The following is a 90908-nucleotide window of genomic DNA, read 5'->3' on the forward strand; positions in this document are numbered from 1 at the left end:
TTGTGCCAGTGTTTGCGATGAGTACGATTACGATGTCGGAAAAATTTGCACCCATGCTGAGTGTTCAATTTCAGACAAAAGGTGCCAGTGGCGCACCGGCAACCGGTGGACAACCCGCTACCAGTCAGTCGAAAGGCATCACCGGCCGTCTGGAATACAGCCAGAGCCGCGACGTAGCACTGAATCTGTCGAACTCGCAGGTAGCTGAACTCAGCACTAAGGATCTGACGGCTTCGCTCGGTTTCACGCGGCAGAATGTTCGGATACCGTTCCGCATTAACGGGGCTTATAAGCGCCTTAAAAATGATCTGACGTTCGCCTGCGCGCTTACGTTCCGTGATACCCGAACCATTCAGCGGAAGATTGATTATGAACAAATTATTACAGCGGGTAACGTGAACTTCCAGCTACGTCCGCAAATCAGCTATATCGTGAGCAAACGGCTGAATTTCAATCTATACTTCGAACGTACCTTCAACGATCCGCTCGTGTCGACCAATTACTACACTTCCAGAACTTCGGGTGGGGTGCAGGTGAAATTCAACCTGGCTGAGTAGCGGCACTTACTGTTTTACTACGTACCATTTGTCAGAAAAAGTCGTTTTTGCTGAAACTCCACCATCTGGACGTAGCAGTTACGTCGAACAGATTCATAGTGTTACGTCCCAAAATCAATTCGATGATACGTTGAAAAATGTGAACCCGTTGCCAATACAGACTGTTGCGGCTAATGAATTAACGTACCACAAACCTAACCAACTCAACTATGCAGTTTAATCAACTCGGCAATACGGGCGTATTGGTTTCTAAACTTTGCCTGGGTACCATGACGTTCGGTGGAACCGGTCACTGGAAAGCCATGGGCGAACTCCAGCAAAATTCTGTCAATGACATTGTAAAAACCGCCGTCGATAGCGGCATCAACTTTATCGACACGGCCAACGTGTATTCGTTTGGTGAGTCGGAGCAGTTGTTGGGACAGGCCATTAAAGAGCTTGGCCTCTCGCGCGACGAGCTAGTGATTGCTACTAAAGTTCGTGCACGCATGGGGCAGGGGAAAAACCAGGTAGGGCTGGGGCGACTGCAAATTATGCAGCAGATTGAAGGCAGCCTGAAACGCCTGCAAATTGACCATATCGACCTGTACCAGATTCACGGATTCGACCCAATAACCCCGCTGGATGAAACCATGCGTGGGCTTGAGGACGTAGTGCGGAGTGGTAAAGTGCGTTACATTGGTTGCTCAAATCTGGCGGCCTGGCAGGTGATGAAAGCCAACGGAATCGCCGATAAATACGGCTGGACGAAATTTATTTCGACCCAGAATTACTACTCCATTGCCGGGCGTGACATCGAAAACGAAATCGTACCGATGGTTCAGGATCAGCAAATGGCAATTCTGCCGTGGAGTCCGCTGGCGGGCGGTTTTCTATCCGGAAAATATACACGTAGCAATAAACCAGAAGGAGATTCACGTCGGTTAGGGTTCGATTTTCCACCTGTGAATCAGGAACGTGCGTACGACATTATCGACGTAATGGCGCAGATTGCTGAGGCTCACGGTGTGTCTGTGGCGCAGATTGCTCTGGCCTGGGTATTGGCAAAACCGGGCGTAACGAGCGTTATTATCGGCGCGAAAAATACGGACCAGCTTACTGATAACATCAAAGCCGCCGACGTGAAATTGACCGCCGATCAACTCCAGCAGCTTGATGAAATAAGTGCCAACCCGAAGCCCTATCCGCAATGGATGATTCAGCGGCAGAGTAGCGACCGTTTCGGTGCTTATAATTTTTCGCCCAACCAGTCGACAGTGACGAAGTGACGTAACAGTTACGTAACGTAGCGTTTGCAAATCCGGTCGGAGCTACCGTATTTTGTGGGCATAAAATCAATTTCCTCAACAATGAATTTTCCCGCGGAGCTGAGTTATACGGAAGACCACGAATGGATTCGGGTAGACGAAGATGGTACGGCCGTGATTGGCATTACCGAGTTCGCCCAGCATGAATTAGGTGATATAATTTTTATCGATGTCAATACGGTTGGTCAATCACTTGGAAAGGGTGAGGTGTTCGGCGCAGTAGAGGCTGTGAAAACCGTATCGGATTTGTTTTTGCCCGTAGATGGTGAAGTTCTCGAACTCAACCCAGCGGTCGAAAAATCGCCTGAATTGCTTAATAGCGACCCTTACGGTGAAGGCTGGATAATCCGTTTAAAACTGTCTGACGCAGCACAGGTCGATGGACTACTGACCGCCGATACGTATAAGGAACTGGTCGGCGCCTGATCGATAATTTAGTGAACCAGAAGGCTCCGAGAGGGGCCTTTTTTGTGAATTACCTTAATCCAGCCCCGCCCGTTCTGACAAAACGGAGCGTTGACTATGCAACTCCTGATACGTTCGGCCCGTGTAATTGATACTGATTCGCCGTTTGATGGCCAAACGGTTGACTTATTGATTGACAATGGCCTGATTCGCCAGATTGGTGAAAATCTGACCGCTGAAGCTAATACGCAGGTTATTGAAGCTGACGATCTACATGTATCGCCCGGCTGGGTCGATCTGAGGGTGTCGGCGCAGGACCCTGGTTTTGAACACAAAGAAGACATTACCAGCGTTTGTCGGGCGGCTGCTGCAGGGGGCTTTACTGACATTGCTGTATTGCCCAATACGTACCCCGTAATCGATTCGAAGGGGACGCTGGGCTACGTTCAACGCATGGCTGAAGGTCAGCCACTACGTGTACACGTAGTGGCTGCTGTTACGAAGAAAGCAGATGGTGAAGATTTTACCGAAATGCTGGACCTGCACCATGCCGGAGCCGTAGCGTTTTCGGATGGTCACCATCCCATCCAAAATCCCGATTTATTGCTCAAAACCCTGCAATACCTGCAACCCGTCAATGGCCTGTTAATGAATCGGGCAGAAGAAACCCTACTGACGCGATTCGGGCAAATGCACGAAGGTATTCAAAGCACGTTGCTTGGCCTGAAAGGTATGCCCGCGTTGGCCGAAGAGTTGATGATTGAGCGTGATTTGCGTTTGCTGGAGTATGTGGTAGGGGCAGAGGGTAGAGGGCAGGGGGTAAAGAGTGGAGTAAAAGGAGTGAAACCTAGCGGGTACTACGTCTTTTCGGAGAGTGCTGAACCGCCAGCGCTTCATTTTTCTACCATTTCCACCGCTCGCTCCGTTGAGTTAATACGTCAGGCGAAAGCGAATGGACTGCCTGTTAGCTGCGACGTAGCAGCGCATCAGCTTGTGTTCGATGATACGTCGCTGGCAGAGTTTGATACGAATCTGAAGGTAAATCCACCATTTCGGTCGCCGGAGGACGTAGCAGGGCTGTGGGCTGGCCTGGCCGACGGTACCATCGACGCCATCGTGTCGGACCATACACCGCAGGATGCCGAAAGTAAAAACGTGGAATTCGACGTAGCAGATTTTGGTATTATTGGTTTAGAAACCGTTTTTGCTGCGATTATGAGTCACAACAAAGGCTTGTCGTTGGGGCAAATCATTGATAAACTTTCGACTCGTCCCCGGCAGATACTACGTTTGCCGCCCGTTACTATCGCCGAAGGGCAACTGGCCAACCTTACACTTTTTCAGCCCGGACGTACCTGGACGTATGAACGGACGGCCTCTAAATCAAAAAATACGCCGTTTTTAGGACAGACCTTTACTGGGCGTGTATTAGGTACTACGTATCGGGGGCAATTTAATTCTGCCGTATGAAAAGTATCATCGACTATTTCAGCCATCCGCTGTTAAAAATTCCGCTGCTGGCGGGGCTGATAACGGGTGTGTTGTGCTTCCTTTATTTTCTGGGTTTATATGCCCTCGACATTGCTCCTTTGGGTAACATCCGCGTGCTGGATTACGGTATTCATATCATTGTGATGGCAACTACCGTCTGGTACTACCGCAAAAACATAGGTCAGGGTCGGCTGCATTTTTGGGAGGGTTTAACCATTGGTTACGTACTCAATACAATGGCTGCTTTGGTAACTGGATGGCTCATTTACCTGTTCGTGACCCAGATTGACCCCGGCGTGTTTGACGAATACGTAGTGAACTCTAAAAAACTTTTGCTGGAAGGTAAAAAGCAGCTTACGGACCAGTTCGGCCCGGAAACCTTTGCGGAGCAATGGACAAAAACCATTAACATGAAACCCTCTGTGCTGATTCCTGACGAGTTGACAAAAAAAACGGCACTGGCAGTATTACCTGTACTCATCATTTCGCTCATTTTCCGCAAGCAGGATTATAGCGTATTGCAATAAAGTATTTCTCTGAGAAGGGTTGTCTTTGAAGTGAATGTATAAAACAAACGTAGCATTTAAGAAACTATGAATGAACAGATTACCCCGACACGTATTGCGTTGAAATGGGGACTCATTTTGGGCATTGCTATGATTCTTTACTCGATTGTTACGTTCGTGACCGATAGCGTAGGTAATGCCTGGTTGGGGTCTGTCAGCTACGTCCTTATCATAATCGGTATCATCCTGGCTATGCGGGACTTCCGAACGCTCAATGGAGGATACATGACCTATGGCCAGGGATTAACCATTGGCATGTTGATGGGAGCAGTTGCCGGATTACTTTCCAGCTTATTCTCGGTGTTTTACCTAACTGTAATCGACACAGGAATAATGGAAAGAGCCGCCGAAACGGCCCGGGAGCGGATGGAAGATGAGGGGAAAATGTCGGACGAACAAATTGACCAGGCTATTGGGATAATGGAGAAATTTCAGAGTCCTGGGTTTCTCTTTGTTTTTGGCGTGATTGGAACTGCGCTTCTTGCCCTCATTTTTTCGTTGGTTATCGCTGCATTCATACGCCGAAACAAAGACAATCCGTTTGAATAATGTTAATGAATTATTAGCTAGCTGATAATCAGTAAAGAGCCATTGTTCATTATTTATTCACTGAAACAATAGAACTCCCCTTTCCGCGTGCTGGCTGTTTTTCGAAAAGAAGTCAATCAATTTTTCTCATCGCCCATCGCCTACATCATCATGGGCGTGTTTCTGACGGTGGTGGGTTTGTTGCTCTGGGTATTTCCCGATACAAGTCTGCTGGATAACAGCTATGCCGACCTGGGTACGTTTTTTAACGTAACACCTTACGTCATGCTGTTTCTGGCACCTGCCATCACCATGCGCTCCATTGCCGACGAAATTCGCGGAGGTACCCTCGAATGGTTGTTGACAAAACCTGTTAGTCGTTGGGCGGTAGTAGGCGGGAAGTTTCTGGCGAGCTGGTTGCTGGTTATTCTGACCCTGTTGCCAACATTGCTCTACTATGTTACGTTATATCAACTTGGCTCGCCCATGGGTAATATCGACTCGGCGGGTGTGTTCGGCTCGTATATTGGCTTGCTACTGCTCGGTGGCGTTTTTGTAGCGATTGGTTTATGGGCATCGTCACTCAATGATAATCAGGTAGTAGCTTTTGTGTTAGGCGTATTTTTCTGCTTTCTATTGTACGTTGGCCTGAGTTCGCTGGCTGGCTTGTCGTTTGCAGGAGACGTATCGTATTATTTATCGTTAATTGCTCTGGATGAGCAATATCGGGCGCTGGGGCGAGGTGTTATTGATTCCCGGAATGTAATTTATCTGGTTAGCCTGATCCTCTTTTTTCAGGTACTGACTGTTCAACAGTTAACCAAAAACAAATGAAATACTTGATAGGTCTTCTGAACGACGTAGTACTCATGCGCTGGCTGGCTGTTGCCTGGACGGTGGTAATGCTCCTTGGGTGTCTGACGCCACATCAGGAACTTCCGAACACGTTATTAACCCTGAGCGACAAGGCAATGCATGTTGCTATTTTTGTTTTGTTCACGTTTCTGTGGCAACGTGCTGGTTACTCTATGCTGAGCGTATTGATTATCGGCATGTTTTTCGGGGCTTTTATTGAAGTAATGCAGTACGTGCTTCCCATCAACCGCAGCGCCGACTGGCTGGACCTTCTGGCCGATGGCATCGGTACCGTGCTGGGTGTGTTGCTTGCCTGGTTAGTTGTGAGAGTTATTATCGCATTAGGGTTTACGGCCCGGTGATATAAACGGCATTAATCAACAATTAATGACTGACTGCTTGAAAAGATTCGGGGAAAAATCCCCAATTTGACTGCTTAAATCACGGATTAAGATGCATATCGGATTCATAGGATTAGGTAAGATGGGGTATAACCTCGTCAGTAATTTGGTAGAGCATGGCCACACGGTAGTCGGCTATGACATCAACCCCGCATTAGTAGAGGCAATCGGGCAGGAAGGGGCAAAGGGCGCTAACACCCTCGAAGACCTCTATAAAGCATTGCCCGAAAAGCGCGTACTCTGGCTGATGATTCCGGCGGGTCCGCTGGTCGATAACGTAATCGAGCAATTACTAGCCTTTATGCAGCCCGGCGACGTAGTAATCGATGGTGGAAATTCGCATTACAAAGATTCAGTACGTCGGCACGAATACCTGAAGCAGAAAGGCATCGGATTTCTGGATTGCGGCACGAGTGGCGGCATCAGTGGTGCCCGCCATGGTGCCTGTACGATGGTTGGCGGAGACGCCGACGTAATTGAGCCATTACACGGCGTATTCAATGATATTTCGGTTGATGACGGCTACCTCTATACAGGCCCGGCTGGCAGCGGCCATTTTACGAAAATGGTACACAACGGCATCGAATATGGCATGATGCAGGCCATTGCCGAAGGTTTCGAAGTACTGGAAAAAAGTCAGTTTCCTGTTAATTTTGAAGCTACGGCTAAAATGTGGAATCACGGTTCGGTGATACGCGGTTGGCTGATGGAACTGACCCAAAACGCATTTAGTAAAGACCCCAAACTCGAGTCTATCAAAGGAAGGATGTTCTCATCGGGCGAGGGTAAATGGACCCTCGAAACGGCTCTTGATTTAGGCGTCCCAACCCCAGTTATTGCTCTTTCACTGCTTACGCGTTACCGCTCGTTGCAGGATGATACGTTTACCGGCAAAGTGGTAGCGGCCTTACGTAATGAGTTTGGTGGTCACGCCGTTGAGAAAAAATAATCAAACGGATTCAGGTTGGTTTAAATGTAATTAAAAAATTTTCGTTAGTATTACAGTAAGGTTCGGCAGTTCCGATTGTTGTCCAAAACGAAATCGAAACTCACCGAACCTTTTTTTATAACCTTTAACCGCCGTAATATACATGAAGGTATTAGGCCCAATTCAGGACCCCACGTTCACCCCACGTACTTACAATCGATTCGATAAGTTCTTTCTCCAGTACATCAAAGACGAACGCGACCTTCCTTTCATCTACCTTACCCTTCGCATTACGTTCATCCTGATTCCGCTAAGTGTACTCTTATTCATGCCCTTCGTAACGGGCTGGCTTTGGTGGACTGTTGTTGTCGTTCATTTCGGATTCAGTAATTTTCATTTCAAAGGTCCCTTCGGGCTGATGCTGCATTGTACCAGCCACCGGCAGTTTTTCAAATCAGAATACGACTGGATGAATAAATACCTGCCCTGGATAGTTGCCCCGTTTTTTGGCCACACGCCCGAAACGTACTACAGTCACCATATCGGCATGCACCATCCCGAGAATAATCTGGAAGATGACGACAGCAGTACGATGGCATTCCAGCGCGATAGTTTCCAGAGCTTTCTGGCTTACTTTGGCCGATTTTTCGTAGTGGGCGTTCGTAATTTGCTGAACTATCTACGGCGTAAAAACCGCCCGAAGCTGGCTACCCGTGCGCTCATCGGCGAGATTGTCTTTGGGATAATTGCCATGGGATTACTTTACGTGAATTGGGCAGCTACGGTTCTGGTATTTCTATTCCCTTTGCTCATATTTCGACTTATTACCATGCTGGGCAACTGGACGCAGCACTCCTTTGTCGACTTTGAAGATCCAGGCAATGCATACAAAAACAGCATTACGTGCATCAACGTGAAATACAATAAGAAGTGCTGGAACGACGGTTACCACATCAGCCACCACATTCGCCCGGCTATGCACTGGACTGAACATCCTGGTTTCTTCCTGAAAACGATTGATAAATACGCTCAGAATCAAGCCGTTGTTTTCGACGGGCTGGATTTTTTGCAAATTTTCTTCCTGTTGATGCGTAAGCGTTACGATACGTTGGCCAAATATATGGTGAACATAAACGGCGCCTTTGCTGATGAGAATGAAGCCATTGCTTTGCTACGTCGGCGCACGCAACGTATCATGACACAGACCAATATAGGAACCATATCCGAAGCAGCCGCCATTGCAGCGTAGAGTTTTTCATTTGAGGTTTTCTGGTACGTTCCTAACGTACCAGAAAACCTCAAACTAATTTACACTTCCACCATCAACTCGGGCTTCGATAATACGTTGAATATCTGATGGTACGTTAGATAGAAAATCGTAGCCGGTTATTGTTTCCAGATTGTCGACGCTGGTCAGGTAAGCTCGCCAGGATTTATCGGCAGCTGATTGCTCGTTTGGGATGTTTACGGCAATCAGACGCGTATTTTCTGTAACCTGGAACGTAGCGGCTGACCCAGTTGGAACAACAATCAGGATTTTCCAGAGCGTCGCCGGAACGGTCAGTTTACCATTCGCCAACGTAGTAGCGTAACCATTCTGACCCGTGCCGCCTGTACCCGAAACGCCTGCAATAATGTAGACATCATTGCCGCCAAGCATTAAGTCTCGTTCGTAGTCTTCTAAATTTTTCCAGACTTCCCGGTTATGCCGTGGGGCTTGTGGCACGATGTTGGTTAGGAGAAACGTAGCGGAATTGTCTTCGGGTGTTACGTCACGGTCGTCGGAAGGACAAAGATGACCCCGGTCGAAGCCGGTGTTAGTGTAATCGGAAGTGCGGACAGCATACCAGCCGGAGGGTATGGCCGGATCAGGTTTGAAATCGTTGGTTCGGCGACTATCGCCTTTCCAGGACGGATTCAAACACCAGCTTACCCAATTGGCAATGCCTCGGCTGCGGTTATACGACAAAATGTACTGCGGACGGCTGATGAGGTAATTATCTGGTTCCTGGATTGAAGCCCTGCTCGGATTACCCAGAGCCAGGTTGTCATTACGGTTAAGTTGAGAGGTTGACAAAGTTGGTTTTACTACCCGACAGCCAGCCATAAACCCGACGAAACTGAGAAGAACCAGAAATGTTTTGATTTGATGATACACTTTGATTGATTTTGCTGACATTCTTACGGAACTTTACAATCCATAAATGTAGTGATTCTCTCTTTAGGCTATTGAATCAACTGAGAGAGGAATCAGATTCATTTTAAACGACGAGTTATCTGCTGTTATGGCTAAAAAAAAGCAATCGGGCTATGATTCATCACGCCCGGTGACTCCCAAACCTGTTCAACCCACCAATACGCCGACAAGGCCCGCTGCTTCACGCCCCAGCGAAACGCCCCAGCGACCCCCGGTACGCCCATCATCACCCAAACCAACTACGCCTGCTGCTACGTCTGATCTGCCGATTGAGAGACGGCCGGTGGTGTGGTGGCCAGTTGCCGTTTTGGGCTTGCTGGGACTTTTGCTGTACGTCAATACGTTCGGGCACATGTACGCACTGGACGATATTGCTGCCGTTGGGCAAAATCTGTTTGTGAAAAAAGGATTAGCCGGTATTCCTGACCTGCTACGCACCGAATTCTGGCATTTCAGCAATATTTCCCTGGGGTACTATCGGCCATTGTCGCTCATTACGTTCGCAATGGAGCAGGAATACTTTAAGGATAACCCGAACATCAGCCACATGATTAACGCTGGGCTTTACGGGCTTACGGGCGTAGTTATCGGCATTTTGTTGCAGAAATGGCTGTCCGGGCAGGTAATTATTGCCTTTCTAATTGGGCTGGTTTTCATTGCTCACCCGCTTCACACGGAGATTGTTGCCAATATCAAAGGCCGCGACGAAATCCTGAGCTTTCTATTTATCGCCCTGATGCTGCTAACGTACTGGAAGCATCTGGAAGCCAAATCACAATTCTGGTTCAAAGGCCCTGCCAGTGATTGGGCTTTAGGTGGTTTGTTAGGCCTGTTCTCTATCGTTGCTGGCTGGGTTATTGGCAGCAGCCTGATGGTCAATACGTTAGGTAGCACCGCAGGTGGTGTGTTAGGTGTCCTGATTATGGGCGCTTTATCGGGGAGCTGGCTTGGTTTGGCCTGTGCCTCGCTCTATTTCGCTTTCCTGTCGAAAGAGTCGTCTATCGTTAGTTTGGCCTTGATTCCGGCTATGCAATACTGGTTTGCCCGACGTAACATCTGGCAATCGATGATTAGTTTGTGGCCTTTCCTGGTGGTTGCCGCTTTGTTTTTCTATCAGAAGCAGAAAATGATTGGCACTCTCAGCGGAACACCCCCTGTCGACTGGGCCAACTACCCATACGCCATCGAGAAGACGCAGAAATCGACCATGTTCAAGTTTTTGATGTATTATCTGCGGCTGTTGATCTTCCCACATCCGTTGGTATATGACTATTCTTACAATGTCATTCCGTCGGGCGGCAAAGGTGATTTACTCACCTGGGCGGGATTCTTCTCGTTCCTCGCTCTGATATGGTTCGCCTGGAAAGGCTTCGTGAAGCGGACGCTCTGGGGTTTTGGTATTTTCTGGTTCTTCGTAACGATGGCTCCTGGCTTAGGCTTTATCTGGATTCGGGGTGGTATTTTTGCCGAACGTTTTGCATATGCCGCTGTAATGGGGCTGGGTTTTGTATTGATCTGGGCTTTGCAGAAACTGCTGGTAAAAACCGACGGCGATGCTACGTCAAAACCGATGTTGGTTCGCTACGCTCCGTTGTTAGGACTTATGGCAGTGGTCGGTGGCCTGTATTCGTTCAAAACTATTGAGCGAAACCCCGACTGGAAAAATAATTTTATTCTTTTCAATTCGGCGCTTCCTTATGCCCCCAATAGCTGTCAGGTTCAACGACACGTAGCGAATGAGTGGATTGAAAAAGGGCTGAAAGATCGTACAAAAGCCGATTCAATTGCCAATGCCACGAATGCGCTCAAACCCAAGCCTACACCTGATCAGATTAAGAAGGCGCAGGCGTTGATTGATACCAATATTGCGCACGCGAACAAGCATGGCCGCTGGGCACTTGACCACCTGCAGGAGTCGACCCGGATTTATCCAAACTTCGGAGAGGCTTATTTCTCAATGGCTTACGTATTCCAGAAAATCACCCCGAATGTTGACTCTGCTAAGCATTACTACAAACAGACCATTCGGGCGGCCAATGCGTATGCACCGGCTTATAATAACTTGGGGGTTATTTATCAAGGTGAAGGATTTGCGCAGAACAACCGGCAAAAGCTGGAACTGGCGTCGTATTACTACAATCGGTCGATGGTTGTGAATCCGGCTTACGTAGATGGGCAGAACAACCGGGCTAGTCTGATGAAAGCAACCGGTTTAGATGTGAAAATGCTGCCAGATTCAGTTCTCAATAAGTATTAGATTTAAGTAACGCGGGTGGAAAAGTCCGTCTCTAAATCGGGGGCGGACTTTTCAATTTATAGCTTGGAAACCAACTCCCATGCGAGTTTTTCGAGCGGATTTTCGCCGTAAATTTGAGTTCTTAACCAAGCACTTCGTACATGAACACTCGCCTTACAACCAGACGGTTTTCGGTCATTTTACTTTCGTTTGGATGGATTTTACTATCCTCAAACGCCAATGCGCAATCCAGACAACGCTACGTGAATCTTCAACAGGCTATTTTTTCGGGCGGACAGTTGACTGGCTCGCAGGGGCCTCGTTCGGTTAACTGGATTGAAGGCGGTACCAAATTCTCATTCATTGACGGACAGAATACCATTAAAACTCTGTCGCCGAAAGACCAGAAAGAAGAAGTAATATTTGAGGGAAGCCAGTTGAAATTTCCGAATTCTGATAAACCATTTACGTACAGTTCATTTCAATGGTCGAAAGATTCGAAGAATATTCTGTTTCAGACCAACTTCCGCCCTGTCTATCGGCATTCGGGCGTATCGGATTACTACGTGTATTCAGTCGCAGATAGAGCGTTGAAACTCGTTGCAAAAGACGCGCAAACCGCTGAATTATCGCCCGATGGTCAGAAAATAGGCTACGAACGGGGCGGCAATATGTTCGTGTTTGATTTTGCTACGCAGAAAGAAACCCAACTTACTGACGACGCCAAACCGGCGTTTTATAATGGTCGTTTTGGCTGGGCTTACGAAGAGGAGTTTGGTTTGGCGCAAGCCTGGGATTGGTCGCCTGATAGCAAGTTTATTGCTTTCTGGCAGTCTGACGAACGGAAAGTGCCAATCTATAAATTGACGGATTATAAGGGTTTTGATGAGAAATTTGATTCGTTACCCTACCCGCGCGTTGGCGATCAGAACCCGACGGTTCGCATCGGCGTGATCGAGATTGCCAACCAGAAGAAAGCCTGGATGAATGTTGACCTGGGCGATGGCTACATTCCCCGCATTTATTGGACTACCCAGGAAGGGCAACTCGCGCTGATGCATCTGAATCGGAAGCAAAACCACCTTCGTCTGTTCATGACAAACGCCCGCACGGGAGAAGCGAAGCAGGTTATGGAGGAGAAATCGAATACGTGGATTGATATATTTGACTTTTTCGCGGCTATTAATCATCTGATTTATTTTCCAGCGGGTGTGCAGGAATTTTACTGGGTATCGGAGCGGGATGGTTACGCACATCTGTATCGTTACGATTATTCAGGCAAACTCCTTAATGCCGTTACCGGCGGTAAATGGGAGGTCACGTTTGTACACCACATCGACCCGAAAAATAAAAAAGTATATTATACTTCAACAGAAGCTTCGCCCCTGGAGCGGCAGTTATTTGTGGTTGATACGGATGGTAAAAATAAACGTCGGCTCACAACGGTACCTGGTAAGCATACGATCAACTTCTCGACGAATGGCCAGTATTTTATCGACAAGTATTCCAACGTATCGACGCCTACGCAGGTTGAATTACGTGATGTAAAAGGGCAACTTATCAAAGCGCTTGAAACCAATCAGAAAGTATCGGACTACGTAGCAAATCACGGATACGCTCATAAAGAACTGACTCGCTTCACTACGTCGGATGGGCAGCCTATTGACATATCGATTATCCGGCCGATGGATTTCGATCCTAACAATAAGTATCCTTTAGTTATGGATATTTATGGTGGGCCAGGTGCGCAATCGGTTTATAATGAATGGAATACGACGGGCTGGCATCAATGGCTGGCTCAGACTGGATACGTAGTGGTAAGTGTTAACAACCGGGGGAGTGGAGGCTATGGTCGCGATTTTGAAAAAGTTGTTTACGAGAAGTTAGGTAAATACGAGAGCCTAGACTTTGTAGAAGCCGCTGCTTGGCTGGCTAAACAGCCTTGGATCGACGCCAGCCGGATGGCGATTCGGGGGCATAGTTACGGTGGTTATACCAGCAGCTATACAATGCTTACTCATCCTGGTGTTTTCAAAGTTTCGCTGGTTGGAGCTCCCGTAACCGACTGGCGGCTCTACGATGCCATTTATACAGAGCGATACATGGGTCTTCTTCCTGAAAATGACGAGAAATATAAAACCAGTGCTGTCTCGCCCTACGCGAAAAATTTGACGGGTAAAATGTTCATTGCCCACTCAACCATGGATGAGAATGTACATGTGCGCAATACGTTCCAACTCATGAACGCGCTTGAAGATGCCGGTAAAGATGCCGATTTACGGATTTATCCGCCCGGTGCGCATGGCGTATCCTACAGTGCAGGCACTCAACTTTTGTTATACCAGCAATACACTACGTACCTGGAAACGCATCTGAAAAAAACAGCGGAGGCAAACTAAAAATCTGATACCAAAGTCGACGTTAGAAGGAGTATCATTTTCTGCCTTTCTGGCCAGTATTTCCATTTTTCCCATCTAAATAGTTGTATTCTATCGGTCTTGTAGGATTATGTGTCTGATTAACAGGTTGTTAAACAAATAGTGGTGTGTCTTGTTAATAGAATTGACACATCTGATAACAGGTGTGAAGTTTCACGTAAACTGCTATATGTTATGAAAAAGTTAATGATGGCGGCCTCAGTTTGTGCATTATTAGCCATTTCGCAATCTGGATTTGGTCAGGCTGCTCAAGAAGGTAAGGCTGCGAAAAAAGAAATGAAGGCTGAGAAAAAAGTAGCCAAAGCCAGAGAACTTGAAACGAATGCCCGCACTGGTAAAGGTATTGAAATAGCCGGTGTTTCTGATTCAGAAACAAGAATGGATAAAGCTGATCGTAAGCGCGAAAAAGCGCACAAGAAACGGCTGAAGAGTGATTCTAAAGAATTAAAGGCTTTCGCTAAAAATAAAAAGAAGAAAGCAGCCGGTGTTGATTAAGATGCAATTCTGGCATATAATATAAAAAAGCGTGGTCGGAGAGAATTCTGGCCACGCTTTTTTATTTAACGTAGCGCTCGTCGAATTACTTCCTCTACCGTCAGGTTCGGCTCTGCTTTTAATGCATCGTCCACACTTTTCTCGGCAGTTGCTTTGGGAAACCCTAAAGCCATCAATGCCGCTAACGATTCTTCGCGAACAGGGTTGGCTGTCTGCTGGCGATACGTTGGACCGTCGGGAACAACGCCTGCTCGTTTCATTTTGTCACGAAGTTCGAGAATGATACGTTGGGCAGTTTTTGCACCAATACCTTTAATCGCCTGTACAGCCCGCACATTTTCGCCCAGAATAGCCAGACGTAGGTCTCCAGGTTGCATAGCTGAAAGCATTCCTAATGCGGTGTTAGGGCCAACGCCTGATACGCCGATTAGATCCAAAAAAAGGGATTTTTCATCGGCATGAGCAAAGCCGTAGAGCGCCTGATTATCTTCACGAAACAGGTGGTGAATGAAGAGTTTGATGCGGTCGCCACCGCCAGGGAGTACGGAGTACGTTTGCAGTGAAATATGGACAGCGTAGCCTATGCCATGCACATCGATGATCGCATAGGTAGGCTCTTTATATGACAAAATTCCATCTAAATAGGCAATCATTCTTAGTCTGGAAAAGCTTGTTTTTGAGGTTGTTACAACTCATAAAGATACGAAAAACCCACGACTTTCGGTAGTAAAATCGTGGGTAAATACCTGATATTCGCTACGTTTATCCAACAATTAGCTTTTGCCCGGGACGTAGTGCGTTGCTGCGGATGTGATTCATTTTTTTGAGCCGCTCAATCGTTATGCCACCATAACGTTGGGCAATATTCCATAACGTATCGCCATCCTGAACGCGGTGATAACGAGGCTTGTATCGCTTGGTTTTTGCAGCTATTGCGGCTTTTTTATGGCCTTTAGCTGTACCTTGTTCGGCCAAACGTTCGGCACGTGTTTCAGCTACTTCTTTCAGAATAACCAACCTTTGACCACGCTGAATTCGGGTAGAACGCAGATGATTCCAGCGTTTCAGGTCATAAAGCTCTACGTTGAAACGGTCGGCAATTTCGCCCAGATTATCACCTCTACGTACCAGATACGTCTGCCTCCTCGGCTTCCGCATCACCACCGTTTCCAAATCTTCTTCAGGTTCATCGTCTGGGGCAGCGACTACGGCAACTTTTTCCGTTGGGGTAGGCGTTTCTTCCATACTAATATTGGCCAATGGATTGCGGTTCAGAGCGCCCCACGTTCTTGCGGAGTCAGCGCCATACCGAATATCTTCAGCCGATGCCAGTAAAATGTGCTCCATCTGACCAGGCATGCGACCGGCGGAATCCAGAATTGCCCGGCGATGGCTGGCAAAATAGTCGTATTGTTCCCGTGGGACACGTAGTGGGTACAGTTTGGTTTGGCTGGGTAGAATTGTGGTCGTAATGGCCGGATTCATCTTCTGTAAATCAGCCAACTGCATGTTGCTGTGTTTAGCAAACGACTCCAGGTTGAAATAACCACTCACCTGAATCGTATCGTGCGGAATTGGGTGCTCAAAATTCTCGGCAACTATGCCGTGATCACCCGCGTGATTCATCAGATACGTAAAGGCCACAAACTGAGGAACGTAACCACGGGTTTCCTTGGGTAAGGCTTCATAAATTGTGTAAAATGAATCGCCCCCTGACCGACGCATAGCCCGTTTCACTGCACCCGGTCCGCAATTGTAGGCAGCCATGGCCAACTCCCAATCACCGAAGATTTTGTATAAATCGCGGAGGTATTTGCAGGCCGCTTCGGTTGCTTTCACCGGGTCCATCCGTTCGTCAACATAGTCGTCCTGATAAAGACGGAGGTCGCGACCTGTGCCGGGCATAATCTGCCAGAGACCACCAGCACCTGCCCTTGAAATCGCCCGCGGATTTAAGGCTGATTCAACGATAGAAAGATATTTAAATTCGTCAGGCAGGCCATATTCAGCCAGCATTCGTTCATAAAGTGGGAAGAAAAGCGGCATACGTTCCAGCATAGTGCGGGTATAACTTGCCCGGCGGAACGTAAAATAATCGACGTAAGCCTGTACGGCCTTATGGTAATTTAACGGAATAGTTTTCTGAAGCTTCCCCAGCCGTTCACGTAGCAAACTATCTGGAACGGTCGGCACTATGGCAACGGTATCTTTTTTAATGACTGTACTGTCTACTTGAGTCGTAGTATTGGACCGGTATGAACTGCCTCCAACTGAGCTGCCTCCTATGGGGTCTCCCTGGCTTGGACTCGCTTGACCTGCTATCGATAATCCCACTCCCACACATAACAGCCCCACTTTCAACAGGCTACGGTTCAGATAGTTCATAGATGTTACGTTTGTGTTAATAGACTATTGCCAGATGTTGATGAGTTGACAACGTACTGCTACTCGTTTTCTCTTATATCAATTAATACTGGAAGACAGAAAACGATAAACTCAATCAACAGAAGTACTTACATCATTTTTCTTGCCAAAGCTACCAGACTCCCTTCAGCGAAGGGCGGAGCCATAATCTGAAAACCGATGGGCAATCCGCTCGGGTCGGTTCCATTCGGAATCGAGATGGCCGGATACCCAATTACGTTGGCCTGTACCGTGAAAATATCGGTCAGGTACATTTGTAACGGGTCATCGATTTTTTCGCCCAGGCGAAACGCGGGTGTGGGTGTGGTTGGCGAAACTAGAAAATCGTATTGTGTAAAAAGCCGCTCCGTTTCCTGACGTATCAGTTGACGTACTTGCTGGGCTTTCGTGTAGTAAGCGTCGTAATAGCTGGCACTGAGGGCAAACGTACCCAGCAGAATCCGCCGACGCACCTCTGGCCCAAAACCTTCTGTGCGACTTTTTTTGTACAACGTCAAAAGGTCCATTGTTGATGTACCGTTCCCTCGACTTCTGTAACCATAACGTACTCCATCAAAACGCGACAGATTTGAAGAGGACTCGGCTGTGGTCAGAATATAATAGGTAGGGAGTAGATATGTTAAAAGCGACATGTCTACAGGTTCTACTACGTGGCCGGCGGCTTTTAACGTATCGAGCTGGCGTTGAGTGGCTTCCCGGATGGTTTCATCGACGCCCTCACTTTCTACGCCATCGCGTAGGTAAGCGATACGTAGTGGCCGGTCGGGTAGGGTAGCTGTAGTATACGCAGCAACAGGTTGAGTCGATACGGTACTGTCAAATTCATCGGGTCCAGCCATAATTTCGAGGAGCAGGGCGGCATCCTCGGGTGTATTGGCAATGGGACCGATGCAATCGAAGGAAGATGCGTAAGCAATAAGCCCCCAACGGCTAACGCGGCCATAGGTAGGTTTCAGGCCAACCACTCCGCAAAAGGCCGCCGGTTGTCGAACCGAGCCGCCTGTATCCGAACCAATGCTGGCTAAACAGAGCCCGGCCTGAACCGCCACCGCTGAGCCACCACTTGACCCACCCGGTACGCGGCTAGTATCGGCAGCATTACGTACTGGTCCATAAGCCGAATTTTCGTTGGAAGAGCCCATCGCAAATTCATCGCAGTTCTGCCGACCAATGATAACGACATCTTCGTCGATCAGTCGCTGAACGGCGGTGGCTGTGAATTGTGCGGTGAAATTTTCCAGAATCTGGCTTCCCGCCTTAACCTCATGTCCGGCGTAATTTAATACGTCCTTAATGCCAATGACCATACCGGCCAGTCGCCCGGCGGTGCCAGATGCTAATTTCTGGTCAACGGCATCGGCCTGCTGGCGAGCTTCGTCAGCATAAACTTCGGTGAAAACGTTAAGATGCTGGTGTTCCTGAATGCGGGCGAGGTATTGCTCTACCAATTGACGGCAGGTTACGGTGCCAGATTTGATAGCAGCCTGAACAGCAGAAAAGTTACGAAAAAGAGTCACAAGCAATAGGGAATATCTGTGGCCCGCTACGTAGCGTTTGACCACAAACGAATATAAACAAAGAATCAGGCGGCTCCAGTCTGGAACTGCCTGATTGTCTATTTATGAAAAAAAGACTTATTTCTCTGACTTCTCTGCTTCTTTCAACCCATCTTCGATGTTTTCTCGGACGTCTTTAGTGGCGTCTTTGAATTCTCTGATGCCTTTACCAAGGCCCCGGGCAAGTTCGGGTATTTTTTTAGCGCCGAACAACAGGAGCAATGCCAGGAAGATAAAAATCATCTCCTGACCGCCCAAACCCATAATTGCATAAATACTTGATAAAATCATGATTTCTGGAATTTGAATGTATGCAAAATTAACAAAAACTTACCTTAAATACGAAATATTTCCAAGTTCCGATTCTTTAATTTACTACGTTCCGAATGTTCGACGTAGTGAATCCTCGTCACTTGCACCGTATCAGCTTCTTAACTGAGCTTAATCGTTTGAACCGGTCTGGCTGCTGAGTCAGCCGTACCGACGTTGCTTTCCCACTGGCGGAAATTCTCAATATCGTCCTTGATTCCGCTGAACAGCCAGAGCATCAGTGCAATATCATCACTAATACCAACGATAGGCAGAAAATCGGGTAAAATATCAATTGGTGAAACGAAGTAAATAAGTACGGCAATTACCCGAATTAACGTTTTCCAGGGTAAGGCACGGTACTGGCCCGATGCATACGCTTTCAGCAGCCGGGTTACGATGCCTAATTGCTCCCGAAAAACCGAAATATTGGCTCCAGAAAGACCGCCACTCTTATCGATCGCTTCCCGAATCAGCTCAAACAGACGCCGGGTATTGCGGGCGTAGCCAACGGCACCAGCACTAGCCCGCTTGAAAAAAATAGATGATAAAATCCGGGATACGAGACTCTTGTTTTTCATCAATTTTAAGGGTCATGCCTACCTGCCCATGACTAATAAAGCAGATAGCTACGATTGTCTAACAAATTTTTCAACAGAATAATCTATAAACGATGAAGGTCCGCATAAGTTTTAATTCAGTCGCTATTGGTTTGTCTTGAACTGGGGCCGTACTTTTGCGGTCGCTTGTTAACCCTTTAATTCCGAATACCGTATGAAAGTTACTGTAGTTGGGGCCGGTGCCGTTGGAGCCACCTGTGCCGATAACATCGCCCGCCGAGAACTTGCCCACGAAGTTGTTCTTTTGGATATCAAGGAAGGTATCAGCGAGGGCAAATCACTCGATATGCTTCAGGCATCGACCCTTCTTGATTGCGATGTTAAGTTGATTGGCTCAACAAATGATTATGAGAAAACCGCTGGTTCTGACGTAGTTGTTATTACGTCTGGCTTGCCCCGTAAGCCCGGTATGACTCGCGAAGACCTGATTGGTATTAATGCGGGTATTGTGAAAGGCGTTACGGAAAATATCCTCAAACACTCGCCCGATACCATTTTCGTGATCATCTCTAACCCCATGGATACGATGACATATCTGGCCTTGAAATCGTCGGGTCTGCCAAAAAATCGGGTGATTGGCTTAGGTGGTGCGCTGGATTCGGCTCGTTTCAAAACGTATCTGTCACTTGCGTTGAATTGCTCGCCAAATGATTTACAGGCCTCGGTAATCGGCGGTCACGGCGATACAACGATGATTCCGCTGACCCGTCTGGCTACCAAAGCAGGCGTTCCGGTCGGCAATTTCCTGGATGCTGAAACGCTGAAAAAAGTGGCTGCCGATACGATGGTGGGCGGTGCTACGTTGACGGGACTGATTGGTACGTCGGCCTGGTACGCTCCCGGTGCTGCCGGTGCCTACATGGTCGAGAGCATCCTGCGCGATCAGAAGCGTGTGATTCCATCCTGCGTACTGCTGGAAGGTGAATACGGTCAGTCGGATATTTGTCTGGGCGTACCGGTTGTGTTAGGACGTAACGGTTGGGAAGAAATCATCGACTATAAACTGAATGACGAAGAGCAGGCTGCTTTCAACAAATCGGCCGACGCCGTTCGGGGTATGAACAACGTATTGGGTACGCTAAATGTGCTTTAAGCTATTCAGGTTTAATACATTTGCATGATTTTTTCAAGGAGGCTGAAAATTTTGCCAGTTAGGGCAATTTTCAGCCTCCTACGTTTGTACGATTTTTAACAGAGCCATTGCACATCAATAGCTTGATTTCTAGTTTCGTTGATTAAAAATCAAACCCCACATAACAATATGAAAAATATAAGCTATGGTATTATTGTCTGCCTGTTTGTACTAACAGCCTTCCGAGGTCACGTAGCGAATCTGCCTGTTCGTGCTGATTTTGCTACGGTTTACATCTACCGGGGTGGTCAGTTTTTTGGTTCGGCTCTGAACTACGCCATTTTTGCCAACGGCGAACGAATCTGCAAGCTTAGCAACAACAAATTCATTGAATACAAAGCCAAACCCGGAAAACTTGCACTAACAGCCCACCGGGGTGGGGTTGAGGTATTTAAAAAAGAAACCAGCCTCGACCTGGACGTAGTAGCCGACAAAACGTACTACGTAAAGGGCGACCAGAAATCGAGCATCACCCGCACGCGTCTGGAATTGTCGGAAGTGACGGAGAATACAGGCAAGCGTGATATGAACGGCATGACCGTCGATGCCTGCCAGGAAACGATGAACAAATAGAAAAGAGATACGACGTCCTTAACAAACTTGATTGAAAACCGGCCACTACAGCCGGTTTTTTTAATTTACTCAGTTCAGTAAAGTATAATGCCGTTTCAGAGGTAACAGTGTGGTTGATGGAGAGGCTGTATTGTAATTATGCACCATCTTTTTTAATCACAGACTACCATGAAATACCTACTCACCACAGTTTTTGTACTAAGTGCACTAACGATAAGTCTGGCGCAGACGCGCGAGATTTACACCAATCCAAATTTCAATACGTTGGCCAAAGAGCACAAACTGCTGGCCATTCTGCCCTTTAAAACCACCTTGCAGCTTCGCCCGAAAGAAGTCGAAAAAAATGGCGGTCCTGCTGGTGTGGCCGCCCTCGAAAAACGGGAAGGATTGGGCGTGCAGAGTGCCGTTCACTCGTACTTTCTAAAGCGGAAAGAAAGCAATGATATCATAGTCGATTTCCAGGACCCCGCCCGCACGAACGCCCTGCTGGAACGTAACGCCGTTACGTATGAAACGCTGGCCGGTTTTACACCAGAAGAACTGGCAAAAATGCTAAACGTGGACGGTATCGTTTCCGGTACATTCGAAAGCTCACAACCTATGTCGGATGGCGCAGCTGTGGCTATGACGGTTCTGGTTGGATTTGGCGGAGCGACCAACACGGGCAAAACGACCATCAATATCAATGATGGCAAAACGGGCGATTTACTCTGGAAATACGACAAATCGCTCTCGCGCGGCTTCGGTAGCGACACGGGCAGTATTATCACCACCATCATGCGGAAGGCATCTCGCCAATTTCCCTACGACCGGGATTTTAGAAACTAACAAAGCGCGGTTTGGCTAAGTCAACGTATTGCTGACGCCTAGGGCTTCGACAGGCTCAGCCTGTCGAAGCCCTAGGCGTCAGCACTGGGGTGTAAACTAATGCCCATTAGTCACGTTATGTTAAATAAACACTTGATACTGCAACGTCACCTGACCGCGCCGGCCTGCCGGAGCGAGTTGATTGCCTGATGCCTGGTAGTAGGGCCGATTTTGGTAGTCGAGTGTGAGTTTAGCGTTGTGGCCTTTGATGAGGTAGTTGATACCGATATTGTAGACGCCCAGCGTTTGCGTAATACGTTGATAATTGGCAATCTGAGCATGCGCGTAAGGCATCAACGTACCATTGCCGGGGCCGAATAAATCCCGACGTAGCAGATAGCCAAACTGCGTATATACTACGTTCCCCGTCCCAAACATGGGAAAGGCATTGCCCTGCGTACCAGCCGGATAACCCGACAATAAGCCACTGGCTGGATTCATGCTACCGTTAAAACGTAGATAATTGGTACCGTAGTTGGTATGAAAATAGCCCAGGTATGCATTGACGGCTGTTCCTTTGGCTTTATTCAGGGGCATATCCAGGAACGTAGCAACAGACCACAAATTCATGTCCTGATACGTAGTATCACCAGCCGTCGGTACGCTTACCATTGCGTTTTTCTGGGTAATGAAACCGGCTTCCAGATTGAAAATTTTCTTCGTGCCCAAATACGTCCCTGTGTTGTAACCGGGTGTCTGGTTCGATTCTTTATCGAAAAATTGCCACATAAAGAAACCTTGAAACTGCTTTTGATGGCCTTTCAGTGCATAAATAGCATTGGGTCCATAAGCAGGCAACGCGGCCCCGCTTGTCTGAATAGGAAATGGATCGCTCAGAGCAATCCGGTAATCAAGATGGCCGATTTGACCACGCGCATACAAGCTTAATTTACGGGAAAATTGGTCGGTTTGATCAACAGTCGCCTGCGCAAATACAGGTACGTCCAGGCTCATAATTGAGCTTACACCGGGAGCTGAAAAGCGTGATAATCCATTTACAATGGTTAGACCAGCCCCTATTTTGAGGTAATCCTTGTTTTTCCAGACTAGATATTCGCCGACGGCATCATGAAAAAATGCATGAATTTTCCGGTTCGACGATGCTGTTGGATTGAAACCGCCGTTGAGGTAATTGAAGTTGTTTAACCCAAATTGCATGTATAAAAAAACGTGGTCACTGAGTTGGCCGAAAAGCTGCATACGCGTTCGGCGAAGGCCAATATCGAACGTACTGGTTTTGGGTTCACTAATTACGGTTGTTCCGGGATTGCTCTCATTGAAACGAAGCCACGTTTGATTTAAAAACGTGACCTTGAAAAAATGCGAGCCGGATTCGTTTAGATTGACTTTTAGTTCGTTTTTCTCCGCGGTTGGCCTGGGAGCTGATGATGTAAGTACAGGTGGCTGCGAACGTAGTGTATCAGTTGGAGAAATGGATTGTTGAGCCATTACTTGGCTGGTAATCAGAGTACTTAAAAAAAGAAGGAGTCGTTTCATAACAAATTATTAGAACGATACGTACTAAAAAGCGTGCGACCAAAATTGACCGCACGCTTTCAAAGTTGTTAAAAAACGATTAAAATCTTTATAATGCAGATTGAAAAATTAGCTTACCGCCAGTCGCACTCAGGCGAAAGCCACTCTTGACCAGTATCAATTGGCATTCCATCTGGCGGTGTTTGAGGATTAGACGGACGGACATCGGCAATGTTCCCTTCAGCCCGACGAATCTGGTCGAGCGCGAACAAATGGTGTGCAGCTAGTTTCGGATTAGTTGATGGAGCCGTCAACTTATTTTTCAACTGACTTAGTTTTAGCAACGCAATACCCCTTCCCTGCGACGTAACGTCCTGATTGCTGCTCAGATCAATCAATTTTTGCAGAAATAGTTTGTCTGTCAATCGTTTCACTTCAGCCTGATAACTATCGGTGGGCTCAGCTTTGAACCACGTAGCAGCCAGCAATTGGTCGAGCATACCTTCTAAGCTAAGCTGTGCTGGGTCGAGAGCCGACTGACCAACAAGACGACTGATACGTTCGGGATTGAGCAGCATTTGCAGCGTCATACCGGCAGCCGCTTCAGGAGCAGCCATTGGATCGAACGACAAGCCCGTTCTACGTTTAAAAACCTCTCTTGGATTAGGATCGTACCGGAAAGGATGTGGCGGAATAAGGGCCTGAATAGATTTCGGAACCGCCAGAAATGCCGGGTCGATAGTGGCTAATAAGACATCCAGCGCCCGCTTCTGCTCCTGAACCGGCACTACCGACGTAACAGGTTGCCCATCACCACGTAGCGCGTTGGTATAAACTTGCCCGGCCACCACTTTCGCAGCCGCTTCGACCTGATACCGATGGAACATATACATCGGTACGAGTACTTCTTCAAGCGTAGCCATCGGCATTCCAAGCGGAATTTTCTTGGCTGTGAAATTGGCAAGCGCCATTCGCCGAACTTCCGCTACGCGCTTCAATTCATCGACAGCATTGTTGCCATTATCCCACAAATGCGTGCCGGGATGAACCGAGCCTTCGGGGCGAGCGTCTTTGTCGGTCAGGAACGTAATGCCCGTCTTGTGCATGTCGTTGATGATCTTGTCCAGCGCCTGTTTTTCGTCGGTTCCGTTCGGAAATTGCTCGTATCCATACCGAATGCTCCATTTGTCGTAAATGCCAATATTCTTCGCGTAGGCATCCGACAAATCGATATTAGCTCCCTTTATTTTCGCTACCATCGTCGGGTAATCCATAACCGAAGCCCGGCCAAACTCACCTCCTCCCTGTGTGCTGGAAATGTAATTATGCGGCAAACCGAGCGTGTGACCAACTTCATGTGCTGCCAACTGACGAAGCCGCTCAATCGACATTTGCAGCATCGGATCTGACGTAGGTGCTGTCGCGCCGGCAAAATCACCAATCAGTCCCTGTGCAATTAAATAATCCTGGCGGACACGTAGCGAACCCAGCGTTACTTTTCCCTTGATGATTTCGCCGGTACGTGGATCAATGACGCTGGCTCCATAACTCCAGCCCCGTGTTGAGCGATGCACCCACTGAACAAGATTGTATCGGATATCCATCGGATCGGCATCGGCTGGGAGCAGTTTCACCTGAAAAGCATCTTTGAATCCAGCCGCTTCAAACGCCTGATTCCACCAGGCCGTTCCATCCATCAGCGCCGACCGAATAGGTTCTGGTGTGCCGGGATCGATGTAGTAAACAATTGGTTTAACAGCCTCACTAACAGTCGCCGAAGGGTCTTTTTTCTCCAGTCGATGCCGCGAGATATACCGCTTCATAATCGGCTGACTAACGGGCGTTGCGTAGTCAAAATACTCAATGCCGCCGTAGCCGATACGTGGGTCAAAAATACGGGGTTTGTAGTTGTTATCGGGCAACTGCACAAACGAGTAATGCTGATGAATGGTCACCGCCGTAGCCGTTGGTGTTACGTCCCGTAAGTATGCTCCCGGATTGTCGCCGGTTAACGTAATGATCGTCTCGAACTCCGTATTTTGCGGAAAGGCTTTTGTATACGGTAAATACATTGCACTACGTGACGCATCGAATTTAAACGCACCTTGTTTTGTGCGCGCGATGGCTTGGGCCGCACCCACCATATCCTGCATCAGGAAGGGCGTTAAATCGACGAGCACTTTGCCTCCTTCTTCGGCCACAATGTCGAAACCCGCGTGAACCGATTTGGCAAACGACTGCTCAACAGCCCGGCGTTCCAGTGGGTCGTTACTGATGGCGCGGTACGAATAATTCGGTTCGATCATCAAAACTTTCGGGCCACTACGTTGAAATTTTACGATATGTTCCTGGCCTAGCCGGCCCCGGTCAAGACCAATATCGTTGGAGCCAACGCCCTGCGCCAGCGACGGATAGAACAAAAACTCCGTATCGAATTTGTCGATTTCGAGCCATACTTTACCCTTTTTCGCATCCCAGTAATACGTAAAAAAGCCGGGGTTTCGCTCCATGCCGTTTGTGAACGTAGCAATGGTGGATGAACCTCCACCTCCGCCTGTAGGTGCCTGCGCTGCGAGTTGATAGATTGGAATCAGTAAAAAAGAGAGAAGTGTAAATGCTGTTTTTTTCATAAAAATCAGGTTTGCATTTGCCGTTCAAGTTACGGGAAAACAAATTAGATATGGGGTTACGTATTATTTCACACGGTTGGTTGACGTAGTAAGCGTCGGAAAATTGACCGGAGGTTTACGATGATGTGTGGCCTGTTCATAAGCGTAGGTGTAGCGAATAAGCGTTGGTTCATCAAACGGGCGACCTAAAAACTGCACTCCGGCAGGAAGATTATCATACGTATAGCCCATCGGAATCGTAAAGGCGGGCTGTCCAGTATGCGGGGCAATAATCTGACTGTTATCGCCTTTATATCCTTTAAAATCACCGACTTTGGCAGGCGGATGATTCCAGGTCGGATAGATAATTGCGCCCAGTTTGTACTTGTCCATAATTGCCACAATTGCGTTCCGAAAAGCGATACGTTTGGTATCGGTGTATGCATCGGTACAGCGACCTGCCGCTACGTCCGGACTAACAGCGTTTTTGATGTGGTACTTCAGGTTGTTTTCGATATAAGGCGCAAATTTTCCAGAAGCCACAAGCTGCTCCAGATTTTTAACAGGCACTTTATCGCCTAACGAACTCAGATACTGGTTGATATCGTGCTGAAACAGAGAGCACCACTGATTCCGACTCAACGTATCAAAATCGGGAATAGCTACCGGATCAATGATCTCAGCCCCAGCTTTTTTTAGATCACTGACAGCCTGATTGAACAAAGCACTTATTTGCGGGTCGGGATTTCGTTCACTCAGGGTACGTAGCACACCAATTCGAGCGCCTTTTAACCCATCTTTCACCAAAAACCGACGATACGTAGCAGGGACTTTTCCTTTGCTGTGAATTGTTAGCGAATCGGCCGGGTCGTAGCCTGCAATAACCTCCAGCAAACGGGCGGCATCCTCAACGCTACGTGCCATTGGTCCACCCACATCGTTACGTAGATAAAGTGGTGCGATGCCGTGTCGGCTGGTCAGGCCAAGCGTCGGGCGGAAGCCCACCAGTGCATTGTGCGACGATGGCCCACGTATCGAATTACCTGTATCAGTTCCCAGACCAATTACACCAAAATTTGCGGCTACTGCTGCCGCTGTTCCGCCACTCGAACCGGCTGGTACGTGCGCCAGATTATATGGGTTCAGGGTTTCACCTGCAATGGAACTGATCGTAACCATCGGACTAAACGCCCACTCGGCCATGTTCGATTTCGCCAGCACGATGGCTCCGGCAGCTTTCAGCTTTTTTACCTGATACGCATCTTCCGAAGGGATAAACCCTTTAAATAGCGCCGAACCCGCCGTTGTCTGCAGACCGGCAGTCTGGTAGTTATCTTTTACGATGACTGGAATGCAGTGAAATGGACGTAATGTTTTGGTTCGCTTAAACTCTGCGTCAAGCTGTTTGGCAAGCGTAATGGCTTCCGGGTTCGTGACGACGATGGCGTTCAGTTTTGTCGGTTGATCATAAGCCGCAATACGTTCCAGATAGGCTGATACCAGTTGTTCGCAGGAGCAGGTTTGGGAACGTAACGCCTGATGAATCGTGCCAATAGTGGCTTCCTGTAATGAAAATGTTTGTTGATGAGTGAGGGATGATTCGCCAATGTCCACCCGGTATCCGGATAGGAACACCAGCAGAAATAGTCCGATTAAAGAAAGCGTAGGAGAAAAACGCATACGTAATGAATTGAACCTATCGAAACTCCGGTACGTAGTGCTACGTACCGAAGTTCATGACTTATTTCCCGCTGGTAACTTTGTTCGGTTTTGCGTCGTCCAACTGCTTAACCAATTCTTTTACTGCTACGTCCAGTTGCGTATTTTGATCGGTGTAACTTTCGCCAATTGGCCGCGATACCGGAATATCGACCGGGCGCGGAGCCAGTTCCATATTTTTGCCGGTATTGTCCGTAATTCGCGAGAAAGGCAGACGTATCGACGAACCGTCGATGAGCTGGGCGGCCGACGTATAGATAATCCAGCCAGCTGTTGGTTCACCTACGACTTTACCGAGTTTTAGCGTTCGGTAGCCCTCGGTGAAATCTTCGGCATCGGAAAGTGAGTGTTGATTGGTGACCAGAATCGTTGGTTTTTCCAGCGCCCGCTGACCTAATTGGGTTCGGGCAGGGGCAGAGGGTAGGCCCCGCGACGTCATGGTCATGTACCCTTTGCGGGCAAATACGTCGATGGCGTAGGCATTCACGAATCCGCCGTTGTTGTTACGTACATCGACAACTACGCCTTCCCGAGCGTGATTATCGGCATCCAGATCGATATACAACTGATTCAGCGATTCGGCCGACATATCGAACATGTGCACATATCCCAGTCGGCCGCCACTGGCCTTATTCACGTAGTCGCGCTGCTGCTGAACCCACTGTTTGTAAAGTAAGCCTTTTTCAGTAGCTGAATTTACAGGCAATACGTTGACATCTCGCGGAGTTGCCGTAGGTGCAGAAGCTATTGCGAGCGAAACCCGGTGATTAATTTTGTTGCTAAGCAGTTCTTCCAGATTCGTGCTGGCATCAATCGTTTTTCCGTCAACGGCCAACAGATAATCGCCGGGTTTAATTGATCCGGCCAGAGCGGTCGGTCCAAGTGCAACTACCTCGGTAATAAGGAGCTTTCCGGTTGATTCATACGTAATACGGTCAAAGCGCAGGCCAAGTCTTCCTGTTGTGATGTCGATTGAGCCCTGTGGCCCCGAGACGCCTGAGTGCGAAGCATTTAATTCGCCTACCATTAGACTTAGTAAACGCCGTAATTCGTCCGATGTACGAGCACCGGCAGCTAGCGGCTCATAGTTCTTGCGAACACCCTGCCAGTCTACGCCGTGAAATTCTGGATCGTAAAAGCCTTTATTCTGTACGTCCCAGGCCTGCCGGAACACCTGTATTTTTTCCGTCGAAAAATCGACATCCATTTCAGCTGATACGCTTAATGGTTTGGGCTCGCGTCGTTCCAGCGAAATAGATTGAATACGTCCCTGTTCCAGATAAAACACTTCTTTGCCATCGGCCGTAAACTGTGCATTACTTTTCTGACCGGGTGTCGTAGTAAGTTGCCGGGCAATAGTACGTTCGCCATTCGAGTCATCGAGCGAATACGTGTAAAGATTCTGCCGACCGGCTACGCTGGCTACCAGCAGGAGCGTTTTTCCATCCTTACTAATGGTCTGCGCATCGACTTCAATGCCAACGGGAAGTAGGCTCAACCGTTGCCGAATACCTTCAAAAACAATCTGGGTCGCTTCTTTTCCAACTGGTTTGGCTTTGGCTGAGGTAGTAGACGTATCACGTGCAGGAGATTTCTCAGGCGTGACAGGGGCAACCGGCGTAGTGGTTGGGCGCATAGTCCGTGGAACCTCCTCGTTGAACAAATCCCGGAACTGATCTTCTTTGAATTTCGGTAAGCGTGGAACCAGATCAACGCGGGCCACCTGTGCGGTTTCGGTACGTTGGTTGGTTCCAAACAGAATGTATTTTCCGTCGGGGCTCCAGTTTACATTTCCGCCAAACGTATTGGCCAGAAAACTAACGGGTTGGCTGTCACCACCAGCCGCTGGTACGACCGATACGTTCCGAAACGTTTTAGTGCCATAAGCGGCAAAAGCCAGCCATTTGCCGTCCGGCGACCAGGCTACTGTGCCCTGGCCAGCAAACACACCCCGACCGAGATACCCTTTGTACAGCACCCGGTCTTTTTTGGTGCTTAAATCCATCACACGCAATTCCTGCCCATTCCGCAGAAAAGCTACTTCTTTCCCATCAGGCGATACAACGGGCGCACCGTCGTCCAGTGGCGAATCGGTCAGGCGCGATTCAGTTTGGGTCGAAAAATCGTACTGGTACAGATTCGCGGTTCCGTTACGTGTGCTGACGTACAGAAGCGTTCGGCTGTTTGGCGTCCAGGCTAACTGCGACTCCAGCGCCGGGCTGTTGCTCACCCGAATGGCGTCGCCACCATCTTTGGCCGAAGCCGCAAATACTTCACCATGAGCCGTAAACGCAACTTTTTTGCCATCAGGCGACACAGCCAGATCCCGGAACTGGGTCGATAATTTCAGGTGATCGACAGACAAACCAGAAGCCGCACCACGTAGCCGAATGGCAACTGGTGCCGCCTGTTTGCTGGCTACGTCGTATTTCCAGATTTGAAAATCGCGCTCAAAAACAATCGCTTTGCCGTTATGGCTGATCGACGGCCAGATTACACGACCGTCTTTAAACGTAGTTAGCATGGTGGGTTGACCTTTCAGTGGTTTCGTCCAGAGATTCTGGCTTCCACTACGGTCTGACATGTAGTAAATCGACTGTCCGTCGGGGCTCCATAACGGCCATAATTCTTTCGCTCCACTTTCTGTCAGCCGTTCGTATGAGGGCCTGTCACCTTTTTTTGTGCCGATTTTGCAGGTCCAGATTTCCGACTGGTCGAGGTGGCTGCTGCCTTTCCGCCACCACTGCGCTGCGGCAATGCCTCGCGCCGAGAAAGCCAACGTAGTACCGTCGGGGGAGGGCGTACCGAAGAATTCGCTGGCGTATCGGTCAGCCGTAACGGGCATGGGTGTTCCGCCGATTATGGGGACCCGATAAATGTCGTTCATCCCGGAAATGTCGCGACTGGTCGATTGGAAATACACCACTTTGCTGTCGTTCGACCAGGCCGTAAGACTCTCTCCACCATCGTCGAATGTCAGGCGACGTAGCGCCCCTGTTTCTAAAGTTAGCAAATAAATGTCGCCATTGCCCGAACGGGTTGAGGCAAAAGCGAGGTATTTCCCATCGGGTGAGTAAAGTGGGCGCGTTTCATTATCCGCATGAGCCACCAGCAAGTGAGCTTCTCCGCCGGCTGCGGGTACTGTCCAGATATCACCACCCGAAACGAACGCAATCTCAGCGCCATCAGGCGATAGGGCTGGTTCGGCAAAAGCGAATTTGGGCGTAGGCGTATCCGACTGCGCCTGAATGCCTTGCGAACTGCCGAGGCCAAGCAGGAGTAAAAGTGTTACGTGTTTAAAGGTATTCATACAGAGGAGGGTTTGTTACGTTGTAGGTTGATGATATGGGTTAGTTTTTTTGTCATTCTGACGAAGGAAGAATCCTAACATCTCCTGACACTATAGTAAGGATACGTTAAGATTCTTCCTTCGTCAGAATGACAAAAAAAAGCATTTGGGCGGCTGTGTCACAAATGTAAACTGGCAAACTACATTGTGCATACAACTTACTAAATCAATCACAATGTATCAATCACTGATTCAATGGAGTAGACTAATAGCCGCTATTCTGCTTGATAGACTGGTTTGCGTCCAGTTCAGATTGCGGAATAGGTGCTACCCGTCGCGAATCAGTTGCCGGAATCGAACGGGCAGCGCTTGGGTACTGGTCGTTACGTTTCAAATCGAGACCTAGCCTATTGAGGTCGTTGAAACGGTCGCCTTCGAACGCCAGCTCCTTCCGCCGTTCGGTAATAATGTCGCTGATGAGCCCATCGCCAGTTGAGCTATAGCCTTTGAACGATGGGTCCCGCCGTTGGGCAACCTGATTCAAAAGTGTCAGTGCATCAGTGGCTTTACCGGTACGTGCCGATGCTTCAGCCGCAATGAGAATAACATCAGCGTATCGAAGTATTTTGATGTCGTCTTTCTCGCTGGTATTCTGTACGTTCTGGTATTTATTCACGATTAGTGCATCAACACCAGCGCGCTTGCCTTTAACAATCAGGGCCTTACGAGCATCGGTGTCGGTATATAAATTGTACAGATCGTTGGTAGCCAGACCATCGCCGTAGCCGCTCTGGTTATACATATTGGCCAATGCATCGAAACCAGCATTGTTCACCCCATCGGCTGATATTTCAAAAATGGTCTCCAGTTTCGTTGTCACTGGCGTCGGATTGTTCCAGTATGCGTTCAGGTTAGCAGCCGTTGCGAGCGTATAACCCCCGTTCGTGATGACGTCCTGAGCCGCCGTCAGCGCATTCGCATAATCCTGCTGATACAGATATACTTTAGCCTGCAAAGCCCGCGCTACGTACTTGGTTACGAGCGACGAATTTTTGGAGATCGTTAGCAAAGGCATAGCGTCGGTAAGGTCTTTCTGGATTTGTGCATAGACCTCCTTCACCGTGTTACGTGCCGGGCGCAGGTTTACGTCATACGTCATCACGAGTGGAACTCCCGGACCATTCTGGTCGACGGCATATGGCTTGGCAAACATCCTGACCATTTCCCAGTTCATCAACGCCCGAACCGTCAGCGCTTCGCCTTTAAACTGGTTTATGGTCGCCTTCCCGGTTAACGTAGCATTGATGATGTTGTTGGCGCGTAGAATAACCGCATAAGCCTGCGTCCAGGTATTTAACAGGTCGGCGTTTTGCGCGTTAACCTGGTATGTGTTCTGTGTGATGTAACGACCTGAATTTGAGGAGGAAATGTAGACGTTATCTGCCAGTAGATCACCAACGAAGGGAACCGTACGGCCATACAGGAAAGAACTGCGAAGCCCCGAATACATCCCGTTGACAGCCGAACCCATGTCGTTCTCGTTGGTAAGCGCGCTGTTGACCGGTAAACTGTCGTAGGGTTTTACATCGAGGAAGCTACTCTGGCAACTACCAAGCCAAAACAGGCTGCTCAGAAGCGCAAGACTGATTTTAGTATTTTTCATGATTTTGATGCGATGGAGAAGGTGATTAGAAACCAATATTGATGCCCGCATTGACAATTTTGCTGATGAACGGATTCAAATCCTGCTGGCTATTGATCGATAATTCCGGATCGTTTGGCAAGTCTTTATCGAAAGTAAACAGGAACAGATTGGTCCCCCGAACGTAAAGCTGAACCTGATTCAGTTTGGCTTTGCTAATGAGCGCCTGTGGAAGCGAGTAAGACAACGTAACGGCCCGCAATCGGATGAAATCAGCTTTATACAGAAAACGCGTGGATGCCTGATAGGAACCGTTATTGCCGTTGTAAACGTATTTCGGTACGTTAGTAACATCGCCCGGTTTCTGCCAGCGGTCGAGCTGGCGTACCTGCTTGTTATACTGCGGATTAAAGCCATCGCTGAAATAGTAATTGACCCAGCCGTCCCGCATGTAATTGCCGAAATTGTAGCTAAACTGAGCGTCAAGCGTAATACCTTTGAACGACAACGTAGTACCGAACCCGCCAATCAGTTTGGGCGATGCGCTCTTGTAAACGATACGTTGCGCTTCGTTGTAATTAGTCGTTGTGCTACGGTCGAGTGTACCATCGGCATTGGCTATGTTTTTATACCAGAGTGGGTTTCCGTTTTGTGGATCGACACCGGCCCATTCACGCATGTAGTATGACTGAAAATCAAGCCCTTCCCGCCGGATAAACTGACCATCCAGAATATCCTGACCGGCGTATAACTGCGTAATCTGGTTCTTATTAATGGCTGCGTTTGCGTTCACATTCCAGGCGATAGCGCCTTGTATTGGGTTCGCACTGACACTAAATTCCCAGCCCTTATTGACCATCGATCCCACGTTATCCAGAATGGTGCTGAAGCCCGACGTACGCGAAAGTGGTACGTTCAGGAGCAACTGACTGGTTGTCCGGTTATAGTAATCAACCGTTACGTTAAGCCGATTGCCCATTAGACTGGCGTCGATACCGACGTTGAAAGGTTTGTTCAATTCCCAGGTTAAATCGGCGTTTCCGACGTTATTTGGAATGCTGCCGGGAGCCTGATTATAGTTGTTTCCAAAGCCATACGTTGCTTGCCACTGGTAGTTGCTGATGGCAGCGTTTCCGTTCACGCCATACGATGCCCGAAGTTTAAGCGCCGATAACGTAGCGGTTTTCGGGAAGAAAGCTTCTTCGTTGATATTCCAGGATGCGCCAACCGAGTAAAAATTACCGTAGCGGTTATTAATCCCGAATCGTGACGAACCATCGCGCCGGAAACTGCCTGTAAGGTTATATTTTTTCTTATAGTCGAATAGTACGTTTGAAATCAGCGACGTAAAGGAATAATCGGAACCGGTCTGGCTGGCCAGGGTTGGTGTTGCCGCTACTACTAACGATGTTAGATCGGGCGAATTGGGGAACGTAGTACCGGTCGTCGAAATGAAATAACCGTTCGATTTCTGAGCTTCGTAGCCAACTTTCAGGTCGGCGTAAAAATCCTGTGCGCCGTTCAGATTAAATCGATATTCTGCCAGATTCGTCCAGGTCCAGTTAAAATAGCGGGTGTAATAAGCGCTGGCCGAACCTTTGGCAGTGTAACCGTCGCCAAAATTTGGATCACGGTACCGATATTCTTCTAACATGGAGAAATCGACACCATACTGACTGCTCAGTGTCAGGTTTTTAAGCGGACGATACTCAACTCGTGCCGTACCGATACCCCGAACGTTCTGATAGTCGCGTCGGTTTAAATTGGCTTCCGCAATGGCATTGTAAACGCCACCATTCGGAAAATCGGTAAGCGACAGATTAATGCTTCCATCGGCGTTGTACGGATTCTGAGTGGGACGTAGCAAAAACGCTGCGTAAATCGGGTTGGCGAAGAAACTGGAGTTCGATGGCGTATTCTGATACACCGAACCGATGTTCATGCCCAGCCGGAACGACAGTTTTTCGCTGGCGTTGTGCTGTAAATTAAGATTGGCAGTATAGCGTTTGAAATTTGACCCAATGGTAGTTGCTAACTGCCGATAGTACCCGCCTGAAATATTAAACGTGGTTTTGTTGTTGCCGCCCGATGCCGAAATATTGTACTGCTGTTGGCTTCCCCGCCGTGTCAACTCATCGAACCAGTTGGTTTCGGGATTACTGGCGCCATAGGTCGTTACTATCTGGTCAATCTGCGCTTGTGTGTAATTCGCATTAACCAGGCCTTCGCGGGTCAGGTTAATGTACTGCTCTTTGTTTAATGGTTTGGCAATGTCTGGAATTACCGCGTCGGTATAACCGGTTTCGGCATTTACCTGAAAGCGCGTCGGGCCCGATTTGCCCCGTTTTGTGGTAATCAGGATAACGCCGTTGGCGGCTCGTGAGCCATAAATGGAGGATGAAGCAGCATCTTTCAAGACCGTTACGTCCTCAATATCGTTGGGGTTGATACCCGCCAGTGCATTTGATGTAGTGGTAATACGTGACAAATCGCCAGAGTTGATCGGTACGCCATCCACTACGTAGAGTGGGTCAGCACCGGCCGTAATTGAGCCAATACCCCGAATCCGGATTTGTGTATTGGCCCCCGGCTGACCGGTCGACACGGCTTGCAGGCCCGGAACTTTCCCCTGTAACATATCCGAAAGGGTGGGCAACGATGCTTTGGTCAAATCGGCTCCTTTTACCGACGTCTGTGCACCCGTAATGGTTCGGCGGTCCTGCGTGCCGTAGGCAACCACCGCTACTTCGCTCAACATGCCAACCGCTTCCACCAACACTACATCAACCATAGAGCGTGCTCCCAGTACTACCTCCTGCGAGGTGAACGCAATCGACGAAAAAACCAGCGTTGTTTTGCCCGAAACCGGTACTGAGATGCTGTATTTACCTGTGGCATCGGCGGTAGCTCCTCGTGATGTTCCTTTCACAGTTACGGTGGAGCCGGGTAGCGCACTGCCATCTTCTAAGGAAGTTATGCGCCCTGTTATGATACGTTCCTGAGCATGTAGAGTAGTTATACTCATTAGCATGAGCAAATACCCTAAAAGTAATTTTTTAGTCATGAGGAAAGTGTATGTAAAATTTGTGAATAAGACAGAAACCGGAATAACGTTATGCCTTTTTTGCAGAAAAGACAATCATATTCCGTCTTTTTTGCAGAAAATAGAATAAAAACTAATAATATGACTAAAAAATATATTGAAAATGATAAAAAAGATTTTTGCCAAAGAAAAACCCTATTATTCAGTATTAGACTAAAGTCTAATACTGAATAATAGGGTTTTTAAGTAATATTATTCTGAAACGTACTACATCAGTAGATTCAAATCAGGCTGGGCATATTTTAAGATCTTAAAGTACATATCTGTTTTCGTCTGATATACACCTTCGATTTGAGGAATACGATCGTTAAGAATTTCGAGTAGGTGGTCGTTATCCCGACACATCACATCCACCTGCAAATCGAAATCACCGGACGTAATGGCCAGAAAACTGACTTCCCGGAATTCCTGCAATTGCTGCGCTACCGACGCAATTAGTTTAGCCGGACGTACCGCTATTTTGATGTGCACATAGGCCCTGAATCCAACCTTTTGAGTATTCACACGCCCAACAATCTGAATGGTTTTGTCCTCAATCAGTTTGCTCGCCCGCGTCCGAATGGTACTAACCGAAACGCCCAGTTGTTCGGCCATTTCGGTAAACGAACGTCGGCCATCCTGCTGCAATTGACCCAAAATGGCAAAATCCAGCTCATCAAGCGTTTCATCAACGGACTGATCGGAGTGTGATAAATTCATGTGAAATAAATTTTAAGTGCCCGACGCTGGTACGGTGTGGGATGATTCTTTAACGTAGCCGGTTAGAATCACGTACTAACTTTTCATCCCGACGAATGAATCGGTTTGCCAGCATGTTAAATACAAGTGCAGCAATAATGGCGTAGAAGCCGGTCAGAAAATTACCCTGCTCGCCTGGATTTCCGTACTCCTTACCAATGTATAGGGTACGATACAGGACAATACCCATGACGGCTGTAAGCATGAGCGCGTTAACAGCGCATAAAGCTGTCTGTGTAAGGCGATTACGGTACTGAAAAATGGCGTATAGCGAAACAAGCCCGACCAGAGCAATTAATAGAGCAAGATACCACACTTTATCAACATAGGTAGTAACTCCTTGTTGGTGAGTGTATTCTAAAGCAGATAAATGAGCCATTTCCGTTGAGATTGGCCCGACTTTTTCCCAAATTGGGAACGACAGTGCAACACCCATAGAAACGGCAATAAAAAACAGAAACAGTGTCTGAACGCGTTGAATCATTGATATAAATGAATAATGTATACTGATTAATGTTTATGATTGATGAACAGATATTCTTTGTTCAATATTCATTATCCATTAATAAAAGCAAAAGTAGCCCAAAAATTGATACCGTATGACAGCAGATGTGCAGTTGCTTATTACCGCCGATGGATCGCATACAGCCGTAAATCAGACGCTTGATAAAACGTATCATTCGATACACGGCGCCCTTCAGGAATCAAAGCGGGTATTTATTGAATTGGGTTTACAAGCAGCTTTCGAAATATTTCCAGTCGCTACGTTACGTATTTTCGAGATGGGCTTTGGTACTGGACTAAACGCTTTACTGACTGCTAAAGAGGCTGTTACTAACAAACGACAAATAGAATACACGGCTGTTGAGGCTTATCCGATGGCTGTTCAGGATGCGCAGCAGCTTAATTTCGATACGTTATTAGGGACCAACTATTTAGCCAATCTACATGAATCGCCCTGGGAAACGCTGGTTGACATTAATCCCTATTTTCAACTGACTAAGGTTCAGGGGAAATTAGAGGACTTCTGGCCGGAAGCCCAATACCATCTGATTTACTTCGACGCCTTTGCCCCTACTGCTCAGCCGGAACTCTGGGAGGCTGATATCTTTCGGAAGATGACTCAATTTTTGCTCCCAAATGGTATGTTGACTACCTATTGTTCAAAGAGTTACGTTCAACGTAACATGCGTGCCGCTGGACTAACGGTTGAAAAACATCCGGGTCCTCCGCACAAGCGAGACATTATACGGGCGATACGTAACGTAGCAGATTAGCTAAACGTTTACTACGTCTGCTCATAGGGTATAGTGAACCAACGTAACAGTCAGTACGTTGGCTGGATACCAGTTATTTTGTTATTTTTATTCAACTATTTCGCCAATTTTCTAACCGTAACAGGCGTTACTTTTAAAACAACATGCCGTATGAACCGTTTGCTTCTATTTTTTGTCGCCTTCGTTCTGCTCACAGCAAGTGCATTTCGCACAACTCTACCTGCTGAACAATCCTCTGCTAAAGCCAGTGGGGAACAAAAACACATTAAATGGCTGACCATTCAGGAAGCGTATGCGCTGACTCAGAAAAAGCCCAGAAAATTTGTGGTTGATGTTTACACCGACTGGTGTGGATGGTGTAAGGTAATGGATCGCGAAACGTTCTCAAAACCGGCCATTGTTGATTACGTGAACGCCAATTACTACCCTGTTCGTTTTAACGCCGAACAAACTGAAGATATAACGCTTGGCAAACAGACGTTCAAATACATCAGTGGAGGAAGCCGGGGAGTTCACGAACTGGCTGCCGCACTATTACGCAATCAGATGAGTTATCCGACGACGGTATTTATGGACGAGAAATTCAACCTGATTCAGCCAATCGCCGGATATCTGGAGCCTCGAACTTTCCATCAGGTTATTACGTACTTCGCTCAAAATTATCATCAGAAAGAGCCTTTCGATCAATTCAAGGCTGGTACGTATAATAAAGAATTTAAAGCAGATTTAGCCTCCAGTAAATAATTGACCTAAACGTAACACGGGCGGAAGCCCGCACTCCGAGGATGAATATTCGCTTTGGAGTGCGGGCTTCCGCCCGTGTTATGTATTTTTGTTACCCATTTCCTGTATCAACAACATCAGTATGTATAAACAAACAACTTTTCTTTTACTAACACTTTTAACGATTGCGTTCGTTGCGGCAGTAGTTCCCCAAAAATTCATCGACCCCCAAAACATGGATACGTCGGTGAAGCCTGGCGATAATTTTTATCAGTATGCCAATGGAAACTGGCTTCGTCAGAATGCAATTCCGGCTTCAAAAACGTCGTGGGGTAGCTTCAATCAGTTGCATGAGCAAAGTCTGGACGCCATGAAAACGCTGCTCGAAGAAGCGTCGAAAACGACGACGAAAGGGCGTTTGTACCAGATGGTAGGCGATTATTACGCCAGTGGAATGGACAGCCTGACCATTGAAAAACGTGGTTTTGAGCCAATTAAACTCGATTTGGCCCGAATCGAAAAGGTAAACACCAAAGCGAACCTGTTAGAAGAACTGGCGTATCAGCGAACGCAGGGCAACGGAATGTTATTTGGTTTTGGCGTTGTGCAGGATCGGAAGAACGTAACGAAATACCTGCCTCAGTTTAATCAGGGCGGTACTACGTTACCCGACCGGGATTATTACCTGAAGAACGACACTCGCAGTCAGAAAATCCGTGACGCATACCGGGAGCATCTAACTAAAATGCTGGCTCTGATTGGTGAAGAGCCAACGCAGGCATCACAGGAAGCCGACATGATCATGCGGGTAGAAACGGCCCTGGCGAAAGCACAAATGCCGCGTGTAGAGATGCGTGACCCCTATAAAACATACAACAAGTTCCCTGTTACTCAATTCAATCAGCAAACGCCGGGCATTAATTGGGCGGATCAATTAACTAAATATGGCGTCAAAAACCAGGATACGGTGTTGATACAGAATCCGGTTTTTTTCCGTGCGCTCGACAGCTTAGTGGCTGCTACACCCATTGAAGAATGGCGCACCTATATGCGCTGGAACGTACTGAAAAATGCGGCTCCTTACTTGAGCGATGCGTTTGTAAAGCAGAATTTCGCTTTTACAAAGGTGTTGACGGGACAGAAGGAGCAAACTCCTCGCTGGCAACGTATTAGTTCGTTGATTGATGGTACGTTGGGCGATTTGCTGGGGCAGCTTTACGTTCAGAAATATTTCAAGCCTGAGGCTAAACAGCGCATGATGTCGCTGGTCGATAATCTCGAAGCGTCTTTCAAGGAACACATCAACAAGCTTGACTGGATGAGCGAGGAAACCAAAAAACGAGCACTAACTAAATTGGTGGCGTTTAAGCGGAAAATTGGCTATCCCGATAAATGGAAGACCTACGAAGGCGTGACGATTGACCGGCATGGTTACTACGATAACGTAAAATCGGTGAGTAAATGGAGCTATAACTTCATGATCAATCGCCTGGGTAAACCAGTAGACAAAACAGAGTGGGGAATGACACCACCAACAGTAAACGCCTATTATAACCCGGTCAATAACGAAATTGCGTTTCCAGCGGCTATTCTGCAATTCCCGTTCTTCGATTCAGATGCTGATGATGCGGTCAATTACGGGGGTATTGGGGCCGTAATCGGTCACGAAATGACACATGGTTTCGACGATTCAGGCCGACAATATGACTCCGATGGTACATTACGTGACTGGTGGACTAAAGCCGATGCCGATAACTTCCGCAAACGAGCCGACCAGGTGAAAGAGCAATTCTTTGGGTTCAAAGTGCTTGATTCCATCAAAGTAAATGGGCAACTAACGCTGGGCGAAAATCTGGCTGATTTAGGCGGGTTAGCGATCGCTTACGATGCGTTCAAAAAAACGGCTCAGGGTAAATTGACTAATAAGAAAAATACCATTGATGGCTTCACTCCTGATCAACGTTTCTTCCTGTCGTGGGCGCAAATCTGGCGAATCAACGTACGTCCTGAATCGCAGGCTCAGTTAATTTTAGTTGACCCTCACGCACCGGGAATGTATCGTTGCAATGGGCCAGTTGCGAATATCGATGCGTGGTATCAAGCCTTTAATGTGCAACCGGGCCACAAAATGTATAAACGACCAGAAGATCGAATAAAGGTTTGGTAAGTAGTTTATGTTGGATTTCAAGTTTCAGATTTGATGTTGAGTCTGAAACTTGAAATCTTTCCTCAATCCTATGATCGCCCCACGTCTTTTAATCGCTCTCTTGTTATTTGGCGTATCCTGTCAAACCAAACCTAAACAGGAATCTGCTGCCAAATCTACGACAGCTGCAACTACGGAGGATAGTGCTGCTTCATTGGCTAAACGGCCTGCTGAAGGCGCCCCTCGATCAGCCGCCGACCGATTAGTACGTGCTCTTTATTTCGAGCACAACAAAAAAGAAAACCCGCTTCGCGAAACTAAAGACCGTGGCTTAATTGAGCAGTTTTTTACAAAAACTACTACAGATATTATTTGGGCAGACGCTCAGAAAAAGCCTGGAAAAATTAATCGCGCTACAGTAAATCTGCTTTACAATGCCCCAGATGCATCCATCAAAAAGATGTGGGTAGAACCGGCAGCTATAGGTGGGACCAAGGCCATTGTCTATGTAACGTTCGAAAAAAACAGTAAGCCAGAGGAAGTTAAAGTGGATATGCAACAGATTGCCGGTCGCTGGCGTATTGCTGAGATGCATTATCCTGACGGGAAGCGATTGACAGAATTGTTGAAGTAAGAACGATGGTCACCAAATTATTTTTAAACCACGTGTTGACAACACCATAAAAACATGTAATTTTGCAACTCCAAACCGGAAACGGGGCGGAAAATGCTCTTTAACATTGCTTTTTGGGGAGTTTCCAGAGTGGCCAAATGGATCAGACTGTAAATCTGCTGGCGTACGCCTTCGGAGGTTCGAATCCTCCACTCCCCACGAGAGAAGTTATAAAGTTATAGTGTTAAAAAGTTGTAGAGTTTGCTGACGCACTCAATAAACTTTACAACCATGTAACCCTACAACTGTATAACTTCTTTTTTGCGGAAGTAGCTCAATTGGTAGAGCGATAGCCTTCCAAGCTATAGGTTGCGGGTTCGAGACCCGTCTTCCGCTCAAAGGGGCAAGTTATATAGTCATAGAGTTGTAAAGTTGATGATGCGAAAGCGAAACGAACGTTACAACCTTATAACTTTACAACTCCCGAATTTTGCCGTTATAGCTCAGCGGTAGAGCACTTCCTTGGTAAGGAAGAGGTCCGGGGTTCAAGTCCCCGTAACGGCTCAAGACTTCGTATGGAGTCTTTTTTGATAGAGCCGCCCGTGCGGTTTTAAGCCCAAATGGCGTCAGACCTTAAACGGGATGGTTTCGCTGGGTTTAAATCTAGTTCAGCGAATTCATTCAATAACAAACAACAGTTCACAATAGCGTTTTAAAAACATGGCAAAAGAGAATTTTGACCGCTCGAAACCGCACGTAAATATCGGTACGATTGGTCACGTTGACCACGGTAAAACGACGCTGACGGCTGCCATTACGAAAGTGCTGGCCGAAAAGGGTCTGGCCGCGATTCGGGACTTCTCCTCGATTGACAACGCCCCCGAAGAAAAAGAACGGGGTATTACCATCAATACATCGCATGTTGAATATTCAACAGCGAATCGTCACTATGCTCACGTTGACTGCCCAGGTCACGCCGACTATGTGAAAAACATGGTTACGGGTGCTGCTCAGATGGACGGTGCTATCCTTGTGGTAGCGGCTACTGACGGACCAATGCCCCAAACCCGGGAGCACATCCTGCTTGCTCGTCAGGTAGGTGTACCTCAGCTCGTTGTGTTCATGAATAAAGTGGATATGGTTGACGATCCTGAGCTGCTCGAACTCGTTGAAATGGAAATTCGCGAACTGCTGAGTTTCTATAACTTCGATGGTGACAACATTCCAGTCATTCAAGGTTCTGCTCTGGGTGGTCTGAATGGCGATGCTAAATGGGTAAAAACCATTGAAGAACTGATGGACAGTGTTGATAGCTTCATTCCGCTACCTCCGCGTCAAACAGATCTTCCGTTCCTGATGCCGGTTGAGGACGTATTCTCGATTACGGGTCGTGGTACGGTAGCAACGGGACGTATCGAACGGGGTGTAATCAACTCGGGCGACCCAGTTGAGATCCTTGGTATGGGTGCTGAAAACCTGAAATCAGTTGTTACGGGTGTTGAAATGTTCCGGAAAATTCTAGACCGTGGCGAAGCTGGTGACAACGTAGGTCTTCTGCTCCGTGGAATTGAGAAAACCGATATCCGTCGTGGTATGGTTATCTGCAAACCTGGTTCAGTTAAACCCCACTCGAAGTTCAAAGCTGAAGTTTATGTACTGTCGAAAGAAGAAGGTGGTCGTCATACCCCGTTCTTCAATAAGTACCGTCCGCAGTTCTACTTCCGCACCACCGACGTAACAGGCGAAATTACACTGCCTGCTAACGTAGAAATGGTAATGCCGGGCGATAACATCACGATTGACGTAACGCTGATCAACAAAATCGCTATGGAGAAAGGTCTTCGTTTCGCTATCCGCGAAGGTGGACGTACCGTAGGTGCCGGTCAGGTAACGGAAATCCTAGACTAAAAATCGAATAAATTAGAACAAGTGCATTTCTTGACGGGAATGCACTTGTTTTTTAATATTATTTCGTACTTTTGCAGTCCGAAAAACAAGTCAACAGTCATAAGTCATTAGTTGATAGTAGTTAGAAACTACTATCGGTAATAAAACTAAGGACTATTAATTGACGACTTTTAATTAAAATACACGGGTGTAGTTCAAGGGTAGAATAGCGGTCTCCAAAACCGTTGATGGGAGTTCGAATCTCTCCACCCGTGCCATCTCTTATCATCAAATGGACAAGTTTATCTCGTTTCTGAAGGCTTCCTGGGAAGAAGTTCAGCATAACGTGACTTGGCCTAAATTCAGCGATCTCCAATCCAGCTCAACACTGGTATTAGTAGCCTCGCTGATTTTTGCGCTACTGGTCGGGTTAATTGATTTAGTATTCGAGAACGGCCTGAATGCCTTCTATCAGTCATTCTAATTAGAGCGTCAGGTATCGCCTAACATCGTCAAGTTTTTGTCAAGCATCATGAAACATTCCTGGCTATACTTGACAACCTTCGGCTATAAATGACAGTGAATATGAGCGGTATACAATGGTATGTAATTCGGGCCGTATCGGGGCAGGAAAAGAAAATTAAATCCTATCTCGATAACGAGATTATCCGGCAGAAATTAGACGAAGTAATTCCGCAGGTCTTAATTCCGGCGGAAAAGGTGTATGAAATGCGCAACGGTAAGAAGCGCGTGCGGGAAAAGTCATTTTTCCCCGGCTATATTCTTATTTCGGCTGATCTGGGTAATAACCGAGCGCTCGATATGATACTAAATATGCCGGGGGTGTTGGGCTTTCTAGGCAATTCGCAGGTCGGAACGACATCGAAGGTTCCAGTTCCGCTACGTCAGGCTGAGGTAAACCGGATTTTAGGTAAGGTTGATGAAGAAACCCAGGAGGTTGTAGCGCCAAGTGCTTCGTACCTCAAGGGTGAAAATGTTAAAGTTGTTGATGGACCGTTTGGTGGTTTCATTGGCACTGTAGAAGAAGTATTCGATGACCGGAAGAAATTGAACGTCGTTGTAAAAATATTTGGCCGGAATACTCCGGTAGAACTCAGTTACGCACAAGTAGAAAAGGAGAGCTAGTTAAATAAATTAGTTGTCCGTGGTTCGGCATCCTATGCTTCCCTCAGAGGGTGACCAGCCAGAACCAGTTGATTTGCCGCGATAGGTGTGCGGATAGGTTATGTGACGAACCTGTTAAGAAAACCGTAAGCGGACAAATCGTAACTCAATTACCACAATGGCAAAAGAAGTAGGTGGCTACGTTAAGCTGCAAGTCAAAGGTGGGCAAGCCAACCCCGCACCTCCGATTGGTCCGGCTCTGGGTTCCAAGGGTTTAAATATCATGGAATTCTGCAAGCAGTTCAATGGACGGACGCAGGATAAAATGGGGATGGTATTACCGGTTCTGATTACGTATTACAAGGATAAGTCCTTTGATTTCGTCATCAAAACACCACCGGCACCGATTCTGCTAATGGAAGCAGCGAAGCTGAAAGGCGGCTCTGCTCAGCCAAACCGCAAAAAAGTTGGCTCGGTAACGTGGGATCAAGTTCGGACAATCGCGGAAACGAAGATGCCTGATTTGAACGCGTTCACAGTTGAGTCGGCTATGAAGCAGGTAGCAGGAACAGCCCGCAGTATGGGCATTACGGTGACGGGTACATCGCCCTTCGAGAACTAATTAGACTTGCCGAAGCAAACAAAGACATGGCTAAGTTAACGAAAAAACAAAAAGAAGCTCAATCGAAATACGACGCTGCTAAAGAATACTCGCTGCAACAAGCCGCTGAGATTCTTAAGGAGATCTCGTACACGAAGTTTGATGCTTCTGTGGATATTGACGTTCGGTTAGGCGTTGATCCGCGTAAAGCCGACCAGATGGTACGTGGCGTTGCTACGTTGCCGCATGGTACGGGTAAAACGGTTCGCGTTCTGGTGCTCTGCACCCCGGACAAGGAGAACGAAGCGAAAGAAGCAGGTGCAGATTTCGTGGGCTTGGATGACTATATTCAGAAAATCGAACAGGGCTGGACGGACGTCGACGTGATTATCACGATGCCGAACGTAATGGCTAAAGTTGGTCGTCTGGGTAAAGTATTGGGTCCACGTGGGCTGATGCCGAATCCGAAATCGGGTACGGTAACGCCAGACGTAGCAAAGGCTGTTCGTGAGGTGAAGGCTGGTAAAATCGATTTTAAAGTCGACAAACAGGGTGCCATTCACACGAGTATTGGTAAGGTATCGTTTACGCCAGAAAAACTGGCCGAAAATGCACAGGAAATCATCAGTACGTTATTGAAACTTAAACCTTCGTCGGCCAAAGGAACGTACGTGAAGACAATTAACCTGTCGAGTACGATGAGCCCGGGAGTCACGATTGATAAAAGTACAGTAGCCGGAGTTTAAGCCATGAAACGCGAAGAAAAAGGAGCAATTATTGAGGAACTGTCTGAAAAGTTTCAGACCATTCCCTTCTTCTACATCACGGAAGCTAATGGCATGACGGTTGCTGAAGTCAATACGTTACGTCGGATGTGTTTTGAGCGGGGTATCGAGTACAAAGTGGTAAAAAACAGCTTCATCAAAAAAGCGCTTGAGCCACTCGAAACCGATTATACCTCTTTCAACGAAACGGTGTTGCATGGTCAGTCGGCGGTGATGTTTCACCCCGAGAATGGCAAGGCACCGGCGCAGCTTATCAAAGAATTTCGTAGAACAAACGATAAACTGCAACTGAAAGCTGCTTCAATCGATTATAGCCTGTTCATTGGCGCTGATCAACTCGACACGCTCATCGCACTGAAGAGTAAAGAAGAGCTTATTGGTGAAATTATTGGCCTGTTACAATCACCAGCCAAAAACGTTATTTCAGCGTTGCAGAGTGGTGGAAACAAACTGGCCGGAATCCTCAAAACGCTGTCGGAGCGGGAGGAAGCAGCTTAGCTGTTATGCGGCCGGGCTGGTATAATAGCAGCTTGTTCGCATTCTCTGACAAATTTAAGCGGACAAGAAACTGGTATATCAGCCTATCCGCATGACAAAATCAATTGTATCACAATCAAATTAAGAAAATACTACAATGGCAGATTTAAAAGCGTTCGCTGAGCAGCTTGTAAGCCTGACGGTTAAAGAAGTTAATGAACTGGCTGCTATCCTGAAGGATGAGTATGGAATTGAGCCAGCTGCTGCTGCTCCCGTAATGGTAGCTGGTGGTGCTGCAGGTGGTGGCGATGCTGCTCCGGCTGTTGCTGAGAAAACGTCGTTCGACGTTATTCTGAAATCGGCTGGTGCTGCTAAATTGGCAGTGGTGAAACTAGTGAAAGATCTGACCGGTCTGGGCCTGAAAGAAGCCAAAGAATTAGTTGACACTGCTCCGAAACCAGTAAAAGAAGGTGTTGCTAAGGATGAAGCGGAAGCGCTTCGGAAGCAACTCGAAGAAGCTGGTGCTGAAGTAGAAGTTAAATAAGTAACAGCACATTCGCATATCGCTCCAGACAGGGAGGCCAGACAAACGTCTGGTCTTTTCCTGTTTGGAGACTTTTTGTCTAAGCACTTGCAAAAGACAAACTTATTTTTATTGCCTTATGTTCTTTACTTACGCCCCTTGGGTCGGGTGACGCCCGGGGAGTACTGATTTACGAAATAACGATGTTCAATTTTGGTTTGTTGTTGACTCAAGTATTGATTGTCTCAGCTAAATCACAATTTGTGAAAACTCACTACGTAAATCAATTTATGTGCCGTAGCAAATCTACGCAACGCACACAATTAGAATCGGTTACGCACTAAACGAAGCATAATCTTGGCGACAAACGCGAAAATCAGTACGCGCAAAAATTTTGCGACGATTCAGCCAGTAATTGGATACCCAGATTTTCTGGATATTCAGGTAAAATCCTTCAAAGATTTTTTCCAGCTTGATACTCCATCTAACCAACGTTCGGAAGAAGGTTTGTTCAAGGTATTTCAGGAAAATTTCCCAATTTCTGACTCCCGCGAGAACTTCAAACTGGAGTTTATCGATTACTCGGTCGACCCACCAAAATATTCGGTCGATGAATCGATTGATCGTGGGTTAACGTATTCAGTGCCCCTGAAAGCCAAACTGCGTCTGTCGAACAATGATCCTGACAATGAGGATTTTGAAACGATTGAGCAGGAGGTATTTCTGGGGAATATTCCGTACATGACCGAAAAAGGTTCGTTTGTGATCAACGGAGCTGAACGGGTCATTGTATCTCAATTACACCGGTCGCCGGGTGTGTTCTTCTCAATGAGTAAGCACACTAACGGTACCAAACTTTATTCGGCACGTATCATTCCGTTTAAAGGTTCGTGGATTGAGTTTTCGACGGATGTGAACAATGTCATGTATGCCTACATCGACCGGAAAAAGAAATTCCCGGTAACGACGCTGCTACGTGCCATTGGTTTCGGTTCGGATAAAGACATCCTTGATCTCTTTGGCCTATCGGAAGAATTACCCGCTACGCCTGCTAACTTGAAAAAAGCTATCGGTCGTCGGCTGGCAGCTCGGGTGCTACGTACCTGGACGGAAGACTTTGTGGATGAGGATACGGGTGAGGTAGTTTCTATCAGCCGGAACGAGGTATTGCTCGAGCGCGACTCAATGGTTTCGGCTGATGATATCGATGTGATTATTGATTCGGGTCAAAGTTCGGTCATTCTGCATAAGGAAGACATGAATATGGCCGATTACAACATTATTTATAATACGTTGCAGAAAGATAGCTCTAACTCTGAAAAAGAGGCTGTTGAGCAAATCTACCGGCAACTACGTAACGCAGACGCACCAGACGAACAAACCGCTCGTGAGATTATCCAGAGCCTGTTCTTCTCCGACAAGCGTTATGATTTGGGTGATGTAGGCCGTTATCGGATCAACAAAAAACTACAGCTCGACATTTCGTCGGACATGAAGGTGTTGACTACAGAAGACATCGTGTCGATTGTGAAATACCTGATTGGTCTGATTAACTCGAAGGCCGTTGTCGATGACATTGACCACCTTAGCAACCGGCGTGTTCGGACGGTAGGTGAGCAATTGTACGCGCAGTTCGGTGTTGGTCTGGCCCGTATGGCACGTACCATTAAAGAGCGGATGAACGTTCGGGATAACGAGGATTTCAAACCTGTTGACCTGATTAACGCCCGGACATTGTCGTCGGTTATTAACTCGTTCTTCGGTACGAACCAGCTGTCGCAGTTCATGGACCAAACCAACCCGTTGGCTGAAGTGACGCACAAGCGTCGGATGTCAGCACTAGGGCCTGGTGGTCTGTCGCGTGAACGGGCCGGGTTCGAAGTTCGTGACGTACACTACACGCACTACGGTCGTCTGTGTACTATCGAAACACCTGAAGGTCCAAACATTGGTCTGATTTCGTCGCTGTGCGTCTATGCTAAAATCAATAGCATGGGCTTCATCGAAACGCCATACCGTATTATTGAAAACGGGAAGGTATCGATGGATAAACCGGTGATGTATCTGACTGCTGAAGAAGAAGATACGCATTACATTGCCCAGGCGAATGCCGGTGTCGATGCGAAAGGTAACTTCCATGTTGACCGACTGAAAGCTCGCTTTGAAGGTGACTTCCCGATGGCTGAGCCAGGCAACGTAACATTTATGGATATTGCGCCGAACCAGATTGTATCGGTGGCCGCTTCCATGATTCCGTTCCTGGAGCACGACGATGCTAACCGTGCCCTGATGGGTTCGAACATGCAACGTCAGGCTGTGCCGCTGCTACGTCCCGAAGCACCAATTGTGGGAACGGGTCTGGAAGGCCGTGTAGCTGTTGATTCCCGGACGCTGGTTATTGCCGAATCGGACGGTGTTATTCAGTTTGTTGATTCGACCAAAATCGTTGTGAAATACGAATTGAGCGATGATGAACTGGCTGTTACGTTCGATGAAGAAACGAAAACGTATAACCTCATCAAGTTCCGCCGTACTAACCAGGATACCTGTATTAACCTCAAGCCAACGGTGCTAAAAGGCCAGAAGGTGAAGAAAGGTGACGTACTGTGCGAAGGCTATGCTACGCAGGCTGGTGAACTGGCGCTTGGACGTAACATGAAAGTGGCATTCATGCCGTGGCAGGGTTACAACTTCGAGGATGCTATCGTGATTTCGGAACGTGTGGTACGTGAAGATATTTTCACCTCGATTCACATTGAAGAGTTTGAGCTGGAAGTTCGTGATACAAAACGTGGTGAAGAGGAATTGACCTCTGAAATCCCGAACGTATCGGAAGAAACGGTTCGTAACCTTGATGAAAATGGTATCGTTCGTGTTGGTACTGAAGTGAAAGAAGGTGATATTCTGATTGGTAAGATTACGCCAAAAGGCGAAAGCGATCCAACACCAGAAGAAAAACTGCTACGTGCCATTTTCGGTGATAAAGCCGGTGACGTAAAAGACGCGTCGAAAAAAGCACCACCATCACTGAAAGGTGTGGTTATCGATACCAAACTGTTTGCCCGCCCTGCTAAAGAAGAGCGTGGTAAACACAAGGACGAAGTGAAGGCTCTGATGAAAAAATACAGCCGTGAGTTAAATGACTTCCGGGCTCGTATGATTGAAAAAACAGTGGCTTTGCTCGAAGGAAAAACCAGCTCAGGTGTGAAACACAAATTCGGAGACGAAATTGTGAGCAAAGGCGTGAAATTCAACCGGAAGAATATTACCGATAACCTCTTCCCTGATAAAAACGCTTATCGCGATGAGTCGGGTTATGCTGTACCGGAAGAAGCTAACCTGTTGGCCGACCTGAATCTGAACGATTGGACAGACGACGAAAAGCTGAATGAACTGGCAGTAGCACTGGTGAAAAACTACAACAACCGACGTAGTGAAATCACGGGTCGGTTCAAACGCGAGCGGTTTACGCTGGAAGTTGGTGACGAACTGCCTGCAGGTATCGTTAAACTGGCTAAAGTGTATATTGCTAAGAAGCGGAAGCTGAAAGTAGGGGATAAGATGGCCGGTCGTCACGGGAACAAAGGGGTTGTTGCCCGGATTGTTCGTGATGAAGACATGCCGTTCCTTGAAGATGGTACACCGGTCGATATCGTACTGAACCCGCTGGGCGTACCGTCTCGGATGAACCTCGGTCAGATTTACGAAACCGTACTAGCCTGGGCTGGTCAGAAATTGGGCCGCAAGTATGCTACGCCTATTTTCGACGGCGCTACCGAACAGCAGGTTGCTGACGAACTTGACGCAGCTGGTCTGCCATCGTTCGGCCGGACGTACCTGTACAATGGTCTGACGGGCGATCGCTTCGACCAGAAGGTAACGGTGGGTATCATTTACATGCTCAAACTCGGTCACTTAGTTGACGATAAGATGCACGCTCGTTCGATTGGACCTTACTCGCTCATTACGCAGCAACCGCTGGGTGGTAAAGCGCAGTTCGGTGGTCAGCGTTTCGGGGAAATGGAAGTATGGGCGCTGGAAGCATTCGGTGCTTCGAACATCCTGCAAGAAATCCTGACCGTGAAATCGGATGACGTAGTGGGTCGGGCGAAGGCGTATGAGGCTATCGTAAAAGGCGAAAACCTGCCGAAGCCCAATATTCCGGAATCGTTCAACGTACTGGTACACGAGTTACGTGGTCTGGCGCTTGAAATTACATTAGAGTAACCAGTCAATAGTTTTCAGTCGATAGTCGTTGGAAGCGCAAGCCACTAATGACTATCGACTATAAACTAACGACTCTTTCAAACCTATAATCTCCAACCAATGTCGTTCAAAAAGAACAAAAAACTCAATAGCGACTTCCAGAGCGTGACGATCAGCCTGGCATCGCCGGAGTCTATTTTGGAGAGTTCCTACGGCGAAGTGACACAGCCGGAGACTATCAACTACCGGACCTACAAACCCGAAATGGGTGGCTTGTTCTGCGAGCGCATCTTCGGGCCAGTGAAGGACTGGGAGTGTCACTGTGGTAAATACAAGCGTATTCGCTATAAAGGCATTATCTGCGACCGTTGCGGGGTGGAAGTGACCGAGAAAAAGGTTCGCCGGGAGCGTATGGGTCACATCGAACTGGTGGTGCCCGTAGCGCATATCTGGTATTTCCGTAGCCTACCAAACAAAATCGGATACCTGCTTGGCCTTTCTACCAAGAAACTCGATCAGGTTATCTATTACGAACGCTACGTAGTGGTTCAACCCGGTGTGAAAGCCGAAGACGGTATCAACCAGCTTGACTTCCTGACAGAAGACGAGTATCTGGATATTATCGACAAACTGCCAAGCAGCAATCAGCATCTCGACGACAAAGACCCGAACAAATTCATCGCCAAGATGGGGGCCGAAGCGTTGGAAATGCTGCTGTCTCGCCTGGAATTAGACGAACTCTCTTACCAGCTACGTCACGCGGCTGCTACCGATACGTCGCAGCAACGTAAGGCCGAAGCGTTGAAACGGCTGAAAGTCGTAGAAGCGTTCCGGGAGGCAAACGGACGTATTGAAAACCGTCCTGAGTGGATGGTTATCAAGATGGTGCCAGTTATTCCACCCGAACTACGTCCGCTCGTCCCCTTGGATGGTGGCCGATTTGCTACGTCTGACCTGAACGATTTGTATCGCCGGGTTATCATCCGGAACAACCGTCTGAAGCGTCTTATTGAGATCAAAGCGCCGGAAGTAATTCTGCGTAACGAAAAACGGATGCTTCAGGAGGCTGTCGATTCGCTGTTCGACAACTCGCGGAAAGTCAACGCGGTACGTTCGGAAGGTAACCGTGCGCTGAAGTCGTTGTCTGACATGCTGAAAGGGAAACAAGGTCGTTTCCGCCAGAACCTGCTCGGTAAGCGTGTTGACTATTCGGGTCGTTCGGTTATCGTGGTTGGTCCTGAGCTGAAACTGCACGAGTGTGGTTTGCCAAAAGATATGGCGGCTGAGTTATTCAAGCCGTTTGTTATTCGGAAACTCATCGAGCGGGGAATTGTGAAAACGGTGAAATCGGCGAAGAAAATCGTTGACCGGAAAGACCCCGTTATCTGGGATATTCTGGAAAACGTATTGAAAGGTCACCCTGTTCTGTTGAACCGGGCTCCCACGCTGCACCGTCTTGGTATTCAGGCGTTCCAGCCAAAACTGATTGAAGGTAAAGCTATTCAGTTGCACCCACTCGTTTGTACGGCTTTCAACGCTGACTTTGACGGTGACCAGATGGCTGTTCACGTACCACTGGGCCAGGAAGCTGTACTCGAAGCATCTCTGTTGATGCTGGCATCGCACAATATTCTGAACCCAGCTAACGGGGCTCCAATTACTGTACCATCGCAGGACATGGTACTTGGTCTTTATTACGTAACTAAAGGACGTAAGAGCTCGCCTGAGTACCAGGTTTTAGGGGAAGGTATGACGTTCTACGGTGCCGAAGAGGTTATCATCGGTATCAACGAAGGCAAAATTTCCAAACACGCCAACATCAAATGCCGGGTGAAAGTCCGTGATGAAAATGGCGAAATGGGCTATAAAGTAATCGATACGGTTGCTGGTCGGCTGTTGTTCAACCAGGCTGTTCCTGAAGAAGTTGGTTTTATCAACGAACTGCTGACGAAGAAAAAACTGCAACAGATTATTGCGATTATCTTTAAAATTTCGGGTGGTGCTCGGACAGCTCAGTTCCTTGACGAAATCAAAGAACTTGGTTTCCAGATGGCCTTCCGGGGCGGCCTGTCAATCGGTTTGAGCGACGTCATGATCCCTGAAGCCAAACAAGGTTTGGTTGAAGAAGCCAAGGCTGAAGTACAGGGTGTTTGGGATAACTACATGATGGGTCTGATTACGGAGAATGAGCGTTACAATCAGGTTATCGATATCTGGACGCGCGTGAACTCACGTCTGACCGAAACACTGATGAAGCAGCTCGAAGCTGATCAGGGTGGTTTCAACTCCATCTACATGATGATGCACTCGGGAGCCCGTGGTTCGCGTGAGCAGATTCGTCAGTTGGGTGGTATGCGGGGCCTGATGGCTAAGCCGCAGAAAAACCTGCAAGGCTCTGTGGGTGAGATTATTGAAAACCCAATTCTGTCGAACTTTAAAGAAGGCCTTGACGTACTGGAGTACTTCATCTCGACGCACGGTGCCCGGAAAGGTCTGGCTGATACGGCTCTGAAAACGGCTGATGCTGGTTACCTGACCCGCCGTCTGCACGACGTAGCACAGGACGTTATCATCAGCGAAGATGATTGCGGAACGTTACGTGGTCTGCAAGTATCTGCTCTGAAAGACAACGAAGATATCGTTGAACCGCTGTCCGAACGGATTTTGGGACGTACTACGGTTCACGATATTTACGACCCGCTTTCGAAAGAGCTGATTGTGGCATCTGGTGAACTAGTAACAGAAGACGTAGCTGCTCATATTGATGAAACCAGCATTGAAACAGTTGAAATCCGTTCGGTACTGACTTGCGAATCGCGGCAGGGTGTTTGCGCCAAGTGCTACGGTCGTAACCTGGCATCGGGTCGCATGGTCGACATCGGTGAAGCGGTAGGTGTAATTGCCTCGCAATCCATCGGTGAGCCGGGTACACAGTTAACGCTACGTACCTTCCACGTGGGTGGTACGGCATCGAACATCGCGGTCGATGCATCGATCAAAGCGAAATTCGACGGTCTGATTGAATTGGAAGAAATGCGTACGGTTGAGTCGGAAGACGCTGAAGGAAACGCGCAAACGGTCGTTATGGGTCGTTCGGGTGAAGTTCGGATTGTTAATCCTGATGACCGTAGCCAGGTGTTGATCAGCAACAACGTACCATATGGCGCGTTCCTGCGGGTGAAAGAAGGCGATATAGTGAAGAAAGGCGACGATATCTGCGCCTGGGATCCCTATAACGCCGTTATCCTGTCAGAATTGACCGGTACGTTGACGTTCGACGCGATTGAAGATGGTATTACGTACCGGGAAGAGTTCGATGAACAGACGGGCTTCCAGGAGATGGTCATCATCGAAAGCCGTGATAAAGCGAAAAACCCGGCTATCGTTGTTCAGGGCACCACTACGTTGACATTGCACTTGCCTGACAACGACGGTGGTCCATTACAGAAGAGCTACAACCTGCCGGTTGGATCTCGTCTGGTAGTGAAAGCTGGACAATCGATCAAAGCTGGTCAGCCTCTGGCAAAAATTCCACGTAACGTTGGTAAAACTCGTGACATCACGGGTGGTCTGCCGCGCGTAACGGAATTGTTCGAAGCCCGGAACCCATCGAACCCTGCCGTAGTGAGCGAAATTGACGGTGTTGTTACGTATGGTGCCATTAAACGTGGTAACCGCGAAATCTTCATCGAGTCGAAAGACGGCACCAAGAAGAAATATCTTGTACCGCTGTCGAAATTCATCCTCGTTCAGGACAATGACTTCGTACGGGCTGGTGCTCCGCTGTCGGACGGTGCCATTACGCCGAGCGACATCCTGGCCATCAAAGGCCCAACGGCTGTTCAGGAATATCTGGTGAATGAAATTCAGGAAGTATATCGCCTGCAAGGCGTGAAAATCAACGATAAGCACATCGAAGCCATTGTTCGGCAGATGATGCAGAAAGTTGAAATCATCGACTCTGGCGATACCAACTTCCTCGAAGGTCAGGTTGTGGATAAATGGTTGTTCCGTGAGGAAAACGACAAAGTCCTCGACGCCAAGGTAGTGATGGACGCTGGTGACTCGCCAAACTTCAAGCCAGGTATGATTGTCACGAGCCGTCAGCTACGTGATGAAAACTCAAGCCTGAAACGTCGCGATATGGCACTCGTTACCGTACGTGATGCAATGGCTGCCGTTTCGCAACCCACGCTGATGGGTATTACGCAGGCTTCGTTAGGTACCGATAGCTTCATCTCGGCGGCTTCCTTCCAGGAAACCACGAAAGTGTTGAGTGAGGCATCTATTCGTGGTAAGCGCGATACGCTCGAAGGCTTGAAAGAGAACGTAATCGTAGGTCACCTGATTCCGGCCGGTACAGGTATCCGCCGTTATCAGAATACGATTGTTGGTTCGAAAGAAGAGCTTGATACGTTAACCGAATCGCGCGAACAGTTCGCACGTACAAAGAAACGGGCAACGGTATAATCTCCGCTTAGATAAACAGAAACGCCCCAGTTCTTTTTGAATTGGGGCGTTTCTGTTTATACCCTTATTTTTGCAAAAAAATTGTTCATGAACAATCCACAACAACAGAACACCGAAGGAGCTATCGACGTAGAACTCAGCGAAGAAATTGCTGAAGGCGTTTACGCTAATCTGGCCATGATTGCCCATTCAAATAGCGAATTTATCCTGGATTTTATTCGGCTCATGCCAGGCGTGCCAAAAGCAAAGGTAAAAGCACGTATCATTCTAACACCTGAGCATGCCAAACGCCTGTTAGAGGCTCTACGTGAAAATATCGGCCGCTACGAAGAGGCTCACGGTGGCATTAATGACCCCAACGATACGTTCAGATTTCCGGGCGGTTATGGTGGTCCCGTAGGACAGGCATAATCAAAGTTATAGGGTTATAAGGTTGTAGAGTTGCCATTCGGTGCTTTAACTCTACAACCTTATAACCCTATAACTTTACAACTTTATTACCATACAACTTTATAACTTTTTCCGTATCTTTGCACCTCAAAATTCGGGAAGACTGTTTTTTCGTAAACAAATTTAAAATGCCTACTATACAGCAATTAGTACGCAAGGGTCGCGAAAAGCTGGTCGATAAATCAAAATCACCTGCTTTAGATTCTTGCCCACAACGTCGGGGCGTGTGTACACGTGTGTACACGACGACGCCGAAGAAGCCAAATTCGGCGCTTCGGAAAGTAGCCCGGGTTCGTCTGACGAACCAGAAAGAAGTGAACGCCTACATTCCGGGCGAAGGTCACAACCTACAGGAACACTCAATCGTTCTGATTCGTGGTGGCCGGGTGAAAGACCTTCCAGGAGTACGTTACCACATTGTACGGGGTGCGCTCGATACGGCCGGTGTAAATGGTCGTCTGCAAAGCCGCTCAAAATACGGTGCAAAACGTCCGAAACCAGGTCAGGCTCCAGCCGGCAAAGGCGCACCTCAAAAAGGAAAGAAAAAGTAAGTAAATATGTATGATGTAGGAAATATGATGTATCGCCAGCTGCATATATCATACATTCGATATCATATATCAAAATTTTGACTGGACGTTGGAAAGGCTACGTTCAGAGTAAGACCAAAAATCTGAAGAAACATGAGAAAGGCGAAACCGCCCAAGCGTTACGTGTTACCTGACCCGAAATATAAAGAGGTCCTCGTAACCAAATTTGTAAATAACCTGATGTACGAAGGCAAAAAGAGCCTGGCGTACTCCATCTTCTATGACGCACTCGACGTAGTGGCAAAACGCACGAACGAAAGTGGTCTGGATACGTGGAAAAAGGCATTGAATAACGTAATGCCATCAGTTGAAGTAAAAAGCCGTCGCGTCGGTGGAGCTACCTTCCAGGTGCCAACCGAAGTACGGGCAGACCGGAAGGTCGCGGTAGGCATGAAATGGCTTATCCGGTACGCTCGTTCGCGTGGTGAAAAAACCATGGTAGACCGTTTAGCAGCCGAAATCGTTGCCGCATCGAAAGGTGAAGGCGCAGCTGTGAAAAAGAAGGACGATACGCACCGCATGGCTGAAGCCAACAAGGCGTTCTCGCACTTCCGGTTCTAAACCAATTCAATCGACCATAATCCCGGTGGTCGTCAAACAGACAAAAGCCGTCCAACATTGGACGGCTTTTGTTGTTTCACAGCTATGACAACTTTAGAAAACGATTTCATCCGCGTCGCGATTCGCCCGAAAGGAGCTGAGTTAACATCTATCGTTCATAAACCGAGCGGTATTGAGCATTTGTGGCAAGCGGAGCCAACGATATGGGGATGGCATGCTCCAAATCTGTATCCCGTAGTGGGTGGTTGCCTGAACAACGTAGTACTGATTGATGGTAAAACGTATCCGATGGAACGACACGGTTTCGCGCGGCAATCGGTATTCGAGTTTACTGAATCGACAAAAAATCACGCCGTTTTCCTGCTACGTTCCAGTGAAGCCACAAAGACGCATTTTCCATACGAATTTGACTTTCAGATTATATATGAGCTTGACGAGAAACAATTGACTGTTACGTACCGTGTGGTGAATCGGGACGAAAAAACGATCTACTTTTCAGTGGGAGCGCATCCGGCCTTTGCCGTGCCGTTTTCGGCGGAAGAAGCCTACGAAGATTATTTTCTTCAGTTCGAACAGACTGAGCCACTCGAAACCCATATGCTGTCGGCTAATGGTTTCTTCACAGGTGAGGTAAAGCAAGTGCCTACGGAACGTAGTGATACGTCAGGAAATCGTTTGCGATTAACGAAACATTTGTTTGATCAGGATGCGCTGGTTTTCAAGAACATAAATTCACGTAGCGTAGTGATACGTAGCACTAAACATAATCACTCCGTAGCGGTACGTTTCCCTGAATTCCCCAATCTGGGTTTGTGGGCTAAGCCGGGTGCGCCGTTTGTCTGCATAGAACCCTGGCTTGGTTGTGCTGATAGTGAGGGGGATTTGAAACCAATTGAGCAGAAAGAAGCCATTCAACACGTAGCAACTGGTAAGGTTTTCGAGGCTTCTTTTTCGATTGTGCTAACGTAACGATCACAAAACAATAGGTCGCCTGAATTCCAGGTTCGGGCGACCTATTGATACGCATTGTTGCTACGTTATTGCGTTTCCTCCAGAGGAGAAAAGTCTTTAAATGTTCGCTTGATGGCTTTGTCCGTCGCTTCTTTTTTGCTTTGCCAGTTCGCATCCAATTCCAGCGCAACCAGTCCGCTCAGGCTCATTACGTTTCGGAAATCATCTAATTTTTTGATGAACTCGTTGCTACGTCGAGTGGCTTTCAACGCGAACTCGCGGGAAAATACGTCGCCTTTGTTTTGCAATTCACTTTTCTTGCCCAGTACGTAGTTGTAACGGTCGAGCAAATCTTTCATCGACTTTCCGATGACCTCAGTCGCTTCCAGCGTACCCATTGTGAGCACCGCTGTGCCGCCCACTGCCGAAATAATACGTTGCGAACTTTGATTGTTAGACGTTAGAGCAGGCGAAACGCCCGTAACGGCCCCCAGCGACGCATTAGCTACTGATCGATTCCGCTTACCACCTTTTGCTCGTTTGTAATCGTGTTTAAGCTGTTCTTCCTTATCAGCTAGTTGTTCGACAAGCCCCCATGCCTGCACTAACGCCTGTCGATACTGAGCATAATAGTAGCGGTCCTTCTCGGCTTCATTCACCGTATTTAAAACAGTAAACGTAATACGTCGTTCTTCCCGATTCTGAGCCTTATCAAGTACGTAAAAAGTAACTTCGACATTCAGGGAATCATAAGGATCTTTTACAAAATCGTAGTTCGGCTGCCAGATGAATTCGTACTGATTGTTCGTGTTTTTTACCAGCGAACTCTTTGGAATTTGCTGATTATCGGCCAGAAAATTAAACGTTGCTACATCGTCTTCGCCGTTTGGGTCCCAGAGGTAAAACTTTAGATTAACCGTTGCATTTTCACGCAGCTTATAATGCGTCGCTTTCGGAATTACGGCAATATCAGGTGGTAAATCCATCTGGGTAGCTTCCACTTTCAGACGCCCCTTGGTGCGCGTTTTAGCGGGCTGGTCTTCAACCCAGAATTCGATGTATTGTGGATTCTGTTTAAGCCGGTTAAACTGATTCAGCGATAAATTCCAGGTTAATTCGCCCTGCGACGAAAGCTTGCTGCCTTCAGGCATTTGGTCGGTAATCGGAATAAATACAAGCGGATCGCCGTCTTCGTCACGTACCGTTTGTGCATCAAGCTTATATACGTTCTGCGTACGGTAGCTTACGTAAAAGGGACGTAATTCACCAATAATGGGTGGTCGATTAACATGTAGTACTTTCAGGTCAGCGGTTCTGGTCGATGTCTGCCCCTGTTGATTTCGAACCTCGAACGTAACGGGATATATTTTGGTCGTCTGGATACGGTCAGCCGAATCGAAATCCGGCGTCCACGAAAAATGACCCAGCGAATCGAGCTGCATACCTTCTTCGGCTTCTGCACCGAATGAAAACCGAAGCGTATCGCTGGCAGAGGCAACAGCTTTCAGGTCGAACCGAACGGTACTTCCTTCGGATACTACGTTCCAGTTAGATTGAGAGGGGAGAACTAGTTGAAGTTTAGAGTCCTGCGCATAGGTAACCGTACATGAAAGCAATACGAACACCCATGCTATTATACCGGCAGTTCGGTTCATAATAAAGCTGGAAGGTGGTTTAACTTACAAAACGTAAAAATAAGACGAAGATTTCGTCCAGACAGATTTAGAATGTAGTTATACTATTTTTCTTAGCTACCGACCTGATTTTATTAGTAATAATTATATTTTTCAAAGAAAAAGTAATAAGTGTCGGTAATGACGTAAACCAATAGTAGACGTATAGTTTTGGCAGATGTATTCCGGGATTTTTAACGAAGTGCTAACAGTAACGTCGTGATGAAGATATGTAGAAGATAAAAAATCAGCCAGTAGTTTGCTACTGGCTGACTGAGAAGGTATGAAGGCCTGATGTGGTGAAGGATTCCCTCTGATTGACAGAGGCAAATCTACCAGACAAGTAGGCCTGTAAAAAGGGGATTAAACATGATTTTTAAACGGGGATTTTCCCCTTTTCAATTTGCGTTTTTGATTGTATAAGACGATGCTGATGTGAGCTGATTAGCGAAGGCTTGTAGTAATTAGTAACTGAAACTTCCAATTTACAGGTTAATGACGCAAACTCTTTGAGTAGGAGCAACATATATTGAAATTAAGTTGCCTGTCCGTTATGAATAACAACAAAATATTTTCATTCATATTAGCAAAACGGGGCTTAAGCCACTAACTTTCTGACTCTACAAATAAATCAGCCCAGCCTATCAATGTCCACAACCATTGCCGTCGTTGACGACCATCGTTTGGTGGCTCAAGCTTTCTCTGGATTAATCCAAACATTTAATGACTATGACGTATTGTTTGTCGCTGGGAACGGGCGCGAAGTAATCACATACCTGGAGCAGAAGCAGATTCCTGACATTATTTTGCTGGATTTGCATATGCCCGAAATGGATGGGTTTGAAACCGCTCTATACTTGCAGGAGCACTATCCTGATGTGAAAATAATTGTACTCTCCATGTTCGACAGAGAAGAGGATATCACGAGGATGTTGCGTCTGGGTGTACGAAGCTATTTATTGAAAGCGTGTCTACCTTCCGAATTACGGCTGGCTTTAGACGATGTGTGCACAAAAGGGCATCACTACTCTGAACTTCTGGCGAAAAAACTGTTTCAAAATTTTACCGCAGGCAAATCAAAACCTAATGGGGCCATTGCTCAAGTGAATGACCGCGAACTGAAGTTCCTGAAGCTGGCCAGCAGCGATTTAACCTACGCCGAAATTGCAGACATTATGTGCGTAGCACTCCGAACAGTGGATGGATATCGTGAATCACTCTTTCAAAAACTGAATGTTAAAAGCCGCACGGGTATGGTACTTGAAGCGTTACGTCTGGGTTTAACCGACTTACGCGACTTAGGAAGGCGGTAACAACTGTTATCTTTGCCAAAATTTCAGGCAGATGCAGTTACTTTTTCACCCGGTTGATTTACGGTTGAGGCATACGTTTACCATTGCCCACGACAGTCGCGATGTGCAGCCAACGCTACTGGTAGAACTTCGCGATGAGGAATACAGCGGCTTTGGCGAAGCCACCGCTACCAAGTATTATGGATTTACTGTTGAGGGAATGATAGCCGCCCTCGAAGCCATTCGGGAACGTATCGAATCCCATTCCTTAACCAAACCGGAGCAGTTTTGGGCCGAGATGCAACCCTATCTGTCACAGAACCCGTTTGCTCTCTGCGCGCTCGATCAGGCAGCCTGGGATTTGTGGGCTAAACGGCGGCAGAAACCCCTCTATCAACTTTGGAATCTCGACCCGGCAACGAGCCCGATAACCGACTACACCATTGGCCTGGATACGCCGGAAAAAATGGTGGCTAAAATGCAGGAGCGACCGTGGCCTTTGTATAAAATTAAACTGGGCCGTCCTGACGGAGATATCGCCCTGGTACAAACATTACGAAAACACACGGATGCCTTGTTTCGGGTGGATGCTAATTGCGGCTGGACGGCGGAGGAGGCCATAGCGAAATCGAAAATCCTGAAAACGCTCAATGTAGAATTTATCGAACAACCGCTACCTGCCGATGATTGGAAAGGCGCAAAATCCGTATTTGAGCAAAGCGCGTTACCTATTATTGCCGACGAGAGCTGTATTGTGGAAAGCGATGTAGACCGATGCGCGGGCTATTTCCACGGCGTAAATATTAAACTGACCAAATGTGGCGGTTTAACCCCTGCCCGGCGAATGATTGCCCGTGCCCGCGCGCTGAATCTGAGCGTAATGGTGGGCTGTATGACTGAGTCGAGCGTAGGAATTTCTGCTATATCGCAGCTACTGCCTTTGCTGGATTACGCTGATTTAGACGGCGCTATGCTAATCGCCAATGACCCGGCTACCGGCGTTACGTTCGAAAATGGCAACGTAGTGTATGCCCAGGAAAACGGAACGGGGGTCCGATTGACTGAAATACTACAAACCCAAAACTGAGGTATTCCATTGAACGAAATTTTTGAAATAAATCACCTGCCGAATCGAGTTATCGAACATAACGGGCAGGAATATCTTTTTTTCAGTGGAACAGCTTATTTAGGGTTGCCACAAAACCCCGCCTTTCAGCAAATTACGCGAGATGCTTTAGGTCGATATGGTACTGTTTTCGGCAGTTCGCGCAACGGAAACCTACGACTAACTATTTACGAAGTTGCTGAGAGTAAGCTTGCTGCGTGGGTGATGGGCAACGTACCGAATGCTACGTCCCTGACGCTTTCATCGGGTATGATGGCCGGGCAGGTAATTGTCAACTGGCTGCGTGGACAAGCTACTACGTTCATGTATGCGCCAAAATCCCACCCGGCTCTCTGGTACGATCCCAACGTAACGCTTCCGTCATTATCCTTCCCGGAATGGGTGAATCAATTGCCTGATCAACTGCGAAATACCTCCTCAGGACACGTAGCAATTCTGGTTAATTCACTCGATGCAGTAGCCTCGGCTTACTATAATTTTGATTGGGTACGTTCACTCCCTGAGGATCGCCCAATAACCCTCATTGTCGATGATTCGCATGGGCTGGGTGTGTTGAACGAAGGACGGGGAATCTGGCCGGAAATCAGGCAGAAACTGGATGCCGTGGGAAGTTCAGTACGTTTGCTGATAACGGCTTCGCTGGCCAAAGCGATGGGCTTACCGGGAGGAGTGGTTTTCGGCGATTCTGCTACGTTGCAATCACTACGTCAGACCGCATTTTTCGGAGCCTGTTCGCCCATGCCTCCCGCTTATTTAGAGGCTTACTGCCACGCTGATACGTTATATACAGAAGGCTACAAACGGCTGATGCAGAATATTTTACTGGCCGAAAAGTTGCTGCTTCCTTCAGGTATATTTCAACACTCGGAAGGCTATCCAGTTTTTTTTACTGAGCGCGATGATTTATACCAGAAGCTGCTCAATCACCAGATTCTAATCTATTCGTTTGCCTATCCCACAGCCGCTGATCGGGCCAATACACGTATCGTAATAAGCGCGTTTCATACGTCAGAAGACATTAAGCGGCTGGCTGATTTTGTCAATACGTATTGTTCGTAAACGTATTCAATTGCTCTAACTACCTTGTTGCCAATACGTACTGGTGATTTCTTTATCTATTCGCAAACCTGTACATTGCAGACCGCGATTTGCCCGAATTAACGTAGCATTCCTGGGACGCTTAACGTAGAACTAGCTTTTGTGAAGTAGCCAATGTCTGAAAACAGTCAAACGTCGACAAAGCCTTTTGGTATTCAGGTTTCCTCCGAAATCGGTACGCTTCGGAAACTCCTGATTCATAGCCCCGACCGTGGATTAGGAAAAGTTGTACCCTCGAAAGCGCAGGACTGGCTGTTTGAAGATATTGTGCATCTGGACATGATGCGCCGGGATGAGTACGATTACTACGTTAAGCTTCTGTTATATTTTCTGGACCCCGATAAGATCCGGGGAAAAATTAATTCACTTAGTCCCGGTTCGGATAGAGCGTTTTTTAAGCCTGATAATCCTGAGTATTTCCGGTCAGATAACGTATTGGATATTCAATCGCTGCTGGCTGATATTCTGGCCGATGAGTCGATACGTATCCGTCTGATTGCAGCCATTTGCGGCATCGAGCGTACTTCGTTTCAGACGCAGCAGCAGCTAAACCAGTACGACCCGGCCGAATTGGCTAAAATCATGATATCGGGTTCGTTACCTGATTTGACGATGCTTTTCGCGCCCCTGCCTAACTTTATCTTCACTCGCGATATTGGTATTATCATTAACGATCACATTCTGCTCAATAAACCGGCGAAATCAGCGCGTACACGCGAGGCTCTTTTGACGCAATATATTTTTTTCAATCATCCGCTTTTCGCTGATTATCAGAATAGAATCATTGAAATTCCTGATAACGAACATGCCTTTCTGCTCTCCGATACCGACATCAATCGCGACGTAACACGCTCGACGCTGGAAGGGGGCGACGTGATGATGATTGCCAAACGTCATCTGCTTATCGGCGTTAGTGAACGTACTACGTTGTATGCAGCTCAGCAGGTGATGCGTATTGTATTCAGTAAAAATCTGGTCGATACGGTTACTATTATCAAGATTCCGAAAAAGCGGGATTACATGCACATCGACACCATTTTTACACAGGTGAAACGGAACGTATGGGTCTTGTTGGGAACGTTGGCCCGCACCGGCGACGAAGCCAAAAAACGCGACGTAATCCATTTCTTTGCGCCAACCGACGTATCGGAAGACCTCAAAATTCTGCAATTCATTAAAGGGCTGGAACACAAACCCATCGAAATCGAAAACCTCGAAGATCTGCTGACCGACATCAGCAAGAATGACCTTGGTGCTACCGAACCCGTTCAGTTTATTTATTCGGGAAATAATGAATTCCCGTTCGGTGCCCGCGAACAATGGACAGATTCGTGTAATCTGCTGGCTCTGAAAGATGGCGTTGTTATCGGTTATGACCGAAATGATAAAACTGCTGATGCATTTCAGTCCGCTGGATTTGAGGTGATTGGAGCCGCTAAACTGCTCGACCGTTTTGAAAGGGGAGAATCATCGCCCGAAACCATCGAAAATACGTTCATCATGCTTCCTTCGGCCGAATTGAGCCGGGCGCGGGGTGGTTCGCATTGCATGAGTTTGCCGCTCTGGCGCGAGGATGTGTAGTAAATAGTTTGATAACTTTCGGGAAGCTGTAGTTAGCTAGTACGTTCCCCGTCACCTGAAAAGCATTGAACAAATAGCCGGATTGTATTAACTTGCTCCCAGAAAATAGTACGTTATTAAGGCAAACTGACGAACGTACTGACTTACAAACGGATATCAGTACATGCAATCACAGGCTACTTCCCGTATTTTAATGATTCGTCCGGTTCGATTCGGTTTTAACGACCAAACAGCCGAATCGAACGCATTTCAGGATATTAAACTGGCTGCGCAAACGAAGGATGTCGCCCAGGAGGACGCCCTGCGTGAGTTCGATGAAATGACGCGTAACCTACAGGCACTGGGAGTCGACGTTATGGTGTATGAAGATACCGTAGACCCTTATACGCCCGATTCGATTTTTCCGAATAACTGGGTTTCGTTTCACGCCAGCGGAACGGTCGTACTTTATCCGATGCAGGCCGAAAACCGCCGGCTCGAACGTCGACAGGATATTATTGATGACTTGAGCAAACGATTCCACGTTGCCAGAATTATCGACCTGACGCATTTTGAGCAGGAGGGTAAATTTCTGGAAGGAACGGGCAGCCTGGTTCTTGATCGAATGAACCGCGTGGCATTTGCCAGCCTGTCGCCCCGAACGCATCCTGACGTACTGGCTGAGTTTGGCCGTCAGACGGGCTACCGAACCGTATCATTTACGTCTGCTGATGCCAACGGACAGGCCATCTATCACACCAACGTATTGATGTGCATTGCCGATACGTTTGCGGTGGTGTGTCTTTCAGCCATTACTGATCCCGATGAGCGACTGATGATACGTCAGGAACTGGAAAGTCTGGGCAAGCGAGTTATTGATATTTCGCTGGAACAAATGACTAATTTCGCCGGTAATATGCTGATGATCAAGACTCGGAAAGGGCAGAAGTTGCTGGTGATGTCGGATCGCGCATTCGAATCCCTAACGCCTAAACAAATCGATTTACTGGATGATTACACTACGTTAATCCATTTCGATCTGTCGATGATTGAGGGCAACGGTGGAGGTTCTGCCCGTTGCATGTTAGCCGAAGTTCACTTACCGAGGAAATAGCACAGAGCATGGGACGTAGGAGAAAGGGCATGAGGTTGGGAGTAGTTTCTGACCCATTCCCTTTCCTCTACGCCCAAAGCCCTCTACATTTTTTAAATTTTTGTTTGCACATACAAATATCATTCTTACCTTTGTTGCCGAAGTACGAGAGGAAACGTAATGGATAACGTAACAACGAGTACAATTACTGAGGTCAAAACCTCAAAATCGCGTTACAGTGCTTGCCTGCTTTTCTCAGCCAACGCACTATCAAGAGCCATCACCGCGATTGGCGACGAGGAATTTGGACGGTTTGGATTATGCTATTCACATGCATACATGCTATGTGAAGTGGTAGAGCAACCTGGTATAACGCCCTCAGAATTAAGTGGAACACTTTGTCTGACCCCGTCGACTATAACACGTTTGGTCGAAAAACTCGAGCAGAAACGCCTTGTTCGTCGGGAGTCGGAAGGGAAGAAAACCCTGATTTATCCAACGGCTGAAGGAGAAGCAATTCAGCCAGAAATTGCCCAGGCATGGGATCGGGTAGGAGCAAGGTATTCGCAGGTGCTTGGCGAAACGTCTGTTTGTCAGTTAACGAAGCAGGTTTTCAGCGCAGCTAAAGCATTGGGCGGAGGTATTTAAAAATTTTCACAAGAATTTGTTTGCACATACAACAAACCAATAGCCATGAAAACGAAAGAGGAAACAGTAGGATTAGTAGCTGGCAAAGCCACGAACGCAACGAAAGATATCTGCCGCTTACTGGCTAAAGAGGGCATCTCGGCTATTGTTGTGCAGAAAGATGAACATCCAGTTACTGTCGAAGAAACAGTTATCGAACAGCAATGGTCGGGTCAACCGGGCAAAGATTTGTTCTTCAATGGCTGGAAACTGCTTTTTTAACGTAGCGCGGCTTGAAGGGACGTAGTAATCTATTCAACTATTGGTAGTCGATAAGTGCCCATTTCGGGCACTTTTTATTTTCACTACGTTCATCTGTTTAGGCAACGTTTTTCAGAGAATATGCATCATTGCCTATATTGATTCCTATTAATGATCGCCTTACATTATGAAAATCAGCATCCTTACCTTCGCACTTGCCTTAATTGGATTTCAGATTGCTTCTGCCCAGGATGAGATTGTGGGCAATGGCGAGATTGTAAAACAACAGCGAACCATCAGCTCGTTTACCAAACTGAACGTACGAATCGGTACACGGGTACGTATCGTTTCGGGTGATGCTACAAAAGCAGAATTGGAAGGCGAAAGCAACATTCTCGAACACGTAATAACCGATGTAAAAAACGGCGAACTGACCGTAATGCTGAACAATCACAAGCGCTTTAAGCAAACGAAAGGCGTAACAGTTACCATACACGTAGCAAAATTAGATCGGGCGATGGTCAGCACAGGCAGCTCAATTCAATCAGAACTGCCGATTCAGGCCGATCAACTGACACTTGTCGTGGAAACAGGAAGCCGAATGACAGCTACAGTTTCGGCCAAAACGCTGGACTTAACTGTGCGGGATGGCTCACGGGCCACTTTACAGGGTAACGTAGCAGAAGCCGATATCAACCTATCAGGTGCAGGCAATCTGAATGCAGAGAAGTTGACCGTTGCTCGTTCAGAAGTGAAATTGGACGGCGCCAGCCATGCTGATATTCACGTAACGGAATCTCTAGCTGCCTCTGCTGATGGGGTTAGTACGCTGACTTATAGCGGTAATCCAACCGTCAAATCGCAGGAAGTATCGGGCTTGTCAAAAATCAGGAAACGCGGGTAACAGCTTTTCTATCAATACAAAAATGGCGACGCCCAACGGTCGTCGCCATTCCAAAAACCCACTCTATGAGAAAGATTTTTTATTATCGGCCGCCCAGTGGAAAAATGTAACCAACGGCTGCCTGAGCAAATATTGTTTTTGAGTCTGTATCAAAGCCATCATCCGTATCGCCCAAACTGTACAGACCACGAACTTCAACGGTAAAATGTCCAGGGCCCGCTTGTATAGCAGCTCCAAGGCCCGCAGCCGCCCCAAATCTAATACGTCCGCTTGCTCCTTCCAGCGAAAATTTTTTGCCGTCAATACTCGCACTGGTATTATAAGCGCCATATGGGCCAATATTCACAAAGAAGCGATTCCCATCATACGTGCCCGATGCAATTTTTAGAAACAAGGGGACTTCAATAAAGTCGGAAGCCTGAGTGATAGTACCGATAGTTGATATACGTCCCTTAGCAGTGTATCGAGTATAGTTGACTTCAGGCTGGAAGGACAGCGTACCTGCACCAAAATTGAACGTAACCCCCCCTGTAAAGCCGATACCTGATTCAACACCTGGCTGACTTTCCAAAAAAATCGGATACGTAACACCGCCACGTAGCCCAATCCGAATACCTGACGAACTACCAGACGTATTAACCGGCATATTACCAGAGGTATTACCAGACATACTGCCTGACGTATTACCAGAGGTACTGCCCGATGCTGTTGGCGCAGACTGCGTAATCGGAGTAGGCCGACTGGTAGCGGGAGTTGACGTTGTGGGTGTATTCGTTGGAGCTGTTGACGGCGTCGACGATTTTTTTGTAACGCCGTGATACTGATCGTAGAGTTCCTGCTGCCGGTTGGTAGATTGGGTACTGGTACCGGCGGGCTTTGCTGGCGAACCCGTTTGGGCAAACGAGACACCGACCTGGCAGACGGTCAAAACCAGTACGGAAAACAATAGTTTCATAATGATACCTTACGAATAGGGTGCTACAAGATTAGTCGCTAATTACTAAAATTCCGGGACATTCTGAGCGAACGGTCGGTAGGTTGAGCGTACGGTTAATTTCCAAAAACATTTTGCAGGGGTTGGCAGTAAGTACATAGATAACATGACTACTGTAATGTGGTCAATCGATTTTTATGAAAACGGAACACCAGCGCACAGCACTTATCACAGGAGCTAATAAAGGAATTGGTAAAGAAATTGCCCGACAACTGGCCCAGCAGGGGTTTGCCGTATTTATCGGTGCCCGCGATATGGCCAAGGGTAGAGAAACAGCCGAAGAATTTTGTCAGCAGGGCTACGAAGCTACGTTTATTCAACTTGATGTAACTGACCCGGTTAGTATTCGAACGGCTTGTGGTACGTTCTCACAGAAAGCTGATCACCTGGACGTATTAATTAACAATGCAGGCATATTAGAAGACCACGGCGAAACTATTCTTCGACTGAATGTCGAAATGCTCGAACGGACACTGAAATCCAACGTAATGGGGCCGATTCTGGTTACACAGGATTTTGCGGATTTCCTAGCCAAAAGTCCTTCGGGTGGACGGGTTATTAATGTATCGAGTGGAGCTGGTGCACTAAACGATATGACTACGTATGCGCCTGCTTATAGTATCTCAAAAACGGCCCTGAATGCTGTAACCAGACAATTCGCCGGTGCCTTTAAAGCGCAGAATATTGTCGTTAACTGCGTTGACCCAGGCTGGGTGCGTACTGATATGGGAGGTCCTGGCGCTAATCGCACCGTAGAAAAAGGGGCTGAAACCATCGTCTGGCTAGCCACCGAAGCACCCAATCACGAAACCGGAAAATTCTGGCACGACAAACAGGAAGTTGACTGGTAGTCTGAACCGGGATTGAGCTGATTTAGGGATTTTCTGGATTTTGTTTTGATTAAATCAATACGCTTCGAAGAAGCGAACAACAAAATCCAGAAAATCCCTAAATCAGCTCAATCCCGGTTCAGACATTGTTTCACCGCTTCATACGCATTGACAATGCCGCCCGAACGGCTCAACTCGCGAAAGTTTACTTTCTGCCCCGAACGTCCTGGTTTACGCACTTGTAAATCAGGACGGTAGGCACTCCTCACAAGAATATCTTTTACCTGAACCGCCGTTAATTTCGGAAAATAAGAACGTAGCAAAGCCGCTACGCCAGCCGTCATGGGTGAAGACATGCTAGTGCCCGATAAGCTTGCGTAGTGATTTCGGGGCAACGTCGATAAAACCTCCGTACCCGGTGCAAAAAGATCGACCATCTGGAGGCCGTAGTTCGATGACCGGCTGGGTAACGTTTCGGTCAGTCGCCACGTATTGTTTCCTACAACCAGTACGTTCGACGCCAGTTTTCCATTTTCATATCGGGCCGATGGGAATGATGCGACAGAATCTATGTTCTCACCGTTGTTGCCCGATGAGTGAACAATCAATACGTCGTGTTCTTCAGCATAACGGATAGCCGCATCGACCTGCTCCTTAAAGGGCGATAACCGTTTCCCGAAACTCATATTGATAACTTTTGCTCCGTTATCGACGGCGTACCGAATGCCATTCGCTACGTCTTTATCGCGCTCGTCACCATTAGAAGGCACCACCGATATGGGCATAATTCGCACATTATCAGCCACGCCGTCAATTCCCCGTCCGTTATTGCGTCTGGCAGCTATAATACCAGCTACATGACTTCCGTGCATAGCCAACTGCTCTGAATTGCCCAGTAACATACGTGGACTGCCATAGTAGCGTTCGTTGGGATTGGCTGGGTCATCGCCTACAGCTTTGCGGGGGGTGTAATAAGGATTGTAAGCAATATCAGCTTCGCTGCCCATTATCTGCCGGAACCGGCTCCAGTTACGCCGAATCAACGTAACATACCGTCGAAACGGGCCATAATCGGGCCTGTATGCATCTGCCAATATGGCCTGAGCAGCAGCAGCTACAGAGTCAGGAGCTAATTGAATCGCCAGGATCGCCCCCTGCGACGTAACACTATCTGGCAACTGCGCCTGAATCTGACTGGCCACCTGCCAGAATTTTACGGTATCAGACAGCGCTACGTGTTTGGGCCAGTCAGCTTTGAAATGCTGCAAAAACTGTTTTTTTGCTTGCTGATACGTATCGTATTGACGTTTCTCTATGGCATTCAGTTTTTCCGGATTAGCGTTGTCGTATTTACCTTTAAAGAGTAGATACGTCTGCGTAATCTCGGGATGGTCATATTCATACGTAGTACCATCTTTGGCACCCATAAAATTCCAGCCGTGAAGATCGTCGGTGTAGCCGTTTTTATCGTCGTCGATATCGTTATTGGGTTTCTCTTTAGGATTTGTCCAGATCACGTCGCGCAAATCTTCGTGTGTCAAATCAACGCCCGAATCCAATACACCCACCACTACTGGCACCGACGATTTGCCTTTTAACAGATCGTAAGCACGATACAGACTAATGCCGGCTACCGAATCGGTCTGTGGGTCGAGATGAGGCCAGTTTCGGGGAGGCTGATTGGGATTAATCCGAATGCGGGTAAAGGTTGCCTGAACAGCCAGTGCCTTGCTACGTTCCGGGCAATCGTCGCGGATGGATTGTACAGTAAATAGCTCCCCGCTATTTCGGTAAGTTATGCGTAGAAGAGCCATTACGTTGGTGCCACAGGGACTTTGCCCGGTAATTTTCTGAAGGTATAACGTATCACCGACCTGATGATACGTCATCGTTTCAAGCGCTACGTTACTGGACTCGTTGGTTACCAGCAACGTATCATTACGGAAGGCTAGCCGAATCCGGCCATCACTCGATGTGCCACGAATACCTTGCCAGCGCGTACCCCGAAGAGGTAATTGCGCCTGCGCCAGCTGGCCCCACAAGAGAATAGGCAGAATAATCAGCCAACGACTTTGGGGTAAACTCATTAGAAAGTTGATGAACATTTTATCGAAACTACTACTTTTTAGCGGGCATCGCTAATTAGTTATTATAACGACTGTAACTGGTAACTAAATGATGCATGTATACCAAAATAAAATCAAAAAGCCTTCCAAGAATTTGGAAGGCTTTTTGATTTTACTGAATTAGATAACTTACGGAATTACCCGTACCCGCACTTGTTGCGTAACAATCTGCGAATTATCGTCCAGTGTTACCAGGAAAATGTAGGCAATTTCGCGCGGAACTGTTGGCGTGCCTGGCGCTACAGAAACCCCCGGAAATTTAGTTTTGAAGTCATTCAGCGTCGTTTGGAACACTGCCGTAGTACCTGATCCCGCAATAGGAGCCGCATTGATAACAGCAGCTGCGGTGTTAAGTGAAGCAGCGTTAATCGCGGTTCCACCACCGGCTACTTTCGTAATCTCCTTGATAGTACGACCAGTGCTGCTTGGAATCTCGAGCGTAAACTTAATGGCCCCTGCACCAGCAGCCGATACTTCAATAAATGGGTTACCCCCCCAGGTCGTTGCGCCGGGGAACATAACGGGAACGGCGGGCTTGTTATCACGTACCAGCGGGCCATATTCCAAATCATCTTTGCAGGCAAAGGCGGTTATCGCCAGGAGTGCCAGAAAAAGTCCTTTTATGATGTTCTGTTTCATGTTGATTTCTTTGTTAAACGGGCTGACCAGATTTAGTCAACATCCCACCACAATTTGACATTTGTCTGAGGAGCCGGATTTGGGAAATTCGGATTCCGTTCCAATTCCTGCGATACGTATAAGCCACGTACAGGGCGAGTTCCGTCGAAACCCACAGCATTTTGTGAATTTTGCAGTACAGGATAGCCTGTCCGACGATAATCGTTCCAGAGTTCGATGCCATTACCCGTAAACGCGATGTATTTCTGCGTGATGATCTGCTCTAGTTTCTGAGCGTTGGTACCCGTCAACGTAGCAACTTTAGGATTAGCCGCCAGATAGGTATCAATCTGAGCAGCAGTCAGACCAGCGAGCGTCATCGAAGCCCGAATACCTTCGGTATATAGCGCTTGTGGATCACCCGCCGTACCCAGAATCAGTGCTGATTCGGCAAGAATGAAAGCACGTTGGAAGTTGGTCAGCAAGCGAACAGGACCTTCACCATTGGCCCCTGTAACGTAGCTATTATAACGCGACCAGGTAGTAACCGGTGAAGGCCGGGCACCCGTCTGACCATTGTCCCAGGTTACGTAGTTTGTGGCTGGCTTCGTGAAGAAGATCGGTAAACGAGGATCGTTCAGGCCCTGCAACAGAGTTAGGTACCGGGTGCTCATGATCAGGTCATCTTTAAACGAACTGATGTTCGTGTATTCGTAACGAGGGTCACGGCTGCCGACACTGGCGCCAAACGTAACGTTCAGGTCATCGGCGTTCGTTTTGATATAATCGCCAGCTGTAATCACCTGATCGATAACCGACTTAGCCAGTGCAGGCTCTTTGCGGCTAATCGTATTAGCCAGTTTGAGCAACAACGTATTACCAGCCCGGCGCCATTTAGCTAAATCACCTTTATAAATAGCGTCATCGTTACCAGGCTTCGTCGCCGACGTAGCGCTCAGGTCAGCAATACCTTCGCGAACCAGATCGAACAGGCTTTGAATGCCCGCCGTTTGATTGCCTTTGTAGATATCCTCCTGTTTATCCAGCCGTGGTTGCAGAATGGCTTCGCCTTGTAGCGCCTGTGAGTAAGGAATATCACCCCATACGTCAGTGGTGAGCGCATACGTATACGCCTTCATAATTTTGGCAACACCGCTATAAGCCTTTGAACCCGATGCATCGGCCTGTTTGATAACCTGCTGGTAATTTACCAGCGCCCCGTCGTAAAGCTCAAAGCGCCACTGGTTACCAAAGTCAGCACCTGAATGAACGTATACATCATAATTTTGCGGGCTGTTGGCAGCACCCGCCAGTTGCTGGGTCAGCGTCGAAGCGAAACGATTCAACTCGTTGGCATTGGCGAATGCGGTACCAAATTCTGCCCCTGGTAACAACACCGTGTTCGGAACGGCAGTTGGGTTATTAGGGGTTACGTTGACATCAAGAAACTTACTGCATGCGCCCATCCCTAATAGAAAGGGCAGCAGCAAAGCAGATTTTCGAAATATGTTTGTCATGGATGAAATCGAATTAAAACTTGTCATTAGAAAGTAAGCCGGACGTTAACACCGAAGTTGCGCGTGTTCGGCGGACCGTTCAGGTCAAGACCCTGGATGTTACCAGCTCCTTGTGTGTTTACTTCTGGATCAGCAAAATAACCTGGTGCGTAGAAGAACAGGTTACGTCCGCTGACACCTACCGAAATAGCACCGAATGGCGTTTTATTCAGCAGATTTTTTGGTAAGGCGTAACTTAGTGCCACTTCACGCAGCCGGTAGTTGGTCGCATCGAATACAGATCCTTCCCCTGCCAGACCACCCAGTCCTGCCCAGTACGCCTGAGCCGACAATTGAATGTTGTTTGGCCGATAACCCGTTACTTTTCCATCAGCAGCCGTGATTGGAATAACCCCTGGCAAAATACGTGGTTGATCACGATCAATTCCTGTTACGTAAATTGAACCACCGTTCCGATAATCGGCTGCTGCGAATGAAAAGAGCTGACCACCCTGACGAATATCTACTAATGCAGATAAGGTCAGACCTTTAAACGAAAACGAGTTGTTGATACCCAGCATGTAATCTGGATTCGGATTGGAAACGGCCTGACCAGCTATACCAGTCGCAAATTGGCCGGTAGTTGGGTTGATGACAATTTGACCGGTAAACTGGCCAGTTGCATCGTAGTTAGCCGCGTTTGGATCGGTGCTTTGTACGCGTGGATTGGCTGTACTAACAATCAGACCGTAGGGTTGACCAGCTACGATAGATGGCGTAATACCCGTAAAACCATTACCATTAATACCCGATTGCAATACACCCGGAGCAATCGAAACAACTTTGTTACGGATGCGGGTGAAGTTGGCAGTAATATCCCATTTGAAACCACCTGCCCGAACGGGTGTTCCAGATAGAACAAGTTCGATACCACGGTTTTGCAATTCACCTACGTTGGTAGTACGAGTATCAAAACCGGTCGAGTTTGGAATCGATACGTCGAAGATTTGATCGGTCGATCTGGTGAAAAAGTAAGCCGCATCCAGACTAATTCGATTATTGAAAAAGCCCAGATTCACACCCACTTCAGTAGACGTAGTAAACTCTGGTTTAAGGGTATTATTGCCAATTCGACGGCTAAGACCGAAACCTGCCAAAGGAGTACCAAGGGCTAACGGGAACGTGATGCTAGCTAAATTGTTACCATAAGTAGTCTTAATGTAGGTCGAATTGAGCAAATACGGATCGGCATCACGACCTACACGGGCCATACTGGCACGGACTTTCGCGTACGACAGAACACTCGACTGAATTTTAAAGGCATCAGTCGGCACGAAGCTAATAGCAGCCGATGGGTAAAAATAGGTGTTGCTACTAGTTGGTAAAGTCGACGATTGGTCTGCCCGCCCCGACAACTCCAGAAACAAATAGTTGTTGTAATCAAACGAGGCCTGTGCATAATACCCAACCAGCCGACGTAGCGTGCTGGTTTCACCACTGCTCGTGAAAACGGAACCGTTACTGGGGTTCAGGAAGCCTGGAATAGTCAACTGCTCAGCAACAACGAACGGGTTTTGCGTTCTCCGCTGGTTGATATTGTTGCCTAACAACAGGTTAGCTCCCAAACCTTCGAGGAAGAATTTGTTTGTCTTCGCTGTGATGAGCAGGTCACCATTCAACTCAGACCGGAAGAAGTTATCCTGCGTAACCGAGCCTTGTGGCGCACGAGCCGCACCAATGTTCTCAACGGCTTTCCGGCGGTCGGTATACGTATCACCTGTTACGCGGTACGATACGCTCAACCATTTGGTGATGTCATACCCTAGCGTAAAGTTTCCGAAGAAGCGGTCTACCTGACTATCCAGTGTTGAATTACGGATAGCCCAGTTTGGGTTAGCAGCTGTAGTCAGGAAATAAATGCTTTGTCCGTTCGCATCCTGATAAGGCTCGCCAGCCAGGTCGTAGCTACGTGGAATCCGGGTAATTTGTCCGAATGCGCTACCACCATTACCAATAATCGAACCCGCCTGTACTGTTTGAACATACGTACCGGTAGCTGAAATCTTCAGGCCATTGTTCAGGCGGCTTTCACCACCGATCTGCACGTTTGTACGGTTAAATTTCGACAAATCAGTGATGCCCTTCTGGGTCGAGTTACCGATGGCAATGCTGAAATTCCGGTTAACATCACCACCCGCAATATTGACGGCGTTTTGGAAAATGCTGCCTTGCTTATAAAAATCCTGAACATTGTTCGGATAAGCCTGATATGGACGAGCCTGACCCTGTAGGTTCGTCACCGAGGTTGGGCCGCCAGCAAAAGCGGGGCCCCAGGAAGTTGTAACATTGTTCACAAACAGGTTGTTCGTGCCCTGGCCGTACTCGTTCTGGAATTTCGGCAGTCCATATACATTCTGTACGTTATACGACGACGTAACGGTTACTTCAGTTTTGTTGTTCTGGTTGCGCCCTGTCTTAGTCGTAATGATGATAGCACCAGCCGACGCCCGTGAACCATAAAGTACAGCCGCTGCAGGTCCTTTCAAAATGTTGACCGACTCAATCGTTTCTGGGTTAATATCAGCCAGACGGTTCGATGACTGTGCCTGGAATAACGTATTACCCGTTACGTTCACATCGTTGCCAAAGATAATCCCATCGACTACGATGAGCGGCTGGTTCGAGCCGTTGAACGACGTAATACCACGGATGTTGATGTTTGTCGACGCACCAGGAGCGCCACTTTGGCCACTGATGTTTACCCCGGCTACCTTACCCTGCAGAGCATTCAGCAGGTTAGGTTCCGATTTCTGTGCCAGCATCGAGCTGCCTACTTCCTGAGTTGAATAGCCAAGTGAGCGCTTATCACGCTCAATGCCTTGTGCTGTCACAACAATTTCATCGAGGCTTTGTGTACCACTAGCGAGCTTTACATTAATCGTTGTCTCGTTACCAACGGGAATTTCCTGACTTGCAAAGCCGATATAACTGAATACTAATCGGCTGGCAGCTGGCACCGAGATCTGGTAGTTACCATTTGCATCGGTGGTTGTGCCACGAGTTGTTCCTTTTACCTGGATGCTCACACCTGGTAGGGTAGAGCCATCATCTGATGAAGTGATCTGGCCTTTTACAGCAACTTCCTGCGCCAGTACTGGCAAGCAGAATAGCAGCGAAAGCAGCCAGCTTCCCAATAGAATTTTTCGCATTTGTGAGTAGAGATTAAATTGACATTAAAATTTAAAACGAAAATGGGTAACAAAGATAATGATTGCAATTGGAACTGTTTATGTCTAAACAGGTTAAACGCATTAAAATAAATTTACCTTCTCATTTAAATCGTCCCGGAATAAGCCCTAAACCTCATTCATAGACGATTCAAAAGCTCGAATCGATCCCGGAAAAGCACAATTTTCCTATTTCTTGTCATCCTGCCAGCGCTGGCCATGAATGGACGATCAGGACTGCGTTGGATGGTTACATAAGCAATAATCAAATTGAATCGTCGATGGTTCCGGTTGAACGTGTCATAATGGTCTAGAAACGGTATGCATAATCCACCATTTTTTTGAGAGTATAGCAAACCCATTCCCATAAAGACACATGTTAGTGACAAAACGATGCATGACAGACCAAAAAAAATTTCATTTGCAGATTAAAGCCTATGCCGCTAATTAGTTTCAATGAAAAATTTCGCATCATTATGAACGTAACACCCCACATTTACTGACCAAGACATGTCAGTAGATGCGGGGTGTTACGTTCCCAGAAAGGTAAAATGTATACTAAAAGCTTATGATATACGTAGCTCACCGGGCGATCATCACTCGTTTGCTGAGTAAACCCTGGGGCGTTTCGACCCGCAAAATGTAGTTTCCCATCGGCAGATGGCCTACATTTACCCGAACCGACGTAGCAGTTGACCGCGACGTAGTGACCGACATAAATCGTCCCTGCATATCGGCCATTTCCAACGTAGCAATACCCTGACCAAGCAGGCTGGATTCGAGCGTCAACTCGGAAGAAGCCGGATTTGGGTAAAGTCGTAGCTCTGATGCAACAGGTTCAGTATCCGTAACAGTTTGCCGAAATACGGGGGCTACGGAAAAATCCTTGAAGAGTGCAGCCGCTTCCGTTGTGTCGTCGGTGCCGAACCAGTCGGTCAGGATAGCCGAATACACTTGGCGAAAATCGGTCTGCATTTTTAGATTATTATTATCCAAATCGCTCAGATTGGGGTTCTTACCCACAATTGGCGTCTTAATCGCTGACCCAAACAGAAACATCGGGGCCGATGTACCATGATCAGTTCCAAAGCTGCCGTTGGAAATAGCCCGGCGGCCAAATTCGGAGAATGTCATACCCACAACCCGGTCTTCCACTTTCAACTGCGCCAAATCCGTCTGGAAAGAAAGAATGGCGTCCGAAAGCGTTTTCAGCAACGTAGCATGCGTACCTGTAGACGTATCAGTTGTGACCACCTGCGTTGCGTGCGTATCGAAACCGCCCATTGTCAGGTAATACACTTTCGTTTGCATACCACCACTGATGAGCCGGGCAACGATTTTAAGCTGAGCGGCCAACGTATTCGAGGCAGGATACGTTGCCAGATTTTTTCCCTTGGTGGCTGCCGTTTTAATTTGCCCGGCATAACTCACCGAACTGGCCTGCTGCTGCCGGATAAACTCCACCTGTTTCCCCACGTAGCCCGTGAGCGTAGTGGCTGGAGCATTGGGTTTATCGCCGACGAGCCGGGCGAACGTATCAGGGTCCTGCAAAACGATAGCCATCGAATCGGTCGGACTGAGCAACGTAGTAGCTGTTACGTAGCCAATCTGGATGGCTGGCGGATCGGGCATTTGCGCCGTCGGGTATTTATCCGGAAATTCTGGGAAACGTTTGTCCAGATAGCGCCCTGCCCAACCCGAAAACGCCGTCTGGCTCGAATCGACCGCCGTCATCCAGATGTCACTGGCCCGGAAGTGCGAAAAATTGGGTGTTGGGTACGATACTCCCTGTACAATACTTAGTTTACCCTCATTGAAAAGCTGTTGCATACCCGTCATAGCCGGGTGCAGACCAGTAGCTGCATAATTTTTGAGCTTGAGCGCTTTCGTTTCCGAAATAGCAATGTTTTTTCGAAAATTTGCTCCAGTGTACACACTCATCTGATCGAGCGGAATCACCGTGTTCAGGCCATCATTGCCGCCCTGCAACTGAATGATTACCAGCACACGGTCGCTCTGGTCGGCGAGATTTATTAGCGATTGAACAAACGACGACTGACGAGCAAAGGCTTTCGCCCCAAAGCCATCAATCAGAACCGGCAACGCCAGCGACGAAGCTGCTAATTGGATAAAATTACGACGCTTCATGGGAATAAAGAGTTAAAGAGCGAATGAGTGATTGAGCGAATGAGCGAAAGAGTGAATCTGGCGGATAGTGCTTTGCCGGTGGCTCGCTCTTTCGCTCATTCACTCTTTCGCTCTTTAACTCACCTGATACTCGGCCATTCGGAAAATGTATTGAATGAATGCAGTCAGCTTCATCTGTACGGCCTGACGCTTGGCGGAATCATTTGGTGCCTTTATATAATCGTTCCATTCAATAATCCACTCGTAACGCGGAATGGAACTGAGCAGCACAGTATCGATCAGAAAATCTTTCTGCGACTGGTCGAGCGGGATACCCAGCAACTGAGTTACTGCCTCATTCACTAGCTTGGTAGGGTCGGTGGGATCGGAAAGCGTTTTGGCGTAAGCCAGTACGTCTACCGTTAGTTTACCGTTCAGTTTCAGAGCGTTCGTGGTGAGGGCGTCGGCAAAAAAACCGCGAAGTCCCAACGTAGTGGAATTGATCCACTGCTGATAATAATCGTTCAGGTAGTAAGCCGTCCAGCCGAAAACTGTGGGCGGATTCAGGAGATCTTGCTGCTGCTCCTTCGCGCGGCTGTATAGATAATTACCGATCTGATAATAAGCGGTCAGATTGGTCGTACTCTGAGCTGGGTCGGGTGCCTGAAGGCCCCAGAAGCGGAACGTACCAATTACTAAATCCATTGGTGATTTGATTACAGCTCCACGAACAGTCTCGTCGAAAAAATGCTGACTCTGCAAAAGCGCCGACATGACGGGCTTCAACTCAAAATTGCTCTGGCGGAACAAATTGGCCAGTGGCTGAATAAAATTCGTTTCGATAGTCTCCGGAATATCATAGTTGACAAACCAGCGATACAGTTCCCGACAGATGTAACGGGGTGTTTCGGGGTTGGCCAGCAATATATCGACCAGATCGGTCAACTCAGCCAGGCCCGCGTCGGCGCCGGTACGTCCTTTGATGGTCGCATTTTTGTAAGCTGCCGAAAACTTCTTATCGGTCGTATCATGCCGATTGGCGCGGAACGTACTACCGATGGCTGCGTTGGTGGTATCACGGTAACCTGTATCAGCCCAGCCCGTCAACACTTTGGCCGCTTCCCGGATATCGGTTTCGGTATAGCCGCCGTCACGTCCTGTCGTAAAAAGCTCCTGAAGTTCACGGGCGTAGTTCTCATTGGCTGTTCCCACTACGTTCTGATTGCCGTTCAGGAACCGAAGCATGGCTGGGTCCTGCGTCATGGCAATCGTAAAGATTTTGAAACTCCCCAGCGCGTGCTGACGTAGCAAGGCATTATATCGATACATAAACCGGTAATCGTTCACCGTGGCATCGTTCGTAACAAAATGATTCGACCAGAACAAGGTCATCTTTTCAAGCAGCGATACCGGCTGATTCAGCATGACGTTGCTCCACCAGTATTTAACGTACAGATTCAGCTTGCCAGCGTTGGTGCTGTCGAACGGCAAGTCGTGAAACGTTTTGCTGGTGGCGAGGTCGAGGGGAGGAGTGGGAACGGGTTGATCGGCGAGGAGTTTCGCTACAACTTGGGCTGCCGTTTGTCCTGCAAATGCTTTCCCCTGGTCGGGGGTAGGGCCGAACGTAGCGCGTCGAAGCAAGTACATGACTTGCTCGGACGTTAGAGGTTTTGTATACGCATCGAGTAAAGCCACAACATAAGCGATTAAATACGTTCAGATAAAGTGATTTAATATCGACATAAAACCGCAAAAAACGTTTAAGTTGTACGTTTTAATTAACAGATTTTTAATGATTAATAAATAAAAAGATTAGCTGTGTAGATAAATGGCTAGAGTAAATATACTTAATCCAGTATTAATTTATATCGGAAAAATAACTAGCAAAAATACTTATAGTAACTTATTGACTTGGCAACCCATCATTGATACGTTACTATTTACTACATAAAGTTTATTACTGTTTTCATGATTTCAGTACTTTTACTACAATCATGATCTGTATAAACCAGAAGATGATCAGATTTATAGGCATTAGCATCTCGACGAGAATTAACAGATACACGAATGCATTTTCTGAAAGTACCAACAGAACTTTTGGTTTGTACTGTAAAACGGGATCACCGTGGCGCGGCAAGAAAGTAGTTAGTATGAGTTGGCATATAGTGAATGTACAGCTTCGTTTAACAATTAATAACAACCCGAAAAAATGAAATCAATTCTTATTTATCCTATCCTTTTATTCTCTGTACTGCAAGCATCAGCACAGGCAAAGCAGGAGATTTTTTTTGCCGATGTAACCATATATGTTGAGGGAGGCAAGTACTACCTTACCGGGTCAAAAGGTGGGAGGGGCGGGCCGCAGGGATTTGCCTTTTTAGAATCAAAAGACCTGAAAACATGGGCAGTGCCTGCTACCTCAAAGGACTCGCTGGGTATGATTCTTACCAAAGACGACCACACCTTCGGCACCAAGGGCTTCTGGGCACCACAAATATTTAAAGAAAAGGACACTTATTATATTACCTATACGGCCGATGAACAAACCGTATTGGCCCAGTCAAAATCGTTATTTGGCCCATACAGGCAAAATGAGGTTAGGCCAATTGATGGGTCTGAGAAAAATATCGATTCCTATATTTTTAAGGATACCGATGGTAGATATTACCTCTACTGTGTACGTTTTAATAAAGGTAATTACCTGCATGTAGCCGAGTTTGACCTGAAAACCGGAAAGATAAAACCCGAAACTTTGAAACGATGTTTCGACCAAACAGAACCTTGGGAGGCAACGCCTAATTATAAATCAGCCCCCATTATGGAGGGCCCTACTGTTATAAAATTGAAGAATAAATATTACCTGTTTTATTCGGCCAACCATTTCCAGAACATCGACTATGCCATTGGCTATGCTGTGGCCGATTCGCCGTACGGGCCTTGGATAAAATATAAAAATAACCCTATCATTCATCGCTCTATCGTTGGCGAGAACGGATCAGGCCATGGTGACCTGTTCGAAGGGATAAACAAGCAATTGTATTATGTATACCACATTCACAACTCATCAGAGAAAGTAAGCCCACGCCGGACTCGCATAGTGCCGGTAGTAAAACAATGGGATGAAAAAGCCAATATTTATACATTTAGTGTAAAAGAGAAAGAGGTAATTGTACCTGTAATGGACGAAAAATAAGGAGCGTTTTCTGGAGAATTTTGTACAATGTTCACTCACTGAGCGGTTGGACATTACACTTTTGGAGCGTTTTTTATTTTGTTTACGTCTCATTACCATTAGAGTTGTTGCGATGGGCTAATGAGGGCCAATCTACTGTTATTCAGTAGCTAATAAACGATGTTGCCCCACTGTAAAAGATTTAAAAAGGTAAATTCAGCTGATTTTATAAGCTATGTTGATCTAAACAGCTTTTGGAGCCTTTGGTGCGGATTTTCAAACCTGCGGCATCAATCATAATTTTAGATAAGTCGCTGATAATCAGAGATGCAAAAAATCAATTATTACGATTAGAAATTCTTTCAAAATTTCACAACCAAGGATGGACTGCCTAATAATGAGATTGTTTGTATTTATGAAGATAAAGTAGGCAATATCTGGTTCGGTGCTAATGGAGGAGCAAGCCGTTACGATGGAAAATCGTTTTGAAATTATATGATTAACGGAGATTCTATTATTGAAAATAGTAGAGGAGTATCTTTTCCGGATTTTACCCGGCCCCCGCATGAAATCAATGCTATTATTGAAGACAAAACAGGCAAGTTTTGATTTGGCACCAGGGACAATACGTTCGTTTATGACGGTAAAGCATTTACCAATACAACTCATATCAGCCAACCTTTTACCAATGTTCGTTCGATAATCGAAGATAAAAAAGGCAATATTTGGACTAGTTCAGAAACTAAGCAGGGTTAGGTGCTTTCCCGTTATGAGGAAAAGACCTTGTCCCATAAAACGCCCACTCTGACCGAACTAAATCCAAGAGAAGGAAAGATGCTTTTTGGGATTTTAGAAGATGATAAAGGAAATATTTAGTTCGGCGCAGATGGTGCGTATCGTTATGATGAAAAAACTGTTACTGACTTTAAAAGGTAAAGAGGATCGGAAATGATGTGTATTGCTGACGCGAGGGGCATCGACAGGCTCAGCCTGACAGTCCACTTAAAGTCCTTGAACCGAGCTGGCTTGCCAGGCTGAGCCTGTCGATGCCCCTCGCGTCAGCAATGTACTTTATACGGATCAGTTAAATTCCTCATTAGCCCATGATTCACGTTAATTTGTACGCAGTAATACGTTAGCCTGTCCTGATGATCCAGAACGTAGTGAATGCGCTATTAAGCAATGTATTACGTTACGTTTATTCCGAACCGATGGTTTTCGATTTAGCTGGAGTCGGCTGGGCGATAAATTCGATGAAGTCTACTTTGGCTGTTTCGCTACCGTTTGCAATACCCGTAATTTCAATCGCGTCGCCCGTATTGATTTTAACATTAGGAATCATTTTTCTACGCCAGCAGTTAACATCCTCCGTCAGTTTCCAGGCCGCTTTCTGTTTGCCCCCAACAGATAAAGCCAGGTTTCCCTGACCGTTTTTCTCATCGGCGTATGAAACTACTACGTTGTACGTACCAGATGGATTCTTAAAAATAGACTTTGCTGTTCCCTTATCAGTTGTCTGTACGCACTTTTCAATCAGGAACTTGTCGGCCGAGTATCCGGTCAGCGTCATGTCCTCAACCTCCATTCCCATAACGGGTTTGAAACCACTCACGCCCGCTTCGCTAAGGCCATTACGTACTGCCCGAAGGTTCGAATACGGCGATCCATCGTAATGTTTGATACCGATTCCTTTTGAGCCGTTTTCAACCGAAATTTTGATGCTGGATTTAATAATTTCCGGCGTAGTGAGTAAGCGCGTCGGTACGCCGGGAATAATCCGAATATTATCGCCCATGAAGTGCTTCGTAGTCAGAATACGGGATTTGCGATCCGATTTCTGATAGCCGTTCTGTTCCGTGTGTGTAGATAAATGAACCGAGTTGATATTATCTTTCAATTCTTCAAGCGTCAGGCCCGAGGTTCGGTCATTCAGGTCATTCAGGCGGAAATCAATGTTTGGGTTTTCTTTATGAATTCTGTCGGTAACCAGTTTGTAAATTTCTGTAGTACAGGCTTTTCTGAAATTGCGCCAGTTGGTCAGTTGAGGTTCTGCGTAGGGGTTGTCTTTCAGAACCGGAATCGCTTCTTCCATATTGAAACCCATCGCTTTTGCCTTATGCTTGCAGGATTCGCAGAAGCAGCTACCCCCTTTAACCGGATCGTCTGATCGGCTGAAAAGCAACATGCAGGTCTGAATGTAATCTACATCATAATGCTGAGCCAGATCACCGTATAACGTAACGAGGTATTCCCGAACATCCGAATTGTTCGTACACGGCCGATCAACGGGTTTGTTATTTATATCTCGTTGTTTATACTCCTCATGTTGGTTAAGATACTCCACCGGAATATACGTATGCGACACTTCTACACCCGCACGCAGTCCGCGAGCATGTGCTTTGTCGAGTACAATTTTTAACCAGTCCGTATCATTTAACCAGGATTCTTTCGACATAAGGGGCTTGATTTTGCCGTACATCTCCATATGTGGCTTAAAATATGCCCGTGAATCTTCAGCGTCCCATTGGGTTCGAACTGGGTTATGAATGAAGGTGAACGTGCCTGGCAAATTATCGTTGTTAAAAGGTCGATGTTCCTGGTGCATAACGGCAATCAGATAAACCGAATTGACCCCGGCAATACCGGTCATGTTGTCCAGAATAAGATCGATTCCTTCGTCATGCACTTCCCACGGATAAATGCTGCCGGTAACTTCAAAAGCCGGCGGTGGTACGTTCGAACGCTGGATCGGCTGCGCAGTCGCATTCACTACGTACAAACTGGTAAGACTTACCAGCAAGCATGCTTTTTTTAGATTGAACAAGTTCATGGCGTTTGAGTAAGTTGGGTTTAGGTAGTTTATATATAGAACCTATTTACGGTTTTTATCATGAGTCGTTTTTGTCATTCTAAGGGACGAAGAATCTTAATATTTCCTAATTCGAGAGTGAGGATACCTTATGATTCTTCGTTCCTCAGAATGACAAAAAAGGCTCTTTTTGCAACCTTAAACAGATTCATTTTCTGTTGATTATCAATTAACCAGTGATGGAGTCTGATCTTTCTTTTTTCCAATAAGCAGAATGGTCGCCAGCAGAGCGATTAGCAGAATCGCCAGACCGATCAGGTACGTATACCCGCGTGCTACGTCGGGGCCAGCCGTTATTTTAGCGCTACTGAGTTTTTCGTAGACGGGAATAAGCCATTGGAAAACGTAAGCCTGCGCCAACGTAATGAGGCAGATAACACTCAGCATAATGAAACTGTGCTTCACCGTAAAGCGAAACAGTTGCGATTCCTGACCCACCAGATCACCAGCCGCAGCTGCTACGGCTATGGACTGTGGAGAAATCATCTTCCCGACGACCCCGCCCGATACGTTGGCCGCAACGGTCACCACCGGATCGACGCCGATGGACTGAGCCGTCGCGTACTGCAATTTGCTGAACAAGGCATTGGCCGACGTATCGGAACCCGTAATAAACACACCTAACCAACCTAAAATAGGCGCGAAAAACGGGAACAGGATCCCTGTATTAGCCAATACGTCGGCCAATGTCAACGTAATGCCGGAGTCATTAACGATATACGCAAATCCGAGTACAGCAGCAATGGTCAGAATGGGGAAACGTAGTTGCTTTAACGTAGCGGCAAAAACGTTGCCGCCTTCGCGATACGTCAGCCCAACCATCGGAATGGATACTAAAGAGGCAATCAGTATCGCCGTTCCGGCCGCTGACAAATAATTGACCTTGAATATCTTCGGAAGTAGATTGCCGTCTGTTCCCTGAATGGCATTGTGTAGTCCCGGAAACTCGAACTGATATAATCCCAGCGAATTCAATACGTCCTTAATGGGTTGCATTCCCCACGCTATCACCATGATCGTCAGGGCAATAAACGGCGACCAGGCACGTAGCATCTGGCCTCCAGTGTATGATACGTCGGTATTGAACGTAGCAGCGGGTTCGTTCGCAAAGCGCCAGACGGCTTTTGGTTTCCAGAATCGAAGAAACACCATCAGAGAGATAATTGAACCGAGACCTGCAATGACGTCAGGTAGGGCCGGACCGATAAAATTGGATGAGAACCACTGGAAGAAGGCGAACGAAACCCCTGATACCAATACGGCTGGAAGCACCTCTTTGGCTTTATTAAAACCCGAAATGATGGTTACCAGATAAAATGGCAGGATGATCGATAGAATTGGAAGCGTCCGACCAACCATTTGAGAAATAGGCATTTCAGGAATCCCCGACACCTGCGATGCTACGGTTATCGGAATGCCAATCGACCCAAAAGCAACCGGAGCCGTATTGGCAATCAGACAGATACCCGATGCATATAATGGATTGAAGCCCAATCCAACCAACATGGCCGCCGTAATTGCAACCGGAGCGCCAAAACCTGCCGTTCCTTCCAGAAAGGACCCGAACGAAAACGCGATTAGTAACGCCTGCAACCGCCTGTCAGACGTAATGGATGCCATGAAATGCTTGATGATTTCGAACTGCCCACTTTTTACCGTCAGGTTGAACAGGAAGACGGACATGATCACCAGCCAGCAGATGGGAAATAGGCCGTATAGAGCGCCGTGGGCAATGGAAAGAACCGCCAGTTTTATGGGCATTCCGTAAACCAGAATGGCAATCAACGTAGCAATGGCTATGGCGATCAAACTGGCCTGATAGCCTTTCATCTTCCGTATAATCAGCGCCCAGAAAATAAATAAAATAGGCACAGCCGCAACCAGTACAGACAAAGCTATATTATTCAGCGGGTCAATGACCTGGATCCATTTCATATTCGGTTGCTTTAGTTATTTAGTGCTAAGAAAGGTTGCCACTACGTTGAACCTGTTTAAGGTTTTCTTCGATAGAATTTTTGTCATGCTGAGGAACGAAGCATCTTAAAGCGCCCTTACTAATTTGTTTGGAAATCTTAAGATGCTTCGTTCCTCAGCATGACAAACTGCTCATTTTCATCGAGTTTTTGAAGACTTGCCAGTTAGTTCTGCATCTCCCACTTTTTGTCGGTTTTCTCACCCATGTCCAGCACCAACGTACCACCCTGCATCAGTTCGTCGTGGGTAAAGGAAAGTGAGTTCAGCGGCTTGCCATTTAAGGTCGCCGATTGGATATACTTGTTGGTACGAGACGACTTGGGCGCTGAAATGGTGAAGGTTTTTCCGTTAGGCAGAGCAACGCTGACTTTGGTGAAAAAAGGACTGGTAATCGAATAGCGGGGAATGCCCGGCGTGGTCGGATAAAAGCCCATCGACGAGAAAACCACAAACGAGGACATCGACCCGCCGTCTTCGTCGCCCGGTACACCGAAAATGTTATCCTGAAACCATGTGTCTAGGATGAGTCGAGTATATTTCTGGGTTTTCCAGGGCGAGTTGGTGTAGTTGAACAGGTAGGGAATAAAGAAAGTGACCTGATTCCCCATTGAAAACTGCCCGATCATACCCGTTTGGTTTGGCCACATTTCCCAGAAAACAGGCTTGCTTTTTTCCATGCCCTCGCGGAAAAGCTGGTCCAGATTTTGCTCCATTTTTTCGGGGCCGCCCATTAAGTCGCGCAGTCCTTTCAGATCCTGCTGCGCGTTCCACATGTAGCTCCAGCCGTTGTTTTCATTGTAATAATCAAAACCGTTGTGGCCGCCATCGAACTTCGGGTCGATATCAATCCAGTTACCCTGCGCATCTTTGGGAATAAACATGTTGTATTTATCACTCCACAAATTCCGGTAGTTCTGGGCGCGCGGTGCGTATGTAGCATATACCTGCTCGTTACCAAGCTCTTTCGCCAGTTCGCTCAGTGCCCAGCTATCGTAGCAGTCGCCTAACGTAATGGCCACCGCCGAGCGTTTCTGACCGGGTTTCTGAGAGGCAAACGCATCTGTTTCTTTCTCGCCGGGACGTAGCGCCGGGTAATAGCCTTTCTTAACGTAGAAGTCTTCAAGATCACCTTTGGGTCCATTTCGAAAGGGGAGCATGGTGGCCTTTTCGGCGTTTTTAAGCATGCCTTCAAAAGCTGTTTTTACGTCGAAAGTGCGAATGCCTTTGCGATAGGCATCCAGAAACATGACCGATGATTTGAAGCCAAACATCCCCGGACGATCACCATACGGTTTGGGATACTCTGGCATCCAGCCGCTTTCCTTATACATCCGAACGTAGGACTCCAGCATGTCGGCATGACCAGCCGGATCGAGAATGCTACGTAGCGGATGCAAGGCCAGATAACTCCCCCAGGTGTAGTCTTCGTTATAGAAAGGCCGTTTGTCTTCGTGGACTTTTTTGTCGTAGCCACTGTAGTATTTCCCGCCTTCCGTCATATCGATCATACGGGCGTAACAACGATAAAGCGAGGTATAAAAACTGCGTTTCTGTGCTTCGGTGCCCCCTTCGACTTTAATCTTGCCGATGGTTTTCGCCCAAGTGGCTTGTGCTTTATCCTTTAATTGATCAAAGCTGACGCCGTTGAGTTCCTGCTCCAGATTCTTCTTGGCCTGTTCAGGGCTGATGAAGGAAATCCCATAGCGAAACTCAACCACTGGGCCATCTGACTCTGCATAGCTAGCAAAAGCCCGCTCGCCAGCTACTTTCTTGGGCTTCTCCTGCGTACCAGTTACGGTATATCGTCCCCAATCTTTTTCACTATCCTTCTTGCCGGTCTGTGGTTTGCCGGTGAAAACACCGTATAAATACGCCATGCCCTTCTGCTCATGAATGGCATCGTTGACAAACTCGGTGCCCACCACCGCATTGCCGTTCTGGAAATCGTACTTGCCGTTAGCGTAGTAGTGCGACAAAAGCAGATGCTTCTTCACTCCCGCCGGAAACGTAAAGCGGTAGATACCCGTCCGTGCCCCCGGCGTAAACTCGGTCAGGATGTTGTCGTCCGTCAGACGTACCGAATAGTACCAGGGGTGAACAATCTCGAAATCATGATCGTAGGTGAGTCGGCGATACCAGCCGGTGTCAGCCAGGGCTCCGGCGAATGGTTTGATAGCGAACACCATCTGGGGGGTGATGATGTTCTGGGAAAGCATGGGGAAGTCGGTGATCTGCATGTCGAGATGGTCCTGCCGTTTGGGGAACATGCGGACCATCTGGTTGGGCAGGTGAACGACGGGTCGATTGGTGTTGAGCAGTGGTGCTACGTTCCCAATCGTGGGGTCGATGTAATTCAGGTCGGGATTGCTGATTTTGCCATTTTGAGCCCAGGTTACCTGGGACAATAATGCAACAAAGAAAGCACTTAGGATAGACGTAGTAAGTCGATTCTTAAACATTGAGTTAGTCGTTTAATACGTTATTGTCCACTTTTTATCCGTTTTCTCGCCCATGTCCAGTACCAACGTACCGCCCTGCATCAATTCCTCATGTGTGAACGAAAGCGAGGTCAAGGGCTTGCCGTTTAAGGTTGCCGATTGGATAAACTTGTTGGTGCGTGAGGATTTGGGCGCTGAAATGGTGAAGGTCTTTCCGTTAGGCAAGGCAATGCTGACTTTAGTGAACAATGGACTGGTGATCGAATAGCGCGGAAGGCCGGGTGTGGTGGGGTAGAAACCCATTGCCGAGAAGACGGCGAACGAGCACATCGATCCGGCATCTTCGTCGCCGGGTACGCCAAAAATGGTATCCTGAAACCACGTATCTAGCAAGAGCCGCGTGTATTTCTGCGTTTTCCAGGGCGAGTTGGTGTAGTTGAATAGATAGGGGATAAAGAACGTAACCTGATTCCCCATCGCAAATTGACCAATCAGGCCCGTCTGGTCAGGGAATTTCTCCCAAAACACCGGCTTGGGTCGGTCGAGGCCCTCGCGGAAAAGCTGGTCTAAGTTCTGCTCTACCTTGTCGGGGCCTCCCATCAATTCCGTTAGTCCTTTGATGTCCTGCTGCACGTTCCAGCGATAATTCCAGCCATTATTTTCATTGTAATAGTCTAGTCCAGCATGCCCCCCGTCGAATTTGGGATCAATTTCAATCCAGTTGCCCTGGGCATCTTTGGGCATGAAAAAGCTGTTTTTGGCGTAGTACAGATTTTTGTAGTTCTGGGCGTAAGGCGCAAACTTTTTGGCAACACCCTGATTACCCAACTCTTTCGCCAGTTCGCTCAACGCCCAGCTATCGTAGCTGTTTCCTAACGTAATGGCCACCGCTGATCGCTTTTGGCCACGCTTAGCCGCCGTAAGCGAATCTGTTTCTTTCTCGCCGGGACGTAGCGCCGGGTAGTATCCTTTAGCGTAGTAAAAATCCTCAAGCGCACCCTTCGGACCGTTTCGGGATGGCAACATAGTGGCCTGCTCGGAGTTTTTCAACATGCCTTCCAGCGCGGTCTTCGTATCAAAATTTCGAATGCCTTTGCGATACGCGTCCAGAAACATCACCGACGATTTGAACCCAAACATCCCCGGCCGATCTCCGTAGGGTTTAGGGTACTCTGGCATCCAGCCACTCTCTTTGTACATCCGAACGTACGACTCCAGCATATCAGCTTCTCGCTCAGGGTCCAGAATGATACGTAGAGGATGCAGGGCTAGATAGTTGCCCCAGGTATAGTCGTCGCTGTAAAAGGGTCGGGTATCGGTATGAACTTTCTTGTCATAGCCGCTATAGTATTTTCCATCTTCCGAGATGTCAACCATGCGGGCATAGCAGCGGTACAGCGAGGTATAAAAACTGCGTTTCTGTGCTTCGGTGCCCCCTTCGACTTTAATCTTGCCGATGGTTTTGGCCCAAGTGGCCTGCGCTTTATCCTTTAATTGATCAAAGCTGACGCCGTTGAGTTCCTGCTCCAGATTCTTCTTGGCCTGTTCAGGGCTGAT

The 90908-nt window shown here is 47.5% G+C and carries 72 protein-coding genes and 4 tRNA genes (1 of these 76 only partly in view); 50 read left to right on the forward strand and 26 right to left on the reverse strand.

What is annotated here, in order from left to right:
• From sov to IC229_RS09890, 11 genes are all read left to right on the forward strand, one after another.
• A protein-coding gene (gene sov, locus IC229_RS09840; RefSeq protein ID WP_190886791.1) for a T9SS outer membrane translocon Sov/SprA crosses the window boundary here: on the forward strand, positions 1 to 557 show its 3' end. Its footprint begins 7072 nt before the window's first position; only the last 557 of its 7629 coding nucleotides appear in the window; its start codon lies beyond the left edge, outside the window; its stop codon occupies positions 555 to 557.
• A 28-nt stretch (positions 558 to 585) separates the two neighbouring features.
• Positions 586 to 777, forward strand: a complete 192-nt coding sequence (locus tag IC229_RS09845; protein WP_190886792.1) for a hypothetical protein — start codon at positions 586 to 588, stop codon at positions 775 to 777.
• Positions 767 to 1825, forward strand: coding sequence for an aldo/keto reductase (locus IC229_RS09850; protein WP_190886793.1), 1059 nt, complete (start codon positions 767 to 769; stop codon positions 1823 to 1825). Before IC229_RS09845 ends, IC229_RS09850 begins: the two co-directional genes overlap by 11 nt.
• Positions 1826 to 1906: 81 nt before the next feature.
• Positions 1907 to 2290 (forward strand): glycine cleavage system protein GcvH, encoded by a 384-nt coding sequence (gcvH, locus tag IC229_RS09855; RefSeq protein WP_190886794.1) that lies wholly within the window; start codon positions 1907 to 1909, stop codon positions 2288 to 2290.
• 96 nt (positions 2291 to 2386) lie between these two features.
• Entirely contained in the window at positions 2387 to 3739 is a 1353-nt protein-coding gene (locus IC229_RS09860) for a dihydroorotase (RefSeq protein WP_190886795.1), read from the forward strand.
• Positions 3736 to 4287: a DUF4199 domain-containing protein gene (locus IC229_RS09865; protein WP_190886796.1), complete on the forward strand. Its 552-nt coding sequence runs from the start codon at positions 3736 to 3738 to the stop codon at positions 4285 to 4287. Before IC229_RS09860 ends, IC229_RS09865 begins: the two co-directional genes overlap by 4 nt.
• Before the next feature lie 66 nt (positions 4288 to 4353).
• On the forward strand, positions 4354 to 4875 hold the full coding sequence (locus tag IC229_RS09870) for a DUF4199 domain-containing protein (protein WP_190886797.1): 522 nt from the start codon (positions 4354 to 4356) through the stop codon (positions 4873 to 4875).
• Between the two features lie 87 nt (positions 4876 to 4962).
• The gene (gene gldF / locus IC229_RS09875; RefSeq protein WP_190886798.1) at positions 4963 to 5688 is read left to right on the forward strand and encodes a gliding motility-associated ABC transporter permease subunit GldF; all 726 of its coding nucleotides are present in this window, start codon (positions 4963 to 4965) and stop codon (positions 5686 to 5688) included.
• Entirely contained in the window at positions 5685 to 6071 is a 387-nt protein-coding gene (locus IC229_RS09880) for a VanZ family protein (protein ID WP_190886799.1), read from the forward strand. Before gldF ends, IC229_RS09880 begins: the two co-directional genes overlap by 4 nt.
• Positions 6072 to 6162: 91 nt before the next feature.
• On the forward strand, positions 6163 to 7059 hold the full coding sequence (gene gnd / locus IC229_RS09885; RefSeq protein ID WP_190886800.1) for a phosphogluconate dehydrogenase (NAD(+)-dependent, decarboxylating): 897 nt from the start codon (positions 6163 to 6165) through the stop codon (positions 7057 to 7059).
• A 142-nt stretch (positions 7060 to 7201) separates the two neighbouring features.
• Positions 7202 to 8287: a fatty acid desaturase family protein gene (locus IC229_RS09890; RefSeq protein WP_190886801.1), complete on the forward strand. Its 1086-nt coding sequence runs from the start codon at positions 7202 to 7204 to the stop codon at positions 8285 to 8287.
• 54 nt (positions 8288 to 8341) lie between these two features.
• Here the strand turns inward: IC229_RS09890 and IC229_RS09895 are convergent, their stop codons facing one another.
• A complete protein-coding gene (locus IC229_RS09895) occupies positions 8342 to 9217 on the reverse strand; it encodes a DNA/RNA non-specific endonuclease (RefSeq protein ID WP_190886802.1) in 876 nt (291 codons plus the stop codon).
• 106 nt (positions 9218 to 9323) lie between these two features.
• Here IC229_RS09895 and IC229_RS09900 point away from each other — a divergent pair, with 106 nt between their 5' ends.
• The 3 genes from IC229_RS09900 (at position 9324) to IC229_RS09910 (ending at position 14404) form a co-directional block, all read left to right on the forward strand.
• Complete coding sequence (locus tag IC229_RS09900) at positions 9324 to 11492, forward strand: tetratricopeptide repeat protein (RefSeq protein WP_190886803.1); 2169 nt, start codon at positions 9324 to 9326, stop codon at positions 11490 to 11492.
• Positions 11493 to 11632: 140 nt separating this feature from the next.
• Positions 11633 to 13870: a S9 family peptidase gene (locus IC229_RS09905; protein WP_190886804.1), complete on the forward strand. Its 2238-nt coding sequence runs from the start codon at positions 11633 to 11635 to the stop codon at positions 13868 to 13870.
• Between the two features lie 213 nt (positions 13871 to 14083).
• The gene (locus tag IC229_RS09910; RefSeq protein ID WP_190886805.1) at positions 14084 to 14404 is read left to right on the forward strand and encodes a hypothetical protein; all 321 of its coding nucleotides are present in this window, start codon (positions 14084 to 14086) and stop codon (positions 14402 to 14404) included.
• Between the two features lie 65 nt (positions 14405 to 14469).
• On the opposite strand, the gene ruvA is transcribed toward IC229_RS09910, so the two are convergent.
• The 5 genes from ruvA to IC229_RS09935 form a co-directional block, all read right to left on the reverse strand.
• Positions 14470 to 15057 carry a Holliday junction branch migration protein RuvA gene (gene ruvA / locus IC229_RS09915; protein WP_190886806.1) on the reverse strand — a complete coding sequence of 196 codons (588 nt, stop codon included), beginning with the start codon at positions 15055 to 15057 and terminating at the stop codon, positions 14470 to 14472.
• 109 nt (positions 15058 to 15166) lie between these two features.
• Complete coding sequence (locus tag IC229_RS09920; RefSeq protein WP_190886807.1) at positions 15167 to 16789, reverse strand: lytic transglycosylase domain-containing protein; 1623 nt, start codon at positions 16787 to 16789, stop codon at positions 15167 to 15169.
• Positions 16790 to 16917: 128 nt separating this feature from the next.
• Entirely contained in the window at positions 16918 to 18345 is a 1428-nt protein-coding gene (gene gatA / locus IC229_RS09925; RefSeq protein ID WP_190886808.1) for an Asp-tRNA(Asn)/Glu-tRNA(Gln) amidotransferase subunit GatA, read from the reverse strand.
• A gap of 117 nt (positions 18346 to 18462) precedes the next feature.
• Complete coding sequence (locus tag IC229_RS09930; protein WP_190886809.1) at positions 18463 to 18675, reverse strand: Sec-independent protein translocase subunit TatA/TatB; 213 nt, start codon at positions 18673 to 18675, stop codon at positions 18463 to 18465.
• A gap of 140 nt (positions 18676 to 18815) precedes the next feature.
• Positions 18816 to 19274, reverse strand: a complete 459-nt coding sequence (locus IC229_RS09935) for a YkvA family protein (RefSeq protein ID WP_190886810.1) — start codon at positions 19272 to 19274, stop codon at positions 18816 to 18818.
• Between the two features lie 193 nt (positions 19275 to 19467).
• Here IC229_RS09935 and mdh point away from each other — a divergent pair, with 193 nt between their 5' ends.
• From mdh to IC229_RS09950, 3 genes are all read left to right on the forward strand, one after another.
• Complete coding sequence (gene mdh, locus IC229_RS09940) at positions 19468 to 20406, forward strand: malate dehydrogenase (protein ID WP_190886811.1); 939 nt, start codon at positions 19468 to 19470, stop codon at positions 20404 to 20406.
• A gap of 168 nt (positions 20407 to 20574) precedes the next feature.
• On the forward strand, positions 20575 to 21018 hold the full coding sequence (locus IC229_RS09945; RefSeq protein ID WP_190886812.1) for a DUF2846 domain-containing protein: 444 nt from the start codon (positions 20575 to 20577) through the stop codon (positions 21016 to 21018).
• A 168-nt stretch (positions 21019 to 21186) separates the two neighbouring features.
• Positions 21187 to 21846, forward strand: coding sequence for a hypothetical protein (locus tag IC229_RS09950; RefSeq protein WP_190886813.1), 660 nt, complete (start codon positions 21187 to 21189; stop codon positions 21844 to 21846).
• A gap of 120 nt (positions 21847 to 21966) precedes the next feature.
• On the opposite strand, the gene IC229_RS09955 is transcribed toward IC229_RS09950, so the two are convergent.
• The 8 genes from IC229_RS09955 to IC229_RS09990 form a co-directional block, all read right to left on the reverse strand.
• The gene (locus IC229_RS09955) at positions 21967 to 23334 is read right to left on the reverse strand and encodes a hypothetical protein (RefSeq protein ID WP_223833937.1); all 1368 of its coding nucleotides are present in this window, start codon (positions 23332 to 23334) and stop codon (positions 21967 to 21969) included.
• 161 nt (positions 23335 to 23495) lie between these two features.
• Positions 23496 to 25991: a zinc-dependent metalloprotease gene (locus IC229_RS09960; protein WP_190886815.1), complete on the reverse strand. Its 2496-nt coding sequence runs from the start codon at positions 25989 to 25991 to the stop codon at positions 23496 to 23498.
• A gap of 63 nt (positions 25992 to 26054) precedes the next feature.
• Positions 26055 to 27650: an amidase gene (locus IC229_RS09965; protein ID WP_190886816.1), complete on the reverse strand. Its 1596-nt coding sequence runs from the start codon at positions 27648 to 27650 to the stop codon at positions 26055 to 26057.
• 61 nt (positions 27651 to 27711) lie between these two features.
• On the reverse strand, positions 27712 to 30999 hold the full coding sequence (locus tag IC229_RS09970) for a S41 family peptidase (RefSeq protein ID WP_190886817.1): 3288 nt from the start codon (positions 30997 to 30999) through the stop codon (positions 27712 to 27714).
• Between the two features lie 244 nt (positions 31000 to 31243).
• Positions 31244 to 32641, reverse strand: a complete 1398-nt coding sequence (locus IC229_RS09975; RefSeq protein ID WP_190886818.1) for a RagB/SusD family nutrient uptake outer membrane protein — start codon at positions 32639 to 32641, stop codon at positions 31244 to 31246.
• A 25-nt stretch (positions 32642 to 32666) separates the two neighbouring features.
• The gene (locus IC229_RS09980; protein ID WP_190886819.1) at positions 32667 to 35684 is read right to left on the reverse strand and encodes a SusC/RagA family TonB-linked outer membrane protein; all 3018 of its coding nucleotides are present in this window, start codon (positions 35682 to 35684) and stop codon (positions 32667 to 32669) included.
• A 246-nt stretch (positions 35685 to 35930) separates the two neighbouring features.
• Positions 35931 to 36422, reverse strand: coding sequence for an Lrp/AsnC family transcriptional regulator (locus IC229_RS09985; RefSeq protein ID WP_190886820.1), 492 nt, complete (start codon positions 36420 to 36422; stop codon positions 35931 to 35933).
• 49 nt (positions 36423 to 36471) lie between these two features.
• Positions 36472 to 36945, reverse strand: a complete 474-nt coding sequence (locus IC229_RS09990) for a DUF4293 domain-containing protein (RefSeq protein ID WP_190886821.1) — start codon at positions 36943 to 36945, stop codon at positions 36472 to 36474.
• 115 nt (positions 36946 to 37060) lie between these two features.
• On the opposite strand from IC229_RS09990, the gene mnmD reads away from it, so the two are divergent.
• The 21 genes from mnmD (at position 37061) to IC229_RS10095 (ending at position 57864) form a co-directional block, all read left to right on the forward strand.
• Entirely contained in the window at positions 37061 to 37738 is a 678-nt protein-coding gene (gene mnmD, locus IC229_RS09995; RefSeq protein ID WP_190886822.1) for a tRNA (5-methylaminomethyl-2-thiouridine)(34)-methyltransferase MnmD, read from the forward strand.
• 150 nt (positions 37739 to 37888) lie between these two features.
• A complete protein-coding gene (locus IC229_RS10000) occupies positions 37889 to 38482 on the forward strand; it encodes a thioredoxin family protein (protein WP_190886823.1) in 594 nt (197 codons plus the stop codon).
• A 121-nt stretch (positions 38483 to 38603) separates the two neighbouring features.
• Positions 38604 to 40628: a M13 family metallopeptidase gene (locus IC229_RS10005; protein WP_190886824.1), complete on the forward strand. Its 2025-nt coding sequence runs from the start codon at positions 38604 to 38606 to the stop codon at positions 40626 to 40628.
• Between the two features lie 70 nt (positions 40629 to 40698).
• The gene (locus IC229_RS10010; protein WP_190886825.1) at positions 40699 to 41241 is read left to right on the forward strand and encodes a hypothetical protein; all 543 of its coding nucleotides are present in this window, start codon (positions 40699 to 40701) and stop codon (positions 41239 to 41241) included.
• Between the two features lie 115 nt (positions 41242 to 41356).
• A tRNA-Tyr gene (locus tag IC229_RS10015) sits at positions 41357 to 41439 on the forward strand.
• Positions 41440 to 41543: 104 nt separating this feature from the next.
• Positions 41544 to 41616: transfer RNA gene (locus IC229_RS10020), tRNA-Gly, on the forward strand.
• Between the two features lie 96 nt (positions 41617 to 41712).
• Positions 41713 to 41784: transfer RNA gene (locus IC229_RS10025), tRNA-Thr, on the forward strand.
• 156 nt (positions 41785 to 41940) lie between these two features.
• The gene (gene tuf / locus IC229_RS10030) at positions 41941 to 43128 is read left to right on the forward strand and encodes an elongation factor Tu (protein ID WP_190886826.1); all 1188 of its coding nucleotides are present in this window, start codon (positions 41941 to 41943) and stop codon (positions 43126 to 43128) included.
• A gap of 183 nt (positions 43129 to 43311) precedes the next feature.
• A tRNA-Trp gene (locus IC229_RS10035) sits at positions 43312 to 43385 on the forward strand.
• Positions 43386 to 43399: 14 nt separating this feature from the next.
• Positions 43400 to 43591: a preprotein translocase subunit SecE gene (gene secE / locus IC229_RS10040; RefSeq protein WP_012928967.1), complete on the forward strand. Its 192-nt coding sequence runs from the start codon at positions 43400 to 43402 to the stop codon at positions 43589 to 43591.
• Positions 43592 to 43692: 101 nt separating this feature from the next.
• The gene (nusG, locus tag IC229_RS10045) at positions 43693 to 44253 is read left to right on the forward strand and encodes a transcription termination/antitermination protein NusG (RefSeq protein ID WP_190886827.1); all 561 of its coding nucleotides are present in this window, start codon (positions 43693 to 43695) and stop codon (positions 44251 to 44253) included.
• Between the two features lie 157 nt (positions 44254 to 44410).
• Entirely contained in the window at positions 44411 to 44854 is a 444-nt protein-coding gene (gene rplK / locus IC229_RS10050) for a 50S ribosomal protein L11 (protein WP_190886828.1), read from the forward strand.
• Positions 44855 to 44880: 26 nt separating this feature from the next.
• Positions 44881 to 45579, forward strand: a complete 699-nt coding sequence (rplA, locus tag IC229_RS10055; RefSeq protein WP_190886829.1) for a 50S ribosomal protein L1 — start codon at positions 44881 to 44883, stop codon at positions 45577 to 45579.
• Between the two features lie 3 nt (positions 45580 to 45582).
• On the forward strand, positions 45583 to 46116 hold the full coding sequence (rplJ, locus tag IC229_RS10060; protein WP_190886830.1) for a 50S ribosomal protein L10: 534 nt from the start codon (positions 45583 to 45585) through the stop codon (positions 46114 to 46116).
• A gap of 136 nt (positions 46117 to 46252) precedes the next feature.
• A complete protein-coding gene (rplL, locus tag IC229_RS10065) occupies positions 46253 to 46639 on the forward strand; it encodes a 50S ribosomal protein L7/L12 (protein ID WP_190886831.1) in 387 nt (128 codons plus the stop codon).
• Between the two features lie 336 nt (positions 46640 to 46975).
• Entirely contained in the window at positions 46976 to 50845 is a 3870-nt protein-coding gene (gene rpoB, locus IC229_RS10070) for a DNA-directed RNA polymerase subunit beta (RefSeq protein WP_190886832.1), read from the forward strand.
• Between the two features lie 99 nt (positions 50846 to 50944).
• Positions 50945 to 55294 carry a DNA-directed RNA polymerase subunit beta' gene (gene rpoC, locus IC229_RS10075; RefSeq protein ID WP_190886833.1) on the forward strand — a complete coding sequence of 1450 codons (4350 nt, stop codon included), beginning with the start codon at positions 50945 to 50947 and terminating at the stop codon, positions 55292 to 55294.
• 87 nt (positions 55295 to 55381) lie between these two features.
• Positions 55382 to 55705, forward strand: coding sequence for a DUF3467 domain-containing protein (locus IC229_RS10080; protein WP_190886834.1), 324 nt, complete (start codon positions 55382 to 55384; stop codon positions 55703 to 55705).
• A gap of 167 nt (positions 55706 to 55872) precedes the next feature.
• On the forward strand, positions 55873 to 56295 hold the full coding sequence (rpsL, locus tag IC229_RS10085; RefSeq protein WP_190886835.1) for a 30S ribosomal protein S12: 423 nt from the start codon (positions 55873 to 55875) through the stop codon (positions 56293 to 56295).
• 132 nt (positions 56296 to 56427) lie between these two features.
• Positions 56428 to 56895, forward strand: coding sequence for a 30S ribosomal protein S7 (rpsG, locus tag IC229_RS10090; protein WP_171741632.1), 468 nt, complete (start codon positions 56428 to 56430; stop codon positions 56893 to 56895).
• An 84-nt stretch (positions 56896 to 56979) separates the two neighbouring features.
• Complete coding sequence (locus tag IC229_RS10095) at positions 56980 to 57864, forward strand: aldose 1-epimerase family protein (protein ID WP_190886836.1); 885 nt, start codon at positions 56980 to 56982, stop codon at positions 57862 to 57864.
• A gap of 68 nt (positions 57865 to 57932) precedes the next feature.
• On the opposite strand, the gene IC229_RS10100 is transcribed toward IC229_RS10095, so the two are convergent.
• Entirely contained in the window at positions 57933 to 59501 is a 1569-nt protein-coding gene (locus tag IC229_RS10100; RefSeq protein ID WP_190886837.1) for a hypothetical protein, read from the reverse strand.
• Between the two features lie 665 nt (positions 59502 to 60166).
• On the opposite strand from IC229_RS10100, the gene IC229_RS10105 reads away from it, so the two are divergent.
• From IC229_RS10105 to IC229_RS10140, 8 genes are all read left to right on the forward strand, one after another.
• Positions 60167 to 60832: a response regulator transcription factor gene (locus tag IC229_RS10105; RefSeq protein ID WP_190886838.1), complete on the forward strand. Its 666-nt coding sequence runs from the start codon at positions 60167 to 60169 to the stop codon at positions 60830 to 60832.
• Positions 60833 to 60863: 31 nt separating this feature from the next.
• The gene (locus tag IC229_RS10110) at positions 60864 to 61898 is read left to right on the forward strand and encodes a dipeptide epimerase (protein WP_190886839.1); all 1035 of its coding nucleotides are present in this window, start codon (positions 60864 to 60866) and stop codon (positions 61896 to 61898) included.
• A gap of 9 nt (positions 61899 to 61907) precedes the next feature.
• Positions 61908 to 62996, forward strand: a complete 1089-nt coding sequence (locus tag IC229_RS10115; RefSeq protein WP_190886840.1) for an aminotransferase class I/II-fold pyridoxal phosphate-dependent enzyme — start codon at positions 61908 to 61910, stop codon at positions 62994 to 62996.
• A gap of 153 nt (positions 62997 to 63149) precedes the next feature.
• Entirely contained in the window at positions 63150 to 64616 is a 1467-nt protein-coding gene (locus IC229_RS10120; RefSeq protein WP_190886841.1) for an arginine deiminase family protein, read from the forward strand.
• A gap of 163 nt (positions 64617 to 64779) precedes the next feature.
• Positions 64780 to 65709 (forward strand): citrulline utilization hydrolase CtlX, encoded by a 930-nt coding sequence (ctlX, locus tag IC229_RS10125; protein ID WP_190886842.1) that lies wholly within the window; start codon positions 64780 to 64782, stop codon positions 65707 to 65709.
• Between the two features lie 159 nt (positions 65710 to 65868).
• Positions 65869 to 66336, forward strand: coding sequence for a MarR family winged helix-turn-helix transcriptional regulator (locus IC229_RS10130; protein ID WP_190886843.1), 468 nt, complete (start codon positions 65869 to 65871; stop codon positions 66334 to 66336).
• A gap of 45 nt (positions 66337 to 66381) precedes the next feature.
• Entirely contained in the window at positions 66382 to 66597 is a 216-nt protein-coding gene (locus IC229_RS10135) for a hypothetical protein (RefSeq protein WP_190886844.1), read from the forward strand.
• A gap of 166 nt (positions 66598 to 66763) precedes the next feature.
• A complete protein-coding gene (locus IC229_RS10140; protein ID WP_190886845.1) occupies positions 66764 to 67480 on the forward strand; it encodes a head GIN domain-containing protein in 717 nt (238 codons plus the stop codon).
• Positions 67481 to 67562: 82 nt separating this feature from the next.
• Here the strand turns inward: IC229_RS10140 and IC229_RS10145 are convergent, their stop codons facing one another.
• Positions 67563 to 68435, reverse strand: coding sequence for an outer membrane beta-barrel protein (locus IC229_RS10145; protein WP_190886846.1), 873 nt, complete (start codon positions 68433 to 68435; stop codon positions 67563 to 67565).
• 176 nt (positions 68436 to 68611) lie between these two features.
• Here IC229_RS10145 and IC229_RS10150 point away from each other — a divergent pair, with 176 nt between their 5' ends.
• Positions 68612 to 69325 (forward strand): SDR family oxidoreductase, encoded by a 714-nt coding sequence (locus tag IC229_RS10150; RefSeq protein ID WP_190886847.1) that lies wholly within the window; start codon positions 68612 to 68614, stop codon positions 69323 to 69325.
• A gap of 107 nt (positions 69326 to 69432) precedes the next feature.
• On the opposite strand, the gene IC229_RS10155 is transcribed toward IC229_RS10150, so the two are convergent.
• The 6 genes from IC229_RS10155 to IC229_RS10180 all read right to left on the reverse strand — a co-directional run bounded on the left by IC229_RS10155 (position 69433) and on the right by IC229_RS10180 (position 80545).
• Positions 69433 to 71391: a S8 family peptidase gene (locus IC229_RS10155; protein ID WP_190886848.1), complete on the reverse strand. Its 1959-nt coding sequence runs from the start codon at positions 71389 to 71391 to the stop codon at positions 69433 to 69435.
• Between the two features lie 168 nt (positions 71392 to 71559).
• Positions 71560 to 72069, reverse strand: a complete 510-nt coding sequence (locus IC229_RS10160) for a hypothetical protein (RefSeq protein WP_190886849.1) — start codon at positions 72067 to 72069, stop codon at positions 71560 to 71562.
• Positions 72070 to 72101: 32 nt separating this feature from the next.
• Positions 72102 to 73565, reverse strand: a complete 1464-nt coding sequence (locus IC229_RS10165; RefSeq protein WP_190886850.1) for a SusD/RagB family nutrient-binding outer membrane lipoprotein — start codon at positions 73563 to 73565, stop codon at positions 72102 to 72104.
• Between the two features lie 26 nt (positions 73566 to 73591).
• Positions 73592 to 76753 (reverse strand): SusC/RagA family TonB-linked outer membrane protein, encoded by a 3162-nt coding sequence (locus IC229_RS10170; RefSeq protein WP_190886851.1) that lies wholly within the window; start codon positions 76751 to 76753, stop codon positions 73592 to 73594.
• 600 nt (positions 76754 to 77353) lie between these two features.
• Positions 77354 to 78919, reverse strand: coding sequence for a DUF1501 domain-containing protein (locus IC229_RS10175; protein WP_190886852.1), 1566 nt, complete (start codon positions 78917 to 78919; stop codon positions 77354 to 77356).
• Between the two features lie 114 nt (positions 78920 to 79033).
• Positions 79034 to 80545: a DUF1800 domain-containing protein gene (locus IC229_RS10180; protein WP_223833938.1), complete on the reverse strand. Its 1512-nt coding sequence runs from the start codon at positions 80543 to 80545 to the stop codon at positions 79034 to 79036.
• A gap of 562 nt (positions 80546 to 81107) precedes the next feature.
• Between IC229_RS10180 and IC229_RS10185 the strand changes: the two genes are divergently transcribed.
• From IC229_RS10185 to IC229_RS36065, 3 genes are all read left to right on the forward strand, one after another.
• On the forward strand, positions 81108 to 82091 hold the full coding sequence (locus tag IC229_RS10185) for a glycoside hydrolase family 43 protein (RefSeq protein WP_190886854.1): 984 nt from the start codon (positions 81108 to 81110) through the stop codon (positions 82089 to 82091).
• A 390-nt stretch (positions 82092 to 82481) separates the two neighbouring features.
• Positions 82482 to 82559: a hypothetical protein gene (locus tag IC229_RS35285; RefSeq protein ID WP_394355931.1), complete on the forward strand. Its 78-nt coding sequence runs from the start codon at positions 82482 to 82484 to the stop codon at positions 82557 to 82559.
• A gap of 213 nt (positions 82560 to 82772) precedes the next feature.
• The gene (locus IC229_RS36065; RefSeq protein WP_394355932.1) at positions 82773 to 82826 is read left to right on the forward strand and encodes a hypothetical protein; all 54 of its coding nucleotides are present in this window, start codon (positions 82773 to 82775) and stop codon (positions 82824 to 82826) included.
• A 442-nt stretch (positions 82827 to 83268) separates the two neighbouring features.
• On the opposite strand, the gene IC229_RS10195 is transcribed toward IC229_RS36065, so the two are convergent.
• From IC229_RS10195 to IC229_RS10210, 4 genes are all read right to left on the reverse strand, one after another.
• Complete coding sequence (locus tag IC229_RS10195; protein WP_190886855.1) at positions 83269 to 84900, reverse strand: hypothetical protein; 1632 nt, start codon at positions 84898 to 84900, stop codon at positions 83269 to 83271.
• A gap of 204 nt (positions 84901 to 85104) precedes the next feature.
• Complete coding sequence (locus tag IC229_RS10200) at positions 85105 to 86874, reverse strand: L-lactate permease (protein ID WP_190886856.1); 1770 nt, start codon at positions 86872 to 86874, stop codon at positions 85105 to 85107.
• 203 nt (positions 86875 to 87077) lie between these two features.
• Positions 87078 to 89372 carry a GH92 family glycosyl hydrolase gene (locus tag IC229_RS10205; protein WP_190886857.1) on the reverse strand — a complete coding sequence of 765 codons (2295 nt, stop codon included), beginning with the start codon at positions 89370 to 89372 and terminating at the stop codon, positions 87078 to 87080.
• A gap of 12 nt (positions 89373 to 89384) precedes the next feature.
• On the reverse strand, positions 89385 to 90908 hold a 1524-nt coding region (locus IC229_RS10210; RefSeq protein WP_190886858.1), incomplete at its 5' end, for a glycoside hydrolase family 92 protein.

The organism is Spirosoma profusum, from assembly GCF_014699005.1.
GTDB classification, from domain to species: Bacteria; Bacteroidota; Bacteroidia; order Cytophagales; family Spirosomataceae; genus Spirosoma; species Spirosoma profusum.

What these genes read in the sequence shown, in the direction of transcription:
- IC229_RS09850 (WP_190886793.1), top strand. Translation starts at nt 767, where the DNA reads ATGCAGTTTAATCAACTCGGCAATACGGGCGTATTGGTTTCTAAACTT.
- gcvH (WP_190886794.1), top strand. Translation starts at nt 1,907, where the DNA reads ATGAATTTTCCCGCGGAGCTGAGTTATACGGAAGACCACGAATGGATT.
- IC229_RS09860 (WP_190886795.1), top strand. Translation starts at nt 2,387, where the DNA reads ATGCAACTCCTGATACGTTCGGCCCGTGTAATTGATACTGATTCGCCG.
- IC229_RS09865 (WP_190886796.1), top strand. Translation starts at nt 3,736, where the DNA reads ATGAAAAGTATCATCGACTATTTCAGCCATCCGCTGTTAAAAATTCCG.
- IC229_RS09870 (WP_190886797.1), top strand. Translation starts at nt 4,354, where the DNA reads ATGAATGAACAGATTACCCCGACACGTATTGCGTTGAAATGGGGACTC.
- IC229_RS09880 (WP_190886799.1), top strand. Translation starts at nt 5,685, where the DNA reads ATGAAATACTTGATAGGTCTTCTGAACGACGTAGTACTCATGCGCTGG.
- gnd (WP_190886800.1), top strand. Translation starts at nt 6,163, where the DNA reads ATGCATATCGGATTCATAGGATTAGGTAAGATGGGGTATAACCTCGTC.
- IC229_RS09890 (WP_190886801.1), top strand. Translation starts at nt 7,202, where the DNA reads ATGAAGGTATTAGGCCCAATTCAGGACCCCACGTTCACCCCACGTACT.
- IC229_RS09895 (WP_190886802.1), bottom strand. Translation starts at nt 9,217, where the DNA reads ATGTCAGCAAAATCAATCAAAGTGTATCATCAAATCAAAACATTTCTG.
- IC229_RS09900 (WP_190886803.1), top strand. Translation starts at nt 9,324, where the DNA reads ATGGCTAAAAAAAAGCAATCGGGCTATGATTCATCACGCCCGGTGACT.
- IC229_RS09905 (WP_190886804.1), top strand. Translation starts at nt 11,633, where the DNA reads ATGAACACTCGCCTTACAACCAGACGGTTTTCGGTCATTTTACTTTCG.
- IC229_RS09910 (WP_190886805.1), top strand. Translation starts at nt 14,084, where the DNA reads ATGAAAAAGTTAATGATGGCGGCCTCAGTTTGTGCATTATTAGCCATT.
- ruvA (WP_190886806.1), bottom strand. Translation starts at nt 15,057, where the DNA reads ATGATTGCCTATTTAGATGGAATTTTGTCATATAAAGAGCCTACCTAT.
- IC229_RS09920 (WP_190886807.1), bottom strand. Translation starts at nt 16,789, where the DNA reads ATGAACTATCTGAACCGTAGCCTGTTGAAAGTGGGGCTGTTATGTGTG.
- IC229_RS09930 (WP_190886809.1), bottom strand. Translation starts at nt 18,675, where the DNA reads ATGATTTTATCAAGTATTTATGCAATTATGGGTTTGGGCGGTCAGGAG.
- IC229_RS09935 (WP_190886810.1), bottom strand. Translation starts at nt 19,274, where the DNA reads ATGAAAAACAAGAGTCTCGTATCCCGGATTTTATCATCTATTTTTTTC.
- mdh (WP_190886811.1), top strand. Translation starts at nt 19,468, where the DNA reads ATGAAAGTTACTGTAGTTGGGGCCGGTGCCGTTGGAGCCACCTGTGCC.
- IC229_RS09945 (WP_190886812.1), top strand. Translation starts at nt 20,575, where the DNA reads ATGAAAAATATAAGCTATGGTATTATTGTCTGCCTGTTTGTACTAACA.
- IC229_RS09950 (WP_190886813.1), top strand. Translation starts at nt 21,187, where the DNA reads ATGAAATACCTACTCACCACAGTTTTTGTACTAAGTGCACTAACGATA.
- IC229_RS09955 (WP_223833937.1), bottom strand. Translation starts at nt 23,334, where the DNA reads ATGGCTCAACAATCCATTTCTCCAACTGATACACTACGTTCGCAGCCA.
- IC229_RS09960 (WP_190886815.1), bottom strand. Translation starts at nt 25,991, where the DNA reads ATGAAAAAAACAGCATTTACACTTCTCTCTTTTTTACTGATTCCAATC.
- IC229_RS09965 (WP_190886816.1), bottom strand. Translation starts at nt 27,650, where the DNA reads ATGCGTTTTTCTCCTACGCTTTCTTTAATCGGACTATTTCTGCTGGTG.
- IC229_RS09970 (WP_190886817.1), bottom strand. Translation starts at nt 30,999, where the DNA reads ATGAATACCTTTAAACACGTAACACTTTTACTCCTGCTTGGCCTCGGC.
- IC229_RS09975 (WP_190886818.1), bottom strand. Translation starts at nt 32,641, where the DNA reads ATGAAAAATACTAAAATCAGTCTTGCGCTTCTGAGCAGCCTGTTTTGG.
- IC229_RS09980 (WP_190886819.1), bottom strand. Translation starts at nt 35,684, where the DNA reads ATGACTAAAAAATTACTTTTAGGGTATTTGCTCATGCTAATGAGTATA.
- IC229_RS09985 (WP_190886820.1), bottom strand. Translation starts at nt 36,422, where the DNA reads ATGAATTTATCACACTCCGATCAGTCCGTTGATGAAACGCTTGATGAG.
- IC229_RS09990 (WP_190886821.1), bottom strand. Translation starts at nt 36,945, where the DNA reads ATGATTCAACGCGTTCAGACACTGTTTCTGTTTTTTATTGCCGTTTCT.
- mnmD (WP_190886822.1), top strand. Translation starts at nt 37,061, where the DNA reads ATGACAGCAGATGTGCAGTTGCTTATTACCGCCGATGGATCGCATACA.
- IC229_RS10000 (WP_190886823.1), top strand. Translation starts at nt 37,889, where the DNA reads ATGAACCGTTTGCTTCTATTTTTTGTCGCCTTCGTTCTGCTCACAGCA.
- IC229_RS10005 (WP_190886824.1), top strand. Translation starts at nt 38,604, where the DNA reads ATGTATAAACAAACAACTTTTCTTTTACTAACACTTTTAACGATTGCG.
- IC229_RS10010 (WP_190886825.1), top strand. Translation starts at nt 40,699, where the DNA reads ATGATCGCCCCACGTCTTTTAATCGCTCTCTTGTTATTTGGCGTATCC.
- tuf (WP_190886826.1), top strand. Translation starts at nt 41,941, where the DNA reads ATGGCAAAAGAGAATTTTGACCGCTCGAAACCGCACGTAAATATCGGT.
- secE (WP_012928967.1), top strand. Translation starts at nt 43,400, where the DNA reads ATGGACAAGTTTATCTCGTTTCTGAAGGCTTCCTGGGAAGAAGTTCAG.
- nusG (WP_190886827.1), top strand. Translation starts at nt 43,693, where the DNA reads ATGAGCGGTATACAATGGTATGTAATTCGGGCCGTATCGGGGCAGGAA.
- rplK (WP_190886828.1), top strand. Translation starts at nt 44,411, where the DNA reads ATGGCAAAAGAAGTAGGTGGCTACGTTAAGCTGCAAGTCAAAGGTGGG.
- rplA (WP_190886829.1), top strand. Translation starts at nt 44,881, where the DNA reads ATGGCTAAGTTAACGAAAAAACAAAAAGAAGCTCAATCGAAATACGAC.
- rplJ (WP_190886830.1), top strand. Translation starts at nt 45,583, where the DNA reads ATGAAACGCGAAGAAAAAGGAGCAATTATTGAGGAACTGTCTGAAAAG.
- rplL (WP_190886831.1), top strand. Translation starts at nt 46,253, where the DNA reads ATGGCAGATTTAAAAGCGTTCGCTGAGCAGCTTGTAAGCCTGACGGTT.
- rpoC (WP_190886833.1), top strand. Translation starts at nt 50,945, where the DNA reads ATGTCGTTCAAAAAGAACAAAAAACTCAATAGCGACTTCCAGAGCGTG.
- IC229_RS10080 (WP_190886834.1), top strand. Translation starts at nt 55,382, where the DNA reads ATGAACAATCCACAACAACAGAACACCGAAGGAGCTATCGACGTAGAA.
- rpsL (WP_190886835.1), top strand. Translation starts at nt 55,873, where the DNA reads ATGCCTACTATACAGCAATTAGTACGCAAGGGTCGCGAAAAGCTGGTC.
- rpsG (WP_171741632.1), top strand. Translation starts at nt 56,428, where the DNA reads ATGAGAAAGGCGAAACCGCCCAAGCGTTACGTGTTACCTGACCCGAAA.
- IC229_RS10095 (WP_190886836.1), top strand. Translation starts at nt 56,980, where the DNA reads ATGACAACTTTAGAAAACGATTTCATCCGCGTCGCGATTCGCCCGAAA.
- IC229_RS10100 (WP_190886837.1), bottom strand. Translation starts at nt 59,501, where the DNA reads ATGAACCGAACTGCCGGTATAATAGCATGGGTGTTCGTATTGCTTTCA.
- IC229_RS10105 (WP_190886838.1), top strand. Translation starts at nt 60,167, where the DNA reads ATGTCCACAACCATTGCCGTCGTTGACGACCATCGTTTGGTGGCTCAA.
- IC229_RS10110 (WP_190886839.1), top strand. Translation starts at nt 60,864, where the DNA reads ATGCAGTTACTTTTTCACCCGGTTGATTTACGGTTGAGGCATACGTTT.
- IC229_RS10120 (WP_190886841.1), top strand. Translation starts at nt 63,150, where the DNA reads ATGTCTGAAAACAGTCAAACGTCGACAAAGCCTTTTGGTATTCAGGTT.
- ctlX (WP_190886842.1), top strand. Translation starts at nt 64,780, where the DNA reads ATGCAATCACAGGCTACTTCCCGTATTTTAATGATTCGTCCGGTTCGA.
- IC229_RS10130 (WP_190886843.1), top strand. Translation starts at nt 65,869, where the DNA reads ATGGATAACGTAACAACGAGTACAATTACTGAGGTCAAAACCTCAAAA.
- IC229_RS10135 (WP_190886844.1), top strand. Translation starts at nt 66,382, where the DNA reads ATGAAAACGAAAGAGGAAACAGTAGGATTAGTAGCTGGCAAAGCCACG.
- IC229_RS10140 (WP_190886845.1), top strand. Translation starts at nt 66,764, where the DNA reads ATGAAAATCAGCATCCTTACCTTCGCACTTGCCTTAATTGGATTTCAG.
- IC229_RS10145 (WP_190886846.1), bottom strand. Translation starts at nt 68,435, where the DNA reads ATGAAACTATTGTTTTCCGTACTGGTTTTGACCGTCTGCCAGGTCGGT.
- IC229_RS10150 (WP_190886847.1), top strand. Translation starts at nt 68,612, where the DNA reads ATGAAAACGGAACACCAGCGCACAGCACTTATCACAGGAGCTAATAAA.
- IC229_RS10155 (WP_190886848.1), bottom strand. Translation starts at nt 71,391, where the DNA reads ATGAGTTTACCCCAAAGTCGTTGGCTGATTATTCTGCCTATTCTCTTG.
- IC229_RS10160 (WP_190886849.1), bottom strand. Translation starts at nt 72,069, where the DNA reads ATGAAACAGAACATCATAAAAGGACTTTTTCTGGCACTCCTGGCGATA.
- IC229_RS10165 (WP_190886850.1), bottom strand. Translation starts at nt 73,565, where the DNA reads ATGACAAACATATTTCGAAAATCTGCTTTGCTGCTGCCCTTTCTATTA.
- IC229_RS10170 (WP_190886851.1), bottom strand. Translation starts at nt 76,753, where the DNA reads ATGCGAAAAATTCTATTGGGAAGCTGGCTGCTTTCGCTGCTATTCTGC.
- IC229_RS10175 (WP_190886852.1), bottom strand. Translation starts at nt 78,919, where the DNA reads ATGAAGCGTCGTAATTTTATCCAATTAGCAGCTTCGTCGCTGGCGTTG.
- IC229_RS10180 (WP_223833938.1), bottom strand. Translation starts at nt 80,545, where the DNA reads ATGTACTTGCTTCGACGCGCTACGTTCGGCCCTACCCCCGACCAGGGG.
- IC229_RS10185 (WP_190886854.1), top strand. Translation starts at nt 81,108, where the DNA reads ATGAAATCAATTCTTATTTATCCTATCCTTTTATTCTCTGTACTGCAA.
- IC229_RS10195 (WP_190886855.1), bottom strand. Translation starts at nt 84,900, where the DNA reads ATGAACTTGTTCAATCTAAAAAAAGCATGCTTGCTGGTAAGTCTTACC.
- IC229_RS10200 (WP_190886856.1), bottom strand. Translation starts at nt 86,874, where the DNA reads ATGAAATGGATCCAGGTCATTGACCCGCTGAATAATATAGCTTTGTCT.
- IC229_RS10205 (WP_190886857.1), bottom strand. Translation starts at nt 89,372, where the DNA reads ATGTTTAAGAATCGACTTACTACGTCTATCCTAAGTGCTTTCTTTGTT.